Source organism: Halomonas sp. NPDC076908 (assembly GCF_050269715.1).
In the GTDB taxonomy this organism is placed as follows: Bacteria; Pseudomonadota; Gammaproteobacteria; order Pseudomonadales; family Halomonadaceae; genus Vreelandella.
In genome coordinates this window covers 1-112,737 of sequence record NZ_JBNNIW010000003.1, presented here as the reverse complement: position 1 = coordinate 112,737, position 112,737 = coordinate 1, and the positions used below count along the sequence as shown (strand labels likewise).

General features: G+C 51.6%; 111 protein-coding genes, 4 tRNA genes and 1 pseudogene (1 of these 116 only partly in view). 70 read left to right on the top strand and 46 right to left on the bottom strand.

What is annotated here, in order from left to right; all coding sequences use genetic code 11:
- Together ACQKE4_RS02755 and ACQKE4_RS02750 are read right to left on the bottom strand one after the other, a co-directional pair.
- Window positions 1–215 carry the 5' portion of a toxic anion resistance protein gene (locus ACQKE4_RS02755; RefSeq protein ID WP_427386786.1) on the bottom strand. Its footprint begins 1,021 nt before the window's first position, so only the first 215 of its 1,236 coding nucleotides appear in the window; the start codon lies at window positions 213–215; its stop codon lies beyond the left edge, outside the window.
- Window positions 216–311: 96 nt separating this feature from the next.
- Entirely contained in the window at window positions 312–1,253 is a 942-nt protein-coding gene (locus tag ACQKE4_RS02750) for a cobyrinic acid a,c-diamide synthase (protein WP_427386785.1), read from the bottom strand.
- Between the two features lie 166 nt (window positions 1,254–1,419).
- On the opposite strand from ACQKE4_RS02750, the gene ACQKE4_RS02745 reads away from it, so the two are divergent.
- Complete coding sequence (locus ACQKE4_RS02745; RefSeq protein WP_427386784.1) at window positions 1,420–2,253, top strand: DUF6694 family lipoprotein; 834 nt, start codon at window positions 1,420–1,422, stop codon at window positions 2,251–2,253.
- A 114-nt stretch (window positions 2,254–2,367) separates the two neighbouring features.
- Here the strand turns inward: ACQKE4_RS02745 and ACQKE4_RS02740 are convergent, their stop codons facing one another.
- The 3 genes from ACQKE4_RS02740 to ppnN form a co-directional block, all read right to left on the bottom strand.
- The gene (locus ACQKE4_RS02740; protein WP_427386783.1) at window positions 2,368–2,577 is read right to left on the bottom strand and encodes a hypothetical protein; all 210 of its coding nucleotides are present in this window, start codon (window positions 2,575–2,577) and stop codon (window positions 2,368–2,370) included.
- 127 nt (window positions 2,578–2,704) lie between these two features.
- A complete protein-coding gene (locus ACQKE4_RS02735) occupies window positions 2,705–3,433 on the bottom strand; it encodes a sulfite exporter TauE/SafE family protein (protein WP_427386782.1) in 729 nt (242 codons plus the stop codon).
- Between the two features lie 120 nt (window positions 3,434–3,553).
- Window positions 3,554–4,936: a nucleotide 5'-monophosphate nucleosidase PpnN gene (gene ppnN / locus ACQKE4_RS02730; RefSeq protein ID WP_427386781.1), complete on the bottom strand. Its 1,383-nt coding sequence runs from the start codon at window positions 4,934–4,936 to the stop codon at window positions 3,554–3,556.
- 145 nt (window positions 4,937–5,081) lie between these two features.
- On the opposite strand from ppnN, the gene ACQKE4_RS02725 reads away from it, so the two are divergent.
- Entirely contained in the window at window positions 5,082–5,981 is a 900-nt protein-coding gene (locus ACQKE4_RS02725; protein ID WP_427386865.1) for a LysR family transcriptional regulator, read from the top strand.
- Window positions 5,982–6,013: 32 nt separating this feature from the next.
- Here ACQKE4_RS02725 and gcvP read toward each other — a convergent pair whose 3' ends face one another.
- Both gcvP and gcvH read right to left on the bottom strand, forming a co-directional pair.
- Window positions 6,014–8,908 (bottom strand): aminomethyl-transferring glycine dehydrogenase, encoded by a 2,895-nt coding sequence (gene gcvP, locus ACQKE4_RS02720; RefSeq protein ID WP_427386780.1) that lies wholly within the window; start codon window positions 8,906–8,908, stop codon window positions 6,014–6,016.
- Between the two features lie 86 nt (window positions 8,909–8,994).
- On the bottom strand, window positions 8,995–9,384 hold the full coding sequence (gcvH, locus tag ACQKE4_RS02715; RefSeq protein ID WP_427386779.1) for a glycine cleavage system protein GcvH: 390 nt from the start codon (window positions 9,382–9,384) through the stop codon (window positions 8,995–8,997).
- A gap of 402 nt (window positions 9,385–9,786) precedes the next feature.
- Between gcvH and ACQKE4_RS02710 the strand changes: the two genes are divergently transcribed.
- Both ACQKE4_RS02710 and gcvT read left to right on the top strand, forming a co-directional pair.
- Entirely contained in the window at window positions 9,787–11,193 is a 1,407-nt protein-coding gene (locus ACQKE4_RS02710) for an alanine/glycine:cation symporter family protein (protein ID WP_427386778.1), read from the top strand.
- A 151-nt stretch (window positions 11,194–11,344) separates the two neighbouring features.
- Entirely contained in the window at window positions 11,345–12,457 is a 1,113-nt protein-coding gene (gene gcvT, locus ACQKE4_RS02705; protein WP_427386777.1) for a glycine cleavage system aminomethyltransferase GcvT, read from the top strand.
- Window positions 12,458–12,601: 144 nt separating this feature from the next.
- Here the strand turns inward: gcvT and ACQKE4_RS02700 are convergent, their stop codons facing one another.
- The 3 genes from ACQKE4_RS02700 to ACQKE4_RS02690 form a co-directional block, all read right to left on the bottom strand.
- A complete protein-coding gene (locus ACQKE4_RS02700) occupies window positions 12,602–13,558 on the bottom strand; it encodes a LysM peptidoglycan-binding domain-containing protein (RefSeq protein ID WP_427386776.1) in 957 nt (318 codons plus the stop codon).
- Window positions 13,495–14,376, bottom strand: a complete 882-nt coding sequence (locus ACQKE4_RS02695; protein ID WP_427386775.1) for an acyltransferase — start codon at window positions 14,374–14,376, stop codon at window positions 13,495–13,497. The genes ACQKE4_RS02700 and ACQKE4_RS02695 overlap by 64 nt, the downstream gene beginning before the upstream one ends.
- Before the next feature lie 106 nt (window positions 14,377–14,482).
- Window positions 14,483–15,379 (bottom strand): LysR family transcriptional regulator, encoded by an 897-nt coding sequence (locus tag ACQKE4_RS02690; protein WP_427386774.1) that lies wholly within the window; start codon window positions 15,377–15,379, stop codon window positions 14,483–14,485.
- 164 nt (window positions 15,380–15,543) lie between these two features.
- Here ACQKE4_RS02690 and ACQKE4_RS02685 point away from each other — a divergent pair, with 164 nt between their 5' ends.
- Both ACQKE4_RS02685 and ACQKE4_RS02680 read left to right on the top strand, forming a co-directional pair.
- Complete coding sequence (locus ACQKE4_RS02685; protein ID WP_290833563.1) at window positions 15,544–16,242, top strand: CoA transferase subunit A; 699 nt, start codon at window positions 15,544–15,546, stop codon at window positions 16,240–16,242.
- Window positions 16,243–16,337: 95 nt separating this feature from the next.
- Window positions 16,338–17,000, top strand: a complete 663-nt coding sequence (locus ACQKE4_RS02680) for a CoA transferase subunit B (protein ID WP_290833565.1) — start codon at window positions 16,338–16,340, stop codon at window positions 16,998–17,000.
- Window positions 17,001–17,073: 73 nt separating this feature from the next.
- On the opposite strand, the gene ACQKE4_RS02675 is transcribed toward ACQKE4_RS02680, so the two are convergent.
- Window positions 17,074–17,841 carry a DUF1338 domain-containing protein gene (locus ACQKE4_RS02675; protein ID WP_290833567.1) on the bottom strand — a complete coding sequence of 256 codons (768 nt, stop codon included), beginning with the start codon at window positions 17,839–17,841 and terminating at the stop codon, window positions 17,074–17,076.
- Between the two features lie 107 nt (window positions 17,842–17,948).
- Window positions 17,949–18,206 carry a GrxA family glutaredoxin gene (locus ACQKE4_RS02670; RefSeq protein WP_427386773.1) on the bottom strand — a complete coding sequence of 86 codons (258 nt, stop codon included), beginning with the start codon at window positions 18,204–18,206 and terminating at the stop codon, window positions 17,949–17,951.
- Window positions 18,207–18,449: 243 nt separating this feature from the next.
- On the opposite strand from ACQKE4_RS02670, the gene hybE reads away from it, so the two are divergent.
- Both hybE and ACQKE4_RS02660 read left to right on the top strand, forming a co-directional pair.
- Window positions 18,450–18,875 (top strand): [NiFe]-hydrogenase assembly chaperone HybE, encoded by a 426-nt coding sequence (gene hybE, locus ACQKE4_RS02665; RefSeq protein ID WP_427386772.1) that lies wholly within the window; start codon window positions 18,450–18,452, stop codon window positions 18,873–18,875.
- 78 nt (window positions 18,876–18,953) lie between these two features.
- Window positions 18,954–19,727 carry a 3-hydroxybutyrate dehydrogenase gene (locus ACQKE4_RS02660; protein ID WP_427386771.1) on the top strand — a complete coding sequence of 258 codons (774 nt, stop codon included), beginning with the start codon at window positions 18,954–18,956 and terminating at the stop codon, window positions 19,725–19,727.
- Between the two features lie 73 nt (window positions 19,728–19,800).
- Here ACQKE4_RS02660 and ACQKE4_RS02655 read toward each other — a convergent pair whose 3' ends face one another.
- The 3 genes from ACQKE4_RS02655 to ACQKE4_RS02645 are packed head-to-tail and all read right to left on the bottom strand — an operon-like array spanning window position 19,801 to window position 22,120.
- Window positions 19,801–20,340 carry a response regulator transcription factor gene (locus tag ACQKE4_RS02655; protein ID WP_427386770.1) on the bottom strand — a complete coding sequence of 180 codons (540 nt, stop codon included), beginning with the start codon at window positions 20,338–20,340 and terminating at the stop codon, window positions 19,801–19,803.
- Window positions 20,341–20,384: 44 nt separating this feature from the next.
- Window positions 20,385–21,656, bottom strand: coding sequence for an ATP-binding protein (locus ACQKE4_RS02650; protein WP_427386769.1), 1,272 nt, complete (start codon window positions 21,654–21,656; stop codon window positions 20,385–20,387).
- Window positions 21,657–21,694: 38 nt separating this feature from the next.
- Window positions 21,695–22,120, bottom strand: coding sequence for a hypothetical protein (locus tag ACQKE4_RS02645; protein ID WP_290833579.1), 426 nt, complete (start codon window positions 22,118–22,120; stop codon window positions 21,695–21,697).
- A gap of 204 nt (window positions 22,121–22,324) precedes the next feature.
- On the opposite strand from ACQKE4_RS02645, the gene pyrC reads away from it, so the two are divergent.
- Complete coding sequence (gene pyrC, locus ACQKE4_RS02640) at window positions 22,325–23,362, top strand: dihydroorotase (protein WP_427386768.1); 1,038 nt, start codon at window positions 22,325–22,327, stop codon at window positions 23,360–23,362.
- A gap of 62 nt (window positions 23,363–23,424) precedes the next feature.
- On the opposite strand, the gene mtnN is transcribed toward pyrC, so the two are convergent.
- Both mtnN and folD read right to left on the bottom strand, forming a co-directional pair.
- On the bottom strand, window positions 23,425–24,132 hold the full coding sequence (gene mtnN / locus ACQKE4_RS02635; protein WP_427386767.1) for a 5'-methylthioadenosine/S-adenosylhomocysteine nucleosidase: 708 nt from the start codon (window positions 24,130–24,132) through the stop codon (window positions 23,425–23,427).
- Between the two features lie 40 nt (window positions 24,133–24,172).
- Window positions 24,173–25,045, bottom strand: a complete 873-nt coding sequence (gene folD, locus ACQKE4_RS02630) for a bifunctional methylenetetrahydrofolate dehydrogenase/methenyltetrahydrofolate cyclohydrolase FolD (RefSeq protein WP_427386766.1) — start codon at window positions 25,043–25,045, stop codon at window positions 24,173–24,175.
- Between the two features lie 206 nt (window positions 25,046–25,251).
- Between folD and ACQKE4_RS02625 the strand changes: the two genes are divergently transcribed.
- The 4 genes from ACQKE4_RS02625 (at window position 25,252) to ACQKE4_RS02610 (ending at window position 25,754) form a co-directional block, all read left to right on the top strand.
- Window positions 25,252–25,328: transfer RNA gene (locus ACQKE4_RS02625), tRNA-Pro, on the top strand.
- Window positions 25,329–25,418: 90 nt separating this feature from the next.
- Window positions 25,419–25,495: transfer RNA gene (locus tag ACQKE4_RS02620), tRNA-Arg, on the top strand.
- 76 nt (window positions 25,496–25,571) lie between these two features.
- Window positions 25,572–25,646, top strand: a tRNA-His gene (locus tag ACQKE4_RS02615).
- Window positions 25,647–25,679: 33 nt separating this feature from the next.
- Window positions 25,680–25,754: transfer RNA gene (locus ACQKE4_RS02610), tRNA-His, on the top strand.
- A gap of 101 nt (window positions 25,755–25,855) precedes the next feature.
- On the opposite strand, the gene amt is transcribed toward ACQKE4_RS02610, so the two are convergent.
- Window positions 25,856–29,236, bottom strand: coding sequence for an ammonium transporter (gene amt / locus ACQKE4_RS02605; RefSeq protein WP_427386765.1), 3,381 nt, complete (start codon window positions 29,234–29,236; stop codon window positions 25,856–25,858).
- 312 nt (window positions 29,237–29,548) lie between these two features.
- On the opposite strand from amt, the gene ACQKE4_RS02600 reads away from it, so the two are divergent.
- From ACQKE4_RS02600 to ACQKE4_RS02585, 4 genes are all read left to right on the top strand, one after another.
- A complete protein-coding gene (locus ACQKE4_RS02600) occupies window positions 29,549–30,790 on the top strand; it encodes an NAD(P)/FAD-dependent oxidoreductase (protein ID WP_427386764.1) in 1,242 nt (413 codons plus the stop codon).
- 110 nt (window positions 30,791–30,900) lie between these two features.
- Window positions 30,901–31,110, top strand: a complete 210-nt coding sequence (locus ACQKE4_RS02595; protein WP_290833591.1) for a putative motility protein — start codon at window positions 30,901–30,903, stop codon at window positions 31,108–31,110.
- Between the two features lie 223 nt (window positions 31,111–31,333).
- On the top strand, window positions 31,334–32,923 hold the full coding sequence (locus tag ACQKE4_RS02590; RefSeq protein ID WP_290833593.1) for a peptide chain release factor 3: 1,590 nt from the start codon (window positions 31,334–31,336) through the stop codon (window positions 32,921–32,923).
- Between the two features lie 17 nt (window positions 32,924–32,940).
- Entirely contained in the window at window positions 32,941–33,714 is a 774-nt protein-coding gene (locus ACQKE4_RS02585) for a TatD family hydrolase (RefSeq protein WP_427386763.1), read from the top strand.
- A gap of 7 nt (window positions 33,715–33,721) precedes the next feature.
- Here the strand turns inward: ACQKE4_RS02585 and ACQKE4_RS02580 are convergent, their stop codons facing one another.
- Window positions 33,722–34,699, bottom strand: a complete 978-nt coding sequence (locus tag ACQKE4_RS02580) for a YgfZ/GcvT domain-containing protein (protein WP_427386762.1) — start codon at window positions 34,697–34,699, stop codon at window positions 33,722–33,724.
- A 150-nt stretch (window positions 34,700–34,849) separates the two neighbouring features.
- Here ACQKE4_RS02580 and ACQKE4_RS02575 point away from each other — a divergent pair, with 150 nt between their 5' ends.
- The 7 genes and pseudogenes from ACQKE4_RS02575 (at window position 34,850) to ACQKE4_RS02545 (ending at window position 41,981) form a co-directional block, all read left to right on the top strand.
- Window positions 34,850–35,047, top strand: a complete 198-nt coding sequence (locus ACQKE4_RS02575; RefSeq protein ID WP_290833598.1) for a hypothetical protein — start codon at window positions 34,850–34,852, stop codon at window positions 35,045–35,047.
- On the top strand, window positions 35,047–35,454 hold the full coding sequence (locus ACQKE4_RS02570; protein ID WP_290833600.1) for an OsmC family protein: 408 nt from the start codon (window positions 35,047–35,049) through the stop codon (window positions 35,452–35,454). Before ACQKE4_RS02575 ends, ACQKE4_RS02570 begins: the two co-directional genes overlap by 1 nt.
- A 53-nt stretch (window positions 35,455–35,507) precedes the next feature.
- The gene (gene uvrB / locus ACQKE4_RS02565; protein WP_427386761.1) at window positions 35,508–37,532 is read left to right on the top strand and encodes an excinuclease ABC subunit UvrB; all 2,025 of its coding nucleotides are present in this window, start codon (window positions 35,508–35,510) and stop codon (window positions 37,530–37,532) included.
- 4 nt (window positions 37,533–37,536) lie between these two features.
- A pseudogene (locus ACQKE4_RS02560) lies at window positions 37,537–37,788 on the top strand (DNA-formamidopyrimidine glycosylase family protein); the annotation flags it as partial.
- Between the two features lie 187 nt (window positions 37,789–37,975).
- The gene (locus ACQKE4_RS02555; RefSeq protein WP_427386760.1) at window positions 37,976–39,481 is read left to right on the top strand and encodes a fumarate hydratase; all 1,506 of its coding nucleotides are present in this window, start codon (window positions 37,976–37,978) and stop codon (window positions 39,479–39,481) included.
- A gap of 132 nt (window positions 39,482–39,613) precedes the next feature.
- Window positions 39,614–41,032 carry a cardiolipin synthase gene (gene cls / locus ACQKE4_RS02550; RefSeq protein WP_427386864.1) on the top strand — a complete coding sequence of 473 codons (1,419 nt, stop codon included), beginning with the start codon at window positions 39,614–39,616 and terminating at the stop codon, window positions 41,030–41,032.
- 31 nt (window positions 41,033–41,063) lie between these two features.
- Window positions 41,064–41,981: a LysR substrate-binding domain-containing protein gene (locus ACQKE4_RS02545; protein ID WP_290833610.1), complete on the top strand. Its 918-nt coding sequence runs from the start codon at window positions 41,064–41,066 to the stop codon at window positions 41,979–41,981.
- 36 nt (window positions 41,982–42,017) lie between these two features.
- Here the strand turns inward: ACQKE4_RS02545 and ACQKE4_RS02540 are convergent, their stop codons facing one another.
- Entirely contained in the window at window positions 42,018–43,112 is a 1,095-nt protein-coding gene (locus ACQKE4_RS02540; RefSeq protein WP_427386759.1) for a bifunctional nicotinamide-nucleotide adenylyltransferase/Nudix hydroxylase, read from the bottom strand.
- Between the two features lie 183 nt (window positions 43,113–43,295).
- Here ACQKE4_RS02540 and ACQKE4_RS02535 point away from each other — a divergent pair, with 183 nt between their 5' ends.
- Window positions 43,296–44,195 carry a YihY/virulence factor BrkB family protein gene (locus ACQKE4_RS02535; RefSeq protein ID WP_427386758.1) on the top strand — a complete coding sequence of 300 codons (900 nt, stop codon included), beginning with the start codon at window positions 43,296–43,298 and terminating at the stop codon, window positions 44,193–44,195.
- Window positions 44,196–44,256: 61 nt separating this feature from the next.
- Window positions 44,257–44,532 carry an acylphosphatase gene (locus ACQKE4_RS02530; RefSeq protein ID WP_290833616.1) on the top strand — a complete coding sequence of 92 codons (276 nt, stop codon included), beginning with the start codon at window positions 44,257–44,259 and terminating at the stop codon, window positions 44,530–44,532.
- A gap of 32 nt (window positions 44,533–44,564) precedes the next feature.
- Here ACQKE4_RS02530 and ACQKE4_RS02525 read toward each other — a convergent pair whose 3' ends face one another.
- Window positions 44,565–45,503, bottom strand: a complete 939-nt coding sequence (locus ACQKE4_RS02525) for a D-2-hydroxyacid dehydrogenase (protein ID WP_427386757.1) — start codon at window positions 45,501–45,503, stop codon at window positions 44,565–44,567.
- Window positions 45,504–45,793: 290 nt separating this feature from the next.
- Here ACQKE4_RS02525 and ACQKE4_RS02520 point away from each other — a divergent pair, with 290 nt between their 5' ends.
- The 13 genes from ACQKE4_RS02520 to ACQKE4_RS02460 all read left to right on the top strand — a co-directional run bounded on the left by ACQKE4_RS02520 (window position 45,794) and on the right by ACQKE4_RS02460 (window position 56,766).
- The gene (locus ACQKE4_RS02520; RefSeq protein WP_427386756.1) at window positions 45,794–46,093 is read left to right on the top strand and encodes an FmdB family zinc ribbon protein; all 300 of its coding nucleotides are present in this window, start codon (window positions 45,794–45,796) and stop codon (window positions 46,091–46,093) included.
- Window positions 46,094–46,160: 67 nt separating this feature from the next.
- The gene (gene aspS / locus ACQKE4_RS02515) at window positions 46,161–47,942 is read left to right on the top strand and encodes an aspartate--tRNA ligase (protein WP_427386755.1); all 1,782 of its coding nucleotides are present in this window, start codon (window positions 46,161–46,163) and stop codon (window positions 47,940–47,942) included.
- 96 nt (window positions 47,943–48,038) lie between these two features.
- A complete protein-coding gene (gene ruvC, locus ACQKE4_RS02510; RefSeq protein WP_427386754.1) occupies window positions 48,039–48,602 on the top strand; it encodes a crossover junction endodeoxyribonuclease RuvC in 564 nt (187 codons plus the stop codon).
- Between the two features lie 107 nt (window positions 48,603–48,709).
- Window positions 48,710–49,330, top strand: coding sequence for a Holliday junction branch migration protein RuvA (gene ruvA, locus ACQKE4_RS02505; RefSeq protein WP_427386753.1), 621 nt, complete (start codon window positions 48,710–48,712; stop codon window positions 49,328–49,330).
- 95 nt (window positions 49,331–49,425) lie between these two features.
- Window positions 49,426–50,463 carry a Holliday junction branch migration DNA helicase RuvB gene (gene ruvB / locus ACQKE4_RS02500; protein ID WP_427386752.1) on the top strand — a complete coding sequence of 346 codons (1,038 nt, stop codon included), beginning with the start codon at window positions 49,426–49,428 and terminating at the stop codon, window positions 50,461–50,463.
- Window positions 50,460–50,873 (top strand): tol-pal system-associated acyl-CoA thioesterase, encoded by a 414-nt coding sequence (ybgC, locus tag ACQKE4_RS02495; RefSeq protein ID WP_427386751.1) that lies wholly within the window; start codon window positions 50,460–50,462, stop codon window positions 50,871–50,873. The genes ruvB and ybgC overlap by 4 nt, the downstream gene beginning before the upstream one ends.
- Window positions 50,874–50,931: 58 nt before the next feature.
- A complete protein-coding gene (tolQ, locus tag ACQKE4_RS02490; RefSeq protein WP_290833632.1) occupies window positions 50,932–51,627 on the top strand; it encodes a protein TolQ in 696 nt (231 codons plus the stop codon).
- A gap of 11 nt (window positions 51,628–51,638) precedes the next feature.
- A complete protein-coding gene (tolR, locus tag ACQKE4_RS02485; RefSeq protein ID WP_427386750.1) occupies window positions 51,639–52,076 on the top strand; it encodes a protein TolR in 438 nt (145 codons plus the stop codon).
- Between the two features lie 13 nt (window positions 52,077–52,089).
- Window positions 52,090–53,238, top strand: a complete 1,149-nt coding sequence (tolA, locus tag ACQKE4_RS02480; RefSeq protein ID WP_427386749.1) for a cell envelope integrity protein TolA — start codon at window positions 52,090–52,092, stop codon at window positions 53,236–53,238.
- Window positions 53,238–54,524, top strand: a complete 1,287-nt coding sequence (gene tolB / locus ACQKE4_RS02475) for a Tol-Pal system beta propeller repeat protein TolB (RefSeq protein ID WP_427386748.1) — start codon at window positions 53,238–53,240, stop codon at window positions 54,522–54,524. The genes tolA and tolB overlap by 1 nt, the downstream gene beginning before the upstream one ends.
- A 53-nt stretch (window positions 54,525–54,577) precedes the next feature.
- Entirely contained in the window at window positions 54,578–55,123 is a 546-nt protein-coding gene (pal, locus tag ACQKE4_RS02470; protein ID WP_427386747.1) for a peptidoglycan-associated lipoprotein Pal, read from the top strand.
- A 62-nt stretch (window positions 55,124–55,185) separates the two neighbouring features.
- Window positions 55,186–55,980 (top strand): tol-pal system protein YbgF, encoded by a 795-nt coding sequence (ybgF, locus tag ACQKE4_RS02465; protein WP_427386746.1) that lies wholly within the window; start codon window positions 55,186–55,188, stop codon window positions 55,978–55,980.
- A 24-nt stretch (window positions 55,981–56,004) separates the two neighbouring features.
- On the top strand, window positions 56,005–56,766 hold the full coding sequence (locus tag ACQKE4_RS02460) for a YciK family oxidoreductase (RefSeq protein WP_427386745.1): 762 nt from the start codon (window positions 56,005–56,007) through the stop codon (window positions 56,764–56,766).
- A 31-nt stretch (window positions 56,767–56,797) separates the two neighbouring features.
- Here the strand turns inward: ACQKE4_RS02460 and ACQKE4_RS02455 are convergent, their stop codons facing one another.
- Window positions 56,798–57,493: an HAD-IA family hydrolase gene (locus tag ACQKE4_RS02455; protein ID WP_427386744.1), complete on the bottom strand. Its 696-nt coding sequence runs from the start codon at window positions 57,491–57,493 to the stop codon at window positions 56,798–56,800.
- On the bottom strand, window positions 57,494–58,237 hold the full coding sequence (ubiG, locus tag ACQKE4_RS02450) for a bifunctional 2-polyprenyl-6-hydroxyphenol methylase/3-demethylubiquinol 3-O-methyltransferase UbiG (RefSeq protein WP_427386743.1): 744 nt from the start codon (window positions 58,235–58,237) through the stop codon (window positions 57,494–57,496).
- Between the two features lie 172 nt (window positions 58,238–58,409).
- Here ubiG and galU point away from each other — a divergent pair, with 172 nt between their 5' ends.
- The 7 genes from galU to ACQKE4_RS02415 all read left to right on the top strand — a co-directional run bounded on the left by galU (window position 58,410) and on the right by ACQKE4_RS02415 (window position 68,625).
- The gene (gene galU / locus ACQKE4_RS02445) at window positions 58,410–59,300 is read left to right on the top strand and encodes a UTP--glucose-1-phosphate uridylyltransferase GalU (RefSeq protein WP_427386742.1); all 891 of its coding nucleotides are present in this window, start codon (window positions 58,410–58,412) and stop codon (window positions 59,298–59,300) included.
- A 3-nt stretch (window positions 59,301–59,303) separates the two neighbouring features.
- Window positions 59,304–60,596 carry a nucleotide sugar dehydrogenase gene (locus ACQKE4_RS02440; protein ID WP_427386741.1) on the top strand — a complete coding sequence of 431 codons (1,293 nt, stop codon included), beginning with the start codon at window positions 59,304–59,306 and terminating at the stop codon, window positions 60,594–60,596.
- A gap of 9 nt (window positions 60,597–60,605) precedes the next feature.
- On the top strand, window positions 60,606–61,427 hold the full coding sequence (locus ACQKE4_RS02435; protein ID WP_427386740.1) for a hypothetical protein: 822 nt from the start codon (window positions 60,606–60,608) through the stop codon (window positions 61,425–61,427).
- A gap of 126 nt (window positions 61,428–61,553) precedes the next feature.
- Window positions 61,554–63,407, top strand: coding sequence for an autotransporter assembly complex protein TamA (gene tamA / locus ACQKE4_RS02430; protein ID WP_427386739.1), 1,854 nt, complete (start codon window positions 61,554–61,556; stop codon window positions 63,405–63,407).
- A 9-nt stretch (window positions 63,408–63,416) separates the two neighbouring features.
- Complete coding sequence (gene tamB, locus ACQKE4_RS02425) at window positions 63,417–67,445, top strand: autotransporter assembly complex protein TamB (protein ID WP_427386738.1); 4,029 nt, start codon at window positions 63,417–63,419, stop codon at window positions 67,443–67,445.
- Window positions 67,446–67,457: 12 nt separating this feature from the next.
- Window positions 67,458–68,093: a peptide-methionine (S)-S-oxide reductase MsrA gene (gene msrA / locus ACQKE4_RS02420; RefSeq protein ID WP_427386737.1), complete on the top strand. Its 636-nt coding sequence runs from the start codon at window positions 67,458–67,460 to the stop codon at window positions 68,091–68,093.
- Complete coding sequence (locus ACQKE4_RS02415) at window positions 68,083–68,625, top strand: c-type cytochrome (protein WP_427386736.1); 543 nt, start codon at window positions 68,083–68,085, stop codon at window positions 68,623–68,625. Before msrA ends, ACQKE4_RS02415 begins: the two co-directional genes overlap by 11 nt.
- 26 nt (window positions 68,626–68,651) lie before the next feature.
- On the opposite strand, the gene can is transcribed toward ACQKE4_RS02415, so the two are convergent.
- On the bottom strand, window positions 68,652–69,299 hold the full coding sequence (can, locus tag ACQKE4_RS02410) for a carbonate dehydratase (RefSeq protein ID WP_427386735.1): 648 nt from the start codon (window positions 69,297–69,299) through the stop codon (window positions 68,652–68,654).
- A gap of 183 nt (window positions 69,300–69,482) precedes the next feature.
- Here can and gorA point away from each other — a divergent pair, with 183 nt between their 5' ends.
- The 10 genes from gorA to yidD all read left to right on the top strand — a co-directional run bounded on the left by gorA (window position 69,483) and on the right by yidD (window position 78,684).
- Window positions 69,483–70,865: a glutathione-disulfide reductase gene (gorA, locus tag ACQKE4_RS02405; RefSeq protein ID WP_427386734.1), complete on the top strand. Its 1,383-nt coding sequence runs from the start codon at window positions 69,483–69,485 to the stop codon at window positions 70,863–70,865.
- 164 nt (window positions 70,866–71,029) lie between these two features.
- Window positions 71,030–71,608, top strand: coding sequence for a diaminobutyrate acetyltransferase (gene ectA, locus ACQKE4_RS02400; RefSeq protein WP_427386733.1), 579 nt, complete (start codon window positions 71,030–71,032; stop codon window positions 71,606–71,608).
- A gap of 188 nt (window positions 71,609–71,796) precedes the next feature.
- Window positions 71,797–73,065, top strand: coding sequence for a diaminobutyrate--2-oxoglutarate transaminase (ectB, locus tag ACQKE4_RS02395; protein WP_427386732.1), 1,269 nt, complete (start codon window positions 71,797–71,799; stop codon window positions 73,063–73,065).
- A gap of 116 nt (window positions 73,066–73,181) precedes the next feature.
- Window positions 73,182–73,574 (top strand): ectoine synthase, encoded by a 393-nt coding sequence (locus tag ACQKE4_RS02390; RefSeq protein WP_427386731.1) that lies wholly within the window; start codon window positions 73,182–73,184, stop codon window positions 73,572–73,574.
- A gap of 345 nt (window positions 73,575–73,919) precedes the next feature.
- Window positions 73,920–74,756, top strand: coding sequence for an ATP-dependent zinc protease family protein (locus ACQKE4_RS02385; protein ID WP_427386730.1), 837 nt, complete (start codon window positions 73,920–73,922; stop codon window positions 74,754–74,756).
- Window positions 74,757–74,794: 38 nt separating this feature from the next.
- The gene (locus ACQKE4_RS02380) at window positions 74,795–76,318 is read left to right on the top strand and encodes an inactive transglutaminase family protein (RefSeq protein ID WP_427386729.1); all 1,524 of its coding nucleotides are present in this window, start codon (window positions 74,795–74,797) and stop codon (window positions 76,316–76,318) included.
- Window positions 76,315–77,298 carry an alpha-L-glutamate ligase-like protein gene (locus ACQKE4_RS02375; protein WP_427386728.1) on the top strand — a complete coding sequence of 328 codons (984 nt, stop codon included), beginning with the start codon at window positions 76,315–76,317 and terminating at the stop codon, window positions 77,296–77,298. The genes ACQKE4_RS02380 and ACQKE4_RS02375 overlap by 4 nt, the downstream gene beginning before the upstream one ends.
- A gap of 73 nt (window positions 77,299–77,371) precedes the next feature.
- The gene (locus ACQKE4_RS02370) at window positions 77,372–77,827 is read left to right on the top strand and encodes a transcriptional repressor (RefSeq protein WP_427386727.1); all 456 of its coding nucleotides are present in this window, start codon (window positions 77,372–77,374) and stop codon (window positions 77,825–77,827) included.
- A gap of 12 nt (window positions 77,828–77,839) precedes the next feature.
- Window positions 77,840–78,352, top strand: coding sequence for a phosphoribosyl-AMP cyclohydrolase (gene hisI / locus ACQKE4_RS02365; RefSeq protein WP_427386726.1), 513 nt, complete (start codon window positions 77,840–77,842; stop codon window positions 78,350–78,352).
- A 2-nt stretch (window positions 78,353–78,354) separates the two neighbouring features.
- Window positions 78,355–78,684 carry a membrane protein insertion efficiency factor YidD gene (gene yidD / locus ACQKE4_RS02360; protein WP_427386725.1) on the top strand — a complete coding sequence of 110 codons (330 nt, stop codon included), beginning with the start codon at window positions 78,355–78,357 and terminating at the stop codon, window positions 78,682–78,684.
- A gap of 44 nt (window positions 78,685–78,728) precedes the next feature.
- On the opposite strand, the gene ACQKE4_RS02355 is transcribed toward yidD, so the two are convergent.
- A complete protein-coding gene (locus tag ACQKE4_RS02355) occupies window positions 78,729–79,148 on the bottom strand; it encodes a SufE family protein (RefSeq protein ID WP_427386724.1) in 420 nt (139 codons plus the stop codon).
- A gap of 39 nt (window positions 79,149–79,187) precedes the next feature.
- Window positions 79,188–80,375, bottom strand: coding sequence for a tyrosine-type recombinase/integrase (locus ACQKE4_RS02350; protein WP_427386723.1), 1,188 nt, complete (start codon window positions 80,373–80,375; stop codon window positions 79,188–79,190).
- 237 nt (window positions 80,376–80,612) lie between these two features.
- Here ACQKE4_RS02350 and ACQKE4_RS02345 point away from each other — a divergent pair, with 237 nt between their 5' ends.
- Complete coding sequence (locus tag ACQKE4_RS02345) at window positions 80,613–81,665, top strand: DNA-binding protein (RefSeq protein WP_427386722.1); 1,053 nt, start codon at window positions 80,613–80,615, stop codon at window positions 81,663–81,665.
- 76 nt (window positions 81,666–81,741) lie between these two features.
- Here ACQKE4_RS02345 and nfuA read toward each other — a convergent pair whose 3' ends face one another.
- Window positions 81,742–82,365, bottom strand: a complete 624-nt coding sequence (nfuA, locus tag ACQKE4_RS02340; RefSeq protein ID WP_427386721.1) for a Fe-S biogenesis protein NfuA — start codon at window positions 82,363–82,365, stop codon at window positions 81,742–81,744.
- Between the two features lie 314 nt (window positions 82,366–82,679).
- Here nfuA and metH point away from each other — a divergent pair, with 314 nt between their 5' ends.
- The 4 genes from metH to ACQKE4_RS02320 all read left to right on the top strand — a co-directional run bounded on the left by metH (window position 82,680) and on the right by ACQKE4_RS02320 (window position 90,082).
- Window positions 82,680–86,375: a methionine synthase gene (gene metH, locus ACQKE4_RS02335; RefSeq protein ID WP_427386720.1), complete on the top strand. Its 3,696-nt coding sequence runs from the start codon at window positions 82,680–82,682 to the stop codon at window positions 86,373–86,375.
- Window positions 86,376–86,378: 3 nt separating this feature from the next.
- Window positions 86,379–87,704, top strand: coding sequence for an MATE family efflux transporter (locus ACQKE4_RS02330; protein WP_427386719.1), 1,326 nt, complete (start codon window positions 86,379–86,381; stop codon window positions 87,702–87,704).
- Window positions 87,705–87,882: 178 nt separating this feature from the next.
- Window positions 87,883–89,535: a nitrite/sulfite reductase gene (locus ACQKE4_RS02325; protein WP_427386718.1), complete on the top strand. Its 1,653-nt coding sequence runs from the start codon at window positions 87,883–87,885 to the stop codon at window positions 89,533–89,535.
- Window positions 89,528–90,082 carry a DUF934 domain-containing protein gene (locus tag ACQKE4_RS02320; protein WP_427386717.1) on the top strand — a complete coding sequence of 185 codons (555 nt, stop codon included), beginning with the start codon at window positions 89,528–89,530 and terminating at the stop codon, window positions 90,080–90,082. Before ACQKE4_RS02325 ends, ACQKE4_RS02320 begins: the two co-directional genes overlap by 8 nt.
- A gap of 98 nt (window positions 90,083–90,180) precedes the next feature.
- Here ACQKE4_RS02320 and ACQKE4_RS02315 read toward each other — a convergent pair whose 3' ends face one another.
- The 3 genes from ACQKE4_RS02315 to smrA all read right to left on the bottom strand — a co-directional run bounded on the left by ACQKE4_RS02315 (window position 90,181) and on the right by smrA (window position 92,594).
- On the bottom strand, window positions 90,181–91,491 hold the full coding sequence (locus tag ACQKE4_RS02315) for a type II toxin-antitoxin system HipA family toxin (RefSeq protein WP_427386716.1): 1,311 nt from the start codon (window positions 91,489–91,491) through the stop codon (window positions 90,181–90,183).
- The gene (locus ACQKE4_RS02310; protein WP_427386715.1) at window positions 91,491–91,820 is read right to left on the bottom strand and encodes a helix-turn-helix transcriptional regulator; all 330 of its coding nucleotides are present in this window, start codon (window positions 91,818–91,820) and stop codon (window positions 91,491–91,493) included. The genes ACQKE4_RS02315 and ACQKE4_RS02310 overlap by 1 nt, the downstream gene beginning before the upstream one ends.
- A 183-nt stretch (window positions 91,821–92,003) precedes the next feature.
- Entirely contained in the window at window positions 92,004–92,594 is a 591-nt protein-coding gene (smrA, locus tag ACQKE4_RS02305) for a DNA endonuclease SmrA (RefSeq protein WP_427386714.1), read from the bottom strand.
- Between the two features lie 183 nt (window positions 92,595–92,777).
- Here smrA and ACQKE4_RS02300 point away from each other — a divergent pair, with 183 nt between their 5' ends.
- From ACQKE4_RS02300 to ACQKE4_RS02290, 3 genes are all read left to right on the top strand, one after another.
- Window positions 92,778–93,260: a gamma-glutamylcyclotransferase family protein gene (locus ACQKE4_RS02300; protein WP_427386713.1), complete on the top strand. Its 483-nt coding sequence runs from the start codon at window positions 92,778–92,780 to the stop codon at window positions 93,258–93,260.
- 75 nt (window positions 93,261–93,335) lie between these two features.
- Window positions 93,336–93,959, top strand: coding sequence for an NAD(P)H:quinone oxidoreductase (gene wrbA, locus ACQKE4_RS02295; protein WP_427386712.1), 624 nt, complete (start codon window positions 93,336–93,338; stop codon window positions 93,957–93,959).
- A complete protein-coding gene (locus ACQKE4_RS02290) occupies window positions 93,956–94,345 on the top strand; it encodes a DUF2069 domain-containing protein (protein ID WP_427386711.1) in 390 nt (129 codons plus the stop codon). Before wrbA ends, ACQKE4_RS02290 begins: the two co-directional genes overlap by 4 nt.
- A gap of 19 nt (window positions 94,346–94,364) precedes the next feature.
- On the opposite strand, the gene ACQKE4_RS02285 is transcribed toward ACQKE4_RS02290, so the two are convergent.
- Window positions 94,365–95,054 (bottom strand): cytochrome b/b6 domain-containing protein, encoded by a 690-nt coding sequence (locus ACQKE4_RS02285; protein ID WP_427386710.1) that lies wholly within the window; start codon window positions 95,052–95,054, stop codon window positions 94,365–94,367.
- Between the two features lie 243 nt (window positions 95,055–95,297).
- Here ACQKE4_RS02285 and pdxH point away from each other — a divergent pair, with 243 nt between their 5' ends.
- Window positions 95,298–95,942 carry a pyridoxamine 5'-phosphate oxidase gene (gene pdxH, locus ACQKE4_RS02280; RefSeq protein WP_427386709.1) on the top strand — a complete coding sequence of 215 codons (645 nt, stop codon included), beginning with the start codon at window positions 95,298–95,300 and terminating at the stop codon, window positions 95,940–95,942.
- Between the two features lie 82 nt (window positions 95,943–96,024).
- Here the strand turns inward: pdxH and ACQKE4_RS02275 are convergent, their stop codons facing one another.
- Window positions 96,025–98,772: a GNAT family N-acetyltransferase gene (locus ACQKE4_RS02275; protein ID WP_427386708.1), complete on the bottom strand. Its 2,748-nt coding sequence runs from the start codon at window positions 98,770–98,772 to the stop codon at window positions 96,025–96,027.
- A gap of 104 nt (window positions 98,773–98,876) precedes the next feature.
- Between ACQKE4_RS02275 and ACQKE4_RS02270 the strand changes: the two genes are divergently transcribed.
- Both ACQKE4_RS02270 and ACQKE4_RS02265 read left to right on the top strand, forming a co-directional pair.
- Window positions 98,877–99,818, top strand: a complete 942-nt coding sequence (locus tag ACQKE4_RS02270) for a histone deacetylase family protein (RefSeq protein WP_427386707.1) — start codon at window positions 98,877–98,879, stop codon at window positions 99,816–99,818.
- A 104-nt stretch (window positions 99,819–99,922) separates the two neighbouring features.
- A complete protein-coding gene (locus ACQKE4_RS02265; RefSeq protein ID WP_427386706.1) occupies window positions 99,923–100,555 on the top strand; it encodes a helix-turn-helix domain-containing protein in 633 nt (210 codons plus the stop codon).
- A 21-nt stretch (window positions 100,556–100,576) separates the two neighbouring features.
- On the opposite strand, the gene ACQKE4_RS02260 is transcribed toward ACQKE4_RS02265, so the two are convergent.
- The 5 genes from ACQKE4_RS02260 to ACQKE4_RS02240 form a co-directional block, all read right to left on the bottom strand.
- On the bottom strand, window positions 100,577–100,927 hold the full coding sequence (locus tag ACQKE4_RS02260) for a TusE/DsrC/DsvC family sulfur relay protein (protein WP_427386863.1): 351 nt from the start codon (window positions 100,925–100,927) through the stop codon (window positions 100,577–100,579).
- A 2-nt stretch (window positions 100,928–100,929) separates the two neighbouring features.
- On the bottom strand, window positions 100,930–101,220 hold the full coding sequence (tusB, locus tag ACQKE4_RS02255; protein ID WP_427386705.1) for a sulfurtransferase complex subunit TusB: 291 nt from the start codon (window positions 101,218–101,220) through the stop codon (window positions 100,930–100,932).
- Between the two features lie 10 nt (window positions 101,221–101,230).
- Window positions 101,231–101,596, bottom strand: coding sequence for a DsrE family protein (locus tag ACQKE4_RS02250; RefSeq protein WP_427386704.1), 366 nt, complete (start codon window positions 101,594–101,596; stop codon window positions 101,231–101,233).
- A gap of 11 nt (window positions 101,597–101,607) precedes the next feature.
- Window positions 101,608–101,997, bottom strand: coding sequence for a sulfurtransferase complex subunit TusD (gene tusD / locus ACQKE4_RS02245; RefSeq protein ID WP_427386703.1), 390 nt, complete (start codon window positions 101,995–101,997; stop codon window positions 101,608–101,610).
- 123 nt (window positions 101,998–102,120) lie between these two features.
- Window positions 102,121–102,801 (bottom strand): Bax inhibitor-1/YccA family protein, encoded by a 681-nt coding sequence (locus tag ACQKE4_RS02240; RefSeq protein WP_290832632.1) that lies wholly within the window; start codon window positions 102,799–102,801, stop codon window positions 102,121–102,123.
- Window positions 102,802–102,963: 162 nt separating this feature from the next.
- On the opposite strand from ACQKE4_RS02240, the gene ACQKE4_RS02235 reads away from it, so the two are divergent.
- The gene (locus tag ACQKE4_RS02235; protein WP_427386702.1) at window positions 102,964–103,722 is read left to right on the top strand and encodes a dienelactone hydrolase family protein; all 759 of its coding nucleotides are present in this window, start codon (window positions 102,964–102,966) and stop codon (window positions 103,720–103,722) included.
- A gap of 70 nt (window positions 103,723–103,792) precedes the next feature.
- Here the strand turns inward: ACQKE4_RS02235 and ACQKE4_RS02230 are convergent, their stop codons facing one another.
- The 8 genes from ACQKE4_RS02230 to ACQKE4_RS02195 all read right to left on the bottom strand — a co-directional run bounded on the left by ACQKE4_RS02230 (window position 103,793) and on the right by ACQKE4_RS02195 (window position 110,925).
- Window positions 103,793–103,954, bottom strand: a complete 162-nt coding sequence (locus ACQKE4_RS02230; RefSeq protein WP_427386701.1) for a hypothetical protein — start codon at window positions 103,952–103,954, stop codon at window positions 103,793–103,795.
- Window positions 103,955–104,115: 161 nt separating this feature from the next.
- Window positions 104,116–105,150: a LacI family DNA-binding transcriptional regulator gene (locus ACQKE4_RS02225; RefSeq protein ID WP_427386700.1), complete on the bottom strand. Its 1,035-nt coding sequence runs from the start codon at window positions 105,148–105,150 to the stop codon at window positions 104,116–104,118.
- A 121-nt stretch (window positions 105,151–105,271) separates the two neighbouring features.
- Window positions 105,272–106,204: a 3-keto-5-aminohexanoate cleavage protein gene (locus ACQKE4_RS02220; RefSeq protein WP_427386699.1), complete on the bottom strand. Its 933-nt coding sequence runs from the start codon at window positions 106,202–106,204 to the stop codon at window positions 105,272–105,274.
- Between the two features lie 34 nt (window positions 106,205–106,238).
- Window positions 106,239–107,207 carry a 3-hydroxyacyl-CoA dehydrogenase gene (locus ACQKE4_RS02215; RefSeq protein ID WP_427386698.1) on the bottom strand — a complete coding sequence of 323 codons (969 nt, stop codon included), beginning with the start codon at window positions 107,205–107,207 and terminating at the stop codon, window positions 106,239–106,241.
- Window positions 107,208–107,244: 37 nt separating this feature from the next.
- The gene (locus ACQKE4_RS02210) at window positions 107,245–108,018 is read right to left on the bottom strand and encodes an SDR family oxidoreductase (protein ID WP_427386697.1); all 774 of its coding nucleotides are present in this window, start codon (window positions 108,016–108,018) and stop codon (window positions 107,245–107,247) included.
- Between the two features lie 50 nt (window positions 108,019–108,068).
- Window positions 108,069–109,337, bottom strand: a complete 1,269-nt coding sequence (locus ACQKE4_RS02205; protein WP_290832645.1) for a TRAP transporter large permease — start codon at window positions 109,335–109,337, stop codon at window positions 108,069–108,071.
- 2 nt (window positions 109,338–109,339) lie between these two features.
- Window positions 109,340–109,867, bottom strand: coding sequence for a TRAP transporter small permease (locus ACQKE4_RS02200; RefSeq protein WP_427386696.1), 528 nt, complete (start codon window positions 109,865–109,867; stop codon window positions 109,340–109,342).
- A gap of 59 nt (window positions 109,868–109,926) precedes the next feature.
- A complete protein-coding gene (locus ACQKE4_RS02195; RefSeq protein WP_427386695.1) occupies window positions 109,927–110,925 on the bottom strand; it encodes a DctP family TRAP transporter solute-binding subunit in 999 nt (332 codons plus the stop codon).
- Window positions 110,926–111,267: 342 nt separating this feature from the next.
- Here ACQKE4_RS02195 and ACQKE4_RS02190 point away from each other — a divergent pair, with 342 nt between their 5' ends.
- The gene (locus tag ACQKE4_RS02190) at window positions 111,268–111,453 is read left to right on the top strand and encodes a hypothetical protein (protein ID WP_427386694.1); all 186 of its coding nucleotides are present in this window, start codon (window positions 111,268–111,270) and stop codon (window positions 111,451–111,453) included.
- A gap of 85 nt (window positions 111,454–111,538) precedes the next feature.
- Here the strand turns inward: ACQKE4_RS02190 and ACQKE4_RS02185 are convergent, their stop codons facing one another.
- Window positions 111,539–111,721: a hypothetical protein gene (locus tag ACQKE4_RS02185; protein WP_427386693.1), complete on the bottom strand. Its 183-nt coding sequence runs from the start codon at window positions 111,719–111,721 to the stop codon at window positions 111,539–111,541.
- 227 nt (window positions 111,722–111,948) lie between these two features.
- Here ACQKE4_RS02185 and ACQKE4_RS02180 point away from each other — a divergent pair.
- Window positions 111,949–112,737, top strand: a 789-nt coding sequence (locus ACQKE4_RS02180; protein ID WP_427386692.1) for an IS30 family transposase, incomplete at its 3' end; no start/stop codon positions are given.

Below are 112,737 nucleotides of genomic sequence, written 5' to 3'. Positions count from 1 at the left end.
TCGTCACCCTCAGCGAGGATCTCGTCAACAAAACGCTCGGCCATCGCCTCAAGCTCAGTGTCGCTGTCTGGCGCGATGTCTTGTGTGAAGTCATGGTCAGTGGCATTGGCCGGATCAGCCTGATTTGTCCTTGATTGGCTAGTGCCTAACTGGCTCGCGATCTCTTCCACCGGGGGTAGGGAGAGGCGACGTTCACCATCCGATTGCTGAGTCATGGACATCTCCTGAGCTAACAATAAAACCGTTTTAACTGTTTTAAAAACTTTACGTGACCATCTACACAGTGCGTCCCGCACACTGCTTGGCTGGGGTTAATCCTTGCGTGCATAACGATCCGCGCCTTCGACGAAGCGGCGCAGATCCTCCAACGCCTTCTCGGTGGTAACCGCCGCCTGCGGCCGAGCTGTCTCAATACGTGCCATGGAAACAGCGGTGTCGTCGAGCACGGTTAATGCCGATTCAATACGGGCCGAGAGTTTATTTAGCCGGTGCTCGGTCTCCACGAGCAGATCAAGCCTGCGTACCAGGGCGGCGCGCTCTTCCTCGCTTAACCGTTTGTTCTCCCGCTCCAATCGACCTCGCACGTAGTTGCCGTCCACGCTAACCACTCCTCGCGCCTGGGACGCCATAGTGGTGAGCGTATCTACCGCGCCAAGACATACCTGAGTTACCAGTCCGCGCGAACGCTCAAAGGCGAGCTCGCCAGTGTGAAATCGTTCGCCCAGCACATCCATTACATGGCAATAGCGGCTATAGAGTCGGTCGGAGAGTATCGCCAGATCGGGGCGCTGCACATCAAGCAGGCTCTGCTTGGCCCGACACATGGCCAGAACCAAATCATCTGCTCCCGCGGGCGGCTTTGTCGGATCAAGTACTGATACACCAGACTCATAGGCATTTCGCTCCTCTACAGCGCGACGTTTACGTGCTTCGGATACAGTTTGCTTCATCTGAAGACGAGCCCGATGTCGAGCCAGCCAACCGCGCAGCGTCCGCTCGATGGGAAGCACTACGGGAATAGCGACAATGCCCGCCAGCCAGCCCAGTAAACTAGGGCTGAAACCACCCCATAAAGACGTCAGCCATAGCAGCATGCTGATGAAAGGAATCACCAGGCAATAACGGATGATCACCTGCATGCGCCCAGGAGTTAGCCCTGGAAGTGCCAGGGCAGGATTGAACAGGCCTATTAGCAGCCAGGGCAGGCAGGTCATAAACAAGCCATAGGAAAATCCCTGCAGAAATCCTAACATTGATATGGCTATCCTTCTGTCATGGAGCGCAAGTAACGACGCTAGCGTAACTGAGATGGCGGTTTTTTGCGTGCATTACGCATTGGGCAAGTAGCAAAGGGTAGAGCTAAATAGCGCTTTCCGTTAAGCTCCTCAGCAATTTTATCTGCCTGCTTTGAGGTTACGTATGTGGAGCCGCCTTAGGCTTGCTGCAATATCACTATCACTCATAATGATAGCGGGTTGCTCAGATCCCAAAATTGATACTAGCTCCATGCCTGCCTCCGTTGTCTCAGTTGAGAAGGTGCGCGATTCGCTGCCGAGCTACAAGCGTGACGAATTTGATCGCGGTTTAATTATCATTGCCACCGCTACCTTTGATGGTATCGATATTCTTAACCCGCAGCGGATGAATGCCGCTGAAATCGCCGAATCTGCCAATGCACAAATGCACGGCTTAACGGGAGATCAGGTGATTCATCGCGCTGATCAGATTCTACGTGAGCGGCGTTCACGGGAGCGCGAGCAAGCTATTCGAACGCTGACGCGATTAGAAGAGAAACAGGCGGACGCCGCGCGTGACAAGCAGCAACTAGATCGCTTTACTATTGATCAAGCGCGATTTTATATCGGCGCCAGCCCTTACGGCGCTCCTGAACCGGTGATTGACCTTGAAGTGACCAATGGCACTGATCAGGCCATCTCTGAGCTATTACTGCGTGGCGTCGTCACCAGTGCTGGCCGCTCGGTACCTTGGGTCGATGAGTCTTTTTATTACGTTGTTCCTGGTGGTATTGAACCGGATGAAACAATGAAATGGAGCCTTGCCCCCAACCGCTTTGGCCCTTGGGGGGATGCGCAAATACCTAGCAGTGCCGAGTTGATGGTGACATTGGAAGGTCTGCGTGGTGTTGATGATAAAGCGCTATGGAATGCTCCTGAATTGTCCGAGAGCGAGGCGGTAAGGCTAGAGCGCCTGCGTGAAGAGTATGCTGGCGTTACACTATCAAATCGTGAGTAAGTGACAAGTTAGAAGCCGCGGGGCAAATAACCTAAAAAGTCCTGTCGGATAAATTCCAGCAGGGCTTTTATATAGAGGCTTTGGTTGCTGTTAGTGCCAACAGGCGAGTGCTATTTAATCATTTGACTCTTTGGCTTCATGATCCGCGAGCGCAGTGGCTATAGCCTCTTCCCACTGTCCTTCGCTCAGATCCCAGTGCTCCATTTCTGCTTGGTCGGCTTTGCCTTCAGCCGCGGCGCGCAGTTTCTCAACAGAGCTGGTTTCATAGCAGTGCTTGGCGAAATCTTTGGTTTTTACATTATTTAACTGGTCAATCATTGACATCGTGAGTTCCTTTCGTCGGTGTAAAGTGAGGAAAATGCCCCATAAGTGTAACTATTCTGGTCACATTTTTCTGCTTTGGTTCTCCAAGCGCCGAACTATTCAAGAGAGCCTCTAGCGTAAATGCTGATCAGGCAATAAGCGTATCAAAGAAGATTTTGCAGGCGATAGCCGCGAGAAGCAGCATAATCAAGTTGTCGAACCAAAGGTGAGGCAACCGCTTGCCCAGGTTAGCGCCCAGGGGCATGGTGGCTAGAATGACGAGCAGTGCCAAAACGCTAAACAGGGCGCGTTCCCACGTTAAAATGCCCGTGCTGAGCAAGGCTGGAATTTGCACGCTGGTAATGGCAACAAAAAATACTGAGATTGAGCCGATGTAAACGCGACGCTCTAGCTGCATGGCGTTTAGGAACGTAACCGAGGCCGGTGCCGACATGCCCGCAGCGCCTTGCAGCACACCCGCCAGAATGCCCACCGGAATCACAATCCGGGTGGCCGTATGCAAAGGCAGAGCGAAGTGCCGCTTCGCCAATTTAATGGCTAGGTACAGCACAATGGCGCAAGCGACACCGAGTGAAAGTATGTCGGGGGATAATACCACCAGTCCCCAAGTACCCAGCATGATTCCAAGCCCACCTGCGATAGAGAAAGCAGCCAAGAAGCGCAAAGGCAGTAAGTGGCGACGATATTGCCATACCTGCAATGCGTTGCTAAAAAGATTAGGCGCGAGCAACACTGCAATAGCCAATTGAACGTCGTAGAGCATAGTAAGGATTGGAATGACAATAACCGGCACGCCTGAGCCGATGGCGCCTTTGACGATTCCAGCAATCAACAACGTAATAAACGCAATCAGCATGGGCGAGTCCAGTTTTCCCTAAATGACCAGCCGCCTATCTTGGCGGCTGGGTTTTAGGTGGCATTGTGATTCTCTAAGGTGCTATTTCAGTACTCGGCTATTTATTTCAAACCCAGCTATTTATTTTAAGACGTAGCAGGGCGTATAAGGCTGGCCATCCAGCTTCATCCGACCTTGGGCCACAAAGGATGTCAGCAACTCATCCAGGCGCTGCATCAGCTCGGGTTCCGCCGTCAATACAAAGGGGCCGTGAGCTTTAATAGCGCGAATTCCAGGCTCTTTTACGTTGCCGGCCACGATGCCCGAGAAAGCGCGGCGCAAGTTGGCGGCTAGCTCGTGGGTAGGCTGTTGGCGGTGAAGTGCTAGTGAGCGCATTGCTTCATGGGTGGGCTCAAAGGTTGCTTGGAATTCACGCGCGATGGTTAAGCGCCAGTTGTAATAGAACGCATCCTGGTGGGTGCGCCGGAACTGCGCGATTTCGTCAACGCCCTGGCGCATAGTGCGCGCGACGGCAACCGGGTCGCCGGTAATAATGGTGTAGTAGCGGCGAATCTCTTCACCCAGGGTATAGACCAGGAATTCGTCGATTTTCTGGAAGTAGGCCGCTGAGTCGGCGGGGCCAGTGAAAATTAACGGAAAGGGGATATCCTTGTTGCTGGGATGCAGCAAAATACCCAGCAAGTAGAGGATTTCTTCCGCCGTGCCAACACCGCCAGGGAAGACAATAATGCCATGTCCCAAACGCACAAAAGCCTCCAGACGCTTTTCAATGTCCGGCATTACCACCAGTTCATTAACGATGGGGTTGGGCGCTTCGGCGGCGATAATGCCGGGTTCAGAGATACCTAAGTAACGGCCTTCCTTACGCCGTTGCTTAGCATGGGCAACATTTGCCCCTTTCATTGGCCCTTTCATGGCACCAGGCCCGCAACCAGTACAAATATCCAGATCACGCAGGCCTAAGTGGTAGCCCACATCTTTGGTGTACTCATACTCTTCACGGGAAATAGAGTGGCCACCCCAGCACACTACTAAACTCGGGTCGCGGCCAGGTTTTAAGGTGCCCGCTTTACGCAGAATATGGAAAACCGCATTGGTGGTACCTTCTGCGGTACTAAGATCAAAGCGTTTATGGTGTTGAATCTCGTTGTAGACATAAACAATATCGCGAATGATCGACGATAGGTGTTCACGGATACCGCGAATCATATGCCCGTCAACGAACGCTTCCGCTGGGGCATTGGTTAGTTTTAGGCGTATGCCGCGGTCTTGTTGCAATACTTCAATATCAAAATCTTTATAGGCTTCCAATATCGCCAGGCTATCGTCGCTTGGGTTACCGCAATTGAGCACCGCCAGCGCACACCGCCGAACTAGATCATGAAGGCCGCTCTGAGAGGTGCTATGCAGGCGATTCACTTCATGCTGAGAAAGGACTTCAAGGCTTCCTTCAGGAGAAATAGTGCTGGAGAGAGTAGCGCGGGGTTTAACTGTTTCGGTCATTAGCGGAGCTGTCCCTAGTCGTTTGTTAGCTAATGGCAGTCTACCATGCCCTGGCAGTAGGTACAGCGGCGCAACGGGCAACCAAGCCGCTGTGCTACTATAAGGCGTGTTTAACCTGATGCTGCTAAAACTATGGTTCTTTACTATGTTTAATGCCCAATATTTTCGTACGTTTATTACGTTAGTGGAAACAGGCAGTTTTACTCGCACTGCTCACCGCTTGGAAATGACGCAGCCGGGTGTAAGTCAGCATGTACGTAAGTTGGAAAGTTATTTAAATAAAGAGTTGTTAGAGCGAAAGGGGCGTAGCTTTACGCTAACGGAAACGGGGCGGCGAGCTTACGATTATGCGTTAAAGCTATTTGCCGAGCATGAGCAGTTTCGCCATGGCTTAGATGATGACTCTTTGGATAGTGGTGATTGCCGGATTGCTTCACCTGGAAGCGTGGGGTTGATGTTCTACCCTTATATTTTGGGTCAGCAGCAAATGCACCCCAATTTAACGGTTAACTACAGCTTCGCTTTTAACCACGAAATTGTGAATGATCTGCTAGAAGGTCGTTATGATATTGGTATCGTAACAGAGGCGATGAATCACCCTGAACTTGACTGCTCTATTTGGCATCAAGAGCCACTCTGCCTAGTCGTGCCGGCTGATTTTGCGGGCAGTACTCTCTCTGATTTAATGGGTATTGGATTTCTTAACTATTACGATGGCATCAACCACGCTAATGCATTATTGCGCGCCAATTACCCGGATGAGTTTCGCTCAATGACGCATTTCCGGCATCAGGGCTTCACTAACGAAGTTAGCATGGTGTTGGATGCCGTCGCTCGCGGGTTAGGTTTTACCGTAGTCTCCAGATTGGTATTGGAAACCTCCCCCTGGCAGCGCCAAGTAAAAGCGCTGAACCTACCTAATGCGGTCAACGAAGTGCTCTACCTGCTTCGACGCCGTGACTCCGTGCTCCCTAAGCGCTACGAGAAGCTGTTAAGCGGTTTTCACGCCCAGCGTGTGCAAGAAAAAACGCCCCTGATACCATAATGTTATAAGGCAACAGGGGCGTTGGAGTGGCGCTAGTCGCGATACTCGTCAATGCTGGGGCAAGAGCAAATCAACTGGCGGTCACCAAACACGTTATCAACGCGATTAACCGCAGGCCAGTATTTCGAGGCTTTTACTGCAGCGGTCGGGAAGGCGGCTAGCTGACGGTCGTAAGGTCGCTGCCAGTCGTTATCCATCAGATCTGCTTGGGTGTGCGGCGCATTGACCAGCGGATTATTATCCAGCGGCCACTCACCACTCTCCACTCGAGCAATTTCCTCTCGAATCGCTACCATGGCATCGCAAAAACGATCAATTTCATACAGTGACTCAGACTCCGTCGGCTCAATCATCAGTGTGCCGGGTACCGGGAACGACATGGTGGGCGCGTGGAAGCCATAGTCCATTAAGCGCTTAGCGATATCCTCTTCACTAATGCCAGAGGCCGCTTTGAGCGGACGAATATCGATAATGCATTCGTGTGCGACGGTGCCATTCTCGCCGCGGTAAAGAATCGGAAATGACGCTTCCAAACGCTTGGCAATGTAGTTGGCGTTCAGGATGGCAAGCTCGGTCGCTTCGCGCAGCCCCCGCGCACCCATCATCTTAATATAGGCCCACGAGATCGGCAGAATAGAGGCGCTGCCAAACGCTGCTGCAGATACTGCGCCGCTGTCACTATTCACGCCGTTAATCGGTGTTACCACGTGGTTAGATACATAAGGCGCTAAGTGTGCTTTAACACCGATAGGGCCCATGCCAGGGCCGCCGCCACCGTGAGGAATACAGAACGTTTTATGCAGATTAAGGTGAGAAACATCGCCACCAAAATCGCCAGGGCGCGTTAAGCCCACCTGGGCGTTCATATTGGCGCCATCAATATAGACTTGGCCGCCGTTGTCGTGAACGATCTTACACGCTTCGCGCACGCTGGTTTCAAACACACCGTGGGTAGAAGGGTAGGTCAACATAATGGCCGAGAGCTGATCACGATGTTGCTCAGCTTTCGTGCGCAAGTCATTCATATCAATGTTGCCGTTTTGATCGCACTCCACCACGACCACTTTCATCTGAACCATTGCTGCTGAAGCGGGGTTGGTGCCGTGAGCAGAGCTTGGAATCAAGCAGACATCACGGTGGGCTTCTCCCTGAGCCGCCTGGTAGCGGCGAATCGCCACTAAGCCCGCGTACTCACCTTGAGCACCGGAGTTAGGCTGCATGGAAATGTGGTCGTAACCGGTCACTTCCACTAGAAAGGCCGAGAGTTCGTCAATCATCTGGTGATAGCCAGCTACCTGATCTCGAGGTGCAAACGGGTGCAGGTGGGCAAACGAAGGCCAGGAGACCGGGATCATTTCGCTGGTGGCATTGAGCTTCATCGTACAAGAGCCCAGCGGAATCATCGCATGGGCAAGCGACAGGTCTTTGTTCTCTAAGCGCTTTAAGTAGCGCAGCATTTCGGTTTCGCTGCGGTAACGGTTAAACGTCGGGTGGCTCAAAAAGTCGCTTTCGCGCTGGCAGGCAGCAGGAATACCAGAAGCACCGTTAGTGATCACTTGCTCGTCTAACGCGGCGACAGAAAGGCCGTGCTCATCGCCAAGCAATACATCAAACAGCGCCGCCACATCATGGGCAGTGGTGGTTTCGTCCAGGCTGATACCTACATCGCCATTGGCGAAGTAGTGCAGGTTAATATCATGGGTCATGGCGCGGCCATGGATCTTGCCTGCATCAACGCCGGTTAGGCGCAGCGTATCAAACCAGCTGTCGTGGGCGAGTGATACACCAGCCTGCTTTAAACCTTCCGCGAGCAGGGTTGCTAAGCGATGAACGCGGCCAGCGATTTTACGTAGTCCTTCGGCACCATGATAGGTGGCGTAAAAACCAGCGATATTGGCCAGTAATGCCTGAGCGGTACAGATGTTGGAGGTTGCCTTCTCGCGGCGGATATGTTGCTCGCGGGTTTGCATGGCCATGCGCAGTGCTGTATTGCCGCGGCTATCTTTAGATACGCCGATGATGCGACCAGGAATTGAGCGTTTGAGCTTGTCAGAGGTCGCAAAGAAAGCGGCGTGCGGCCCCCCAAAACCCATCGGTACGCCAAAGCGCTGGGAATTGCCCACCACAATGTCAGCGCCAAGTTTGCCGGGCTCTTTAAGCAGCACAAGGCTTAAAAGGTCGGTGGCCACACAGGTCATGATATTGCGATCAGCCGCCTCGCTGATGAGCGGAGCGAGGTCGCGAACCTGGCCACTTGCCGATGGGTACTGCACTAAAGCACCAAACACATCGTGGTTGCTAAGATCTTCAGCCGGGCCGGAGATTAGCTCAAAACCAAAGAACTCGGCGCGGGTTTTGACCACGTCCAATGTTTGCGGGAAAACGTCGTCGGCGACGAAGAAAGCGTTGGATTTACTTTTCTTGTTGCCGCGTTTACACAGCGCCATGGCTTCGGCAGCGGCGGTTGCTTCGTCCAGCAGTGAAGCATTCGCCAACTCCATGCCGGTTAAATCCATCACCACCTGCTGGAAGTTCAGCAAGCCTTCTAAGCGACCCTGGGAGATTTCTGGCTGGTAGGGCGTATAAGCCGTATACCAGCCTGGGTTTTCCAGCACATTACGCTGAATAACCGCGGGCATATGGGTGCCATAGTAGCCCTGGCCAATGTAGCTTTTAGCTACGCGGTTCTGGCGGGCTAACTGCGCCAAGTATGCCAGCGCTTCTGCTTCGCTGCGCGGCTCGTCAAGCGCCAGCTCGCGCCCTAAGCGAATGTCGCTGGGCACGGTTTGCTCAATCAGATCTTCCATGTGCTGCATATTGAGCGCTTTTAACATGGTGGTGACGTCATCTTGACTTGGACCATTATGACGTTTGATAAAAGCATCGTGGTCGGCCAGCTCGGCCAGTCGGCGTGTTTCAATAGGCATAGGAATGATTCCGAACGTTAAGAGAGAACCGTGCAGGGGCAAAGAAGCGAAGAGCCTGCCGCAAAGGGCAGACTCTGGTACATAATTTAGTCGTCAGCGCTTAGCGTGGCTTGATAGGCGTCTGCGTCTAGCAGGCCTTCAAGAGCATCGCTATCTAAGCGGATTTTCATAATCCAGCCACCTTCATAAGGGGCTTCATTGACCGTTTCTGGGGCGTCCTCAAGGGCTTCGTTTACTTCAATAACTTCGCCACTCACAGGGGAGTAAAGATCAGACGCAGCTTTAACCGACTCGATAACACCAAACTCCTGGCCTTTAGTCAGTGCGGCACCCACTTCAGGCAGTTCAACAAACACCACATCACCTAGCGCTTGCTGGGCGTGATCGGTAATGCCGACAGTAACGGTGCCATCTTGGTGGTCAAGTACCCACTCGTGGCTTTCAGCGTAACGAAGATTGGCAGGAAGATTGCTCATGATTTTTTCCTATATGAAACAGTTTTCTGGACTCGAGCATACTAGCGTTTGTCGCTCGCTTTGGCGACTACCGGTAGTGCATAGTCAGAGGAGTAGCTGAGCGAATAATGCTGCATGTTAACGTGTTTCCAATCGGAAACAAATTTCTTCTTCGCTCCTATTAGGGGCATTAGGTCGTGTCGTTGTAATACGTTATTCGTTTGTATTTAGTTATGAAATAAGCGGCATCCTCTATGCATAAGCGACATCACCATAGATGCTTGCTGAGTATTTGGTGTAAAACATGCATGATGACTCCGTGACAGTCGGGAGTTTGATAGCCAAAATAGACCTAAGCAGAGTCAGGCTACTTATCATGAATAATTTATAAATGTCGCAAACCAACAGGGCGAGGAGAAGCGCGTGGAAGCATTAACTAATCTGTTAGGGGTCATCAACGGCGTGGTCTGGGGGCCAGTCATGTTGATGCTGTTGCTGGGTGTGGGGGTCTACCTACAGCTTGGCTTGAAACTGATGCCGATTAGAAAGCTCGGCATGGGTTTCAAGCTAATGTGGGCCGGCCGTGAACCAAAACCTAAAACTGGCAAGCTAGCGGAAAAAGAGGGCGATGAAGGGGAAATTTCTCCCTTTGATGCATTGATGACCGCACTCTCCGCGACCATCGGTACCGGTAATATTGCCGGCGTTGCCACTGCCATTGCGTTAGGTGGGCCAGGTGCCGTTTTCTGGATGTGGATTACCGCGTTAGTCGGTATGGCGACCAAATTCGCTGAAGCGGTACTGGCCGTGCGTTATCGTGAAACCGATAGCACCGGGTTCCATGTGGGCGGGCCAATGTTTTATATCAAAAATGGCCTGGGTAAAAAATGGCTGTGGCTAGGCGGTGTCTTTGCTTTCTTCGGTGCCGTGGCCGCTTTCGGGATTGGTAATACCGTACAGTCAAACTCGGTGGCGGATGCGATGGATGCCACCTTTGGAGTACCGCACTGGATCACGGGTGTGATCATTATGGTGCTGGCCGGTGCAGTCATTCTGGGTGGTATCAAGCGTATCGCGAAAGTGGCGGGCAAGCTGGTTCCCATTATGGGGATTGCTTATGTGGCCGCTGGCCTGCTGGTATTGATCATTAATGCCGGACAGATCGGTGAAGCGTTTGGTTTGATCTTCTACTACGCCTTTAACCCAATGGCCGCCGCGGGTGGTTTTGCGGGTGCGGCAGTAATGGCGGCGATTCGTTTTGGTGTCGCTCGGGGTATTTTCTCTAACGAAGCGGGTCTTGGCAGTGCGCCCATTGCACACGCGGCGGCAAAAACGAAAAATCCGGTGCGTCAGGGGTTGATCGCTATGCTGGGTACGTTTATCGATACCATTATTGTTTGCACCATTACCGCGCTGGTTATTTTGACCTCTACGGTCTGGATAGATGGCGAAGCGGGGGCGTCGTTAACCGCGCTATCGTTTGATGCCGCATTGCCGGGGTTTGGTAACCAAATTGTGGCGGTAGCGCTGGCCATTTTTGCGTTTACTACTATTCTTGGCTGGTCATTTTATGGCGAGAAGTGCTGCCAGTTTCTGTTTGGAACGCGCTCGATCATGATCTATCGTGTGCTGTTTGTGTTAGCGATTCCCTTGGGGGCGATTGCGCAGCTAGGCTTTATCTGGCTAATGGCGGATACTTTTAACGCCATGATGGCCATTCCGAACTTGATTGCCTTGGCACTGCTTTCGCCGGTAGTCTTTAAGCTGACCAAGGACTATTTTGACGGCAAAGATGTCCTGCCGGGTGAAGAGCTGGATCACGACCGGTAAGTTTATCTAGCTCTTTAAGCTTATCTAGCTCGCCAGGCGTTGTTTAGCTGCGCTGTAGGTAAGTATCGAATAACAACAGAGTCGGGAAGGCACTTGCTAAGTGGCTTCCCGTTCTTTTTATGAACACGCATTTTTAAGTGAGGAAAGCTTCATGACTGAATTAAAACAAACGCCGCTGCACGCGTTACACCTCAAGCTGGGTGCCAAAATGGTACCGTTTGCGGGCTACGATATGCCGGTGCAGTATCCGTTGGGGGTGAAAAAAGAGCATGAGCATACGCGTCAAAAGTGCGGTTTGTTTGATGTTTCGCACATGGGGCAAATCACTGTTGCCGGTGATAACGTCGCTGAAGCTCTAGAGACACTGATTCCCGCTGATTTGGTGGGGCTTGAGAAAGGCGCCCAACGCTACGGAATTTTCACCAGCCTTGAAGGGGGCATTATTGATGACCTGATGGTAGTGAACGCAGGCGATCACTTTTATCTGGTGGTGAACGCTGCTTGTAAAGATCAGGACTTGGCGCATTTGCGGTTAAATTTAGCTTCCACACATACGATCGAGCCGCTCGACCGTGGGCTGCTGGCGCTACAGGGCCCGCAGGCACGTGATGTGATGCAACGGCTTTGCCCGGAAGCCTGCGAGTTAGTGTTTATGCAGCATGGCCGTTTCACTATCGCTGGCCAGGAAGTATGGGTTAGTCGCAGCGGTTATACCGGCGAAGATGGTTTTGAAATTTCAGTTGCGGCAGACGCTTGTGAAGCCTTTGCCGAGCGGCTGTTGGCAGAGCCTGAGGTAGAAGTGATTGGTTTGGGCGCGCGGGATTCACTACGTCTAGAAGCAGGTCTATGTCTCTATGGTCATGATATGGATATGGAGACTACCCCGGTGGAAGCCGGATTAATCTGGGCGATTGGTAAGCCGCGCCGTCATGGTGGCGAACGCCCGGGTGGTTTTCCTGGGGCCGATATTATTCTGCATCAGGTCGATGCCAAAGATCACATCCGCAAGCGTGTTGGGCTGCTAGCCGATGGCCGTGCACCGGTGCGTGAGGGTGTGACTCTGGTAGATGAAGCGGGTAATGAGGTTGGCGTCGTCACCTCGGGCGGCTTTGGTCCAAGTATCGGTAAGCCGGTGGCGATGGGCTACGTGACCCGTGAGCTGGAAGCACCACAAAGTAGTGTGTTTGCGGTGGTGCGCGGTAAGCAGTTGCCTATGGTGGTCACGCCAACGCCATTTGTAAAACCGGGCTACTTCCGCGGATAAACGCCTGGCGACGCTATTCTATCGATGATCCGCTCTAGGTAATTTAGTCCGCATTAACCCATCGCTCCCTGCATAAGCAGGGGGTGATGGGTTTTGACTAAGTGCTTTACTAAGTACTTTACACTAAGTGCTTAACGGCGTGCTTTAGCGCAGTACCTGCCTGGGGTCGATGGGTTTTCCGCCCTGGCGTAGATCAAACAGCAGATCATAGCGCTGGGTTGAATCACTTTGACCCACCTCACATAGTGCATCGCCAGTGCTGACCTGCTGGCCGACAGTGACCAATATGCGCTCACAAAGGGCATACACGGATTGTAGATTATCGGCATGATGGATAATCACCACTTCGCCTAGCTGACGCATGCCATCGGCAAAGCGCACTTCACCTGGGGCGACCGACTGCGCTCGGGCACCCGCCTGGGTGGCGAGTAGCATGGGCTGCAGAGTGCCACGACTGTCCGCGCCGAAACGGCGCACTACACGGTAATCTTCCAGCGGCCAGGGCCAGCGGCGTGCAGAGGCTGGCAGGGGTTGGCTTGGTGCAGCGGCGGATGGGCTGGCGCTAGCACTAGGGGCACTACTACTGCTTGCAGAGCTTGCCGCGGCGCTGCCGCTTAAAGGCACGCTAATCACTTGGCCCACCCGCAGGCTTGTGGGTGTCGTGCCTGGGTTAGCACTCTGGATGCGGCCACTGGTAGTTCCAAAATGCCGAGCGATACCTGAGAAAGTATCACCGGGGCGTATTTGATAACGATATGGCCCACCAGAGGGCGCCCGCTCTTGCTGAGTGGGAAGCAATAGGCGTTGTCCTACCTCTAGGCGTCGTGCATCCACGCTAGGATTAAAGCGCTGTAAGCGCTCTAACGGCACGTTAGCTCGCGCTGCCATCTGGCCGAGAGTATCCCCCCGCTGCACTTGAACCCAGTCGCCGCTGATCTGGCCGCCGCTGGGCGCTGCCGCACGCTGAGATGATGACTGTGGGTCACTGGCACAGCCAGCCAATACCCCAGCTAATAAACAGCTACTCAGCAGCGCTATTAATCGTGATCGGTTTGGCCGTCCAACAAACCATCTTTTTCCAGCCAGAGTGAATTGATCCATGTGTGGAAACGTTCCTTATGCTGCTTTTCATCGTGGTTGTCCGGTGCGTACATCCACTGAGGAATATCCAGTTGCCGTGCGTGCAGCGTAATGGGGGCTTCATTGCCGCACAAAAATCCCCAAAAGGTGGGGGAGGGATTGGTATAGCTTATCGTGACATCCAGTATGCCATTTAACTGGCTTCCTAGCAGGCTAAGCACTTGCGCCACACCGCCCGCCTTAGGGCGTAATAAGTGGCGGTATGGGCTTTGCTGGGCGTCACGTTTTGTGACGCTAAAGCGAGTGCCTTCTACAAAGTTAAAAATCGCAATGGGATTGTTGCGAGCTTGTCGGCACATGCGTTCGGTGGATTCACGGTCAATGGTGGCTAATTTAGGGTTTTTCGCTATCTGCTCCCGACTGAAGCGGCGCATGAAAGGGAACTCAAGTGCCCAAAACGCCAGGCCAACGATGGGAATCCAAATTAATTGACGTTTAAGGAAGAAGCGTGGCATTGGAATGCGCCGATGCAACGCCATGAAAAGCATAAAAATATCGGTCCAGCTTCGGTGATTGGATATGACCAACCAGCCCTGCTGAGGGCTCAAATTCTTGGGTACGCTGATAGTGACGTCAGGCTTAAGCCAGTGCCGCATCCACCACAGATTAAAACCAATCCAATTAAGGGCGACGGCATTTAAGCCCTGTAATACCTTCTGTTTCAGGCGCTGTCCAGGAACAACCACTTTAAGCAGGGTTAAAAAAATAAGAGGTACGCCCCAGAATAGCGTATTGAGCACCAGCAGCAGTGCGCTGACCAGCCCCTTTAAAATAGGCATACCGCGTATCCTTACCGTCAGACGAATAACTTAATACCGAATGCTAAATGATCGTAGCCACGCTGCCCAGCATAAACCTAGGGCAATTGGGTAGCTTGATGATGTTTTAGCTTAGAGGTAGCGAGGGCGCTTGAACCGTTTTTAGCAATACGGTGCGTAATGCATGGGCGGCAACGGACAGTTCCTGCTGGGTCAAAATGCCTACTCGGCAAGATACGGCGGGTGCCGTCAGCGGTATGCAGCGTGCGCCCAGTTCATGCATTTGGCGAATACACATAGAAGGCACTGCACTAACCCCCAGGCCGTCAGCCACCATTCTGCCAACGGTGGAGAGCTGATGGCTTTCAAACGCCACAGGCAGTTCCATATGCTGTTTACGCAGCTCTTGCTCAAGCAGTCGACGTACCATAGAAGGGCGCTGAAGCGTAATAAAATCATGCTCAAGTAGTGCTGACCAAGAGAGCTGTGAGGATTGCAGTAATGTTGAGGTAGGCGGCACCACCGCCACAAAATGGTCTTCGAATAGCGGGGTGAATAGCAAGCTGCCAGTGGCATCAGGTGAAAAGGCGATGCCCAGTTCTACTTGACGAGAGCGCACCATCTCGGTGACTTCTTCATTGATAACATCGTGCACCGTAATATTAATCTTAGGGTACTGCTGACGAAATTTGACCAATGCCGAGGGCAGCAAGTTACAGGCAAACGCAGGCATTGCCGCGACGCTCAAGCGGCCCAGTTGAAGGGTGAAACGCTGGCGCAGCCGCTCTTCGGTATTATCCCACTGGGCGAGCAGATGTTTGGCCAATGGTAGCAGTGACTCGCCTTCCGGGGTTAGTCTGACACTACGGGTGCTGCGCAGTAACAGTTTGCCTCCCAATGACTCTTCAAGCCCTTTGATCGCTAAACTGAGCGCTGGTTGAGATAAATGGAGACGCTCGCAGGCCTGAGTGAAGCTCAACGTTTGGGCAACCGCCAGAAAGGCGCGTAGCTGTTTGACGGTCATGGAAAGCCTTTTATAAGTTTTAAAAATAAATTGATAAGAAAAACAAACTTAACAAATATATCATCTGGCACAACACTGACACTAACGTAGCGCGCAAATTACATGTCAATGTCTACGTATTTCAAAGACAACGCATATCTAAGACAACAATGTGAGGCATAACAATGGCAGGATTCGATAAGCGTGTAGCTTCCTACGAAGAAGCAATGGAAGGTATCGAGAGCGGTATGACCGTCATCGCTGGCGGTTTTGGATTATGTGGTATCCCGGAAAATCTGATTGCAGAAATCAAGCGGCGCGGTGTCAATGATCTTACCGTGGTTTCCAACAACTGCGGTGTTGATGGTTTTGGTCTTGGGATACTGCTTGAGGATCGCCAAATCAGTAAGATTCTCGCCTCCTATGTTGGCGAAAATGCCTTATTTGAAAAGCAAATGCTCAACGACGAGATTGAGGTGGTGTTAACCCCTCAAGGCACGTTAGCTGAGAAAATGCGCGCTGGCGGTGCGGGTATTCCCGCCTTTTACACCGCGACCGGCTACGGCACGCCAATTGGTGATGGTAAAGAAGTGCGCGAATTTAATGGCCGTCACTACATCTTAGAAGAAGCGATTACAGGTGACTTCGCTATCGTTAAAGGGTGGAAGGCAGACCGCTATGGCAACGTTATGTATCGCCATACTGCGCAAAACTTTAACCCCATGGCTGCTACCGCGGGAAAAATCACCGTAGTGGAAGTTGAAGAAATTGTGGAGCCGGGTGAGCTTGAGCCTAGCCAGATCCATACGCCAGGTATTTATGTGGATCGGATTATTCAAGGCACATTTGAGAAACGTATTGAAAAACGCACGGTGCGTAGTTAGGCCGTAGCTGTTTCAAACGACTTAGGTCTCAAATGACGTAGATTTTAAACGTTTCCCTAGCTTCTCATTTAACGATTCAACAAAAGGAAGTCACCATGGCTTTAACACGAGAACAGATGGCTCAGCGTGTCGCACGCGAACTCCAAGATGGCTTTTACGTCAATTTGGGCATTGGTATTCCCACCCTAGTGGCCAACTACATCCCGGATGGCATCGACGTGATGCTGCAATCCGAAAATGGCCTGCTGGGTATGGGCCGTTACCCTACTGAAGACGAACTTGATTCGGATATGATTAATGCAGGTAAAGAAACGGTTACCGCGCGTCCCGGTGCCGCGATTTTCTCCTCTGCCGAGTCATTCGCCATGATTCGCGGTGGTCATGTGGATTTAACCGTACTGGGTGCTTTTGAGGTTGACCAGCAGGGCAATATTGCCTCGTGGATGATCCCCGGTAAGCTGATCAAAGGTATGGGTGGCGCGATGGACTTGGTGGCTGGTGCGGATAACATCATTTGCACCATGACCCATGCCTCCAAGCATGGTGAGTCCAAGCTGCTTGAAAAGTGTGAACTGCCGCTGACCGGGGCTGGCTGCATTAACCGCGTTTTGACTGATTTGGCCTATCTTGAAATTAAAGACGGCACCTTTATTCTCAAAGAGCGCGCTCCTGGTGTTAGCGTCGAGGAAATTATCGAAAAAACGGCGGGCAAATTAATCGTCCCTGATCACGTCCCCGAAATGACCTTTGACGCCTAAGTAACCGTTGTGAGCCTAGGCGGTTAATAAAATGGCGTTGGTACGACTTAGGTGTAAAGCCCCTTAAATCGTATCACGCCATTTCACAACGGGTATGGAAGGGGAGTAGCACTTCGGCGATGCGCTCATGGTCATCTTCCACGTGTTTTTGCACCAGTGCCAAACCGCCTAAACATAACCGGTGCTCGTCGCCCTCACTAAACACCACTTTTTTTGGAGTGGTTGGGTAGAAACGATGATCCAGTAGTGATGACACCGCAAAAACTCCGTTTTGCTGCCCGTTTAGACTTGGCATTCCTACTTCGTTGAGTCGTTGATCAAGCTTGATTAATGGTTCTCCCAACTGACTACAATCAAAACCGGCGTGATGTAGGCGAGGTCCCATGACCGCCAGCCAGCCAGCCAGTGGATGGGCGTGTTGTAACTGTTGGTAGAGTGCCCACGAGGGCATAGGCCATGGACGACCGCGGCAAAGCAGGTTGTGTCCTTTGCAGTCCTGAGGATGCGACTGCTTTACTAAGCCTTCAATGGCCTCTCTGGGTGCTTTTGAAAGCGTCCCCATTTGCAATTCGGCCAGCACTAGCCAGCTGCTGCCGTCGTTGGGTGCTAGCAGGTGAATGAGTAAGCCTTTATCTGCCATCGCGTATTGGCCGATTGGACGGTAGCCCATATGCGCTAAATTGCCGGCAAGAGCCATGGCTGAAAAGGGCCCGTAATTCAGTGTCACCAGCGCAAGATACTCGGCGGCGCTGGAAAGCGGCCACAGCCTTAAGGCGCCAATATCAGGATGGGTATGTATATAGTCAAGCCAGAGCTGTTGGACAAACTCCTGACGCTGCATGCTGAACTCCTTGCCCACATGCGGCACACACTAGCGTGAGCCGTTAAGTAAGTACTCAGTATAGGCAAGCACAAGCCGCAAGGGTTCAACGGGTATTAACGAGCGGTTTAACGCAGCTGTTTGTCGCGAACAAATTGATCAAACTCAGTGAAGCCGCCAACATGGGCTTGATCGACAAATACCTGCGGTACGGTATGAATCGGTTTGCCTGCCGTTTTGGCGATATCTTCTTTAGTCACGCCTTCTGAAGGCATATCTACATAGCGGTAACCTTCAATCTTACCGGCTTTTTCCAGATGCTCGGCAAGGTGTTTTGCGCGCACGCAAAATGGGCATGACATTCGACCAAAAATAACCACAAACATGAGTGTCGCTCCTTTACGTTAGTAGGGGTAAGTAGCAAAGTAGTCTGTAACGACTTAGCCAGTACAAATTAGCCAGCACAAATTGATCAGTAACCTAGCAGTAACTGATTGAGTGGCAAATAGCATACTGCGAGAAGATAAATGAGCGCCTATTGTGGCTGAGCAGAGTGCATTACGCCAATAGCGGCTGACTAACGCTGACTATTAATACCGATTATCACCCGGAGATCATTAAGGACAACTATGCAAACGCTTACTGCTGAGGAGTATGGTTTTCTTGCCGAATTGGCGCGGGCATACCGCGATACGCACTTAGCATCGATTAAGCAGCAAGAGGGTTGGAACCCCCGTTTGGGCATTGATGCACTTTGCTTTCAGCGTGAAAGTGCTGAGCGTATGGTGGGGGCACTTATAACGCCCTCTGGGCTTTGGTTGGTAGTGGTGCCCGATCAGGCCAAACTCACTGCTCCTCTGGAGGAGACGTTGACAATGGCGCTACCCTCAGGGAGCTATCGCTTAGTGTTAGAACGTTTACCTGGCGGATATGAAATTTACAAGCGCGCTATTTTGCGTGATTTAGGTGAGCTCGACAGCATGCAGGAAGCAGCAAGGCTGGCGCAGCAAATGATGTCGCGTTTAATGCAGCCTACTCCACAAGCTGACGCTTAGGCGGGGGCGGCCACTATACTGATTCATGCACACTCGCAGTCACACTCTCTTTCATTCATTTAGTAAAAGGAAATGCCCATGACCAATCAAGCCGTTACTACGCCGCGCGTGGCACTCGTCACCGGTACCAGCAGTGGTATTGGTGCTGCAGTCGTTAAGCATTTTTGCGGATTAGGCCATCAAGTGCTTGCGGTGGATTTTAACCCGGCGGGCAAAGCGATTGCAGAGGAAGCGGGGGCTGTTTTTTTCGAGGCCGATCTAACCGATCCTGATGCCTGCCGTGCGGCGGTAGCTGATGCGGTTAAGCGCTTTGGTGGTGTCGATATCTTGGTTAACAATGCCGGTATTCAACACGTTGCATCCATTGAGTCGTTTCCTGAGGAGAAGTGGCGTCAGATTATGGACTTAATGCTTACGGCGCCTTTTTTACTTACCCAAGCAGTATGGCCGCACATGCGTGACAAGGGGTGGGGGCGAATCATTAACGTGGCCTCCATTCATGCTCAGGTGGCATCGCCTGGCAAAGCCGCTTACATCAGTGCTAAGCACGGCATGATTGGTTTGACCAAAACAGCAGCATTGGAAGGTGGTGAGCAAGGTATTACTGCCAATGCGGTTTGCCCTGCCTATGTAAGAACGCCGCTGGTAGATAACCAGATTGCCGATCAGGCAAAATTGAACAAGATGGACGAGCAGGAAGTGGTCGAAAAAATCATGCTCAAGCAGGCCGCAATTAAGCGCCTTATAGAGCCGGATGAAGTGGCGCAGCTGGTTGCTTACCTCGCCTCTGATGCGGCAGGCGCAGTGACCGGTTCTAGTTTTAATATTGACCTAGGCTGGACAGCGCACTAAGCACCGGGCTCTCCTCCCGCCAGTCGCCTAATACGATGGCGGGGGTTTTGCCAATACCCCGCTCTAAAGGGGGTTAGCGTCGCACCGGGCGTTTTTGTAATTTGCGCTGTAGGGTGCGGCGATGCATGCCTAAAGCACGGGCAGTGGCGGAAATATTGCCATCGTGCTCCTGTAGCACTTTTTGAATATGCTCCCAGGTGATCCGGTTAATTGAGGGCGGATTATCCGCAAGCTCAATGTCCGGGTCGCCATCCTGGCGCTCAAATGAGGCGAGTACGTCATCAGCATCTACTGGTTTACACAAATAATTGACGGCGCCGAGTTTAATTGCTTCGACTGCGGTGGCAATACTTGAGTAGCCAGTCAGCACCACAATACGACAGTGGGGCAAAATGCCAAGTAGTTCGGGCAGCAGTTTCAACCCTGAGCTATTTTCCAGCTTTAGATCTAAGGTCGCCATGGTGGGTGAAAATTGCGCCGCCATGGCCAGCGCTTGCTCTGCATCGTGGGCAACGATGACTTCATAGCCACGCCGCGTTAATGCCCGGTTCAGCACATGGCAAAACATTTCATCGTCATCAACGATCAGCAGGCGTTGCTCTCGCGTTTGCATGTTGTCCTCAATCCATTAAAGGAGATGCTTGGGGCGCTCGTGTATTAACTGGGAGCCGCGCAACGAGGCAGCGTAACTTCTGTTAGCGTACCCCCTTCCGGGTGATTATACAGGCTTACGCCGCCGCCAAAGCGATTGATGGTGGCATGGGTTAAAAACAAACCAATCCCCATGCCTTTACTTTTAGTGGAAATAAACGTCTCACCTAACTGATCTGCAATCGACATCGCAACGCCAGGGCCGTGATCACGAATATCGATGATGACGCTCTCTTCCTGCCAGTCTAAGCGAATGGCGATGTGTTCAGGGTTAGCGTCAGCGGCGTTATTGAGCAAGTTTGTCAGCGCTTGGTCAAGCGTGGCATCTACCGCTAGCCAAGGCCTGCCGCGTTTTTCAGCAACATCAAACTGGTGGCTTACATCGGGGCGTAGCACCAGCCAACGCTGAACCACACCGGCTAGCCAAATCTCCGCGTCAAGTACTTCGGGCTCTGCCATGCGGCGTCGATCAGCATTGGAGACTAAATTTTGCAGCCGAGACTTGCACACATCTACCTGCTGGCGCAGCAAGGTAATATCCTGATGAAGCCCTGAGTTTGGGGCTGCCTCATCCTCCATCTCTTTTAGCAGCACTGCCATGGTGGAGAGTGGCGTGCCTAGTTCGTGGGCGGTTCCGGCCGCTTGCGTCGCGACGGCCAGCACCTGCTCGTTGCGCAGCGCGGCTTCTCGGGTTCTTGAGAGCGCTTGATCTCGGCTGCGCAGGGCATGGGCCATTTTGAAGATAAAAAACGTCACAAGGCCCGCAGAAAGACCAAAATTAAGCCACATGCCAAGTACATGCAGGCTTAATGGGCCGTCGCTATTAATATGCCCCAACTGTGGGATGGGGTGGTAAGAGAACATCAAAAAGGTGTACCCAGCCATGGAACAAGCGGCAATGATCCAGGCATGGCGCCAGGGTAGCGTTGCCGCGGCAATAGTGACCGGCACAAGGTAATAAGTAATAAAGGGATTGGTTGAACCGCCTGAGAAATAAAACAGCAGCGTTAGCCCTGCAATGTCAGCGAGTAAATGCAGTAAATACTCAAGGTGCGTGACCGCGCGGGGACGACCCAGTCGCCACCAAGTGGCGATATTAAGAATGCCCATCGCAATCACGACGCTCACGACGGCTGTCACCGGTAAATCAAAAGCCAGTAGCTCCACGCCGACGATAATGGCCAGTAAAAACCCCGTCCAGGTGATCCCGCGGACGATGGTGAGCCGCACCAGGTTGCGATTAGGCGTGGATAGCGGAAGAGGCGGAGCGGTAGGCATAAAGGCGCTGCTTTGGTTGATGATCTTGGTTGAGATACTTAATTAACGTTCTTAGCGGACGTTTTGACACCGTGAATGACAAATTTAATAAATAGGGTCATCACGAAGGTCGCCCAACCGGCTGAGGCCAGTATGTTGAATAACAACATTTTTGGTGGCAGCCAGGCACTGCCTAGTAAGGCTTCCAGCATGATGTGAAAAAACATCGCTAGCAGTAGGGGTAGCGCCAAAATGTGGATCCACATATCGGTACGGCGTTTACGAATACGATAACGACACAGCAGGTAACGTAGGGGCCGATGCGCCCAACTGAACACTACCAGCGCGCCGATCACCAATAGGCAGGCTAGCGTGGGTTCCGTGCTGCCAAGATAGGCGGATAGCGAAATGGACCAGGCAAGGCCTAGCCATAGCAATCCCTCCAAGCTGGCAATGACATCCGCATAGCGTCGCACGTTCTGCATAAACAACCGGATCCTTACCGTTAAAAGCCAATTGTGAAAACTAGCTGTTAAAAATAGCGGTTAAAACTAACTATGAAAAAACTGTCGCCATGATACGACACTTAGCGAGTGCTGTGGGTGTCAGCGTTGGATTTATCCAGCCGCCTAATTGCGTATACTGTGTATGCCTCTTTTAGCCGACTCAACTCCAGTACAGGACTTGCCGTGGACACTGTAACACTGACCCGCCCCGATGATTGGCACCTCCATTTACGTGACGACGATGCATTAAAAGCAGTTGTCGGTCATACCGCTGCCCAGATGGGGCGGGCGATTATTATGCCCAACCTTACGCCACCGGTTACTACCACCGCCCAGGCGCTTGAATATCGCCAGCGTATATTAGACGCGCTACCAGCAGGCAGTGCCTTTGAGCCGTTAATGGTACTTTATCTTACGGATACCACGCCGCCCGAGGAGATTGAGCGCGCAGCACAAAGTGGCTTTGTTAAGGCGGTTAAGCTTTACCCCGCGGGCGCGACGACTAACTCTGACTCTGGCGTCACGGATTTGGCGCACTGCGACGCGGCGATTGCGATGATGGTCAAAGTGGGTATGCCATTGTTAGTGCATGGTGAAGTGACCGATGCAGAGATCGATATTTTTGATCGCGAAGCCGTGTTTATTGAAAAAATCATGAAGCCGCTCCTGGCACGCCACCCCGCCTTAAAAGTCGTCTTTGAACACATTACTACGCAACAGGCGGCTGAATTTGTTGCCCAGGCCCCGGACACTATAGCGGCCACGATTACCGCTCATCACCTGTTGTTTAATCGCAATAAAATGCTGGTGGGTGGCATTCGTCCTCACTACTACTGCCTGCCTATTCTGAAGCGGGAGCAGCATCGCCAGGCGCTTTTGAAAGCCGCCACTAGCGGCAGCCATAAATTCTTCTTGGGGACCGATAGTGCTCCTCACTCCCAAGGGGCTAAAGAGTCAAGCTGCGGTTGTGCCGGTGCCTATACAGCGTCTGCGGCCATTGAGCTTTACGCGACGGCCTTTGATGAAATGAATGCATTAGATAAATTAGAAGGGTTTGCGAGCTTAAACGGGCCACGTTTTTATGGGCTGGCGCCTAATGCAGATACCATTACATTAGAGCGAAAAGTGTGGCGATTGCCGGAAAGCTACCCCTATGCCCAAGGCGCGCAGATTATTCCGCTGCTGGCAGGTGAAACGCTTAGTTGGACGATGATCTCGTAGCGGGTGTGCAACGTCTTCAAAGAAAAAAGGGTCGAGAATATCGACCCTTTTGCTATCTACGGCTAGGCAGTACCAAGTTGCTTAAGCATCAGATCGACCATGCGTGACGAGTGGTCGGCCGCTACTTCCAGGAACTGATCAAACGTTAGGTGATTGTCGCCACTGCCAGGAATGTCTGAAAGGGCGCGAATAACCACGAATGGGCAGCGGTAGAGGTAGCAGGTCTGGGCAATGGCAGCTCCCTCCATTTCAACAGCAAGCATGAGCGGGAACTGCGCGCGGGTCGCCGCAACCCGCGCTGGATCTGCCATAAAGGCATCACCTGTGGCGATCAATCCTTCTCGTACCTGAACCTCGCCTAATGACGCAATGGCGTTACGGGCGATTTCTCGCAGCGTTGTATCGGCCTGGTAAGCGGCGGGCATCCCCGGCACTTGCCCTATTTCGTAACCAAATACCACCGCGTCAACGTCGTGGTGGCGAACTTCATCAGAAATGATCACATCCCCAATTTTTAAATCTGCAGCAAACCCGCCCGCTGATCCGGTATTGATAATCGCATCGGGCTGGTGTCGCTCCAGTAAAATAGCGGTACCCACAGCAGCGTTCACTTTGCCAATGCCCGATTGCAGCACAATGACTTCAAGGCCGTAACGGGTGCCGGAATGAAATACAAAGCCTGCATGTTCATAGCGTTGTGGGTTGTCTAATTGACTAACCAGGGTGCTTACTTCTTGCGCCATCGCGCCAATAATACCTATACGCTTCACTGCGCAATGCTCCTTGAGGAAAGATTTGAAGTCACTTGAATTAACCTTGCGCCTGCCGGGCCAAGTCGTGCTGCTCAGCGGCTTCCAGGGTATTTTCAAGCAGCGTTGCTACCGTCATCGGGCCAACGCCACCCGGCACCGGGGTGATAAAGCTTGCGCGTTCTGCAGCGGTTGCAAAATCAAGGTCGCCGACTAAGGTGCCGTCTTCTTGGCGGTTAATGCCCACATCAATCACGATAGCGCCGGGCTTAATCCACTCACCTTTAACGAGCCCTGGTTTGCCAACGGCAACAACGACGATGTCGGCGCGGCTCACGTGATCTTGAAGGTTTTGGGTAAAGCGGTGGCATACCGTTGTCGTGCAGCCTGCAAGCATCAGCTCCAATGCCATGGGGCGGCCGACAATGTTAGACGCGCCTACCACGGTGGCATCAAGGCCGCGTAACGGAATATCGCTTTGTGCCAGTAAGGTCATAATGCCTTTGGGGGTGCAGGGGCGAAGTGCTGGCAGTCGTTGCGCTAAGCGACCCAGGTTGTAGGGGTGAAACCCATCAACATCTTTGTCAGGCAGAATGCGCTCTAAAATGGGTCCGGCATTGAGGTGTTTAGGCAGTGGCAACTGAACCAGAATGCCATCGACAGTAGGGTCACTGTTGAGTTGGTCGATAAGCGCTTCCAGGTCGAGCTGAGAAGTGTTGGTCGGTAACGCATGCTGAAAAGAGAGAATACCCGCTTGCTCGCAGGCGCGGTGCTTGTTATTGACATAGACTTGAGAGGCGGGATCTTCCCCAACTACCACCACGGCTAGCCCTGGTGCCCGCGCGCCTGCAGCTCTACGTGCGGTAACCTTCTCAGCAACCTGTTGACGGACAGCAGCAGCGATGGCTTTGCCATCGATTAGTTGGGCGGTCATGTAGTGGAATCCCTGTGAAGCGTTAAAAAAGCGAATACCAAGCGCATAACCAACAGCGCTTATAGAGGTCGCAATTTTCGCACGCTAGGCCACCCAGGCAAAGCATCTAAACTAATAATCACTTTAGTGGTTGACTTTAAAAATAGAAATAGTAATATATGCCTCGCTTGAGACGGACCAAGCGGTAGCGTCAAAGGTAATTAAATCGGGATGTAGCGCAGTCTGGTAGCGCGCCTGCTTTGGGAGCAGGATGTCGGGGGTTCGAATCCCTCCATCCCGACCACACTTTACGTGAAAGGTAGAAGTTTGCTTTTCCAAGCTTTGGTTGTGGTCTAGTGCTCATCAGTATTCGTTATTTCTGAATGCTTTTTGTGCGCCCATAGCTCAACCGGATAGAGCAACGGCCTTCTAAGCCGTAGGTTGCGGGTTCGATTCCTGCTGGGCGTGCCATCTAATTCAGTGGTAACACCCTGTCAGAATCATTCCTTCAAGCATACGATATTGTTTCTACGTTAGATTGTCTTTGGTGGGTGTAGCTCAGGGGTAGAGCCCCGGATTGTGATTCCGGTGGTCGTGGGTTCAAATCCCATCATCCACCCCATTGACAATATAAGCGTACCAGTTTTAGGTTGTGGTGGGTGTAGCTCAGGGGTAGAGCCCCGGATTGTGATTCCGGTGGTCGTGGGTTCAAATCCCATCATCCACCCCATTTCCTATATTTTTCTGTAAATTGTTAATCACCACGCGAAGCCCTTAATTGGGTTTTTTTCGTTTCTGGCTTCTTGTTTTTATTTTTGCTGAGTGGGGGCGCTAGCGCGGCATCACTTTTATACGGCTGCCTGCCATGTGTGTCAGTGGTTCAGGCATACCGAGTAAATATCCCTGAGCGTAATCAATGCCTATCTGCTTTAACGCATTGAGCGTTTCATTGGTTTCGACAAACTCGGCGATTGTTTCGATATTTAGCGCTTTTCCCACCGCATGAATGGCTTCGACCATTGCCCGGTCAATTGGATCTTGATGTACATTACGGATAAAGCTGCCGTCAATTTTAAGAAAATCGACGGGTAATTCTTTCAAGTAGCTGAATGAAGAAAGGCCAGTACCGAAGTCGTCCAGCGCGAAATAACAGCCGTAGCCCTTTAATGTATGAATTAATTCACTCACCCGAGAGAGCTGAGCAATGGCCGTGCTTTCAGTAATCTCAAAACATAGCGTGTGAGGGGGGAGTCCCGCGGTGCTTACTTGGGTAATCAAGTCCTGACAGAAATCAGGATCGGATAGTGATGCCCCTGAGAGGTTGATTCCCCAAGTGCCCGCCGATGGTTTTTCAGAATGACGGCTTTGATCGCCTAGCCATGCCAGTGTGTTGCGTATTACCCAGCGGTCAATGCGAACCATAAAGTGGTAGCGTTCAGCAGCGGGGAGAAAACTACCGGGTGCGATAAGCTCCCCGTGCTCTTCTAAGCGAATTAAAATTTCTTGGTAACCTGATCCAGTCGTGCAAACTGCTTTAATCGGCTGAGCAAAAAGCCTGAAAGCATCGTTATCCAACGCGTTTTGCAAGCGCTGCACCCATTGCAGTTCGCCGTGTTTCTCCAGCAAAGAGTGATCGTCGGGCTGGTGGCAGTGGATGCGATTACGGCCTGCCTCTTTAGCTGCGTAGCAGGCAGCATCAGAAGCGTGTAGGGCCTGGGCAAGTTGCATGGGTTCAGCAGATTTAAGCGCTACTAAGCCAATGCTTACGCCAATACCAAAGGTGTGTCCTTGCCAGGCAAAGCGATAGTTTTCAATATCGCTGCGTAGCGCTTCTGCAATCATTTGCGCTTTTTCTATACTGCAGTCCGGCAGCAGCAGTGCGAACTCATCACCACCCAGGCGCGCAATGGTGTCGCTGCTGCGTACGTGGGCCTTTAGCTTCAGCGCCACTTGGCGAAGCAGTTCATCGCCAGCCAAATGACCGCATGTATCGTTTACGATTTTGAACTGATCAAGGTCTAGATAGCACAGTACATGTAGGCCGTCGTCTCTATTGAGAAGGGTGGTCAGCTCTGATTCAAAAGCGCGTCGGTTTAACAGGTTGGTCAAATTGTCGTGGCTGGCTTGATAGCTCAGTTGCTCGGCAAGGTTGCGAGTGAAGCTGACATCTTGGAACACCACCACGGCACCTAAGGTGATCCCGCTGCGTGAGCGAATCGGTGACGCCGTGTGTTGAATAGGCGTGTGAGTGCCGTTGCGCTGAATGAGTAGGCAGTGCTCGGTGGAGTGCTTAGGCGTGAGTTGGGTTAACACTTGGCGTGCGGGATTGCTAAGGGATTCGCCGCTGCTTTCATCAATTAGTTGATAAACCCGTTGGATAGGGGAGTCGGTAGCCTCCTCAAGTGACCATCCAGTTAGCCTTTCGGCTTCGGTATTAATAAAGGTCACGGTGCCACTGGCATCGCAGGTGATAACGCCATCGCCAATAGAGGCAAGCGTGGTGCGTGCAAGGTCTCGTTCACGGTTTAGCTGCTCTTGAAGCTGTTTGCGTTCGGTAATATCGCGCACCATGCCTGAGCGCTCGGATACAGAGCCGCTGGCGCCCTCGCTAATCAGTATTTCCAAATAGCGTATGTCTTTGTCTGGGGTGCGCCGCTTGATTTCATGGCGTGCGCCAGGGGTAAGGCGATGTCCTGGGAGTAGCTGTGAAACGGGTTGACCAATAAGGTGTGAAGCGCTAACACCAAAGAGCTGCTCTGCGCCTGGGTTGAGACTTGTCAAGGTACCGTCTGCCTGCCAGGTGATCACGCCATCACGCAGGTTGCGAAGCATAACGCGGGTATGGCCAACGGCCGTTTCCAATGCGGCAGTGACACGGTTATAGCTAGCGGCAATTTCACCAACTTCAGTGAAAGGGTCGGCTTCAATTCGTTGATGCATATCGCCTTGCTCTTCATGCTGGCGCATATGTTCCAGTAGTTGGTTGAGTTCATTGTTGGCGCCATGCTCTGCAAGATTAAGGCCCATTTTTTCAGCGTCTGAAGAGACGCGGATGGGTAAAAACAGCCGAGTAATACGAAACAGCAGCCATGCAGTGCCGAAGCTCCAGGCGCCACAGACAACAACGCCCGTGAGTTGCACTCCAAACTGACTGGCGCGAGAAAGGCCGGTGTCTAAAAGGGTTAAATCGGCAACCCATGGCAGCGCTAATGTGCCCCATATGCCTGAAACAAGATGAGCCGGAATGGCGGATACGGCGTCATCAATGTGCTTTTTAAGCAGCCACTCACTGCTTAGTACCATTAATACACCGCTAATAGCGCCTAAGCTAAAAGCAGTTTGCATAGAAATGGCGTGTGCGCCTGCAGTCACTGCCACTAATCCTGCAATAGCGCCATTAATGGCATACATTACGTCGGCGTAGCGGCGCGTGCGAAGTCCCATCAGCATGCCGGAAAGTATGCCGCCAGCAGCACCTAAAATGGTATTGGCTAATATCCCTGGGATCTGCGTATTGACCGCGAGCGTGCTGCCTCCATTGAACCCGAACCAACCTAAAATCATAAATAGTGCGCCAAGCATCGCCAGGGGCAGGTTGCCTGAAGGGAAAGCAGTCGGCGGTTTGCCGTGAGCAAAACGCCCCCTGCGTGGCCCAATACAAAGCACCGCTGCAAGCGCTACCCAGCCTCCCACGCTATGCACGACGGTTGCACCTGCAAAGTCGACAAAGCCTAGTGCGTTAAGCCATCCTTGGGCGCCCCCCAAAAGCCCGCCCCATGCCCAGTGACCAAATACCGGATAGATGAGTATGGCAATCCAAAACGCTGTCCACATATAGGCGAAGAAAGGCATCCGCTCGGCCACTGCGCCAGCCACAATGGTGGCCGCCGTTGCGCAGAACATCGCTTGAAAAATAAATACCGTAATTACCCAGCTACTGGATGCTTGTAATTGCCAGCCGAACAGCGTGCTGCCAATGAGGCCATGTTGAGAGAAACCAAACATAATGCCAAACCCAACCAACCAAAAAACACTGACGGCGATGGCAAAGTCCGCTACGTTTTTCATAGCGACATTAATAGCGTTTTTAGTGCGCGTGGTGCCGGCCTCTAGGCATAGAAAGCCCGCTTGCATCACAAACACCAGGGCGGCTGCCCATAGCACCCACAAGGTATCAAGCAGAGATTGATCCAGTTCTAGTGTTGCAGGCATGACATGGTCCTTGGCATTTTTTGGTGCGAAGCGTGCATCTTTTTAGTGCTTGATGCCGTTGCTTTGGGTAGGGGATTAATGACTCCTTGGCTATAAACAATCCATTGTTAGTATGTCCTTATAGAATCTAAGCAATTGTTATGCCGTCTATAGTGAAGTCGTCGTTTCTAGCCATTTCTATAGAATTAAACACTTTTTATCTTGTTAAAAAGAGCGTTTTCGACTCTATAAAAGCTGTATGTTTGGTGTTATTTTTCAATTAGTTATTATTTATCGTATGTGGATCTGGTTGGTATTGAGGAGTGCATCACAATGGCGCGTCAAACGGTGGTTTTAGGAGCAGGCATGGTCGGTGTCAGCATTGCCTGGCATCTGCAGCAGCGTGGTTATGACGTCACGTTGGTGGATCGTCTCCAGCCTGGTAGAGAAACGTCGTTTGGTAATGCGGGGATTATCCAGCGCGAAGCCGTTCGGCCTTATCCTTTTCCGCGCGATGTCAAAACGCTACTCAGTGTCTTGCCAAATCGCAGAGTCGATATTCGCTATCGTCCGTCGGGTATGGTTAGCGCCGCTTCGCCGTTGCTGCGCTATTGGATGAATTCCGCGCCCAAGGCGTATCAAAAAATCGTCCCTGAGTATGCTTCTCTCATTCAGCTGTCGCTTAAAACCCACGGACCCATGATAGAGGCGGCAGGCGCCGACCATCTGGTACGACGGCAAGGGTGGCTTGAGCTTTACCGTACGCACGAAAAGTTGGCCGCCCGGCTGAAAGACGCTGAAGAGGCGCGCCGTCTCTATGGGGTACAGTTCGAGCAACTCGATCGCGCTGCCTTAGCGGCTAAAGAGCCTTCGCTTAGCAACGATATTATTGCTGCGATTCATTGGCTCGACCCTTGGACCGTTGCTGACCCTGGGGCGCTGGTAGCCGCTTATGCGCAGGCATTCAGCAATGATGGCGGGCGCATTCTTCAAGCCGATATTCAATCCATTCAGCAGCTAGGCGAGCATTGGCAGGTCAAGACTGCTAGTGAGGTGTTAGAAGCCGACGAGGTAGTGGTCGCCTTGGGGCCGTGGGCAGGTAACTGGTTAAAAGAGTTGGGCTATCACTTCCCCACCTTTGTTAAGCGTGGCTATCACATGCATTACGCCCCAGAAGGCACGGCTAAACTCAATTACTGGGTGATGGATGCCGAAGTTGGCTACCTGCTGGCGCCAATGAATGCTGGCATTCGGTTGACCACCGGCGCGCAGCTTGATCACTTGGATGCGCCGGCAGATGTAAAGCAATTAGCTGCTGCAGAAAGTGTAGCGCGCAGTGTCTTTCCGCTAGGCGAGCGACGCGATGAAGCCCCATGGAAGGGAGCACGTCCCTGCTTGCCCGATATGAAGCCAATCATTGGCCCGGCGCCAAGGCACCCTGGCTTGTGGCTAGCCTTTGGGCATGGGCACCAAGGATTTACGTTAGGCCCTGCTACGGGTCAACTGCTGGCAGATATGATGGAAGGCCAGCCAACGGAAATCGACATGGCGCCGTTTCGTGCCGACCGCTTTTAGAGTTTCTCGTTATTTTTTGTGATGAGGCTAATTAAAGCGGGTGATATTTTTGCTTAAGCGATGCCTCTTTGCTAGCTTGTAAGTACATTTGCATACCATGAGGTGGAAATATGGATGTAGGCATTAGCAGTTCTGTGAGCGCATCGTTGTATATGAATCAGGCGCAAACGGCAGAGCAGGCGCAAATGCAGGTGTTTAAAGAGGCATTAGAGACCCAGGCCGAGCAAGTAACTGAAGTATTGGCCTCGGCAAATACCAGCGATCAGCCGGATCTGGCTAAAGAAGGTGTGGTTGGTACGCAGGTGAATACCTTCGCATAGCGCTTATTAATTGTAATAATTTTGCATAGCACGATAAAACGCTGACCTGTTCAGCGTTTTTTTTGGTCTGTCTTTAGGGGGCGAACCTTGACGCCAGCCGCGACAAAAGTAGCCTCCAGGCGTTACAATTGCGGCATTGGAAATTGCTCATAGCGCGATGGCTAGGTTAGTTGAAAGCGACTAACTGATAGCCGCGCTAAGACCACATAGTCGAAGAGGCATAATGAAAGACACTCAACTAGCCCGTGAAGCAGAGCTTCGCAGGACGTTTGCTATTATTTCGCACCCTGATGCTGGTAAGACCACGATCACCGAAAAAATGCTGCTGTTCGGAAACGCGATCCAGCTTGCAGGCTCGGTTAAGAGTAAGCGTAATGACCGCCATGCCACCTCTGACTGGATGAAAATGGAGCAGGAGCGGGGTATTTCGGTAACCACCTCGGTAATGCAGTTCCCCTATGGTGGCCGTATCGTCAATCTGCTGGATACCCCTGGCCACGAAGACTTCTCTGAAGATACCTACCGTACGCTCACGGCCGTTGACTCCGCATTGATGGTGATTGATGGCGCCAAGGGCGTTGAGGACCGCACCATCAAACTGATGGAAGTTTGTCGTCTGCGCACCACGCCGATTTTAACTTTTATCAATAAAATGGATCGTGATATCCGAGACCCGATTGAAGTCATGGATGAAGTCGAAACGGTATTGAACATCCAGTGTGCGCCCATGACCTGGCCAATTGGTATGGGGCGCCATTTTAAAGGCGTTTATCACCTCTATAACGATGTGATTCATCTTTATACTCAGGGGCAGGGCAGCCGCATTCCTGATGACAAGCGTATTGAAGGGTTACATAGCCCAGAGGTGGATGCTGCGTTAGGCGAAGACCAGGCCGAAGAGCTGCGCATGGAAGTGGAACTGGTGCGTGGTGCTTCCCATGAGTTTGATCTTGAAGCGTATCGCCGTGGCGAATTGTCGCCGGTCTATTTCGGTACTGCCATGGGTAACTTTGGTGTGCGTGAAATGTTGGATGGTTTTGTTGAGTACGCCCCGCCTCCTCAGTCACATGAAACCGACACGCGAGTTGTCACTGCCAGCGATGAGCGGTTTACGGGCTTTGTATTTAAAATTCAGGCCAACATGGATCCCAATCACCGGGACCGTATTGCCTTTCTACGGGTGTGTTCGGGTAAGTACGAAAAAAATATGAAGATGCGCCATGTGCGTATTGGCAAAGATGTAAAAATAGCCGATGCACTGACGTTTATGGCCTCCGATCGTTCTCAAGTGGAAGAGGCCTGGCCTGGCGATATCATTGGCCTGCACAATCACGGCACTATTCAGATTGGTGATACCTTTACCGTGGGTGAAGATATGCGCTTTACCGGCATACCTCACTTCGCACCCGAGCTCTTCAAGCGCGTACGACTCAAAGACCCGCTAAAAATGAAGGCGTTGCAAAAAGGCTTACAGCAGCTTTCCGAAGAGGGCGCGACCCAGGTCTTTATGCCAATGGATAACAATGATCTGATTCTTGGCGCCGTAGGTACCCTGCAGTTTGATGTCGTCGCTCACCGCCTGAAAGAAGAGTACAAAGTAGACTGCTTATATGAAGGCGTGAATGTGCAAACCGCCCGCTGGGTCTACTGTGAAGATGCTAAGAAGCTCGAAGAGTTTAAGCGTAAAGCTAGCGCTAACCTGGCCATTGATGGCGGTGGCTATCTCACCTATATCGCGCCGACCCGGGTTAACCTGCAGATGACCCAGGAGCGCTGGCCAGATATTCGGTTCCAGCCCACCCGCGAGCACTGAGGCTTAAGTACGTTGTGATGCTGGTTGACGCTCACTGCCATTTAGATTTTGCTCATTTCGATGGTGATCGAACGGAGGTATTCAAGGCCGCTAAAGCAGTGGGCGTGGCGCACTTTGTTGTGCCGGGCACTACTCGATCACGCTGGCAGCAGGTGCTGGCGCTGGCTGAACGTGCGGATACTTCAGTATGCCTTGGTCTTCACCCTTACTTTGTGGAGCAGCATCAAGAGGTGGATATTGCCGCGCTTGACCACATGCTTAGTCATTATTCAGAAGTTGTTGCGGTGGGTGAGTGCGGTATTGATGGGCGTTTTAGCGATACCCTTGAAGCCCAGTGGTACTACTTTGATGCACAGCTGGCGCTAGCCAAACAGCATGGATTGCCGGTCGTGGTGCATTGCGTTCACGCTAATGACCAAGTGGCTAAGCGCCTTCGTCAGCTTAAGCTTCCCAAGGCTGGTCTTATTCACGCCTTTTCCGGCTCAATCGAGCAGGCAACTAAGTTTCTCGATTTAGGATTCAAGCTGGGGTTGGGTGGCGCGGTGACTTACGAGCGCGCCAGGCGCTTGCATCGAACGGTAGCAGCACTGCCTGACAATGCATTTGTGCTTGAAACCGATAGCCCCGATATGCCGCTAAGCGGTTATCAGGGCATGCGCAATGAACCGTGCCGGATCAGTCAAATATGTGCAGTCGTCAGCAAGCTGCGCGGACAATCGGAAAACCATGTGGCGGCGCAGAGCAGTGCCACCGCCACGCAGTTATTCGACTTGAACTTTACTAAGTGCTAGTCGTTATTTAATGCTGGCCGTTGATAGTGATTGCCATCTGTTCGGGGTCTAGGCGCTCAATCGCATAGGGCAGGGGCAAAAAGGTAACAGGTTCTCCCGCTAGAAAGACTGGCGTTGCTTCCTCGGCAATTTTAGTGCTCATAACCGCCAGCAATTCAATACTACCCTGTTCACTTGATGCAAACGCCACTACTTCGCCTACCGATTTATCCTCGCCATTCACAAGGCTAGCGCCTATCTCCGCTAGCGCCGTGCTCTTCACGCTAGCGCGCATCAAGCGTTTCTTCACCTGGCCCCGAAAATGCGCGCGGGCGACGACTTCTTGGCCGGTGTAGCAGCCCTTTTTAAAGCTAATGCCGCCGAGTGCTTCCCAGTTGAGCATTTGCGGTAAGAAGTGATCCTGCTGCGCATCGGTTACCCAGGCTAAACCGCTGCGAATATCTTCAAGTTGCCATGCGCTGCGGCTCGCCTCGTCATCCTTAGCCGCTGCAACTGAGCCATTGGATTCGGCTTCGAAACAGAACAGCCAGCGAGGTGTCTCACCGGGGTAACGTAAAACACATGCGTTGGCATTGGTGGTATGAGTTGCTGGCTGCTGGGGGAGGGCTAGGCCGAGCTGGTCAGCCAACGTTTGGGCATCATCATTAGCGCCGACGAAAATAACGCCAGACTGGGGGGTTAACTCTGCCTGGTAGAAAGCGGCGAATTTTTTAAGATGGTTGGCTAAGCTGTCTATTAAGGTTGTGCTCAGCAGTAGGCGAAAGTGGTCATCGCCTAGGCGCAGTAACTGAGCATTGGCCAGCATTCGCCCTTTTGGCGTACAGAAACAGGTGAGTGGTGCAAATAGACCATTCGCTAAACTGACCTGGGTGCTGGTTTGACCCTGCAGGAACTTTTCGGCATCCGCACCTTTCACATCCAAAGCGGCTAAGTGAGTAAGGCGGACGCTGCCAAAAGGGGCGCTAGGGGAAGTGGCGGTCGCCATAAAAACTCCTGATGAAATGAATAATACGCGGTTAGTTAAATACGCTGGTTACTAGGTGCGGGCAGGGGGTGCTGATTGCAAGGCACCATTAGCGTGCTAGACTCTTTGCCTTGTATCAGTTTTGCATAGGTCAATAGGCAGGGACACAGAATGGCGCAGCAATCATTAACATTTCAGGGTGTAAAAACGGTCGATCAAGTTAACAAAATTACCACAGCATTGATGATGCTTGAAGGCGTTGATAGTGCCGAAGTGGGTCGTCATGGGGCGGATGTTGACGGCAGGGCGAAGCGAGAAACCCTCATAAACGCGATAGAAAAACTTAAATTAGGCATAAAGGTATTCTAATGCACCCACCGATTACTGTGATTAGTGAGCGCAACCACGCTTTTAGGCAGCGGGTGGTGGTTGAAGGCTTAGAAGATCTTTACGCAGATGTACCCAAAGTGGTGGGTGGCGAGGATAGTGCGCCAGACCCTCACGATTACTTCGATATTGCATTGGGTACCTGCAAGGCGATTACAGTACAAATGTACGCTAAACGCAAAGAGTGGCCGCTTGAAGGTATTACTGTGACGGTGCGGCGAGATGATAGCCAGGAAAAAAAGGGCCTCTACAAGTTAGAGGTGGCATTAGAACTTCACGGTATTGATGATCCTGAACAGCGTGCCAGGCTTGAAGATATTAGTCATCGCTGCCCCATCCAGCGATTGATGACTGACTCCACGGTCGAGATTGCTACGCGTCTTGTTTAGGTCAGTTTGGTTTAGCTTTATGTGGTTAAGTTTCCCCCTTTTTAGGAGTAACAATGAGCAAAGCCTTTCGGTTGCAGTCAAAATTTCAGCCTGCTGGCGATCAGCCTGCCGCCATTAAAGGGCTGATCAGTGGCCTGGAATCAGGGCTTGCCCATCAAACACTGCTTGGGGTAACAGGGTCGGGTAAAACGTTTACCATGGCCAATGTGGTCGAACAGCAGCAGCGTCCCACCATTGTGATGGCGCCCAATAAAACCCTGGCGGCACAGCTTTACGGGGAGTTTAAGTCATTTTTTCCCGATAATGCGGTGGAGTATTTTGTTTCCTACTACGACTACTACCAGCCAGAAGCCTATGTGCCCTCTTCGGACACCTTTATCGAGAAAGATGCTTCGATAAATGACCATATCGAGCAGATGCGCCTTTCAGCCACCAAAGCACTGCTCGAACGACGTGACGCGCTGATTGTGGTGTCAGTCTCGGCAATTTATGGCCTAGGTGACCCGGATCAATACCTGAAGATGCGTCTACATTTCACCCGGGGTGAATTGATTGATCAGCGTGCCTTCCTGCGCCGTTTGGCCGAGCTGCAATATACCCGCAATGATATGGATTTCCGTCGCGGTACTTACCGGGTACGCGGGGATGTGATCGATATTTTTCCCGCCGATTCGGATGAGGAAGCGGTCCGCGTGGAGCTATTTGATAGCGAGATCGACACGATTCGTCTATTCGATCCACTGACCGGTGCCGTTCGCGGTGAGGTCCCGAGGATGACCATCTATCCGAAGTCGCATTATGTGACACCGCGTGAAACCATCTTAGGCGCCATTGACGCAATTAAGGCCGAGCTTAAAGAGCGCTTAGAGTGGATGCGTAAGCATGATCGACTAGTTGAAGCGCAGCGCCTGGAACAGCGAACGCTATACGATATTGAGATGATGCTGGAGCTGGGTTACTGCAACGGCATTGAAAACTACTCCCGCTATCTTTCAGGCCGTGCGCCAGGGGAGCCGCCGCCGACGTTCTTCGACTACTTGCCCGATGACGCACTACTGTTTATTGATGAGTCCCACGTTAGCGTTCCGCAAGTCGGCGGTATGTATAAAGGGGATCGCTCTCGCAAAGAGACATTGGTGGAGTATGGCTTCCGGCTGCCCTCCGCACTGGATAACCGGCCAATGAAGTTTGAGGAGTGGGAGTCGATTTCCCCGCAAACTATTTTTGTCTCCGCTACCCCAGGCCCCTATGAAGCTGATCACGCCAGCCAAACCGTTGAGCAGGTGGTGAGGCCAACCGGATTGCTGGATCCTGAGATTGAAGTGCGGCCTGCCAGTACCCAAGTGGATGATCTGCTGTCAGAGATCGGTTTGCGTACCGCTGTCGGTGAGCGAGTCCTGGTGACTACGCTGACCAAGCGAATGTCCGAAGACCTAACCGAGTATTTTGATGAGCATGGTATACGCGTACGCTATTTACACTCGGATATCGATACCGTTGAGCGCGTCGAGATAATCCGCGATTTACGTTTGGGTAAGTTCGATGTGTTAGTGGGCATCAACTTGCTACGTGAAGGCCTGGATATTCCCGAAGTCTCGCTGGTGGCGATTTTAGACGCAGACAAAGAGGGCTTTTTGCGCTCTGAACGCTCCTTGATCCAAACCATCGGCCGAGCGGCCCGTAATGCCCATGGTAAAGCTATTCTATACGGTGACCGCATTACCGATTCCATGCGTAAAGCGATGGATGAAACCGAACGGCGGCGCACGAAACAGACCGAGCACAACTTAGAGCATGGTATTACCCCGACAACCGTGACGCGTTCAGTGGCTGATATCCTTGAAGCGGCTCAGGCGCCGGGTAAAAAGAGCAGCCGTCGGCGTGGCAATGAGCGCAAGGTGGCAGAAAGTGCGGCCGAGTATGATTTATCTACTATGAGCAAGCATGATCTGCTGGGCGCTATTAGCAAGCTTGAAGATGCGATGTTTGAAGCAGCGCAAAACCTGGAGTTTGAAGAGGCTGCACGGCTGCGTGATCAGCTTCACCAGATGAAAGAAAAACAGCTGATGTTGGGCTAACGGCATGCCTGAAGGTCCAGAAATTCGGCGTGCGGCGGATCGTATTGAGCAGCAGATAGGCGGGCAGGTAATAGAAGATGCCTGGTTCGCCTTTCCAGAGCTTGCCGAACAGGCATCCTCCCTTGTGGGTGTCCAGGTTGCACGGGTAGATACCAGGGGCAAAGCGATGTTAATTCGGTTTGCTGATCAGCGTGTGCTTTATTCCCACAATCAGCTTTATGGCGTTTGGAAATTACATAGGGAAGATAAGCCACCCATTTTTATACCGTTATCTTGATCTATGACAAGCATTGACTAAAGCGCTACCGATAGCGACCAGTTGAGCACAGAGGAGTGCTGCCGCAGGAGGGGCAATACGGTATACTTACCCAACGCTAAGACGGCAACTTCTGCATACGTAGAAAAAGCCGCTGACTAGACGACAACCTAGGAGCAGTTAGTTCATGACCGTGATTCGCCAGGACGACGTTATTCAAAGCGTTGCCGATGCTCTTCAGTATATCTCTTACTACCATCCTAAAGATTTTATTGATGCGATGGCCGCTGCCTACGAGCGCGAAGAGAACCCGGCCGCTAAAGACGCCATTGCGCAAATTCTGATCAATTCGCGTATGTGTGCAACCGGGCATCGTCCGATCTGCCAGGATACCGGTATTGTCACCGTGTTTGTTCATGTGGGTATGAACGTTACCTGGGACGCGGATATGAGTCTTGACGACATGATCAACGAGGGTGTGCGTCGTGCCTATCTGCTTCCTGACAATATTCTGCGTGCCTCGGTACTGGCGGATCCAGACGGCAAGCGTGCTAACACCAAAGACAACACGCCGGCCATTATTCACCACTCCATTGTGCCCGGCGACACCGTTGATATTCACGTAGCAGCAAAGGGCGGTGGCAGCGAGGCCAAGTCCAAATTTGCCATGCTTAACCCATCCGACAGCGTAGTGGATTGGGTGATGGAGCAGCTTCCGAAGATGGGCGCTGGCTGGTGTCCGCCGGGCATGCTGGGGATTGGCATCGGTGGTACCGCTGAAAAAGCGATGATGATTGCCAAAGAGGCACTGCTGGATCCTATCGATATCCAGGATTTGCAGGCCCGCGGGCCTAGCAACCGCGCCGAAGAGATACGTTTGGAGTTGTTTGATAAGATTAATAAAAGTGGTATTGGTGCCCAAGGGTTAGGCGGCTTAACTACGGTGCTAGATATTAAAGTTAAGGACTATCCAACCCATGCCGCTAACAAGCCTGTCGCCATTATTCCCAACTGCGCAGCTACCCGACACGCCCATTTTACCCTGGATGGCTCTGGACCAGCTGTGCTAGAGGCACCAAAGCTGGAGGACTGGCCTAAAATCACCCGCGAGGCGGGCGAGAACGTCAAACGCGTCAATCTCGATACGGTGACGCCCGCAGAAGTCAAAACCTGGCTGCCAGGTGACACGCTGTTGCTGAATGGTAAGCTGTTAACGGGTCGCGATGCTGCTCATAAGCGCATGATCGATATGCTAGCCAAAGGCGAGCCACTGCCCGTTGATATGAAAGGACGGTTTATCTATTATGTGGGGCCAGTTGACCCCATTGGTGATGAGGTAGTTGGCCCTGCTGGTCCGACAACCGCAACCCGTATGGATAAGTTCACTCGCACAATGCTTGAAGAGACCGGTTTGCTAGGCATGGTAGGCAAGGCGGAGCGTGGCCAGTTGGCCATTGATGCCATTCGTGATAACGAAGCAGTGTATCTTATGGCTGTGGGTGGCTCTGCATATCTGGTGGCTCAGGCGATTAAAAAATCACGTGTGGTCGGATTTGAAGACCTGGGCATGGAAGCGATCTACGAATTTGAAGTTGAAGATATGCCGGTAACCGTGGCAGTCGATAGTCTAGGCACCTCTGTGCATCAAACAGGCCCAGCCAAGTGGAAAGAGATTATTGCTCAATCTGCGTAACAGCGTGCTTTCTTTTGGTTGGCCTTTAACGTCTATCAAGTAAGTTGCAGCTGGCCGGGGCCTCGCTATAGGCGAGGCCCCGGCATTATTGTTATTTGTTTTGGCGTGAATTACGCGCATGAGGATGTGGTTATGGCCTCCTGGTTGCTTGGGACTGGCATTCTATTGATACACCTCTTAGGCATTGTTTCAGCCATTATGGCGTTGATGTCTAGCAGAACATCCCAGGGTGCGGTCGCTTGGATTATCTCGCTACTGACCTTCCCTTATGTCGCTCTTCCAGCCTATTGGTTTTTTGGGCGACCGCGTTTTTATGGTTATGTTTCTGCTCGTGGTCAGCGTGACACTGTGCTACGTCGAGTATTAGTGCGCTATCGGGCCAATGTGTTGCCCTATGTGGCACCCTCGAGCAGTCCGGATATTCAAGCCGTAGAGCAGCTCGCTATGATGCCGTTAACGCATGGTAACCGAGCGACATTACTAATCGATGGTACAGATACTTTCGCTAGCCTGTTTGATGGTATTGATCGTGCTGAGCAGTATGTGCTGGTGCAGTTTTTCATTGTTCGAAATGATGCATTAGGTAAGCAATTGCAAGGTCACTTACAGCGTGCTGCTCAACGTGGTGTAAGGGTTTATTTTCTCTATGATGAAGTGGGCAGTCGCAAGTTGAATGAGGGCTACTTAGTAGATTTAATCAGCGCGGGTGTCGCTGTTAGCGCATTTCGTTCTTCACGAGGTTTTAAGCACCGTTTTCAACTTAACTTTCGTAACCATCGTAAAGTCATGGTCGCTGACGGCAAAGAGGGTTGGGTAGGTGGCTTTAATGTTGGGGTCGAATATTTAGGTAAAGATCCTAAGCATGGCCCTTGGCGCGATACACACTTAAAGCTTGAAGGACCCAGTGTGCTGGGCTTGCAGGAGGCGTTTTGGGAGGACTGGCACTGGGCTACTGATGAAGTGATCAGTTTACATTGGCTGGCGGAGACCCTCCCGTCAACCGACCACCATGTAGTGATTGTCCCTTCAGGGCCCGCAGATCGTCAGGATACGGCGAGTTTATTGGTTCAGCAGGTAATTCATAGCGCTAAGGAGAGGCTATGGGTGACCAGTCCCTACTTTGTTCCCGATCAGGGGGTTCAGGATGCGCTACGTCTTGCTGCGATGCGAGGAGTTGATGTCCGTGTAATGATCCCTGAGCGTCCAGATCACTTGCTCGTTTTTTTATCAGCCTTTTCATTTTTACCTGATATGTTGAGGGCTGGTGTAAAAATATACCGTTATCTCCCAGGTTTTTTACACCAAAAAGTAATGCTAGTTGATAGTGACGCAGCAACCGTTGGTACAGTAAACTTAGATAATCGTTCGTTTCGCCTAAACTTTGAAATTACGGCCTTTATTCCAAGTCCCGATTTTGCCGCCAGCGTTGAGACAATGCTAGAGGCTGACTTTGAAAATTGCCGCCGAGTTACAATAGATGAAATTAACCAGCGTTCTATGTGGATGAAGGTCATTTCTCGAGCTGCCTACTTAACGGCGCCAGTTCAATAATAAGTGGGCTAGGTAGGACAAGGAGTCATGGGTGAACCTTGAAACAAAATGGTTAGAAGACTTTGTAGCACTTGCTAGTACGCGCAGTTTTTCAGCTTCGGCACGCCAAAGACATGTAACTCAGCCTGCTTTTAGCCGTCGCATAAGGGCGTTAGAACAAGCCGTTGATGTCACGCTTGTAGACCGCTCTACCACGCCAGTAGGGTTAACTCCAGAAGGGCAGCTGTTTTTAGTAACAGCACGCAATTTAGTGGAGCAATTAAATGAATCGCTGAGCCATTTGCGGGGCCTCTCAATTGCTAATGAAGCATTGGACATTGTTGCCGCACACTCATTAGCGTTGAGTTTTTACCCACCATGGATCTCCCGCTTACAGAAAGGCTTAGGCGAGTTGCCTACTCGCTTAGTCGCAATGAACGTAGGCGAGGCTATCCATGTGCTACGCGAGGGCAACTGCGACTTAATGCTCGCTTATTACGACCCTTTTGCCACCATGCAGCTGGATGCAGAGGTATTTCCCTCGTTTTCAATTGGCAAGGTCAATATGCTGCCCGTATCGCTGCCAGACGACCAGGGGAAGCCGCTGTTCTCACTTCAGCATGACGCTTCTATACCCTACCTTTCCTATACGCAAGGCGCTTTTTTAGGGCGCAGCGTGCGTATGCTGCTGAAAAATGATCCGCTACGCATGAAGCTTCGCACCGTGTATGAAACAGCCATGGCGGAAGGTCTAAAAGGCATGGTGCTGCAAGGTGTCGGCGTTGCATGGATACCTGATTTTTGTATCAAGGAAGAGCTTAAAAGTGGCCGCTTGGTGAGAGCTGGCGATCAGAGTTGGGATATTCCTCTTGAGATTCGCTTATACCGTTGCTCTATGGTGCATAAACCGGGCGTCGAGCGTCTATGGCGGCAAATGATGAAGTTGCCGCGTGATTTCTTGCACGCCTGAAGTACTTATTCACCAGCAACGTTTGGTTATTTTGAATTAGCCACTCCCGAAATCGGCAGGCAACCCCAAAAAATTCTGAATAATAAAGAAGTGATCTTCGAACAAGCTGTCGGGTTCAAGATCCGCAAGGGCTACCCAGCGGGCATGATCTCCGCCTTTGACAGGTTTTAAACGAGGCAGTTGCTGCTCTGGACGAAGTGCGAAATAGAAAGCTTCCGCTAATGTCCGTCCACGCCAGCTGCGATGGGGTTCATCAAATAAGCGTTGGCCACGCAGCGAGCCCTTGAGGACTGGTTCAGGAACTTTTAAGCGCAAGCGTTCGCGCAGTTCTCGAAGACAGGCGTCTAGCAGTCGTTCATGAGGATTAATAAAGCCCCCCGGTAATGCATAAAGCCCTTTGCCAGGGGCTGCCGTGCGCCTTGCTAACAGTACGTGGCCTGACTGAACCACTACCGCATTGACCGTCACAAAAATAGGCGGGTAGGGAGCTTGCGCCCACGCTTGGCGGTATTGGTCTAATAGTTTTTGCTCTTCTAGCAGTTGATGATAAGCACTGGTCTTACAGAATTGCTTTACGCCCTTTACTACGCCGGGTGGCAAGTCGTGATAAGCGCCAGTGGTTAAATAGTCATCTGTTGAACCGGGAGAGCGAAACAAGCGCTCGCGAATTTGACTCGCTGAAATACCTTCTACTGGCGGAACGCTAACGGACTCCCATTGGGGAAAGAGCGAAAGGTAGTAACTCGATTGACCACGGCTGGCCCCAATTAAGCCAATACGCGGCAAGCGAGCGTTGGCCGGCGCTGCTAAGTCACGCACTTTGCGCTGCACATCACGTACCCAAACATCGTCGTTATACAGCGCATCCAGCAGGGGGGTAATTTCAAGGCGTTGATTATCAGCGTCATCAAAGGTGGCGCGAATCATGGCCTGACGCTCATCAAATCGCCAGGGGTTGCGTAGAGAACGAGCCTGCCAAGCTGACCCAACCAGTACGATCACTTGTCGGGCGCGTTTGAGCGCTTCACAAATGATGGCTAAATGACCCAAATGAGGCGGCTGAAAGCGGCCAATAAAAACCAAACAGTCGAAGTCACAGGCGGTCGCAGAACGCGAAATATCATTGACCATCGAAGCTTCCTTATCGTTTGGTGATCGCAGGCTACCATTATGAGTCGCTGTGCGGGGCAGGCGCAATGTACTAGAAAACTGCACTACGTGTTATGACTACGCGCTATGGTTAGGTATGCTAGAAAAGTAGGATGTTGATAATTCTTAGAAAACGTCTCAATAGTAGTCATACAGGGAGTGGACATGATTAAACGAGCGGCTTACTTCTGGTGGAAGGTAATGCAAGATGCCATTGCACTTTGGCTTGAGCGAAATGCTTTTAGCTATGCAGGCTCGTTAGCGTTTTATACGCTTTTTTCCTTGGCACCCACGATTATTATTGCCGTCACCGTTATCGGCGTTGTATTAGGTGAAGACGCGGCTCAGGGGCAAATTGTTGCCCAACTGGAAGGCACCTTAGGTATTGATGCCGCCATCGCCATACAAGATGCCGTTGCTCAGTCGCGAATCGAAGAGTCTGGATTGTTACCTACCATTTTAGGTGTGATTGCCCTGATAGTGGGCGCTACCACTGTCTTTGCTCAAATGCAGTTTTCACTTAACACCATTTGGGGGGTAACGGCTAAACCGACCTCGAACAGCGTGTTTATTTTCCTAAAAAGTCGCCTCTTGTCGCTGACGGTGGTACTCGCTATTGGTTTTATTTTGTTAGTTTCATTAGTCATGGGAGTAGTGCTGAGAGGCATGCTTCAAGCGGCTGATAATTTAGTTCCCTATGCCGGTTTTCTGACGACGACCATCGAATCACTGATTTCCCTTGGCGTTGTTATTCTGCTATTCGCGACTATTTTTAAAGTGCTGCCTGATGTCGTATTGCGTTGGCAAGACGTACTAATTGGTGCCGCTGTTACCGCTGTGCTATTTACGTTGGGTCGCAGCTTGATTGCATTTTATCTGGCGTATACCGCTACGGCATCCACCTATGGCGCTGCAGGTTCAGTGGTAATGATTTTGCTCTGGGTTTACTACAGTTCCTTAATTTTGCTGTTTGGCGCAGCGTTTACTCGTTCGCTGTTACTGCGCCGAGGTCGGCCATTAATTCCACGCAATAGCGCTGTGCTTATCAAACACGAATTCGTTTAAGGCGAACCATTCGCGTGCCATTGAAAAGACAGCGTCTGGAAGAGTGACGGAGGGAGATAATATGACAACCTGCTGTGTGCGTGCCGTTGTTACTGGCAAAGTACAAGGCGTCTGGTATCGCCGCGCTACGCAGGAGAAGGCGCTTCAGCATAGCCTCACAGGCTATGCTAAAAACCTGCCCGATGGTCGCGTAGAGGTATTGCTATGCGGTCAGTCCGAGGCCGTCAAGCGGGTGAGCGAATGGTTGTGGGAAGGATCGGAAAGGGCGCACGTAACACACGTAGAGTTAGAGGTGCTGGATCAGTGCCGCGCGCCTAGCCACTTTGCTACACATTAGGGCCTGTTGAGGCCCCAAAGGTAGGCAAAAGTTTATGCCGATTTCCATTCGATAATATTCTTGGCCGTTAGAGCGACAATATTTTGGCGCGCTTCGGGCGTGATCCAGGCATTGTGAGGTGTCACAATTAAATTGAGTGGCTCACTGAGGGCGTCCAGCAGGGGGTGGCCATCTTTAGGCGGCTCAGCGGGTAGCACATCAACCCCTAACCCACCTAGCTTGCCGCTGCGCAGTGCCTCTAATGCGGCAAGCTCATCAATAACGCCGCCTCGGGCACAGTTGACTAGTAAGAGCGATGGTTTGGCGTTGGCCAAGCGCTCTGAATTGATCAAATGTTTTGTGGCGTCGCTGAGAGGGCAGTGCAGGCTAATAACATCGGCGTCAGGCAATAAATCGTCTAGCGAGGCTCGCTGGTCATTAGCTTCATTGCCGGGGCGGGCGGCGAAGGTAACGCGCATGCCAAAGGCCTCTGCCAGGCGAGCGACCTCAGAACCTAATTCGCCTTGTCCAACCATCACCAAGTGCTTGCCCGCTAGTTGCAATGTGGGGTGATCCTGCAAACAGAAAAAAGTGCTGCGCTGCCACTCACCGGCAGCGGCATCGCGCTGATAAAGGGGCAGTCGATTGGCCAGCGCCAGCATTAGCATCAAGGTGTGCTGTGATACGCTGGCCGTACCATACGCAGCAACATTTTTTACCTCAATGTTTTGGGCTTTAGCTGTCTCAAGATCAATATTATTGAGCCCGGTCGCTAAGACGCAAATCAAACGTAGTTTGGGTAATTGCTGCAAGGTGTTTGCATCCAGCACAACCTTGTTTACGATTGCAATGTCAGCATTGGCGAGGCGTTCCAACGCCTGATCTGTGCTGCTCTGTTGAAATACCTCAAGGTGAGAAACGGTTTCCTTAATCGCCGTTAAATCGATCTTGGGGCCGAGACTTTCTGCATCCAGTATCACCGCGTGTGGCATTTAATTGTCTCCATTCATCGCCGGGGGGTTGCTTAACCTTGCTCGGCAGGGGTCACAAAAGGGTATAATGGCGGCGCTTTATCAACCGCAGCCTTGGAATTTATCCCGTCTGGCCACATATTGGCAGCCTGGCAGCGTTGTGTTCGCCATTATTCTATTAAGAACTGCGTTTTTAAGAGCCCTGATTTGAGGCTGAGCTTCAAGAATTAAGCTTTAAGGACTGAGTTTTTAAGAACCTAATTTTTAAGAACCTAAGCTGATCAGGGTTGAGCTTATTAGGAGCCATTAAGATGCCCATCTATGAATATGAGTGCAAGGCCTGCGGCCATCGCCTGGAAAAATTGCAGAAAATCAGCGCCGATCCTCTAAAAGATTGTCCTGCATGCCAAAGCGATGGCTTGGAGCGGCTAGTCTCGGCAGCGGGGTTCCGTTTAGCTGGCGGCGGTTGGTACGAGACCGATTTTAAAACAGGAAGTAAAAAGAACCTGGTCGCTGACGGCAAAGCAGTATCTACAGATGCCGGTAAAACAAGCGATACCAGTGCTACTTCCAAGAGTGTCACTCCCAAAGACAACGGTGCTGCGGCATAGCCGGAGCAGTCAGGGTCGGGACAATCCGCGACACACTACTTTGCCACGTAACAGAACAGGATTTGACATGCGCAGCCATTATTGCGGCCAGCTGAACGAAACTTTGGTGGATCAAACGGTTACGGTATGCGGATGGGTTCATCGCCGCCGTGACCATGGTGGGGTAATCTTCCTCGATATGCGCGACCGCGATGGTATCGCTCAGTTTGTGGTTGACCCAGATACCGCCGAGGCGTTTGCTACTGCCGACCGTGCACGCAGCGAGTATGTTCTGCGTATTACCGGCCGCGTTCGGCTGCGCCCTGACGGAACGCAGAATGCCAACATGCCCACTGGCATGATCGAAGTGTTGGCCAAAGAGGTTGAGGTACTGAACTCAGCTATCACGCCGCCGTTCCAGCTAGATGAGCATGGCAAAGTAGGCGAAGAGGTGCGCTTAAAGCACCGTTACATCGACCTGCGTCGCCCCGACATGATTGAAAAGCTGCGCCTGCGCTCACGTATTTCGCATAGCGTTCGCGCTTACCTGGAGAATCAGGGCTTCTTAGATATCGAAACACCGGTGCTTACTCGCGCCACGCCAGAGGGCGCGCGGGATTATTTGGTGCCTAGCCGTACTCACGCGGGCAGTTTCTTTGCACTGCCCCAGTCTCCTCAGCTATTCAAACAGCTATTGATGGTGGCGGGTTTTGATCGCTACTATCAAATTGCTAAGTGTTTCCGCGATGAAGATCTGCGCGCTGACCGCCAGCCTGAGTTTACCCAGATTGATATTGAAGCATCGTTTGTGGAAGAGAATGACATCATGGGCATCACCGAAGCCATGATTCGTCAGCTTTTCCAAGAGGTGCTAAGTGCTGAGCTGCCTGAATTCCCGCGCATGACCTGGCAGGAAGCGATGGATCGTTTCGGCTCCGACAAACCTGACTTGCGTATTCCGCTCGAGCTGACCGATGTCGATGACCTTATGCAGCAGGTCGATTTTAAAGTCTTCTCAGGCCCGGCAAGCGCTGAAGATGGTCGCGTGGCGGCCCTGAAAGTGCCTGGCGGTGCTAAGCTTTCACGTAAAGAGATCGACGAATACACCAAGTTTGTTGGCATTTACGGTGCCAAAGGCTTGGCATGGATTAAAGTCAACGAGCGTGCCAAAGGGCTTGAAGGTCTGCAGTCGCCGATCGTTAAGTTTATGGAAAATATCGTTGAAGAGCTGCTCGACCGGGTGGGCGCTGAAGATGGCGATATCATCTTCTTTGGTGCCGATAAGACGCGCATCGTCAATGAAGCCATTGGTGCACTGCGCGTCAAACTAGGGGCCGATCTTGAACTTTACACGCAGCAGTGGGCACCGCTGTGGGTAGTCGACTTCCCAATGTTCGAGGCGGATGACAACGGTCGTCTTAGCCCGCTGCATCACCCCTTCACGGCGCCTTCCTGTTCTCCTGAAGAGCTAAAGGCTGATCCTGCGAAAGCGCTATCTCGCGCTTACGATATGGTGCTCAACGGCACTGAGCTAGGTGGCGGTTCTATCCGTATTCACGACCAAACCATGCAGAGCACGGTGTTTGAGATTTTGGGCATTGGTGAAGAAGAAGCCCAAGAGAAATTCGGCTTCCTGCTAGATGCGCTTCAGTACGGCGCGCCGCCCCATGGTGGCTTAGCGTTTGGTTTGGATCGACTGGTAATGCTGATGGTAGGTGCCAAGACTATTCGTGAAGTGATTGCCTTCCCGAAAACGCAAAGTGCTGCTTGTTTGATGACCAATGCACCCGGCGAAGTAAGCCCCGAGCAGTTAAAAGAGCTCAATATCCGTCTGCGCCAAAAAGCACAGCCGGAAACAGCCGCCGAATAAATCGGTTGAGTGACTGACCAGCACCGACGCCTTGGCGTCGGTGTTTTTGTATGTTGCTAACGTTCAGCGTTAAGCCCACTCATGAGTACCCGTTTCATGGTTGAAAAGAAGCCCGTTGTAGCTGTCCGTATTTTGGGGATCGACCCTGGCTCACGTGTTACTGGTTACGGCGTGATTGATGTGATCGGGGTTAAGCCTTGTTATGTAGCGAGTGGCTGTATTCGTACCGCTAACGGTGCGCTAGAGCAGCGATTGGCACAAATCTATGCAGGTCTTAGTGAAGTGGTGGAGCTCCATCGACCTACTTCGGTTGCCATTGAGCGCGTGTTTATGGCCAAAAATCCTGATTCTGCATTAAAGCTTGGCCAAGCGCGTGGTGCGGCGTTGGTCTGCATGGCCAACCATGGCTTAAGTCTTGCCGAATATGCCGCGCGGCAAATTAAGCAAGCCGTCACCGGCCAGGGCGGTGCGGATAAAGCTCAGGTGCAGCATATGGTCACCGCTATTCTGCAGCTTTCCGCCACGCCTCAAGCCGATGCCGCCGATGCATTAGCCATTGCATTAACTCATGCTTATAACGGTCACGCCTACACCAGTAATGGACTGCCCGCCACCGCCTCGCGAGGGCGTAGTCGCACCACGGGGCGTTGGCGGCTTTAATTTAACCGCTCGCCGAAAGGTTGTACTACTGGTCACCTGTACAGAGTCGCTTTATAGTAAACGCTTGTTTTTCACCCAACTGTTTATACACCCGTGCGAGCGACTTTATGATTGGACGTCTGAGTGGCCAGCTAGTGGCAAAGCACCCCCCCTGGATTGTCATTGATGTCCAAGGCGTGGGTTATGAGCTGGAAACCTCAATGAATACGCTGGTGGCACTTCCCGCGCTTAACGAGAGCGTTTCGTTATTTACTCATTTAACCATTCGAGATGACGCCCACCTGCTGTATGGGTTTGGCCGAGAGCATGAGCGTGCTCTGTTCCGTGCACTAATCAAAGTCAACGGTGTTGGACCCAAACTCGCACTGGCTATTTTGTCCGGCATGGATGAAGACGCTTTTATGCGCTGCGTGCGTGATAATGACAGCAAAGCGTTAACCACCTTGCCAGGTGTTGGTAAGAAAACCGCCGAACGGCTGATTATCGAAATGCGCGATCGCTTCCCGGATTGGCAAGATAAGTGGGAAGATGGCAGCAATGCATTGCTGGCTCTTGAAGCCGCCAGTGGTCGGGCCTCTGCCCGTGATAGCCTAGCTGATGCAGAAGCCGCGCTGGTCAGTCTAGGGTACAAGCTTACTGAAGCATCGAAGATGCTCGCTGATATCGATCCTAATCAGTCGACCGAAGCGCTTATTAAAGCCGCGCTAACCCAACGTATGAATGGCTGAACCGTCAGTTTAAGCTGACGTAGTTCTCAATGGACGTGGATGGAAAACACATTTGCCACCCGTATTAAGGAAAAAGTCATTAAGAATGAGTGCCTATGTTAGAACATGACCGGCTGATCGCCGCTGAACCTGAGCAGGGCGAGGTGCGCATTGATTATGCAATTCGCCCGAAGCGGCTTGATGATTACATTGGCCAGCCGCGTGTTCGTGAGCAGCTGGAAATTTTTATTGGTGCCGCACGGTTACGTGAAGAGAGTCTTGATCATACCCTGGTGTTTGGCCCCCCCGGGTTAGGCAAAACTACCTTGGCGCATATTATTGCCGCCGAGATGGGCGTGGGAATGAAGTCGACCTCTGGCCCGGTGCTCGAGCGTGCTGGCGACCTTGCGGCCATGCTCACCAATTTGGAACCTGGTGACGTTCTTTTTATTGACGAAATTCACCGTTTGTCACCCGTGGTTGAAGAAGTGCTTTACCCGGCCATGGAAGATTTTCAGCTGGATATCATGATTGGAGAAGGCCCAGCTGCCCGCTCAATCAAGCTCGACCTTCCGCGCTTTACACTCGTCGGTGCGACTACCCGGGCAGGGTTATTAACGTCTCCACTGCGTGATCGATTTGGGATTGTGCAGCGGCTTGAGTTTTATAACCTGGAAGAGCTAACCGAAATTGTCGCGCGTTCGGCGCGTTTATTAGGCGTCGAGACAAGTCATGACGGCGCGATTGAGGTAGCTCGACGTTCACGTGGGACGCCGCGAATCGCTAACCGGTTACTGCGTCGCGTGCGTGATTACGCTGAGATGAAAGGCAATGGTGTCGTCGATGTGGTCATGGCTGATGCCGCGCTCAATATGCTTAATGTGGATCACCACGGTTTAGATCACATGGATCGAAGGCTTCTTCTGGCCATGATTGATAAATTTGACGGTGGTCCGGTGGGCATTGATTCGCTGGCAGCTGCGATTAGCGAAGAGCGTGACACCATTGAAGATGTGATTGAGCCTTACCTAATTCAACAAGGGTTAATTATGCGCACACCACGCGGCCGTGTGGTCACGCGCCAAGCCTGGCTGCATTTTGACCGCGTGCCTCACGAGCAGTCGACTGATATGGAAGGGGAGCGTCGCCCGTGAGTGTGCCCGCAATAGATGGTTATCGATTGCCGCTACGTGTTTATATGGAAGATACTGACGCGGGCGGCATTGTCTACTACGTTAACTACTTGAAGTTTATGGAGCGGGCGCGGAGCGAATGGTTACGCCAATTGGGCCTTAATCAGCAAACGCTGCTAGACGAAGGTACACAGCTAGTGGTATACCGCTTGGCCTGTCACTACGCTAAACCGGCCTGCTTGGACGATGCGCTGGAAATTAGTGCGCACGTTGTAGACGTTGGGCGATGCCGTATGACATTTGAACAGCAAGTTTGGCGCGATGAGGAACTCCTCTGCACCGCAACAGTCGAGATAGCCTGCTTAAGTACCGAGCGCTTGCGGCCTAAAGCATGGCCCGCATCGCTTAATATTTTGACATGGGCCTCTTAACCAAGAGGTCACTCACTGCGTCGGCAATACCGACCCTAATAGATTGATGAGGGCACCTGTGAACGATAACACCATGTCCATTCCCCACCTGATAATGAGTGCCAGCACCGTCGTACAGCTGGTCATGCTGCTATTGGTGGTGGGCTCGATCCTCTCTTGGGTGGTGATTTTTCAGCGCAGTATCGCGCTACGCCGTGCCAAGCAAGAATACAACCAGTTTGAAGAGTCTTTTTGGTCTGGTGTCGACTTGAATGAGCTGTATCGGGAAATACCTGCCGATGACCCGCGCCACGGCGCCGAGCATATTTTTCAATCAGGCTTTCGTGAATTTAATCGCCTGATGCCCAAAACGCGAGACGCCGACACCGTGTTAGAGGGCGTACAGCGCAGTATGCGCGTGGCCTGGTCGCGAGAAGAGGACCGTCTAACTATACACCTAGTCTTCTTGGCCACTGTTGCCTCCGCAAGCCCTTACATTGGGCTGTTTGGTACCGTATGGGGGATTATGGGTTCATTTCAGGCGCTCTCACTCACTCAGCAGGCCACCCTGGCAACGGTTGCGCCTTGGATTGCGGAAGCGTTAATCGCGACGGCAATGGGTCTTTTTGCAGCTATTCCTGCGGTTATTTTCTACAACCGTCTGTCTAACGATGCTGCCCGGCTACTCGGTAAATATGAAGATTTTGCCGAAGAGTTTCACGCTATCTTGCACCGTAATTTGCAAGGCCGTGACGGCAAGCCAAGCGCAAGCTAAGGGAGACAGTCATGCAAGGACCGTTCAATCGTGGCGGTAAAGGCAAGCCAATGGGGGAAATTAATGTTGTTCCCTTTATTGACGTCATGCTGGTACTGCTAGTGATCTTTATGATTACCGCTCCTATGTTGACCCAGGGCGTACAGGTGGAGTTGCCACAGGTATCCTCTGAGCCTATTGAGTCTCAGGAAGATAATGATCCGATAGTGATCTCGGTTGATCGTGACGGCGGGTACTTCATTACCTTAGGTGAAGACTCAACGTTAGTGTCACTAGATGAAATGTCACAACGGGTGGTGGCGATTTTACAGCAGCGTCCTGGTACGCCCGTCATGGTGCGCGGTGACCGTAATGTGCCTTATGGGCAGATTGTGGTGCTGATGAGCACGTTGCAAGGCGCGGGCGTCGCTAATGTGGGGCTGCTTTCTGAGCCGCCGCAAGATGGGTAAGGGCAAAGCGAACATGCCAGTTAATACGTCTCGTGACCCTCAGGATGTAGGTTATAAATGGCCGACCATTCTGGCGTTAGCAGTGCATGCCTTGATCGTAGTGTTTAGTTTAGTTAGCTTGCCAAGCCGCACGGCTGAGACTGATAGCTCGTCTATTGTTCAGGCAACGCTGGTGAGCACAGAGACGTTTACAGATCAGGCTCAGCAGGTCACTGAACAGCAGGCGGCAATGAATGCGCCCGCTGAAGCGCCGGCAGAACCTCAAGCGCCCGATGAGCCCTCAGCTAGTGAGGAGCCTTCAGCTAGTGAACAGCAAGCTGCAGAAGAAGCCGCTCAGCAAGCCGCTGATGAAGCAGCACGTGAAGCGGCAGAGGCTGCTGCGGCAGAAGCTCAAGCACTAGAAGCGGCACGTACTGCCGCTGAAGCAGATGCGCAGCGTCGCGCCGAAGAGGCCGCTCAATTAGCTGAGCAGCAGGCGGCAGCGGCGGCACAGCGGGAGGCCGAAGCTGAAGCCGCCGCGCAGCGCCAGCGTGAAGTAGAAGAAGCTCAACGCCAGCAGGAAGCAGCAGAAGCTCAACGAGAAGCGGAGGCAGCAGCTGCGGCGGAAGCAGAAGCTCAACGCCAGCGAGAGGCTGAAGCCGCGGCAGAAGCAGCAGCTGAGGCTGAAAGGGAAGCCGCGGCTGAAGCAGAGGCCCAACGTCAGCGAGAGGCCGAAGCAGAGGCCCAACGTCAGCGGGAAGCCGAAGCAGAGGCTCAACGCCAGCGAGAAGCCGAAGCTCAGCGTCAAGCTGCGGAAGCGGCAGAAGCAGCTATGCAACGGCAGTTAGCAGGAGAAGCTGAAGCTGCAGCAAATGCTCAGCAAGCCGCACAGGCAGCTAACAGCTTTATCAATATTGTGCGTCGTGCCGTCGAGCAGGCATGGGTTATTCCGCCAGGTGCAAGTGACGCGATGAGTGCTACGCTACAAGTACGATTAGGCCCATCAGGAGAATTATTGGCAACGTCGATTGTCTCATCAAGCGGCGATAGTGCTTTTGATCGGTCTGTCATGCAGGCCGTTGAACATGCTGCACCGTTTGGTGAATTGAGAGATTTACCAGCCGACCAGCAGCGTAATTTACGTCAGTTTAATCTGCGATTTACCCCGGGGGATGTTCGCTGATGCAAAGCTTTAGCAAGATATGGCTATTCTGTGTGCTGCTGTTTGTCAGCAGTGTCGCGAGTGCAAATTTAACCATTGAGATCACCCGGGGCAGCGATCAAGCGTTGCCTATTGGGGTTGTCCCATTTGCTGGTTCTGAAGGAATGCCGGAAGACGTTGCTCAAATTATCCAAGATAATCTTGAGCGCAGCGGCTACTTTAATCCTTTGGCGCGCAGCGCTATGTTTGAACAGCCGAGCCAATCTGACGATGTTCAGTTCGGTACATGGCGTTCACTAGATGTGCGCTACCTCGTGGTGGGTCGGGCCGAGCAAACGGGCGGAGGCTATCAACTGCAGTTTGAGCTGATGGATATTAGCGGCCAGCGTAGAATCATTGGCGAGACTGTTACGGTAAGCCAGAATGACTTGCGTGGTGCAGCGCATTACATTAGTGATCAAATTTTTGAAGCAATCACAGATATTCGTGGCGCATTTTCAACAAAAATTGCTTATGTCACCGCACAAGGTGTAGGCGACAGCATGCAGTTTGGTTTATACGTTGCCGATGCTGATGGCCGTCGTAGCGAGCAAGTTTTAACCTCTGACCAGCCCATTATGTCTCCCTCATGGTCACCTGATGGTACAAAGCTTGCTTATGTTTCATTTGAAACCGAACGACCTGCCATCTATATCCAGGATGTCGCCACTGGTCAGCGCGTTCAAGCGACCTCTTTCGATGGAATCAATGGTGCGCCTTCTTGGTCACCGGATGGCCGACGCATTGCCATGTCACTGTCGAAAGATGGGCAGCCAGAAATTTACATTATGGATGTTGGCAGTCGTTCGGTTGAGCGAGTGACACAAAGCAACAGCATCGATACTGAGCCAGCATGGTCGCCAGATGGCCGCAGCCTCCTCTTTACGTCAGATCGTAGCGGTGGGCCTCAGCTTTATCAGTACACATTAGGCGGCGGAGAGGCGCAACGTCTAACATTTACCGGTAATTACAATGCTCGTGGGCGCTATTCACCCGATGGCGAACAGATATTTTTGGTGCACCGTTCCGATCGTGGTTACCAAGTGGCAAGGCAAGATCTCAGCGGTAATCGCTTAGTGGTTCTGAGTGAATCAACAAGAGATGAATCTCCTAGTGTTGCACCGAACGGGACCATGGTAATCTTCGCTACCCAACAAGGGGGCAGCGGGGTACTTAGCGCTGTTTCTGCCGATGGTCGCTCATCATTTAGACTGCCATCAGCGCAAGGTGATGTACGTGATCCAGCTTGGTCACCGTTCTTAAATTAAGAACTAAACTGATTAACATCGAAATTTTTAGTTTTCAGGCAAGGAGTCTGATTATGCAAATTAAACCGTTGGCTCGCTCATTAGCAGCAGCGTTATCAATCGTAGTAATCGCGGGCTGTTCCAGCACCGGCGGAACCCAGGACGGTGACTCTTACGGTAGCCAGGATGGCAGCACTACGGGTACTGGTACCTCAGGCGTAGGTACTGGTAGCCAGTATGGTTCTACTACAGGTACTGGGTCAGGCGCTGGTCAGCAGGCCGACTCACGCATTCCTGAAGTTCGCACCATTTATTTTGATTTTGACCGCGACACCATCAGCAGCCAGTATGAGTCTGTTGTGATGGCTCATGCGCGTTATTTGCGTGCCAATCCGAATGCTCAAGTCGTTCTTCATGGGCATACGGATGAGCGTGGCACACGTGAATACAACATGGCACTGGGTGAACGTCGTGCTGGAGCGGTTCGTCGTTTCTTAAATACTCAAGGCGTATCATCATCACAAATGAGTGTTGTTAGCTACGGCGAAGAGCGTCCGGCAGTCAGCGGCCAGGATGAGAGTGCATACTCTCAGAACCGTCGTGTTGTGTTTAACTACTGAGCATTTAACTACTGATGAGTTCGGCGTGCCTTGGTGCGCCGAACTTTATCAATGGAGTCATCATGAATCACAGTCTCAAACGTTACTTTGAGAGGCTGTGCGGTGCGGGAGCCTTAGTGCTCCCGCTGTCCGTATTGCCTCTAACAACCGCTGCTCAGCAACCACTTGTTCAAGATTTATCTAACTCTTCCAGCAGTAGTTTCTATGAGCAGACGCAACGCCAAGAGGCGTCTAGCGGCAATCTGGTGCTGTTTAATCAGGTAGAAGAGCATAGTCAGGAAATCCAGCAGTTGCGTGGCCAGATCGAAGAACTACGCCATCAGCTTGAGCAGCTTCGGCGCCAGTCTCAACAGCAGTACCTCGATATTGAGGATCGGCTAATGAGTAGTGGGCCATCTCAGATTGAGCAGTCGACCCCCGCCGTCGAACCGGCAGCGGCGGAGCAAGTGGTAAATGCGCCCTCGACTAGAAATGTCAGTGAAGATGCTCAGGCAGATTACCAAGCTGCTTTCGCGCATGTTCAAGCGCGCCGTTTTGACGAGGCCATTGCAGCGTTTGAAGGGTTTGTCTCTGCGCACCCGGATACTAGCTTAACGGCCAATGGGCACTATTGGTTGGGCGAGTTATACGCTGCAGAAGGCGACTTAGACGAGGCTGACCAAGCCTTTAGCCGCGTTATCGAAGAGTATAGCGGTAGCAGTAAAGTACCCGATGCTCTCTACAAATTGGGGCTAGTGAAGGCGCGTCAAGGCGAGGCTGAGCGGAGCCGTGAACTGTTAGAGCAAGTGCGCGATGATTACCCGCAGAGTAGCGCTGCTGGCTTAGCTAATGACTTCTTACGCCAATCAGCGAGTTAATAATTTTTGCTTCAAGGAATCAGCATGAGCTGCAAGATCGACTATCAACCAGCGCCCAACCTATTGGAAAATCGCATCGTGTTGGTAACCGGCGCAGGGGAAGGGATTGGCCGTGCGGCAGCATTGAGCTATGCCCAGCATGGGGCAACCGTGATTCTATTGGGGCGCACTATTGCCAAATTAGAACGCGTGTATGATGAGATTGAAGCGGCAGGAGGGCCTCAGCCCGCCATTTTTCCGCTTAACTTTGAAGGTGCCACGCTTAAAGATTTTCATGATATGGCCGAAACGCTGGATAAAGAGTTTGGGCGTTTAGACGGGCTCTTACATAACGCGGGTCTGTTAGGCCGTATTACGCCGTTTGAGCAATATAATCCTGAACTATGGCAGCAGGTCATGCAGGTTAATATTAATGGCCCCATTTGGATGACCCAGGCGCTGTTACCGCTACTTCAAGAGTCTGAAGATGCGTCGGTGATTTTTACCTCATCAAGTGTTGGGCGCAAAGGGCGTGCTTATTGGGGCGCTTACTCTGTTTCTAAGTTTGCCACCGAAGGGTTTGTTGAAGTATTGGCCGATGAATTGGCGAATCAACCCAATATTCGTGTCAATACATTAAACCCCGGTGCTACGCGTACTCAAATGCGACGCACAGCTTACCCTGGCGAAGACCCTTTCACACTGCGGACACCCGAAGACATTATGCCCACATACCTGTGGTTAATGGGGCCTGATAGTGCTGGCACAAGCGGTCAGAAGTTAGATGCCCAGCCGCCAAAGGTGTAGATAGATACGTTAGCGGCAGGGGTGCGGCCAATTAAACCAGATGTCCTGTTTTACTTGGCGTTTGGCCAAAGACAGCCAGGGCATCCACTAATTGCTGACACTCCTCAAACCACAGGTCTGCTGGCCACTGCTGATAGTTATCCTCTTCGCTGATATAGCCATAGCCTACCGCCACAGCCGTCATTCCAGCTGCCCTGGCTGCCTGCATATCGCGCACATGATCGCCGATATACCAGCATTTTTCGGGTACGACGCCTAAACGTCGAGCCGCTTCCCAAAGTGGCTCAGGTGCTGGTTTCTTGACGGTTAAATCATCTGCACAGAGGAGAGCCCCCGGCTGTAGTGCCAATGCCTCTAACAGCGGAAGGGTATAGCGGCGCGGTTTATTGGTCACAATCCCCCAGGGGCGCTGATCGCCATGCCATCCTTTTAGCCACACATCTAATGGCGAAAAAACTCGGCTGTGAACAGCCACGGCCTGCTCATAGGCATCAAGCAAAAACTCGCGCGCTTGATTATGCTCTCTGGAGGAAGCTTCTAGCCCCAGCGCCAGCGTCACTAAGGCGCTGCCGCCATTGGAGACTTGGCCGCGAATCACTTCAAAAGGTAGTGGCGCTAAACCGTGTTGATGTCGTAAAGCATTGGTGGCTTCAGCCAAGTCAGGGGCGGTATCTACCAGTGTGCCGTCCAGGTCAAAGAGTATTGCTTGGGGTGATTGTGTCGTCATTTAATCGCTCACCTTACGGCAGTACATCATGTAGTTAACCGAAACATCGTGGGCCACTAAGCGGTAGTGGCGCGTAAGCGGGTTGTAAGTAAGCCCCGTTTGTTCGCGCACTTCTAAACCGCTTTGCCGTGACCAAGCTGCCATTTCCGATGGGCGAATAAACTTAGCATAAGTATGTGTGCCCCGTGGCAACAACTTAAGGACGTACTCCGCCCCTAAAATTGCAAACGCATAGGACTTAGGTGTTCGGTTTAACGTTGAGAAAAATACGTACCCGCCGGGGCGAACCAGCGCACTGCAAGCACGAATCACGGAAGCTGGATCAGGTACGTGCTCCAGCATCTCCATGCAGGTAACAACGTCATAACTACCGGGCTGTTTGGCCGCCATAGCTTCAACACTAATATGCTGATAATCAACGCTTACACCGTGTTCTTGCGCATGTAAGCGAGCAACCGCTAAGGGGGCCTCGCCAAGATCAATACCCGTTACCTTCGCGCCGCGATGGGCCATTGATTCGCTTAAAATGCCCCCGCCACAGCCTACATCAAGTACTTTTTTACCCGCTAGCCCGGCACGTGCATCAATAAAATCAAGCCGCAGAGGATTAATCTCATGTAGCGGTTTAAATTCACCCTGTGTGTCCCACCAGCGGCTAGCGAGAGCATCAAATTTGGCGACTTCCGCAGCATCGACGTTGCCTTGATAGCGATTAGCAGTGCTATCCTGTGGTGTCGGTTGCATATTGTGACTCCCTTTGTCCATTAAGCATTGAGCGAATGGTGTCAGCCAAACGACTGGTAATTGGCCATTTACACTCGTAATTGTCCATTAGTGAGGTGGCATCCACTCACGCCTTCAGTATTATGGACATTCTAACCACTCCTGTGTCGGAACGCATGAAAAGGACCTTTATATGATTCGCAAAGCCGTACTCCCCGTTGCTGGATTTGGCACTCGCTGCTTACCAGCTTCTAAGGCTATTCCTAAGGAGATGATTACGATTGTCGATCGGCCGGTGATTCAATATGTGGTCGAAGAGGCGATCGCCGCCGGGATCCGTGAAATTGTTTTGGTCACCAGTAGCCATAAAAGTGCTATCGAAAACCACTTTGATACCAATGCGGAGTTGGAAGATAGCTTAGAAGCAAAAGGTAAACACGAGCTTCTTGCCATGCTGCGCAATCTGGTGCCGGATGATGTCAGTATTATTAGTGTTCGCCAGGGGAAACCGTTAGGGCTTGGACATGCAGTGCTCTGCGCACGCCCTGTTATTGGTGATGACGAACCTTTCGCTGTGCTGTTGCCCGATGTGCTGGTAGATAATAGCGCCAACCAAACATCTGACTTGATCGGTATGTTAGAAGCTTTTGATCAACACAAGACTGCACAGCTAATGGTGGAAGCCGTTGCCTGGGAAAACGTAGTGAAGTACGGCATCGTTGCGCCTTCTGGACAGGCTCCGGCACCAGGAGAGTCAGCGGAGCTGGTTGGTATGGTAGAAAAGCCAACGCGTGAAGCGGCACCATCAAATTTAGCGGTCATTGGCCGGTATGCGTTGCCAGGCAATATTTTTTCAATTCTAGAATCAACAGCACCCGGTGCCGGTGGTGAAATTCAGTTGACAGACGCACTGGAAACCCTGCGAGAGCAGTCGGGCGTCCAGGCTTATTGTATGCAAGGGGCCACCTATGACTGCGGGCATCCAATGGGCTACTTGGAAGCCACGCTAGCCTACGCACGCCGCCATTCTGAGTTTGGAGAGGCTTTCCAGGCTCTGCTGTCACGTTACCATCAAGGGGTATAACCCATGCGGGTGTTACTTTACGGTAGCGAATTAAGCGCCGCAACGGCAGCCGCCGCATTGGCTTGGGTAGGTCATCAGGTTCAGTGGTTGCCGCATGGCGATGCGCCCTGGTCGGCGCTTTCTCAGGTTGATTGGTTACGCAGTGAGCCCCACTTGTTGGAGCATTTAGAACAGGGAATAGCAGAAGGGGTGCTGCAGGTCATTGAGCGAATTGAAGATGCCGACGTACCGAATGTAATCTGGTTGGCGTTATCCCCGGCACAGCGCACAGCAGCTAGCGCATTGGTTGAAAAGCCTCTATTTGCCGATCAGCGTGGCATTGTGCTGATTAATAATTCTACCTTCCCGGTGGGTGAGACGGAGCGTTTACATACGCTGATGGGTTCTCAGCACACCAGTGTTGCCCTTCCTGATACCCTGGAAGAGGGGCGCGCATGGGAGTCGTTTACTCGGCCAACAAGAAGGTTATTAGGTTGCGACGATGCCACTGGCGAGCAAGTGGTAAGAGAGCTTTTACGCGCATTTAATCGGCGGAGCGAAGTTTTTCAATGCATGCCGCGCCGCGCGGCGGAATTAACCAAGTTAGCGATTAACGGCATGCTGGCGACACGCATCAGCTATATGAATGAAATTGCTGGTTTGGCTGATACGCTGGGGGTGGATGTTGAGCATGTCCGGCAAGGGATGGGAGCGGACTCACGCATTGGTTTTGAGTATTTATACCCAGGGTGTGGCTTCGGCGGACCTAATTTTTCGCGTGACTTGATGCGCTTGGCCGACGTGCAGTTAAAGAGTGGACGCTACTCAGCGCTGCTTGAGCAGGTCATGGATATCAACGAACAGAAAAAAGAGACGCTGTTTCGCAAGCTGTGGTCCCATTTTGGAGGCGAACTCAATGGTAAAACCGTGGCTATCTGGGGCGCTGCCTTCAAGCCAGGTACTGCGCGTATTGATCATGCCCCGGTATTAATACTCCTAGAGGCGCTTTGGGCGCAGGGTGTTAAGGTTCAGTTACATGACCCGGCTGCGATTCCAGCGCTTCATGCCGTTGTGGGTGAGCGAAAAGATTTAAACACTTACTCTCATGATCCTTACCAAGCATGTGAGGGCGCGGATGTGTTAATGCTGGTCACAGAATGGAAAACGTACTGGAACCCAGACTGGCATCGACTCGCTTCGTTACTAAAGGGTAAGTTAGTATTGGATGGGCGCAATATCTACGACCCTGAGTTTGTTGCCAGCTGTGGATTAATGTATCGAGGTATAGGCCGTCGTGCCGACCCGAAGACTCTTTGAGGAAATGTCATGCCAGATTCCACCGCTCCCTCTCGCATTGTGCCCGATGTGGATCAAAGCTTGACTGCTCAGCACCTGCGATACCGAAAAGGCCCATCATTGTGGCCGCTTTGGTTATTCATGTTGCTCATAGTAGGGGTGCTAATTGCGGCGGCGGCTGGACTTTGGTACGAGCGTGAACGATTGTTAAATGAGTTGCAGCGCGTAAGCGGAGAGGTCTCCAACGTGCACGCTCGACTCGACTCGGGTGACACTGACGTACAAGATACGATAACCTTTGTACAAGCCCAGATGTCGACGCTCTTTCAAGAGCAAGAACAATTGGCTATTTCGTTGCTAGATGCCCGTGAAGAGTTATATGGCGCGCTTACGACCAACGAAGAAGCCGCTACTAGTGATTCAATGAATGCTTTGCTTGATCAGTTAGCACAGTTCAGAGAGCAAGCGGAGTCTCGGGACAGTCAATTAGCCGCTTTACGCGACTCGTTAGATTCACTTGAACAAGCGGGTACCTCTGGGCGGCTTAATTTAATGGAGGAAGTTGATCATTTAGAGCAGCTTACCGATCAGCGTTTAGCCTCACTTGACTCTCAAGTCGCTAATCTTAGTAATGCTTGGGAGCAGCAGCTAGCTGCGCAGCAAGAAGCGATGGCTGAGCGTTTAGACACGTTAGAAGCATCGCTGGCAGAGGTAGAAGCACCGCTGGATCAGGCAGCATTGGACGCCTTTGAGCAAACATGGACTCAGCGCCTGAATACGCTAGAGAGCGATGTTCGCCAAGTCCGCCAAGCCCAACTGGCTTTCAGTGCTCAGCTTGAAATGCTGCGTTGAGCTTACCCTTTCAATCTCCAGGATGAAAAAGTAACGCGAAAATTAAACAGCTAAACCGATAATTAACAGAGAATCCGCCTTTTAATAGTGCGATGAAGCCGCTGATTTAGTTTAGGAAAAAATTGTATGGGAAGACAACGGCGATGGACTTCAGCCACTGAGCGCGCATTTTGTATCGCGCTACCGCTATTTTGTGTGTCGTATGGTGCATTTGCGGTTGATGCCACCATTACCGGCGTCCCAGGCGCGGTAGAACGCAATATTCAGGCCTATCTACAGAATGTTGATGCTGAACAATATACCGAAGTGCGTTTAGAGGGCGAGGTACGCCGTCGCACACAAGAAGCCATGCGAGTTTTTGGCTATTACGAGCCAGATATCACGCTTGAGCGTGCTACAGCGGAAAGAGTATGGCTTGAAATTGATCCCGGCCCTCAAGTAAAAATTGAAACGCTTTCAATCAATGTGGAAGGTGACGCAAGTAATGATGCGCCTTTTCAGGATGCTCTAGATGCCTTCCCCCTGAAAGTGGGAGATGTATTACGACACGCCCCTTGGGATCGGTTGCGCAGCCAATTTACTGGGTTGGCTATCGAGCGAGGTTACTTTGACTGGGGCTTTACTGACCGACGTATGGAAGTTCGCCCCTATCTGCAAAGTGCCCGCCTTTATATGGATTTCAATAGTGGGCCTCGCTACCAGTTTGGTAGAAGCTTTATTACCGGCAGCCATATTGAATTAGACCGTTTACGTCGTATTCAACCCTTTGAAGCGGGTGACCCCTACCTAGCGGAAGACTTGGTGCGTTATAACCAGCGCCTGAGTGAAACTGGCTGGTTTAGTTCGGTTTCAGTTCGCCCACGTCTTGAGACTGCTCAAGAGCTGGTCATAGCCCCTCCCGGTGGTGGTGATGCATGGTGGAGTGAGGCAACGGCTTCACAACCAGAGCGGCCGCGAGTCAGTATGGCCGCATTAGCTAGTGCATTAAGTATTAATAACCCCGATAACACACGGCTGCCCATTGATGTCAGTTTAGAGCCTGCTGATCGCCATCAATTTGAAGTGGGTATCGGCTACGCAACTGACGTAGGTCCACGCTTGCGGTTTGGCTGGCAGCAGCCTTGGATCAATCAATATGGTCACAGCCTTAATCATGACCTTTATTTATCTGCTCCAGAGCAGCGTTTTACCGGGGTATATAACATTCCCTTAGAAGATCCCCTTCGTGATAGCTATCGCCTGCAATATGGTGTTCGCAACTTGGATGACAATGATACCGAGCTATTGGAAGCATCCGTTGAGGTGGCACGCCGATGGCAGTTTGACAACGATTGGGTTCAGTCACTCTATCTGCGTACAAGCTATGTTGACTTCGAGCAGGGTGGTGAAGCAGAACAAGTTTGGCTGCTCTATCCTGGGGTGCAATGGTCGCGTACGCGAACGCGGCCTCAGCGTTTTCCTTTATGGGGTGACAGGCAGCAGCTTTCGGTGGAGTACTCGGACACCGCCTGGGGTTCTGATGCCCAGTTTGCGCGGCTGACAGGTGATACCGAATGGATACGCACTATTGGCGATGATAATCGTTTCTTGGCACGGCTAAGCCTGGGTGCCATCGAAACCGATGACTTTGACAAGCTACCACCTTCATTACGCTTCTTTGCTGGCGGCGACCGCAGCGTGCGTGGCTACTCCTTTGAAAGCCTTTCACCGCGAAACGAGCAAGGGCGTCTTCGCGGTGGCCAGCAGATGCTTACATCGACCTTAGAATATCAAAGGCGCGTTAGCGGAGACTGGTGGGGGGCCACCTTTGTTGATACTGGTGATGCGTTTGATAATTGGGGGCCTAATGACTTGAAGACAGGCGCCGGCGCCGGGGTACGCTGGATCTCGCCGGTCGGGCCCATTCGCTTCGATGTTGCCCACCCCTTTGATCATGAAGACGATTGGCGCTTGCACTTTTCCATCGGACCGGAATTCTAGGAGATAGACTTGTCACAGGTTGAAACATCTACGTCTGAAAAACGCCAAGTGCTGTCTTCAAAGTATCGCGTCTGGCTGTTGCTTTGGAGTTTAATACGCATCGCCATCGTGCTGCCTATCTGGTTATTTGGCGTTGTTGCTTTAGTTATTGGGGTAGCGTTATCACCTTGGGGCACGGGCGTATTGCTCTCTCAGGGTGAGCAGCGTGACTTCTTCTCCTACACGCATCACGAAGGGGGGCTGCTGGATCACATTCTGCTTGAAGGGTTTCAGCTGCAGGTGGGGACAACCCTTGTAGCCATTGATGAATTTGAATTGGCGTGGGCAGATGACTGCGTACTCTCTGGGCGTTTGTGTATCGACACCTTACGCGTTGTGGGTGCCGACATTCGGCTAGGATCAGCTAGCAATGAGGAGCCTCCTGCTGAAGAGAGCTCTCCACTTTCCATCCGCTTTCCTTTCCCCATTGAGTTACGCTCACTCCAATTTGCTGATGTCAATCTGCGACTTGCCAACGGCACCGAAATTTACTGGCAATCATTAACTTCAGCGGCCGTTGCTGAAGGGAACCTTGTCCGTTTGGCGCCGACTCACCTAGAGCAACCCCGCGTGTACTTGCCGCCATCGCCAGGCGTCCGGTTAACGCAAGAGATTGAAACACCACTTGATCCTGACGCTATCGATGCCACGATTTTGCTCCAGCAGCCTCAACAAGAAGGAGTGCTTGCAGCCTCATCGCCTAATGAGCGCCTTGTACTGCCTGATATAAATCTGCCGGTTGATATTCAGATCCCTGAATTTACGGTTAATGATTTTCATCTTGAGGGTATATTTGAGTATCACGTTGAACGGCTTCAATTAGGGCTCTTTAATGAGGGTGATCGAGTTGAGGTAACGCAGCTCGCGGTGGTAACGCCAGACGCACAGGCAGAGCTCACGGCATCGGCCGTCTTGAGCGGCAACTATCCCTTAGAAGCTCGCTTAAGCACTGAGCTATTTCTGCATAACCTAGCGCCTGAGCTGTTTGCCGAAAATAGCAGTGAAACCGTTGTGCTGGAGCTTTCCGGCCCACTTGATGCGCTGATGGTGCAGCTTGAAGCCACTGGTACAGTGAGTGCTTCGATAAATGGAGAGGTGGATGCATTATCCCCCACGCTCCCGTTCCAGCTCCAGGTACAGAGCGAACAAGTGCAGTGGCCGCTGCCTGACGCAACGGTAGATAGCAACGGCCGGGATGAAGATCTCACCGCGCAAGCGTATGTCATTGATGATTTAGATCTTCAGGTAACCGGGAGTCTCAGCGACTACCGTGCCCAGCTTGCGTTAGTGGTCGAGGGACCAAACCTGCCGCGTACTGAAGTGGGTGTCAGCGGCGAAGGTGATTTTGAGCATTTCAACTGGCAGCCACTCACGCTCGCTGTGGGCGAAAGCACGCTACGTAGTGAAGGCAGCATTAATTGGCTTGCTCCACTACAGGTTAATGCCACTATTCGTTTAGATCAGTTTGATCCGGCACACTTTGTTGATCAGTTGGAGGGTAATCTCAATGGCGATATTGAACTCTCAGTTCGCCAGTTAGAAGAGCAGTGGGCAATTAGCGTACCTAACTTGGCTATTGATGGTGAATTGCGCGACTACCCGCTCACGCTGCAGGCCGCTTTTGATGCTAACAGCAACCTGGAAATTGATATTGATGAGCTGCTGTTCACTCAAGGGAATAATCGACTTGAAGCGGCGGGTCAAATCAGCGAGCAAGCCATGTCGCTTAATGCAGATGTTGCATTACGACAATTACAAACGCTCTCGCCTGACCTTGCGGGAACCTTAGTCGGCACCCTGCGGGCGAGTGGCAGTTTTAGCCAGCCGCAGCTAATCGCCAACTTAAGGGGGGATGGGCTGCGCTTTGCGGAAAATCGAGTTGAACGGCTCGAACTTGATGCCGATGTACGCGGCCTTGATGACCCTGTTCTTGATGTGCAGCTTGCGTTGCAAAACGTAATGGCGGGTGGCCAATCACTACCCCAAGTTGATGCCAATCTATCTGGCCGTCTTTCCCAACATCAGCTAGAGCTAACGGCTCAGGGGCAGGAAAACGCGGTCTTAAGCCGCGCATTGATCGCCTTGGAAGGTCGACTCAACCAGGAAAGTCAACTGTATCAAGCACGCATCACACCGTTGGAGATTGATTCTGAGGCGGGAAGTATCCGCCTCGAAGCGCCTTTGGATTTACGCTACAACCTGGCTGATGGGCAGGCCAGGCTTTCGCCGTTCTGCCTACGCCGTGAAGAGGGAGGCGTTGTCTGCTCTGAAGAGGCGATTAATGCGTCGGCTCAGCAGGGGAATGCGCTGCTGACGTTACGTGAAGTGCCAATGGAAATGTTAGAGCCCTTTTTGCCAGAGGAGTGGCAGTTAGAAGGTGATACTACCGCCGACCTTGCAGCTAGCTGGCGTCAGGGTGGTGCTCGTTGGCAGGCAGACGTTCAAATTTTAAGCGAGCTGGCGATTACCGCTGTTAATGATTACGGTCAGCCGGTTGAGCTCCCACGGATCAACTTGGATGCACAGGTAGAGGCCAACCAGGCCCAAGCGGATGCAAATATCGTACTCTCCCTTGCTGAGGCGGGTGAGCTAGGTCTAACCCTATCCATTAATGATCCCATTGGTCAGGGTGGTTTGACGGGTGAGTTGCGTGCGGACGATGTTTCTCTGCGGCCTTATCGTCCTATGATGGTGGGAATGGATCGGCTGGAAGGTGATCTCACCGGTAGTGTGCAAATTAGCGGTACTACAGCGCAGCCAGATTTGCAGGGGCAGCTTGGATTAAGAGGTATTCGTGTGAATGGCCCTGATATTCCGGTTGATATTCAAGGTGGCGAATTGATCGTTTCATTCGATGGGGATCAGGGCGATATTGACGGATACTTGGCAGCAGAACGTGGGCGTTTGGAGATCACCGGCGATGGTTACTGGCCTAGCAGTGATGACTGGCGGATAGGTGTTGACTTGAATGCTGTGCAAGAGCCCATACTGATTGTGTTGCCGCAATTTGGGCGGTTAGAAGCGGCCCCTGATATTCGTGTTCGCGTTACCCCAGAGCAGCTTCAAGTGAGGGGCGATATTAATCTGCCCTGGGCAAGGCTTGAAGTCGGTGACATGCCATCTTCAGCCATCACGCCTAGCGGCGATGAAATTATTATTACCGAGCGCGATGATCGCCAGGCAGAGATCGAAGCGCAGCGTGTGGCGGCGAGTGCGGAGGGTCCCAGTACATCCGATGAGCTTGCGGCGACGGGTATTGAGCTTGATGTATTAGTTACCTTAACACTCGGTCGCGATATGCAGTTTTCGGCCTATGGATTAGAGTCTGGCTTGGGCGGCTCATTGGAAATCCGTCAGAGTGGTGGGGCGCTTCAACTGTTTGGCGATGTTAATTTAGTGGATGGACGTTTCCAGGCATTTGGCCAAGATCTACTTATTCGCCGCGGGGAGTTGTTGTTTAGTGGCCCTCCCGACTTGCCTACATTGGATTTTGAGGCGATCCGTAATCCTGACATCACTGAAGATGATGTTATTGCCGGGTTAAGGGTGTCAGGTAATGCTCAGGAGCCAAACGTAGCGGTATTTTCTGAGCCAGCTATGAATGAAACAAGCGCACTTTCCTACCTACTGCGTGGTCGTGCACCGGACGCCTCAGGTGGAGGTATTGACAGTGCATTGACCACTGCATTAATTGGCATGTCACTAGGTCGCACAGGCGGCGCGGTGGGCTCAATTGGCCAAGCGTTTGGTATTGACGACTTAACCCTTGATACAACGGGTGCTGGCGATGATAGTCAGGTGGCTGTTAGTGGCCAACTGACCGACGATATTCGCATCAGCTATGGGGTGGGTATATTCTCACCCATTGCAGAACTGACACTACGCTACACGTTATGGCGTAACCTTTATGTACAAGCCGTGTCGGGAACCAACCAAGCGGTGGATTTAATCTACACGTTTACCCGCTCTGGCAATCCTGTCATTCTTAATCAGCGTTAAAGTGAGGGCGATATGTCGCTATTTTCGAGTAATGAGAAAGTATTGCCTGGACGCGAGGCTCCTATAAAAACGAGTGAAGTACATACTATTAATGGCCATTCACTGCATCCGCCGTTTCCGGAAGGCCATGAAGAAATCGTGTTTGGCATGGGCTGCTTCTGGGGGGTAGAACGCCTTTTTTGGCAGCTCCCCGGGGTCTATGTGACTGCGGCTGGCTATGCTGGTGGGCAAACGCCCAATCCTACCTACGAGGAAACATGTACAGGGCGTACCGGCCACACTGAAGTTGTCCGCGTGATTTATGATCCCCAACGAGTGGCGATTGAAACGCTACTGCAGGTTTTTTGGGAGGAGCATGACCCCACCCAGGGTAATCGCCAAGGAAACGACATTGGCTCCCAGTACCGCTCTGCTATCTTTACCACCAGCCAAGCACAGCTTAGTGCAGTTGAGCAAAGCGCTGCTACTTTTCAGCAGGCGCTTGATAAAGCTGGCAAAGGGCGTATTACCACTGAAATTAAGCCACTGGATACGTTCTATTACGCTGAGGATTATCATCAGCAGTATCTCGATAAAAACCCAAACGGCTACTGTGGGTTAAAAGGCACAGGCGTGACCTGTCCCATAGGCGCTCAGCATGCCGGTTGATTCTCCATCTCTATTTAGAAGACAGCAGCCGGTCAAAATAAGCGCGCTAGCCAGTGTGTTGTCGCTGCTCTTCGTTGCTCCGCTGTCTTGGGGAAGCGACGAAGCAGCACCCGTGCTCACGATGCCACAGAGTGTTAGCGAAACACCTTTCTCAAGTGAGCGGGAAGCGGTGATTTGGCGTAGAGAAGAGCTGAAAGACATAGAGAGTTTGTTGCGTCAATTGCGCTTCGATCTGGTTAATAATCAGGATGCTGACGCTGCTACGCCGCGCTTGGTTGAGCTTCAGGAGCGTGCCAATGCCCAGCACTTATTACCCGCTTTTATAGCAGGCACCCATGGTAGTGGGTCAGAGGCAAGACCGTCTATCTGGGAAGAGTGGGATGCGTTTAGTGCTGGATTTGCTGACCTTGAAAGCAAGGTTGGGAACTTGGTTGAGGCCACTCAAGAGGAAGATTACCGAGGAGCAGCAAGGGCGTTGTCAGAGGTAGCAACAAGCTGTCGAAGCTGTCATCGCGCCTACCGTTTTAATTAGTAAAACGGCAGGCGCTGCAAAAGGGATTAATCGCCTTTTTGCAAACGGTCGATGCGGTAGAGAGTTTCAACTTGCTCTAAACCGCTGATCGTGCAATTGAGATCTTTAACACGGCCATCGCTCAAACCGTATACCCAGCCATGCACTGATATTTTCTGGCCACGCTGCCAGGCGCGCTGCAAGATTTTGGTGCGGCACAGGCTATTCACCTGGGCTTTAACGTTGAGCTCACACATACGATCAATCTGTTCATTCATGGGCAGGTGATCAAGGGTGTCTCGGTGGCGGGTGTATTGTTCGCGCACAGAGTGTAGCCAATAATCAACCACGCCACACTCACCTCCCATCATGGCAGCCTTAATGCCGCCGCAACCATAATGTCCGACAATCATTACATGGCTGACCTTCAGTACATCGACCGCATACTGAACCACTGAGAGGGCATTCATGTCGGTATGATGGAGCAAATTGGCGACATTACGGTGGACAAAAACTTCACCAGGCGGGAGCGCAATGATTTGATTAGCGGGCACGCGGCTATCTGAACAGCCAATCCATAAATAATCGGGGTTTTGCTGATTGGAGAGGCGCTTAAAGTACTCGGGGTCTTCTTCGCACATGCGTTCAGCCCAGGCGCGATTATTATCCAGTAGCGTCGCAATAGGGTCAGACATAGGGTCTCCAATGAGGTTAAGAAAAAGCCGGAAAACGGACCTTAAAACAGCAAAGAGTTTAGGCTGTGGTAAGTATAAAATAGACGAATGGTTTTAACCTTCCCCAGCGGCAAGGTCAACAAGCTCGGCTCGGGAGCGGGGCGGATATGAGCGCCCTGAATGCTAAATGAATAGGAGTAAACGATGACAGACGTTACTAAATACGAATACGACCTTCTGGTCATCGGGGCAGGTTCTGGCGGCGTCCGCGCCGCGCGAATGGCTGCGGCGACAGGTGCTAAGGTGGCTATTGCGGAAGATCGTTATCTGGGTGGAACCTGCGTCAATGTTGGCTGTGTACCCAAGAAGCTTTATTCCTATGCAGCACACTTTCATGACAGTTTTGATGATGCAGCTGGCTTCGGTTGGCAGCTCCCTGGCCCAGCAAATTTCGATTGGGCTACATTGCGTGATAACAAAATTAGTGAAATAAAACGCCTTAATGGAATCTATCAACGCCTATTGGAAGGTGCTGGCGTCACCTTGTTCAATGCTCGAGCCCAGGTAGTGGACGCCCACACGGTAATGCTAAAAAACGAACAAAACGACACGCCCGTAACAGCACACAAAATTTTACTGGCTACGGGTGGCTGGCCATGGATACCCGATTTTCCTGGCAGTGAACATGCATTAAATTCAAATCAAATTTTTGATCTGGATAACTTTCCTAAGCGGTTTCTAGTACTTGGAGGCGGCTATATTGCCGTTGAGTTCTCAAGTATTTTTAATGGGCTGGGAAGCGAAACGCACCTGATTTACCGCGGGGAGCTGTTTTTAAAAGGGTTTGACCAGCAAGTGCGCGAATTCACCTGTGCTGAGATGGAACGAAAGGGCGTAAATCTTCACTTCAACACTAATATTGAGCGTATTGAGGCTACCGAGACTGCCTATAACGTTTACCTCACCACGGGTGAGGTGCTTGAAGTAGATGTGGTGCTTGCCGCCACTGGCCGACACGCTAATGTAAGCGACCTAGGCTTGGATGCCCTCGGAATAACTTTGGACAGGCAGGGTAAAATCCCGGTCAACGAGCGTTTTGAAACGGCCCTGCCTTCGATACTTGCACTAGGTGACTTAACCGCAGGGCCAGAATTAACCCCGGTTGCATTGGCAGAAGCTATGCAGTTAGTGGATCACCACTTTAGCAATACGGTGCCCAAACCGTTGGATTACAGCACCATTCCTACCGCTGTTTTCTGTCATCCTAATATCGGCACAGTGGGGCTTTCCGAAGAGGCCGCACGCGAAAAATTTACCAACATTCGCGTTTACAGCACTGATTTCCGCGCCATGAAGCACACATTATCGGGTAGTCACGAACGCACTTTAATGAAGCTGATAGTGGATGATGCAACAGATGTCGTGGTGGGCGCTCATATGGTGGGGGAAGAGGCTGGTGAAGTGATACAGGGTATTGCGATCGCTGTACGTGCTGGCTTAACAAAAGCGGATTTTGACCGTACCGTTGGCATTCATCCTACGGGTGCAGAAGAGTTTGTTACGTTGCGGACACTGACGCGCAGATAGTCAGTATCAAAGCTGTTATTCAATATTTATGTTTCAGTGAGCGGGCGAGGCGGTTTCACATAACAATAAATTATGCAAAATAGGGTGATGAATAATATGATTTTTGAATTGCTCATAATCAGCTGTTATAATAGTGCTCAAATTCGCCACAGCGAAGCATAACCATGAGTACACCCACGCAACCGTTTACACCTTCTGCCGACCTTGCCCGGCCCACCGTTGCTGACGCTGTGGTCGGTCATGCAGAGACGCCTCTCTACATCCGCAAGCCGAATGCAGACGATGGCTGGGGTATCTATGAACTTGTAAAAGCGTGCCCTCCGCTGGATGTAAACTCTGCATACGCCTACCTGTTGTTAGCGACACAATTCCGAGACACTTGTGCAATTGCGACCAACGAAGAGGGTGAGATCGTGGGTTTCGTTTCCGGTTATGTAAAAGACAATGCGCCAGATACCTACTTTTTATGGCAAGTCGCGGTAGGGGAGAAAGCGCGTGGAACCGGCCTTGCTCGTCGTTTGGTTGAAGCAATCATGTCGCGGGACGAACTTGATGATGTACACCATTTAGAAACGACTATAACGCCTGACAACCTTGCCTCATGGGGGCTGTTTCGTCGCTTGGCTTCGCGCTGGCAAGCGCCACTAAATAGTCGCGAATATTTCTCTACCGAACAGCTCGGAGGAGAGCATGACCCGGAAAACTTGGTCCGTATTGGTCCCTTCCAAACAGACCGTTTCTAATTCGCTATCTAGTGCTTAAAACTGAGTGCTTAAAACTGAGTGCTTAAAACTAAGCGCTTAAACCTACCTAGCACTTAACAAGCAGTGCTGGAAGAGCAGTAGTGAATTAGTTAGCCCATTTTTCCCGTTCATGTTGCTCCGGGCTACCCACGCCTGATAGGCAAAATGATCAATTTAGGAGGTCGCCAATGCAGACCCAGACGCTTGAACGCATGGAATCCAATGTACGTACTTATTCTCGTTCGTTTCCGGTGGTATTTACCAAAGCGCAGAATGCGCGTCTAACCGATGAGAACGGTCGTGAATACATTGATTTTCTGGCCGGCGCGGGCACTCTGAACTACGGCCATAATAACCCGCATATGAAGCAGGCAATGATCGATTACCTATCGACAGATGGTGTTGTTCATGGCCTCGATATGTGGACAAATGCCAAGCGTGACTATTTGGAAACGCTTGAGGAAGTTATTTTCAAGCCCCGCGGTTTGGAATATAAAGTTCACCTTCCTGGGCCCACGGGCACCAATGCGGTTGAGGCGGCTATCCGTCTGGCTCGTGTAGCGAAAGGACGTCACAATATTGTGACCTTTACCAATGGTTTCCACGGCGTCACCATGGGGGCATTGGCGACTACCGGGAATCGTAAGTTCCGTGAAGCGACAGGCGGAATACCCACTCAGGGTGCTAGCTTCCTGCCTTACGATGGCTATATGGGTGAGCATACTGATACCCTGGATTATTTCGAAAAGCTGCTCAATGATAAGTCGGGTGGCTTGGATATCCCGGCAGGTGTCATCATTGAAACGGTGCAAGGCGAGGGCGGCATTAACGTTGCAGGCCTGGAGTGGCTAAAGCGTTTAGAAAGTATTTGTAAAGCACACGATATTTTATTAATTGTCGATGATATTCAGGCGGGCTGTGGCCGTACCGGTAAGTTCTTCAGTTTTGAACACGCGGGTATTACCCCCGACATTATCACTAACTCGAAATCGCTATCTGGCTTTGGTTTGCCATTTGCCCATGTGCTAATGCGCCCTGAACTAGATAAGTGGAAGCCTGGCCAATACAACGGTACTTTCCGTGGCTTTAGCTTAGCGATGGTGACAGCGACAGCGGCACTGAAGAAGTATTGGACCAATGATACTTTTGAGCGTGACGTTCAGCGCAAAGGGCGTATCGTTGAAGAGCGTTTCCAAAAGCTGGCGGCGCTGTTAACTGAAAATGGCATGCCAGCCACAGAGCGCGGCCGGGGCTTAATGCGCGGTATTGATGTGGTGTCAGGTGATATTGCTGACAAGATCACCAGTAAAGCGTTTGAGCATGGCCTGGTGATTGAGACCAGTGGTCAAGATGGCGAAGTAGTTAAATGCCTTTGTCCACTGACGATTACCGATGAGGACCTATTAGAAGGTCTGGATATTCTTGAAATGTGTGTCAAAGCAGTTGTTAGCGAGTAATCTAGCATTAACAACTAGTAGCAGTACTTACGAAGCATTTAGCTAGTATTGTTTAGCTTTTTGGTTAGGGATACAGCGGTTGGTAATCGCCAGCCGCTCTGCAACGGAGTAATCCTATGATCGTTCGTAATCTTGAAGAAGCACGTAAAACAGATCGTTTAGTGACCGCCGAAAACGGCAACTGGGATAGTACACGGCTTGTTCTGGCCAACGATAACGCAGGTTTCTCGTTCCATATTACCCGCATATTTCCGGGTACCGAGACGCATATTCATTATAAAAACCACTATGAAGCCGTATTTTGTTATGAGGGCGAGGGCGAAGTTGAAACCCTAGCCGACGGAAAAATCTGGCCGATCAAAGCAGGTGATATCTACCTGCTCGATCAGCATGACGAACATCTTTTACGCGGTAAAGAGAAAGGTATGACGGTTGCGTGCGTGTTCACACCGCCGATTACTGGTAATGAAGTACACCTGGAAGATGGCTCTTACGCGGCAACAGAATAGTGTTGCATGTTGAAAAAGCGCCCAGCTGAATAGAAAAAGCAGCCTTGCTGAAAGCGGGCTGCTTTTTTGGTTAGACGTCAAAAGACAGGTTCTCTTAAGTTCGACCTAAGTCCCGCTTTGTTCAAATATTCCTGTATGAATGCTCAAGACTGTATAATCTATGTAAACCATTTTGTTAGCATTAGGCGCTAGATTGCCCCTGGTGTTTCGTTCCCAGATGGTTCGCTTAATATATATTATGTTAAATCAAGTAAAGTGAGTGACCAAAAACCTGTGATGCCGTTGGACACTAGTCTCCCTTCTCCTTATCATTCTTCCACTTATTGTCCAAGGATATCTCTCGTTATGCGCCCAGGTGTTTTGTGGCTAATGGCTGGCTTGTCGCTTTTGATCGCAGGCTGTGCAGTCACCCAGCCGGAATCCAATGACCCGCCGCTGTTAAGCGAAGCGTCATTTAATGCTCGCATCCTGGAGTTGGAAAGTCAGTTAACGCAGCAATGTAATACTCAGGCTGAATTCCAGTCGCGTCAATTGGATCAGCAGCAGGTATTGACTGCTGATATGCGTGAAGTAGGCAGCCTGTTGCGCTATCTACGCCAAGATGTACAGCAGCTTGAGGCGCGTGACGAAGATCCCATCATCATTCGTGAAGAGTGTGAAGTTGATGACGTTTTAACCACCAAAACGCTGGTGGGTCGTAGCGAGTGGGTTGGTTTCCCTGAGGTTGGCACGTATCTTCAAGCGCGAGTCGATTCTGGTGCCAACACCTCGTCGCTTTCAGCCACAGATATCACCCGTTTTGAGCGTGATGGTGAAGATTGGGTGCGCTTTAAGCTCGCGCTTAACGAGGATGATGTGGTCGTTGAGTCTCAGCGAGATGAATGGATTGAGGCACCTATAGAGCGACGAGTGCGCATTCTTCAAGCCTCGGGTGAAGAGTCTCGTCCCGTTATTTCGCTGTTAATGACCCTAGGCCCTATTAGCGAAAATGTAGAATTTACCCTTAATGATCGTACTCACTTGGTCTATCCGGTGCTGCTCGGCCGCCGTTTCTTAATGGATATCGCCTTGATTGATGTGGCTGATACCTATTTGCATGATCGTCCCGAATTCCCTGGTGGTGAGCCAACCGATCAAGCTGCTGAAGATGAAGCAGCTGATGAAGATGATAACGAAGAGTAACTGCTCTCCCCTGGCGCTTCACGCTGAAAGGAATCTCCATGTCACGGTTAATGTTTTATATTATTGTCGGCTTGCTATTAATTGCGGGTATTGCCACCAGCGTGCACCGTCATGTGCAGTTTGAAATCCCTTGGTTACCTGGTGAACAGCGGCAGGTGTGGGAAATTGAGGCTGTCATTACCTTTAATGCCCAGGATGGTCCCGTACAGGTTGATATGGCGCTACCTTCTCATCAGGCAGGTTATCGTGTTTTAACTGAGAACACGGCGTCGTCAGGCTATGGACTTGCTTACAGGGCTGATGAATTAGGCCGCACTGCACAGTGGACTATTCGTAACGCGACGGGTGGTCAACAGTTGTACTACTCCGTTCAGATGTTGGTCTCACAAGACGCCCGTTCACCGGTTCAAACGCCACCTGAGCTGACGGCGTTAACACCATGGCAAAGTCCCTACGATTCAGCGGCTAGCCAGTTGATTGATGAAGCCTGGGCGCGTAGTGCTAATAACGCGACCTTTGCCCGTGAGCTAATCCGCGATATTAATGGTGATCGTCAGAGCGAGAACGCGCGATTACTGCTGACTCAGGAGAACCCAGCCGCCCTAGTCGTACGTCTGCTTAATCAGGCGGACGTGTCGGCCCGTGAAGTGAGTGGCTTGCTATTGGAAGATGGGCGTCGCCGACAAGCCCTAAGCAGCTGGATTCAAGTGTTTGACGAAGAGGGTGATCAATGGACGATTTTTCATCCTCTCACCGGCGAGCAAGGTCGGCCAGATAATCTACTGCTTTGGGAAACGGGTGGTCGTGCTGTATTGGAAGTTCAAGGTGGTTCGGGCTCACGGGTCTCTTTCTCAATGATGACCCATGATCAGCCTGCCTCAGCGGCCGTGCGCAATCATTACTCTGACAATACGCTGCTGAACTTCTCAATCCACAGCCTTCCGCTGGAGGAGCAGGCGCTATTCCAGACTATTTTGCTGATCCCTATCGGCGCCTTGATGGTGGTGTTCTTACGCGTATTGGTCGGGATCAAAACATCCGGTACCTTTATGCCTGTGTTGATCGCCCTCGCCTTTATTCAAACCACGCTGATGACGGGGTTAATTGGTTTTTTGTTGATTGTAGCGATTGGTCTGGTTATTCGTAACTATCTCTCTTATTTGAATTTATTGCTGGTAGCTAGGGTGTCGGCGGTCATCATTACGGTGATTGCCATTATCTCGATCTTTACCGTGCTGGCCTATCGAATGGGGCTTAGTGCGGGACTTACGATCACCTTCTTCCCGATGATTATCCTTGCCTGGACCATTGAACGGATGTCGATTCTATGGGAGGAAGAGGGTCCCAAGCAGGTACTGATTCAAGGTGGAGGGAGCTTGATAACCGCTGTTCTTGCTTACCTAGCAATGAACAACCCTTGGGTGCGCCACATCACGTTCAACTTCCTGGGTGTGCAATTAATCTTAATGGCGCTCATCCTCATTCTGGGCAATTACACTGGCTATCGCCTACTTGAGCTCCGTCGCTTCAAGCCAATTACTGACGACGAGAAGCCCTCATGAGTTGGTTAAAAAATTGGACTTGGCCAACGCGGCTGCGCAGCAAAGGCATCATTGGCATGAACCGGCGCAATATTCGTTATATTGGTCGCTACAATCGCCGCCGCCTATATCCGTTAGTGGATGACAAGCTTAAAACCAAACTGTTGGCACAGCAGCATGGGATTACGACGCCGGAGCTAATTGGCACGGTAACGACCCAGTTTGGCGTTAAGCACATAGGCCAAATGCTGACTGGGCACGCAGGCTTTGTTATCAAGCCAGCCAAAGGCAGCGGCGGTAAAGGTATTCTGGTGATTGAAAAAGTCCAGGATAATGTCTTTATCAAACCCAGTGGCATGCATCAAACGCTGACTGATATTGAGCGCCACGTCTCAAATATCCTTTCGGGTCTTTACTCACTGGGCGGCTCCCCTGATGTGGCGGTCATTGAAACGCTGATTAATTTCGACGAAAGCCTGATGGATTACACCTATGAAGGCGTGCCTGACATTCGGGTTATTGTTTTCAAAGGATACCCTGTAATGGCGATGATGCGCCTTTCGACCGCTGCGTCTGACGGCAAAGCTAACTTGCACCAAGGTGCGGTGGGTGTTGGCTTGAACATTGCCACCGGTGCTGCATTGCGGGCCGTTCAGTTTGATCGGCCCTGCTTCAGCCATCCGGACACCGGGCATGACTTAGCTAGTTTAGTTGTCCCTCAGTGGGAAACGCTGCTTAATTTGGCGGCAGGCTGTTATGAAATGACCGGCTTAGGCTACCTGGGTACTGACATGGTGCTAGACCGTAAATACGGCCCCATGCTTCTTGAGCTAAACGCGCGACCAGGCTTGGCCATACAAATGACCAATGGTGAAGGCTTACGCCGTCGCCTTGATCTGATTGAACGCCAGCCCGATGGAGTGCCTGTAAAGGAGCGGGTGGCGTTTGCCCAGCACCATTTTGCCCGGCAGAGTGAGCTGGTCGTTAACGAGCCTGTATAAAGCCCTGACACCTCTTTTGCTAGCGCGTAGACTAAAGCTAATACAGAGCTTAAGAACACTCAATGAGTTGCCCATGACCCACGCGAATACATTATTGCAGCAGGCGGAATCACAGTGCCATATTAATGGGGTGAGGTTTACCCCGATTCGGCGCCGCGTGTTAGAGCTGATAGCCGAAAATGGCGGCGGGCTGAAAGCGTATGACCTGTTGGATAAGCTATCTACAGAGCACGCGGCCGCCCGCCCGCCAACGGTTTATCGTGCGCTTGAATTTTTAATTGATCAGGGCTTGGTGCATCGTATCGAGTCGCAAAACGCCTACGTGGCATGCGCCTGCCCTGAGCATGCTCACGGCTTTCAACTACTTATTTGTCGTATGTGTGGTTATGTTGAAGAACTGCATTTAGATGAAATTAGTGCGCAGTTAGCCGCGCTGGCACAGCGCCAGGGCTTTAATGTTGAGCGCCAAACGATAGAGCTCCTAGGACTCTGCCAAGCGTGCCGAACAGCTAATTCATCGAACAGCTAGCGAGTAAGTGGTATGTCCCGATTTGATCAAGTTCCTGCCGAAGATTTGTTTAAACAGCTTGAACGCGCAACGACAGATGATCGCCTGCCCGCGATTGTCACACTACTAGATGCCGTACGCTTCAATGCCGACGGCCTTATCCCCGCCATTGCTCAGCAGCACGATTCAAAAGAAGTGTTGATGGTGGCTTGGATGAATCGCCAGGCCCTGGAAGAAACCTTGCAGACTCGCCGAGTCTGCTACTACTCTCGTTCACGGCAAACTTTGTGGCGTAAAGGTGAGTCCTCGGGGCAACAGCAACAGCTAAAATCAGCGGCCCTCGATTGCGATGGCGACACGCTTTTACTGCAGGTAGAGCAAACCGGGCCTGCCTGTCACACTGGGCGACGCAGCTGTTTCTATATTGCCGTGGCTAATGAGTTAGGTGACAAGATGGGGGATGAATTCGCTGATCAGCATGCAACTATCACAAGCGAACCGCTGATTGACCCCGATGTGCTTTATGGCAAAAAGACCGAGTCATAATCATGCTTCGCTGGAGAGCTGCGTTGTACGCCTGGCCGCGATGGCTATTGACAAAAGTAATGATTGGCGCTGTCCGCGTTTACCAGTATACGCTTAGCCCCCTTTTAGGCCCGCGCTGTCGCTTCTGGCCAAGTTGTTCTTCCTACACCATTGAAGCGATTCAGGTGCACGGGCCCTTCAAGGGTGGCTGGATGGCAGTCAGGCGTATTATCAAATGCCACCCCGGCAGCCCCGGCGGCATGGATCCAGTGCCTGGCGGGCGCAGCGAGCAGCTTTGCCGTGAAGATGAAGAGCTAGCAGCGCCCTCTTGCTGTGATCACCGCCCCCGCTAGACTTGATTTGGCACTCGAATTTCTCTCCCGTTTGGCTTTTTAGCCTACTGCTGTTGCTGGGCAACCGAATAAATTTTTTCCAGCATGGCATGTAGCCCATTACTACGCGTTGGCGAAAGGTGTTTATCCAGCCCCAGGTCGGCCAAAAAGTGCGGCTCAGTGGCGCGAATTTCAGCGGCCGTGCGATCGCTGTAGATTCTTAATAGTACGGCAATTAAACCAGAGACAATCGCGGCATCTGATGTTGCTTTGAAAAGCAGCTTATCGCCCTTCTCTTCATGGCGCATCCATACATTCGACTGACAACCTTGGATTTTAAAATCGTCGGTTTTCCAATCTTCAGGGAATTCAGGCAACTGTTTGCCCATATCGATAATGTATTGGTAGCGATCCATCCAGTTATCAAATATCTCGAAATCTTCGATCAGCTCTTGCTGGGCCTGCTCGGCGCCGGAAGTGCTCATGGTGCTTCCTTTTCGTTGGTCTCTTTTAGTACCGCTTATTTACGCATCTGCCCCATTATAACGGCTCGAGGGCGAATTGCTTAGCCGATGTCGCTGCTGCTCACTGTGCCACTCAATATCTTCGTTATGCAGATAGCGTGAGGTGGTGTCTAGGCGCGCATGGCGGGCGCTCTCTGCTAAATGGCGTAGGCTGATGCCCGATTGGGCCTGATGAGTAATCGAGGTGTGCCGTAACCAGTGTGGCGTTGCCTGGCGCAGCGCGGCAATATGCTGTGGCGGCCCGCTCTCTGCTTCAATTGTTTGTGCCGCCTGCTGAAAAGTGGCTTTAATAAGCCGATAAAGCTGATTGTGGCCAAGGCCGCGCTGACCATCCAGTGCACGCAGTAGCGGCGCATCCGCTTCTAACGCGCTTGGGTAGTGAGGCAACCCTAACGCTTGGCGCCACTGGCCAAGGCAACCCAGCATATCGTCGGGCAGCGGAATGCGTGCCACTTTGCTGCCCTTGCCCACCACATGCCACCACCATCGCCCTTCGCTACGTTGAAAATCTGACATGCGTGCGTCAGCCATTTCGCTAATCCGTGGTGCAAGCAAGTAAGCAAAGCCAAAGATAAATCGCAGTCTACTCTGTTCAAAATGGACACGATTGGCCTTCTCTATCGCCCTCTTTACGACCACTTCCTGCTCTACTGCTGCAGGTTTGTTCAACCACTGCCATAACCAAGCCCATAGATCGCTTTCCAGATAACGCTCAATACGGGGCGCTTGATTATTCAGGCGCCGCGATTTATCGCGCATCAAACGAAAGGGGTTGTGGTTGACCCACCCTGCTTCCACCAGCCAGGCAAACATGCCCTGCAGTATCACCAGGCTTTGGCGACGGCTGGCGGGCGATAAAGCCCCACGAAATGGTCGCCATGCTGGATGGGTACGTGACTTTGAAGGCCCAACCCACTGCTCGCTAGGCTGCGGGTCGGCTAAGAACGTCTCAAAGCGGCGCAATACCTCGCGGTCAATATCCGCCAGCGTGAGTTGTTGGCTAGCCAGCCAAAGCAGCAGCCGTTCGGACTCACGGCGGTATGCTTTCCATGTCTGTGGGCTGTCGGTGTACTCATCAAGCCATGCCATCACCGCCTGAGCATCATTTATCGCGCTAATACGTACGCCACTCGGCAACGCTTTTAGCACCAATTGCTGGCCAGTGGGTGTCACTAGATCGTTCGGCATACCCATCTCTACCCTGCTTTACGGCTTTATTTGATCCTCTGGTCTGAATTGTGCCGCTACAGTCCTATAAATTCAAGATAAGACGGGTAATCTTGAATTTATTGCCGTAATCATAAATAAAATTACGTATTACATAATACGTAATTATTGCTTTTTAGACGATAAGTCTCGACAATGCTTGTCTTGAAAGATGGCTTAAATCGCCCACAGCAGCATCTTAAGGAAAAGGACGCCACCATGGCTCGCAACGGCATTCAGTACAGTGATGTTCAGCACGCTATCGATACGCTGCTGACTCGCGGCGACACACCGAGTGTTCAGCGTATTCGCGATGTTTTAGGTACCGGAAGCTTTACGACGATTAGCGAACACTTCCGCCTTTGGCGCAGTGAGCGTGAACAAAATCGTGATGTGCCGCCCCCTAAAGGTGTGCCTGAAGTAGTGGTTACACTGGCCAGTGAGCTGTGGCGTGAAGCCCAGGAGGTGGCTAACCAGACGCTTCTCCACTACCGCGAAGAAGCTAATCGACAGGTGGAAGCTGCCCAGTTAGCAGTAGAATCGTCTGCTCAACAGGCAGCCAATGCGGAGCAGCGGGAAAGCGCCCTTGCAGAACACTTGCGCCATATTGAGCAGCGTATGGAGGCGTTAAGTCGGGAGCTGGCCGCAAGTCAAACGAGTGAAAACCATTGGCGCCAGTTAGCCGAAGAGGCTCGTGATCAAGTAAAGCAATTTGAACGGGATAAGCAGCAGTTAACTTCTCAGGCTGAAGAGCAAGCGCGAATGCAGTCAGCTGAATTTAAGCAGCAGCAGGCCACGTTTGAACAGCGGCTATCACAGGAAGAGCAGCGCCACGAAGCGGCTGAGGGCCGGTTAATGGCCATGCTGGATGCAGCCCAGCAAGCACGCGCCCAAGAGGAGAAGTCGCAACAGAAGCGCTTACAGCAGGCTGAGCAGCGCGCTGTTTCGTTAAACCAAGAGTTATCAACTGCTCAAAAAGCGCTGCACCAACAGCAGCTAGACGTTAGCAATCGTGAGAAACGGCTCAGCGAATCCCAGCAGCAAAGCGCCCACTTGCAGCAGCAGAATCTAGACCTATCGTCGCAGTTAGCTGAATTGCAGGCAGCGTTTGAGCGGCAGAAAGAGCAGCATGCCAAGCGAGATGAGCAGCAGGAAAAGGAGCAGCAGCAAGCGTGGCAAGAGAAGCTCTGGAATCGGATGGAAGCCTTGCAGCAACAGCTCACCGACCTGCCCGACTCTTTGACAGAAAAGCAGTCATTGCCAAAACGTTAACGTAGATTGCATAGACAAAAAAACGGCCACCTCGTCTGAGGTGGCCGTTTTATAGATCTACTGCCCTGAAGGCTTATTAACGATAATAAGCGTTAGTAGTATCCGTATGATCCGTGACATCGCGAATACCCGCAAGCTCGGGGATACGCTCCATTAGGGTTTTCTCAACGCCATCCTTCAGCGTTAAGTCAACCGCGGCGCAGCCTTGGCAACCGCCCCCAAAGGCCAGGATGGCGTACTGCTCTTCAGTGAGCTCTACCAGCTTGATCTCGCCGCCGTGTGCCGCTAAGCCTGGATTGATTTCGCTGTAAAGCACATAATTAACGCGATCTTCCAGCGGGCTATTGGCGTTGACCTTAGGCATCTTGGCGTTGGGCGCTTTAATGGTCAGCTGGCCGCCCATGCGGTCAGCGTTAAAGTCCACCACCGCCTCTTCCAAAAACGCCAAGCTGTTTTTATCGAGAAAGACATTGATTTTCTCGAGTTCCAGAGTGACATCGGTGGGTTCTTCTTCCCCGGGTCGGCAATAGGCTAGACAGGTTTCTGCGTAGGGCGTGCCTGGCTGGGTAATAAAGATGCGTACCGCAATACCTTCAACGTTCTGCTTTGCCAGCAGCTCTGCCAGGTACTCTTGGGCGCTAACTGTAATATCAATACTTTGAGTATCGATATTGGTCTCTTTTTCGCTAGTCGTGGTCATGAGGGCTGTCTTCCTCCCGTGGTAGTGGCGGCGCCACTTCACATGTCATTTGTCTCTATGGTAAGCAAAACGGCGCGCCGACACAATCCCGACTGTTTTAGTAGGCTATTTGCGTGCTACTTTTCAACGTTAGCGTTTGCATTGTGTTTACTTATGCAGCTTAAAGCTTCACTTATACATCGTAGAGCTATGCTCGAGGGGGCGTTTTGCACTCGCTTTTGTTATCATTGCGCGCCTTATAGTGACTGATGCTGCTTTTCCGACGATAACAACATCCCCTTTGACGACTGTGACGCTGGAGAACTTCCCCTGCCATGGCTGATAGTGCTTTGACCGCAACCCTCACCCAACGCCTTGCTGAACGTATCCTGATTCTGGACGGCGGTATGGGCACCATGCTGCAGAATGCCCAGTTGAGCGAGGAGGATTTTCGTGGCGAACGGTTCAGCGACTGGCCTTCGGATCTTAAAGGCAATAATGATCTGCTCGCACTCACCTGCCCTGATGTTGTCGCGCGCATTCACCGCGACTACTTAGAAGCTGGCGCGGACATTATCGAGACCAACACCTTTAACAGTACCCAGCTGTCCCAGTCTGATTACGGCATGGAAGCGCTGGTAGTTGAGCTCAACCGTGAATCAGCGCGCCTTGCCCGTGAAGTGTGCGATGCCGTTGCCGCTGAAACCGGCGTGCCCCGCTATGTGGCAGGCGTACTAGGCCCCACCTCACGTACCGCATCGCTATCGCCGGATGTGAATGACCCTGCCAAACGTAACGTCACCTTTGATGAGCTGCGTGAGAACTATTATGAAGCCGCCGAAGCGCTGATTGCTGGCGGTGCCGATCTGATCATGATCGAAACGATCTTCGACACGCTCAACGCCAAGGCCGCTATCTATGCCCTGGAAGAGCTGTTTGATGATCGCGGCGAGCGATTGCCGGTGATGATTTCCGGCACGATCACGGATGCCTCCGGTCGTACTCTCTCCGGGCAAACCACTGAAGCGTTCTGGAACTCTATCCGCCACGCTCAACCGCTCTCGGTGGGTTTGAACTGCGCACTAGGCGCCGAAGAGCTACGCCCTTACCTGGAAGAGCTGTCTACTAAAGCCGACACTTTTGTCTCTGCTCACCCCAATGCAGGGCTACCCAACGAGTTTGGTGAGTACGACCAAACGCCGGAAGAGATGTCGGAAATCGTCAGCGAGTTTGCGGCAAGCGGCCTGGTCAATATTATTGGCGGCTGCTGCGGCTCAACGCCTGAGCATATCCGAGCGATCGCCGATTCCGTGCGCGATATGGCGCCCCGAGTTATTCCAGAGCGCAGCCGCGCCTGCCGTCTATCGGGGCTTGAACCGTTTAATATTGAAGCCGACTCGCTATTCGTCAACGTCGGTGAGCGCACTAACGTCACCGGCTCGGCGCGCTTTAAGCGGTTGATCGTGGAAGAGGACTTCACCACGGCGTTAGAAGTCGCCCTTGAGCAGGTCGAAAGCGGCGCTCAGGTGATCGATATCAACATGGACGAGGGCATGCTTGAGTCCAAGGAAGCAATGGTGCGCTTTCTTAACTTGATCGCTGGTGAGCCCGATATCGCCCGTGTGCCGATTATGATCGATTCCTCCAAGTGGGACATTATCGAAGCGGGCCTGAAGTGCGTTCAGGGTAAAGCGGTGGTGAACTCCATTTCCCTGAAAGAGGGCGAAGCTGCCTTCCGTGAACAAGCTACCAAGTGCCGCCGTTATGGTGCTGCTATCGTGGTCATGGCCTTTGACGAAGATGGCCAAGCAGACACCTTCGCCCGCAAAACTGAAATTTGTCAGCGGGCCTATCGCCTGCTGGTCGATGAGATCGGCTTCCCCGCCGAAGATATCATTTTTGACCCGAATATCTTTGCCATTGCCACGGGTATAGACGAGCACAATAACTACGCGGTCGACTTCATTGAAGCCACCCAGTGGATTCGTGACAATTTGCCCCACGCGATGATCTCGGGTGGCGTCTCTAACGTTTCGTTCTCGTTCCGCGGCAACAACCCCGTGCGCGAAGCGATTCACTCGGCGTTTCTGTATCATGCGATTCGCGCAGGTCTCTCCATGGGTATCGTCAATGCCGGCCAGCTGGCTGTTTATGACGACCTACCCGCCGAGCTGCGCGATGCCGTAGAAGATGTAGTACTTAACAGGCGTAGTGACGGTACCGAGCGACTGTTGGATATTGCCGATAAGTTTAAAGGCGATGGCAGCGGCGCTCCTAAAAAAGAGGACCTGGAGTGGCGTAGCTGGCCGGTTAACAAGCGCATTGAGCATGCCCTTGTTAAAGGCATTACGGTCTATATCGAAGATGACACTGAGGAGGCACGTGCCCAGGCCGAACGCCCCATTGAGGTTATCGAAGGCCCGCTAATGGACGGCATGAATGTCGTCGGCGACTTGTTTGGTGATGGCAAAATGTTTTTGCCTCAAGTCGTTAAGTCGGCGCGGGTCATGAAACAGGCGGTGGCCTACTTGATCCCCTATATCGAGGCGGAGAAAAGCGAAGAGACCAAAGCCAAAGGCAAAATCGTCATGGCCACGGTGAAAGGTGATGTTCACGATATCGGCAAAAATATCGTTGGCGTGGTCTTGCAGTGTAATAACTACGAGGTGATCGACCTGGGTGTGATGGTGGCCGCCGATAAGATTTTGCAGGCCGCCAAAGATCACAATGCCGATATCATCGGCCTTTCGGGGCTGATCACACCATCGCTGGACGAAATGGTTCATGTTGCTAAAGAGATGCAGCGTCGTGGCATGGATCTACCGCTGCTAATAGGGGGGGCGACCACCTCGAAAGCGCACACTGCGGTTAAAATTGAGCCGCAGTACGATCACCCGGTGATTTACGTGACCGACGCCTCACGCGCGGTTGGCGTCGCGGGTAAATTGCTCACGCCTGCTTTAAAAACACCTTACGTTGCTGAGATTCGCGAAGAGTATGAAAAGGTACGCGAGCGCAACGCCAAGCGCCGCCCTAAAGCGGCGGATCTGGACTATACCCAGGCACGCAAGCGGCGTTTCCGCACCGACTGGAATAACCTCACGCCTGTTCAGCCAAACGTGATTGGTTTGAAAAGCTTCGACAACTACGACCTCGAAGAGCTAATCGAACGCATCGACTGGACGCCCTTCTTTATGAGCTGGCAGCTAGCGGGCAAGTACCCCAAAATTCTTGACGATAAGGTGGTTGGTGAAGCGGCGCGTAACCTGTTTGAAGATGCCAAGGTGATGCTGCGTAAGCTGGTTGATGAGAAGCGCGTTCAGGCCCGCGGTGTTATCGGCCTATGGCCCGCCAATAGCGTTGATGATGACGTCATTGAAGTGTACGCCGATGAGTCGCGTAGCGAAGTCGTTGAGCGACTGCATCATATTCGTCAGCAGACCACCAAAGGCCGTGACGGTATCTGCTATAGTCTGGCCGACTTCATTGCCCCCAAAGAGAGCGGCAAAGCCGATTGGATTGGCGGTTTTGCGGTGACTACCGGCCACGGGGTGGATGAACTCTCCAAAGCCTATGAGGCCGCGGGCGACGATTACAACGCTATTATGGTCCAGGCGCTGACGGATCGTCTTGCGGAAGCCTTTGCCGAACGGATGCACGAGCGGGTACGCAAAGAGTTCTGGGGCTATGTACCTGATGAAACGCTGGATAACGACGCCCTAATCGCCGAGAAATATCAGGGCATTCGCCCTGCCCCTGGCTATCCTGCTTGCCCGGATCACACCGAAAAAGCCACCCTATTCCGGCTGCTCGATGCCACCGAGAATACTGGCCTGGCGCTGACAGAGAACTTTGCCATGTGGCCAGCCGCGGCAGTTTCCGGCTGGTATTTTGCCCACCCTCAGTCGAAATACTTCTCTACCGGCAAGATTACTCGGGATCAGGTTGAAGCGATTGCAGCGCGTAAGCAGATGCCCCTTGAGGAAATGGAGCGCTGGCTCTCTCCAGTGCTCTCTTACGACCCGAGCTAATTAATGCTGTTTGTCTCTGGTCGCCATGGCAAGGTCATACGCTTAGCCTTTCCGATCATGTTGGGCATGCTGTCACAGAGCATGCTCAACTTGATCGATGCCGCCTTGGTGGGGCGTTTAGGTGAAGTCGCATTGGCGGGCGTGGGGGTCGGCGGTTATGCCATGTTTATGCTGACCGCTATTGTGTTTGGCCTCTCCTCCAGCGTGCAGTCACAAACCGCCCAGCACGAAGGCGCTACCCACACGAACATTGCTCAGCCGCTGCATTCGGGGCTGGTGATCGGGTTAGTCGTCGCCCTACCGCTTTCTCTCTTGGCGTGGTGGCAGGCACCTCTGCTTATTGGCTTGATTACCCAAACGGCTGATGTGCAAAGCGTTGCCGTGGAGTACTTTCGCTGGCGCGTGGTGTCATTAACGGCCATTGCTTTAACACTCTGTTTTCGCGGTTACTGGAACGGCCGACAACAGACGCATCTCTATTTGCGGATTATAGTGGCGGTTCATTTACTCAATGTTGTGGCCAGCGCTGGATTAATTTACGGTTTGTCTGGGCTGCCCGCAATGGGTGCCAGTGGTGCAGGTGCAGGCACTACGCTGTCACTGTTTGTTGGCTTGATTGTTTGGTATTGGGTCAGCATAAAAGACTCTCCTTGCTCAGCCCTTTTGACCTATTTGCCGAATCGAGCCACCCTGAAAGCCACGCTGGCGCTTGCTGTGCCTCACTCTATTCAGCAGCTATGGTTTGCTGCTGGCTATGCGGTTCTATTTTGGCTACTAAGCCAATTAGGCACGGCGAGTGTGGCGGTTGGGCATGTGTTGATTAATTTGTCGCTACTGCTGATTTTGCCTGGGGTGGGATTAGGCGTCGCCGCTATGAGCTTGGTGGGAGAGGCCATAGGACGCGATGCGCAAAAGGAGGCTCATCGCTGGGGGCTTGATGCCTTGAGTGTTGCTTGGCTACTGCTTACTATTCTGGCACTGCCGATGCTGTTAATACCCGAAAGCATCTTAGGGATATTTTTTGACAGTCAGGAATTGATTGCTTTAGGTAAGCTGCCACTCCAGTTAACCGGCATCATGATTATTTTTGACGCGGCCGCATTAGTACTCGCCCAAGCGCTAATGGGAGCGGGCGCTCAGCGTACGGTAATGACGCTTACGCTAGGCATGCAGTGGTTACTCTTTCTGCCCCTGGCGTGGTGGGTTGGTATTGAGCTAGACCAAGGCTTACTCGGCATATGGTTAATGCAATTGCTCTATCGTTTGCTTAACTCGGCTGGCTTTTTGTGGGTATGGCAGCGGCGCCAATGGCTCTCTCCTGCCCTTTAAGTGGTTGGCCAAGCTTGAGTTGAGCTTGAGCCATACTTGAAAGCAGTGCTCTAAATAGCTTTTAGAGATAAAAAGATAATTATATATTCTTTTGTAGAATATGACGCGCGCGTTAAGGTGACGCTACATTAACGTCCGTCTCAACGTGACCATTTCGCTTTTAGCAGGATCGTGCCACATGTACCGTTATGATATTCACGACCAAACCCTGGTCGATGAGCGCGTCGCGCAGTTTCGCGACCAAATGGAACGCTACCGCGCCGGGCGTTTGGGAGAAGAAGAGTTTCGCCCACTCCGGTTGCAGAACGGCCTCTATATTCAACGTCATGCGCCTATGCTGCGTATTGCGATTCCCTACGGCATGCTGGCAGGTAATCAACTGCGCGCGCTGGCGGAGATAACACGCCGTTATGACCGTGGCTATGGTCACTTCACTACCCGGCAAAATTTACAGTTAAACTGGCCTGCCCTTGAAGATGTGCCGGATATTTTGGCCGATCTCGCCAAGGTGCAGATGCACGCGATTCAGACCAGCGGTAACTGTATTCGTAATACCACCAGCGACCAGTTTGCTGGTATAGCCAACGATGAGGTGGAAGATCCGCGCCCTTGGTGCGAGCTAATTCGTCAGTGGTCTACCCTGCACCCGGAATTTGCCTACCTGCCGCGTAAGTTTAAAATTGCAGTTAGTGGCGCTAACCAAGACCGTGCCGCGATCCAGGTACATGATATTGGCTTGCGGTTATGGCACAACGCCGACGGCGAACTGCGTATCAAAGTTCTTGCTGGTGGCGGCCTGGGTCGTACGCCGATGATTGCCGACGTGGTACGTGAAGACCTGCCCTGGCAGCATCTACTGACCTACCTGGAAGCCTGCGTACGGGTTTACAACCAGTTTGGCCGCCGGGATAACAAGTTTAAAGCGCGGATTAAGATTCTCGTTAAGGCCTTGGGCATTGAAGAGTTCCGCCGCCGGGTTGACGAAGAGTGGGCACATTTAAAAGATGGCCCGCAAACGCTCAATCAAGCGGCCGTTGATGCAGCCAAAGTCCACTTCCCCGAGCCAGAGCGTCGCCCAGTGGCAGCCTCTGCAACGGAAGAGTTTGACCGTCTGCGCACTGAAAACCGTAGCTTTTCGCGCTTTGTGACGAACAACGTTACCGATCACAAAGTACCCGGCTATAAAGCGGTAACGCTGTCGCTAAAACGCCGCGAGCATGCCCCGGGGGATGTCACCGCTGATCAGATGGAAGCGGTGGCTGATTTGGCTGATCGCTACAGCTTTGGTGAAGTGCGCGTCACTCATGAGCAGAACCTGGTGCTTTCTGACGTGCCGGTAGATGAGTTGGAAGCGCTGTGGAAAGAGCTTGATGCCCTAGGCATGGCGAACCCGACGGTGGGCACCCTCAACGACATTATCTGCTGCCCTGGCGGCGACTACTGCAGTTTAGCCAATGCAGTATCGATTCCCATTGCTCAGGCACTGCAGGAGCGTTTTGAAGATTTAGACTTCCTGTATGATCTTGGCCCGCTGGATCTAAATATTTCCGGCTGCATGAACGCTTGTGGCCACCACCACGTGGGCCATATCGGCATCTTGGGCGTGGATAAAAAAGGTGAAGAGTATTACCAAATCTCAATTGGGGGTAACTCAACCGACGATGCATCGCTGGGCAAGATTCTTGGGCCATCGTTTTTCCGCTCAGATGTGCCTGATGTCGTTGAAAAAGTGCTCGAAGTCTATGTGGCCCAACGCCATGAAGATGAGCGCTTCTTAGACACTTACCGCCGTATTGGCCTAAAACCCTTTAAGGAGCGTGTCTATGCCTAAGCCTAATACACCTGATGAGACGCAAGCTGAAGCGGTTGAGCAGACGCCAGTGCATGTGGATCACCTGATTGCCAATGGCGAGCTGGCGACGGAGAACGCTTGGTGTGTCTCCTACGATGCAGAGGCCCTGCCCGAGCAGCGCCCAGCGTTTGTCCCGCTGGCGCTATGGCAAGCCAATCCAGACGACGCTGAGCTGGCGCCATTGTTGACGAGTGATACGGAGCTTAATACCGAATTAGCTCACCAACTAGCGAGTGCCAGCGCGATTGCTGTTGATTTTCCGGCGTTTACCGATGGCCGTGGCTACACCATCGCTCGCTTGCTGCGCGAGCGCTACGGCTATAGCGGTGAAGTTCGTGCTATAGGCGACGTATTAGTTGATCAATTGGACTACATGCGCCGCTGTGGTTTTAATGCCATGGCGCTACGCGATGATCAGCATCCCGAAGATGCCCTGCGTGCGCTAAGTTTTATCAGCGTTCGCTATCAGCCAGATGTGGAAGAGCGCCAAGCGCTATTTGAACGTCGGTTAGCCGACACTAAATAAGCGCTTATCTTCAACCGGCAAAGGTTGCACCTTTGCCGGTTGATTACTTTAAGGCGTTATTTCCTAATGCGATCTGCTGAAGCTTTTTAGGCGGCCTGCTAAATAGAGAGGCGAAGATTGGTTTCAACCTCATCTATCAATGACACAGGCACATGGTGTGCTTTAGCTAACCTACGCCATTGCGCTACGTGCTGGATGGTTTCGTCGATCATGTCGTTGATTTTTCTGCGGGTAAACAGCGGGCTGAGTTTTTCTAACGAATAAAAGTCGTCACGAGAAAAATGGTTGCGCTTGCCATTTAAACTCATCCAATGGCGATTGACCCAAGGGCTACCTGGTTTGTAGCTATAAGCAAGATCATAAGCTGGAGCGAGTGACCATTTGCCTGCGTTAAGAATAAATGCAAAATTTTTCGCGTGATCGTCGTGATTTCTAGCAACTATGTTGAAAACCATGCGTTTAAATAGCTGTTCAGCTTCTATCGCTGATAGCCGCAATTGCCTGGCTACACCCAATAACTCTGCGTACGAAAATGAGCCTGGTTTTTTATAATCAACATGGGCTATCCCATTAAGTGTCTGCACATGTAGTTTACGGTTGCCTACTCGATCAAAACGCTGGGTTAAAAAGTGACGTCGTTTGCCTTCATTAAGCAACTTGCAAGGCATCATTTCTATACCACAGGCTTGAGCAAGCAGGTGATAGACGTATTCCATGGCACCGTAGCCCAGTGGATCACCAAATGTCTCACGGTCTTTATTGTGCTCACTGACACCATCGAACTTCATTAAATAATGCGTGAATTCTTCTGGGATGGTGGCTTGCCCTGAACGTACCTCCTGAAAATCCTGATTGAAGGCTAGTACTGCTTTTGGTCGCGCTCCACCTGCACTCATACCTACAGATAGTAAGGCCATCATAGCCTCTCTATCTTCTTGCCCCTCCCTGCTAAGATCAACGGTGAAATCTGCCCGGCTATCAAGTATTTCCTGTGCAATGCTAACCAACGATGCTATTTCGACCTGGGTGGAGGAATTTAGCCTACGTAGTTTGGTGGCAGGTGAGTACTCAAGTGCTCCCATGCCCCGCTTTCCGGTATATTGCAATCTTTGTAGCGGCGTAATATCGTCGGTTTGCCCCCCTCTGCTAGCAACCCAGGCATTCAGTACCGCATTACCAAAATCATCGGGCAAGGAGTCGGCAATCAATCCTGGTAACCCTTTGAATGTCTCGTAACTAAGCTCAGGAAAGGTATATATTTTATTTTCTAAAGGCATTTTAATAGGCGAAAGTTCAACACCATTTTTAACAAACGAAGCATCGTATTCGAAAGCACCAATGCCCGTATCGGTATCGAAACTGACCGCACCTACGTAGCGTTCAAGATAGTTAACATCGACAACTTCCATTACCATTCCAGCGCTTCCTCATCTTGGTTTTTTCTCTGACCAGATGCGCGTTGACGCTGTTTACCCTGTAGCTTCGAGAGTTGCACAGGCGAAATAATTTGTTTTGGTATAAAGTGATTTAGCTGTGCCGTTAAATTGAGAGCCATCATGATGGCGATCAACGTCTCCAATTGAACCCTACCCTTCTCAGCGTTGAGCACTACTTTTCTCGAGACACCTGCTAACTCAGCGACTTCTGACTGTGTCATGTCGTGATTGAGGCGCGCCTGCTTTAGGCGTTCCCCTAATTCTTCGGCAATGGCTGCAGGTGTCTTAGCATGAATGCTCATAATGTCCTCATAGAAGCACATAAAGCTAAAAAAAGCTTTTTATGTTCCCAATATAGCACATGAATAAGATTTAAACAGATGGTTTAAGGATCCAAAAAAGGCACTTTAGCTGTAAAAAAAATCCCAAAGTGCCTAAAAGTGGACTTTATGGAAACCTGTGCAAAGACTTGTTCTTCGCATCTATTACCCCCGCCGCTTCTGCTGACGCTCGCGGTTATTGGCTTTGGCGCGGTCGCTTTTGCGAAGCATCACCCAGGTAGCGCCTAGCCCCCCTTCTGAAGGCTGTGCGGATACGTACGCCTGCACTTGCTCAAACTGGCTGAGCCACTTGGCAAGATACGAGCGCAGCACATTGGCGGGGCTATCTATCTCTCGTCCACGACCGTGCACGATCAACACAGAGCGTAAGTCGTTGGCGTAAGCGTCTTGAATAAAGGGGAACAGCATACGGCGGCACTCAGACAGCGGTCGCCTTAGCATATGTAACTGGGCCTGAACGCTATAGCCACCGTGCCTCAGTTTATCGACAACGCCCTGTTGGATTCCCTCACGGCGAAACTCCATGGGGTCAAAAGGGGGCAGTAGATCGACAAAGTCATCGGATAGGAAGTTTTGCGACCCAAGCTCTTCAGCGGCCCATTCACGCCGGGCTAGTTGGGCCTCAGAAGGTTTTTTGCGGTTAGAGGCAGGCTCTGCGCGATTACTCGGTGGTAGCGGCTTAACATCGCCTACTAGCGCACGGAAATCTATCTCATCACGAAGTGGCTGATTCATGGCAGGCTCCTCCGGTAGGGTCTAATAATCACCTAGTTTGCATACTTAGCTTACATACACAGCCTAGCAAACCCAGGCAGTTTGCTTAAGCAGATTAAATAAGTCGATAACCTAGGTCTTGTCATCGGCTATTTAGCGCGCCAAGCTACGTAGCCAACCTTTAACCACGCTAAGAGAGGCATCATGGCTTGGCTTAAGCGCCTATTGGTAGTTAGTGGTTTGGGGCTAATCAGCGTTGCTGGATGGCTATGGCTCACGATGCTCAGCCCCTGGTTTTATGATCGCCCCGATGAAATACCCGATATTGAACAGCGCACACACCATGTGTTTGTGTACGGCACGTTGCGCTACGCCCCTATACGGTTTGTGGTAATGGGCAGTTTTGGCGCGCCGGAAGAAGCCGTGCTTGAAGGATATCAGCGTAATGGGCTTGACCTTTCCCCGCAGCCAAATAGTCAGGTTGAGGGCTTGCGGCTACGGGTTGATGCCACTGAACTGGCCCGTCTGGACCGCTATGAACGGCTAGGAATTCGCTACGAACGTGTTAAAAAGACGCTTAATGATGGCAGCAGCGCTTGGGTCTACTTGCGCTTGCCCGAAGCACAAAATGCTTTTTCCCCACACGACAATTCATCCTTAGCTCAGCTATCCCACTCGCTCTGGTAACATAGACCTTAATGTCGACTCTTTTACCAAGGCAGCTTTTGAAAGCTCTATTTAATCGCCCCTTCAGGAATCCTTATGAGTGATATGACGCCCTACGTTTTAATCCTTTACTACTCACGCTCAGGTGCGACGGCCACAATGGCCCAACAAATCGCCGCTGGCGTAGAAAGCGTGGCCGGTATTCAAGCACGTTTACGCACGGTGGCGCCGGTTTCTACCACCTGTGAAGCCGTTGACTCTGAGATTCCAGCAGAAGGTGCGGTTTATGCTGATCTTGATGATCTACGCAATTGCAGCGCGTTGGCACTGGGTAGCCCTACGCGTTTTGGCAATATGGCGGCACCGCTAAAATATTTCATTGACTCCACCAGCAGTCTTTGGATGAACGGTGCTCTGATTGATAAACCGGCCTGTGCGTTCACTTCAACCTCAAGCCTACACGGTGGTCAGGAGAGCACCCTACTGACTATGCTGGTTCCGCTGTTACACCATGGCATGGTCTACGCTGGTGTACCCTATAGCGAAACGACCCTTCTTGAGACACAAACCGGTGGCACACCCTATGGTGCAAGCCATCTGGCAGGTGCGCGCAGTGATCGCTCGGTAGACGATCACGAGCGCGCACTATGCGTTGCCCAGGGCAAACGTCTGGCTCGTCTCGCGCTCGCGCTTCACACCATGCGTCAGGAGGCAGTATGAGACAGTGGTTAGAAGATATGGAAGCACGTCACGGGATTGATAACCTCACCCAAAAAACTCGCCAGCTAGTGCTGGTCAGCTTTGTTCTACTGCTGTTACTGGTTATTTATCGGGGTTTTCTGCTACAAGGTGACGAGTTTAACTGGCGCCCAGTGGTCGCTTTTGTTCTACCCTTGGTGCTTTTTTTGCCTTCGATTATTGGTAAACGGGCGCGGGGCCATGCCTGGTTAGCTTTTGTCAGCCTGCTCTATTTCACTCAGGGCGTGATGCTAGTCACCCTACCGGGGCAAGGTATCCGTGGCGTTCTTGAGGCGATTATCGCACTGGCGCTATTTACGGGCTGTATGGGCTACGCGCGTTTTCGCAGCCGTCAGCTCCGTCAATAACGACATCCATTGTTGCGTTTTAAAACCACAGCCAGAGCACAACGCCTGCAGCGATAAATAAGATGCCGATTGCGCGTAAACGTAGTGTCGCAGGATTCAGCGACTCGTTACGCGCATCCAATGGCTGTTGAGGTAAGTGTTTGGTGCCAGAAAGCATCGCTGCAAGGAGTGGTTCACCCAGCAGCCGATGGGCGATTAACGCTACAAAATGCAGCCCGATCAATATCAGCAGTAGGTCACTGTTGAAATAGTGTAAGGTTCTAAGCTGACTGCTGGCATCTTGTCCGAACAGACCATAGAGCGGTCCCTGAAAAAAAATATCATCACTTAAAAAAAGGCCACTCACGGCCTGAAAGCTAAGCGAAAGCAACATAACTATCACCATCCAGCCGCCCAATGGGTTATGGCTGGCATAGGCGCTAGTTTGACGCTTTATTACTGCTTTTGAATAGGCAACGGTTTTAGAGGGTGGGTATAAAAACGTACTGAACCTAGCGTACACGCTGCCTAACGCACCCCAAAGCCAGCGAAACGTGAGCAACCCAAGCAATAAGTAGCCCGCTTGAGCGTGTACTTCGATGGGAAATAGAAAAGGTGCTCCGCCGGTCTTAGTAGTATAAAAAGAGACCAGCACAGCGAAGACCAACCCCCAATGAAACAGACGGATCCATAGATCCCACACCTCAATAGTTACCTTGGTATTGCGCATACCCAAGCCTCTTTCTGCAATCGTGAGCTAGTACTGGAGAGCTAACAGTCGGTGAGCCCGTAATAAATAGTGAGAGATTTTCGCATTTATTACGACGTTCTCAAAGAATTCGAGACAGTTAGTCATAACACTGGCTAAAATAACAGCAGTGTTGGCGCACGTTTAACGTCCATTGATGACGCTGACTTGAGCTTTACACAGAGACCAGCGAACATGGATGAAAATTCAAGGGAGAAGCATTCAATGACACGTAACATAGCCGATATAAGGCGTGATTATGAAGGCGGCAGGTTAGATGAGTCTCAGGCACCCGACGATCCATTCGTGTTATTCGATGAGTGGTTTACGCTGGCCCTAGAAAAAGAGGGCAAAGATGGCAATGCCATGACGCTATCAAGCGTTGATAGTCAAGGCAGGCCTCACGCCCGAGTTGTTCTGCTAAAGGGGTTTGACGAGCGCGGTATGGTCTTCTTCACCAATTATCATAGCCATAAAGGCAGTGAGTTAAGCAATGTGCCTTACGCGGCGATGACCTTTTGGTGGCCTTCCCTTTCTCGCCAAGTGCGTATTGAAGGGCCCGTTGAGCAAGTATCCGCGGAAGAGTCCGATGAATACTTTGCAAACCGCCCCCGTGGCAGCCAGCTCGGTGCTTGGATTGCCACCCAAAGCGTTGTGATCCCAGGCCGTAAGTGGATTGAAGAGCGTCAGAGTCGTTTTGAGCAAGCCTATGATGGCCAAGAGATTCCACGACCTATTCATTGGGGCGGCTACCGTGTTACACCTGAAATGATCGAGTTTTGGCAAGGCCAGCCAAGCCGTTTGCATGACCGGCTGCGCTTTGAGCGCCGTGATGGCGGTGAATGGAGTCGTTTCCGCTTAGCCCCTTAATACGTGACAACTACTAAGACGTTAAAAGGCCTGCCAATGATTAGGCAGGCCCTTTTACCCGGATATGACTCGTTCAAGAGCGTTAGTCGGGCAAACTCTCCAGCCGGTGACGCTGCCACTCACTTTCAGGTTCATTCAAACGCATGACCGCATCAATCACCTGCTCTTCCATGTTGTAGCGGCATTTAAAACCTAAGTGCTTCATTAGCGCTCGCATCGGATGATTATCCACCATAATTTTGCCTATCATCTCCAGAGTGCCGATGTTAGTGCAGTAATCGATCATTTTCTTCATCAGCAGGCTGCCAATCCCTAGTCCCTGCAAATCATCACGAATAATGACCGAGAATTCAGTACGAATATTGTCTGGATCGTTCCATACCCGCACTACCCCAAGCATCTCTTTGCTGCCATCGTCGCCTAAATATTCAGCAATGAACGCCATCTGCCGGTCGTAATTGATATGTGACAGAATCGACAGGTCACGCTGGGTCAGATTGGATTTATTATGGAAATAGCGGAAACGAATGCTCTCTTCCGAGAGTTGGCGATGGAAGGTGGTGATCAAATGAGCGTCTTCGGCACGTATAGGCCTAACCTCGACCTGCCAGCCGTTTTTCAGTGTTACCCATTCACGCAACTCTTCAGGATATGGCATGATAGCAAAACGCGATGGTGAGCCAAGATCCATGGCAAAATCCACCGCGACCATACCATCACGATTCAGCAGCAGTGGATTGATTTCCAGCCCGCGCAGATCACTCAGGTCAGACGCCATTTGCGATAGCTTGACCAGCATTTGGCACAAATGCTGAATATCACGCTCTGGATCAGCAGAGTGCTCACGGATCAACGAAGCAGCGTGGGTTCTCCCCACCACATCGGCGGCCAGGCTCATATTGAGAGGTGGCAGCGCAATCTGGCGGTCAGCCAGCACGTTAACCTTATAACCACCGATACCAAAGACGATCAGTGGGCCAAAGACCGGATCACGGGTAATACCCGCGCAAATCTGCATCGAGTGCTTGCCCCGCTGCATAGGCTGCAAGCAGTACTCGCGGATCGCATATTCAGGAAATTTTTCAGCGACTTTTTCGCCTAGCTGGCGAACACCTTCAGCTACCTGCTCGGGTGTGTCCAAATCCTGTAGCAAGCCTGCTGAAATTTTATGCGGGTGCTTACGGTAACGATAAGGCCGGCAATTGCCTTCATGCACCACTTTCAGGGCTTTGGTGCCACCAATCTCTCCTGCACGGGCAAGCGCTTCATCTGGGTTAGCCAAATAGACGCTTGGAGCCGTGGGTATACCATACGCCTCAAGCACTTGAGCCGTTTCAGAGTGGGTTAAGGTTTGCCTGCCCTGCTCTTTTGCCTGCTTAATTAACGTGCGACACTGGGCACGTATTTCAGGGCTGGTCGAGAATGGAAGACTGGGTGGTATTTCCTGCAGTAGCGCTTGAACGCGCTGATAAATCACCATATGCATGAACGCCTTAACGGCTTTTTCGGGTGAAATATAGGTTGGAATTCCGGCTAAATTACAGATATGGCGTGCATTAAGCGCCTCTTTTAAGCCCATCCAGCTAGTGAGCAGATTGCGACGAAATTTCTTGCGGTTATCGATCAGCGCCTGAGCGGTCACAAGGGAGGGCGCCATCCGGGTAGGTGCGTGGACGACCAAAACTGCATCCACATTGGTATCCGCGGCGACAATCTCGAGTGCCTGCACGAACCGTTCGGGAGTAGCGTTGCCGCCTAGATCCACTGGATTCTCGCCTGGCTTGCTCATATCGACTTCGCTACGGTGTAGCGCTGCCTGGGTTTCGGCACTAAATTCGGCCAATTTTCCGCCCGCGCTGATCAGCTTATCGATAGCCAACATTGCGGGGCCTAAGCCGTTAGAAACGATGGCTAAGCGGTCACCCTTGAGGGGTTTCATGCGCGACAGGGTTTCCAGCGCATCAAGCAGCTCATCAGAATCGTCAACCCGCACTACCCCTGCCCTGGCAAAGGCGGCATCAAACACCACATCACGATTGGCAATGCCAGGCGTAGGTGCCATACCGGAAATATCCGACTCGGGTGTGCGGCCGCTTTTTATCGCCAGTACCAGACGGTTACGCGAGGCATCACGCACTGCGGTCATAAAGTGCTGGGCATCGCTAATACGCTCAAGGTGTAACATGATAGCTTGGGCAGGCGAAAACTGATTTACATAATCAATCAGATCAGGCAGCAACACATCAACGCTATCGCCCACCGTAATCAGGTGTGAAAAGCCCACATCCCGCCCGGCAGCCCAGTCAATCATGGCATTGGCGAGCATTCCTGACTGACCTAGATAAGCCACGCGTCCGGCTTTTACTGGCTGGCTGGCATAAGAAGCGTTAAGCTTTTTGCCCGGCACGATCAGCCCCATGCACTCAGGGCCCAACACCCGAATACCTGACACTCGCGCAGCGCTTAGCATGCGCTCACGAATAGAACCTTTATTGCCTTTGTCGCGGTCTAAATGAGCGCCACCCGAGAGTACTAACGCCGCTTTAACACCATACTGGCCGAGCTTTTTAATTAGACTAGGAACGCCGTCGATCGGTGAGCAAACCACGGCTAAGTCGGGTATTTCCGGTAGCTCGTTAACGCGGCTAACACAGGGTACGCCAAATACTTGAGAATACCCTTTTAGATTGACCGCCCAAAGGCTGCCTTTAAAGCCCGCCTCTTGAATATTACCCAGCACTAGGCCACCCAGCGAAGCGGGTTTTTCAGAGGCCCCGAACACCGCTATTGAGCGAGGTTCAAAAAAATGATGCAAAAAGCGCGTGCTCACAAAGGAGTCTCCTCTGAAATAGATAGCGGCCATACGACTTATGGACACTGTCGCGTAGGGCCTGGAGGCGATTAAGGTGACATCTATAATAATGGAGCGTTGGAATGATTACCGCCTACCTTACTCACCCGGACTGTTCATTGCACCATATGGGGCCAGAGCATCCTGAAAGCCCGCAGCGTCTGGAGGCTATTCGCGCTCGCCTATCGCTTGCTGGACTATTACAGCAAACCATGCAGGCTGATGCCAAAGAAGCCTGTGAAGATGCATTAGCCAGGGTACACCCCTTACGTCATCTGCGCGCGTTGGAAAAGTGCTTACCTAAAGAAGGTATCGTGACGCTGGATAGCGACACCATGATGAATCCTGATAGCTTGCAGGCCGCAAGAGTAGCAGCGGGCGCAGTGATTCGCGGGGTCGATCAGGTATTTAAACGTCAGGCGGATAATGTTTTTTGTGCTGTCCGGCCGCCGGGGCACCATGCGGAAGCCAGCGATGCCATGGGCTTCTGTTTTTATAATAATATTGCCGTTGGTGCTGCACACGCTCGCGCCAAATATGGTGCCAAGCGGATCGCGATTCTAGATTTCGATGTGCACCAGTGTAATGGCACCATCGATATTTTTAAAAATGACCCTGAAATTCTGATTTGCACCAGTTTTCAGTATCCGTTTTACCCATGGCGATATTTACGCAGTGAGTGGCAAAACGTGGTGAACACACCGCTTGAAGTGGGCACTGATGGGCCCGAATTTCGGCGCATTATTGAAAACCATTGGCTCCCCGCCCTACACGCCTTCAAGCCAGATTTGGTCATGCTATCCGCTGGTTTTGATGCCCATCGTGATGACCCCATGGGAGATATCTGCTTAGAAGATGAAGACTTCTACTGGATTACCCACCTGGCCATGGAGATTGCCACGCTATACGCCGATAACCGCATCGTCTCGGTGCTTGAGGGGGGCTACAACCATAAGTCACTCGCCAGTGGCGTAGAAGCCCATTTGAAAGCCCTGTTAGGACTGCCCTTTGCTGAAGTTCCTTAGACATTAGTTGCCTGGACATTACCCTTGCTCGACGGTGAGAGTTTGAGCTGTGCTATCATGCACGTTTTCAAATGCCCAAGCTAACGCAGCCAATGTGACGATTTATGACCGCTACTTCTGAAGAGCATGCCGCGCTGCGTATCGCATCGGGAAGCAAACCGTTTGTTGAGCCGCTACGCTTAGGCGAGCGGCTCAAGCAAATCCGTCTCGCCAATCAGTGGACCTTAGAAGACGTTAGCCAACGCACGGGACTGGCACGTTCAACGCTATCCAAAATTGAGAACGACCAAGTCTCACCTACGTTCAGCGTAGTGCAAAAGCTGATTACAGGTCTTAACATCGATCTCCCTCAGTTGCTTACGCCTCCTAAACGGGAGCGCTATACCATGGGGCGGCGAGATTTGACCCGAAAAGGCAAAGGACAACTGCACCCTACCCCAACTTACGAACATGAATTACTGGGGCATCAGTTAGCTCAAAAACGCATGATCCCTTTCAAAACCATCGTGAGAGCACGCAGCTTTGACGAGTATCACCAGTGGGTACGCCACGATGGTGAGGAGTTTTTGATGGTCTTGCACGGCGACATCATGTTATACACCGAGTTTTACGCCCCACTAGTGCTGGCTGAAGGTGACAGCATTTACTTCGATAGTGATATGGGACATGCACTGGTATCTACCAGCCAAGAGGACGCAATCGTACTTTCAGTTTGTACCCGTGGTGATGCTATTTAACTGCAGTGCAAAAGACCCGCCTCAAAGACAATTGGTAGGCTTGGGTAAACCGGCAAGCCGAGCAATGCGTTTAGCCGGGCTACCGGGGAAAAGCTGCATCAGATAAATTGAGCGCCCTTTCTCATCTCCCAATGCATTTTTCGTTGCCTTAACAAGCGGCCGCATGGCGGGCGCCATTTCGTAGCGCTGATAAAAATCACGTACTACGTCAATAATCTCCCAATGTTCAGGTGTTAAGAGCAGTCCCTCTTCCTCTGCCATCAACTCAGCAACAGCTCCGCTCCAGTCCGATTGATTGACGAGGTATCCTTCTGGATCTAGCGGCCATTGTTTATTTGAATCAAGATAACGGTATATTTTTGAATCTGACATCATTAGTACCAGGTCACTGACTTAGTATGCTGTTCGGTAAGCGTTACAAGCTCATCTATGTCGATTAGAGGAAGCGCATTTTCTTTAGCGATACTGGCTAACCCTCGAGACACAACGTCTTCCGCTAAGATAAAAATACGCGACTGATAACGTTCCCAAGCAAGCCATTCTGGATTGAGAGCTGCTGTAACAGCGTCTTCAATCAGCACCACTGCATCGCCCTCCCCAACCGCTTGCTGTATCTGTATTGCTGCGGTGCTATGGGGCGCTTTTGTGAGAATATGTAGGATCATTTCCGCCCCTTTAGAAATTCAGTATTTGGCTATGCTGCTGAAATAACGTGACTACCTCATCAGCGGCCAAGAGCGTAACATCTTCTACCAGTTGATCAGGCGGAATACTCATCGTGCGTAGCGTCTCTTCTGGCACCAAGAGTTTATCAATATCATACATTTCTAACATGTCGATGATGGGTAACGTTGCTTTTTGCCCAGGCGCGCCGCTGCCCTGCTCTTTTAGCAGCGCCATTATGCCTTGTCCCATAAACAGTAAATGTACGGGCTTGCCAAAGGCGGCGGCCACTAATGCCGCATCTAACCCCTCGCGTAATAAGTTAGAGCTATGTGGCGCGTGACGAATAACAACCAGCAAAGCGTCTGTTGTGGCCATGGACACTCCTATTAAGCAAAGGTAATGAAACGATCGGAGCGCTGCTGTAACTCAAGCAACTGGCCTAATCCGGTTAATTCAAACGGTGGCGCTACATTAAAGGCCTGCATACCATGGCGTTGCGCTTCAGACTCACTCATTAAGCCTCTGCGTAGCGCCGCAGCAATGCATACATCTAAGGGCACCGCATGCTGCTGGTGTAGCTCAGTCCATGCCTGGCAGAGATTGAGTTCATCCTGAGGAGGAGCCATTAGTGTCGAGGCATTATGTACCCCGTCATGATAGAAAAACACGCCAGTTAAACAGTGACCACGGGCGATGATGGCATGCGCAAAGCGCAGCGCCGAGTGTGGCGAAGCGCTACTGTACGGTGCCCCCATCACTAATAAGCCGTACTTCATTAGCGAATACCCGGTTATGGTTAATCTAAAAAGTTTACCTAAAAAAAAGACAGACCCTTTTAGGGCCTGTCATCTTATCTAGCACAATGCACGTTTGGACCATGCATCTAATGCTATCTACGATCAGTCGTTGCTCATAATGCCGAGAATAGACAGCAGGCTCACGAACAGGTTGTAGATCGATACGTAAAGCGTAACGGTGGCGAGAATGTAATTAGTCTCACCGGCGCGATGAATAATCTCACTGGTTTGATACAGGATAGCGGCTGAAGCAAACAGCACGAAGCCTGCAGAAACCATCAGTGACAGCGCAGGAATGTTAAAGATGAAACCTGCAATCATGGCAAGGATCAGTACGATGGCGCCCGCCATCAGGAAATTGCCTAAGAAGCTAAAGTCTTTCTTGGTCGTTAGCGCAACCGCTGACAAACCAACGAAGGTTAGCCCGGTCATTGCCAATGCGTTCATGATCAACGCACCGCCGTTAGGCAGCGTTAGGTATGCTGACAGAATCGGCCCTAACGTGAAGCCCATAAAACCAGTAAACGCAAACGTTGCCAACAAACCAGCTGCAGAGTTAGCCGTTTTGTGAACAAGAAACATCAAACCATAAGCACCAATAAAGAACACAAAGATGTTCATTTGTTGAATGCCTAGCGCCACTGCTGCGCCAGCTGTCACTGCTGAGAACAGCAAGGTCATCGCGAGTAATGCATAGGTGTTACGCAACACCTTATTAGTACTGACACTATTAGCAACGTCGCCCGACTGGGGACGTGCAATACGTGAATCGTTGTAAGCCATGTGTTAATGCTCCCTAATGGTATTTCCAACAACGGACAAGCATGCCGTTACCGAGTTCCAGACGCAAGCCTTTGTCTTCCACGCAAATAGTGGTTCAACGCTGTTTCAGCTTAGCAAGAATTGTCTATGCTAGCTAAACACTTCCTATAGGACACCGCAAAGATGAAAAAAATTCTACTCCCTGCCGGTTCGTTAACACTATTTACATTGGCCTTACCTGCCTTTGCCTTCTCACCCGCTGGCAATGACATCGCCTATACGGTGAACGACGAAGCGTTTCAGGGCTATTTTGTCTCAGCTGGCGAAGAGGCACAAGGCAGCGTGCTGATCATTCATGACTGGGACGGGCTGGATGATTATGAGCGCCAGCGAGCCGATATGCTGGCCAGTGAAGGTTACGATGTTTTTGCTGTGGATCTATTTGGCGAAGGCAACCGCCCCCAGGAAGTAGATGATAAGCGGGCCGCCACCAACCGCCTTTACGAAGACAGAGAGCGGATGCGCACCCTGACGCTTGCAGGCTTAGCGCAAGCACGAGAGCAAGGAGCCGCCGAGCAAACCGTAATTATGGGGTACTGTTTCGGTGGCGCGGTGGCCTTGGAAATCGCTCGCTCTGGCGAAGCTGAAGGTATTGCCGCTTATACCAGTTTTCATGGTGGCTTAACCACGCCTGAAGGGCAGGCTTACTCAAGCGATACGGCACCTATTTTCATTGCTCATGGCGGTGCCGACAGCGCAGTAAGCTTAGACGATGTTGCCATCTTGGCTGAAGAATTAGAAACCGCGGGTGTCACTTATGAAGTAGGCATTTATTCAGGTGCACCCCATGCCTTCAGCGTATTTGGTAGTGATGCCTACCACGAACGCGCTGATCAGCGCTCGTGGGAAGCCTTTAATGATTGGCTAGAAGAGATGCTGTAATTTCCTGTTACTAACCGAACACCTAGTGGCACGAGCCGTGCCGCTAGGTCATCGACTAACAAGACATTATTTAGCTTTGTGCTTCTTCTTCGTCATCTTTATGCGCTGTAACAGGCGTTACCGCTGTTTGACGGGCATCTTGTGGTGAGCTGTACAGACGTGCATCAATGACGTGTAAAACCGCCAGTTGCGCAAAAAGCACAGCAAAGCAGAGGATCAAACCTTTCAACATGGCGGGATTTCCTTAGAGGACTAATAAAATCAAACTAAACATATGATAGCGCTAAATGTGCTAAACACAATGGCGCCACACGTGAATTAAATAGCGCCTTCCAGCGACATATGCTTTAAAAAAATACCTTATTAAAACGCTGCTTTTTAGCATGCATGCTTTTAGGAAGTGCTTTTAGAATGCATTGTTGGCGCCGTGCTTTGACGAATCCGAGGGGTTACGGGTAAGACTAACTGCTCCGGTAGCACGTCAGGATTATTAATATGTTTAAGCAAAAGCTCCGTGGCCTTAGCGATCATTTGCTCTACCGGTTGCTGAAGGGTGGTGAGCGAGTGGCTGGGCCAAGCCGACATCGCCATATCGTCAAACCCCACTACTGAAACATTATCAGGCACCGTTAAATGCAGCTCATCACGCAATGTTTCCATGACGGCAATGGCCATTAGGTCATTGGCTGCAAAGAGTGCATCAGGCATAGCCTCACGTTGTCGACCGGCAAACAAACGACGTGTAGCATCGCAGGCGTCGTCATAGCGATAATGCCCTACATCGTATAAAAAGCATGCTTGCCCTTCTGCTGCTAAACCAGCTTTAAACCCTTCCTCGCGCTGGCGGTTTGTGGTCGATTCCGGAATGCCGGCTAAATAGGCAATCCGTTGGCGACCTAGCGATGCCAGATAGCGCCCTGCCCAGTAGCCACCTTGGAAATTGTCGCTGCCAACCTGGCTAATACCTGAATACTCCACAGTGCGATTGATGATCACGACCGGAATGCCAAAATCAGCTACCTCTGCAGCCTGGTGCTGATTCAGGGTAATCGCCAGCATCAGCACCCCCTCAACCTGGCTACGAATCAAATCATCTACCACCATGTCAAAATCGCCATTCTGGGGAGCAAAAAACAGCAGTAGATGGTAGCCCTGATCCTGTAAAAAGCGTGAAGCTTTCTCTAGCAAATAGGCGTAAAAAGGATTCTGTAAACTGTAGGTAACTACCGCAATGGTGCGGCTTGAGCGGGTGATTAATGAACGGGCGATAGTGTTTGGTCGGTAGCCCAATTGGCGTGCCGCCTCCATCACTTTTTTGCGCGTTTTTTCAGACACACTGGACGCTGGAGAAAAGCTGCGACTTACCGCTGATTGGGATACCCCGGCAAGCTGGGCAACATCCCGTGAAGTGATGGATTTTCGTTTCATTGATTCAACTTATTAGGCGATTAGTTAACTAGCTTAATAGCGCTTTGTCATTCGTAATACAGAGAAGGAGGCTTTTGCCTGAGCCTCCTCGTCTCGGCCAAGGGCAAGCCATAGATTTTATTTAAAAGCCCACGTTATCGGCGCCTTTAAGCTCCAGCATCACCCGTGCTTCATCAGGAGTGGCAATCTCAAAAGAGAGTGACTCTAACAATTCGCGTACCCGCGTTACTTGGCTAGCGTTGCTTTCTGCCAGCTTGCCAGGTTCAAGCCAGAGTGAGTCCTCTAGCCCTACCCGCACATGCCCACCCATGGCAGCTGATTGGGCCGCAATGCGCATTTGACTACTACCAGCGCCTAATACCGACCATTCATAGCCTTCACCAAATAAGCGGTCGGCGGTACGGCGCATATGCAGCACATCTTCATGGTGTGGGCCAATGCCGCCCAATATACCAAAGACGCTCTGTACAAATATCTTACCGTCGACCACTCCACGATCGACAAGATTGCGCAGATTATACAGGTGGCCGATATCGTAACATTCGCACTCGAAGCGAGTACCATTCTTCGTGCCCAGGGTGATCGCCTTCTCAATATCCGCGAAGGTGTTTTTAAATACCAAGTCGCGGCTATTTTCCATGTGGTCACGCTCCCATTGGTGCTCAAAAGAGTGGTAGCGATTTAGCATCGGAAACAGGCCGAAGTTCATAGACCCCATATTCATCGATGCTAGTTCAGGCTGAAACTCCATCGCCGGGCGCATGCGCTCTTCGACGGTCATATGGGGGCTTCCTCCCGTCGTTAAATTAATCACTGCACGGGTAGCTGTTTTGATCTTAGGTAAAAACTGCTCAAACACAGCGGGGTCTTGGGTGGGTTTACCATTAACGGGGTCGCGGGCGTGCAGATGCAAAATGGCCGCGCCCGCTTCGGCTGCAGCAATGCTGGCCTCGGCAATTTCTTCAGGCGTTACTGGAAGGTGGGGTGACATGGAGGGCGTATGAATCGCACCGGTCACCGCACAGGAAATAATAACTTTACGTTTCTGAGCCATGCTGAGCTCTCCTTATTGTAATAAACCAAGCTAGTTATTCAGGCATTGAGCGTTGATGGGCCATCAGCGCCATCAGTCGGCGGTCACGCCACTCATGGCGAGCCGACAGCTCAGCATTGGGCAGAATGGCACGTCGCTCTTTATCCAGGGCTTGTAGCGTTGCTTCATCCCAAGGGTTCTCTTTGCCGCGCTGCTGGTCTACTTGGTGGTACAGAGGGCCATAACGGCTGGCGTAATCCACCACACCTGCAGGCGCATTGAGATCAATGGTTTCAAACGGCCCCATGAATGACCAACGCAGCCCTAGCCCGAATTTCACGGTTTTATCGAGGTCTTCAGCAGAAACATAGCCATCGCGGAATAAGCGCAGCGCTTCATTAAGCAGCGCGCCCTGTAAGCGGTTGAGTACAAACCCCTCTATTTCTTTACGCACCAAAATCGGTGCCTGCTGAGCGGCTTCCATCAGCGACAAGGTGGTGTTGGTCACCGCGTCAGAGGTATGAGGTGTGGGCACCACTTCAACGAGAGGAATTAAATATGGCGGGTTGACCGGATGCGCGACTAAGCAGCGCTCGGGATGGCTTAAGTGGTCGCTAAAAAGCGACGCGGCGATGCCAGAGGTGGAACTGGCCAAAATAGTGTCGTCTGCCACGACCCCTTCGAGCTCACGATAAATAGCTCTTTTACCCTCAATATTTTCGGGACCGCACTCTTGCACGTAACCCACACCCTGCATAGCGCTAGCGAGATCCCCCTCAAAACGAATATTTGCCATCACTTGATCCACCTCAGCGACCAACCCTGCCTGCTGAAGATCAATCAGCGACTGGCGAACCGCCGCACCGGCATGTTCAAGCGCAGTAGTATTAACGTCGTATACACTCACTTTAAAGCCAGCCCTGGCAAACACAATTGCCCAAGCGCGACCAATCAAACCCGCGCCGACCACGCCAATCGTCATTGCAATTGGTTGTACCTGCGCGCTTTCAGTTACTGATTGCATGAATATCGCCTTTTATTTTTCGTTATAGGAATTCAGGTCATAAGGTTTCAACGTTGCCACATACGCTTAACGCCTGCCCAGAGATATTCGCGCCACCTGGGGCAGACAAAAATAGTGCCATTGCCGCAACGTCAGTCGGCTCAATCATTTTACGCATGGAAATTTTGGCGAGATTCTCTTGTTCCATGGCGTCGTAGCTAATACCCCGTTTGGCGGCGCGCTCTTTGATTACGTTTTCAATGCGCGGGCCACGCACAATTCCGGGTAAAATCGCATTAACGCGAACACCTTCCGGGCCTAGCTCGCAGGCCAGACTCTTGGTTAGCCCAACGACTGCCCATTTACTGGCTGCATAAGGCGTGCGGTAGGCAAACCCTAAACGCCCGGCAACAGAGGCAAGGTTAATCATTAACCCCTGGCTTTCGCGCAGTAACGCCGCTGAACGGTGAGCTACGCGATACTGTCCGTTCAAATTAATATCAATGGTACGTGTCCACTCCTCCTCGCCGATCTCCTCGATACCGGCCGTCGGCCCGGCAATACCCGCGTTGTTAACCACCACATCAAGCCCACCGAGCTGCTTCAGATCCTCAAATAGCCGGGTAATATCGGCCTCTTTACTGACATCCGCTAACGTATAGGTAATACCTTCCGGTAGTGACGCCATCGCCGCTTCATCGACATCACACACATGCACGGTTGCCCCTGCTTCCTTAAAGGCCTTAGCAATAACTAACCCAATGCCATTGGCGCCTGCGGTCACCAGTACCTTTAAGCCTTTCCTCGGTATTAAGCTTTCGATAACTGACATAGTCTTTCTCCTTGTTATTGGATCTGTTATTGGGAACTTTCAGTGACGAATTAGAGTGACGGTAGCCACGTGGACAGCGCGGGTATCACACTAATAATCAGCACATTAACCAGCACGATTGCAACAAACGGCAGGATGGCACTGGTTAACCGAGCCACACCGATCTTGGAAATTTGTGAAGCTACGAAGAGATTTAAACCAACGGGAGGAGTAAACATCCCCATGGCCAGGTTGACCACCATGATGATGCCGAAATGCACCGGATCGAAGCCAAAGCTAATCGCTATGGGCAGTAGTATCGGTACGAAAATAAGAATCGCCGCGGCGGCTTCAATGAACATGCCGACAAACAGCAGCAGTGCGTTGGCCATGATGATAAATGCGATAGGGCTGCCGATAGTTGAAAGGACAAAGTCCGACACCATGGCAGGCACCCGCAGGCTTTGCAGAATTCTTCCATAGAGCCCGGCAGCGGCGATAATGCTCAACACCACGGCTGTGGTAACTGCAGAATCTTGCAGTATGCGAACTAAATCACGCAGTTTGATCTCACGATATACCACGAAGCCGACGATAAACGAGTAGGCAACGGCAATAACAGCCGCTTCGGTGGGTGTGGTAATGCCGCCATAAATGCCGCCCAGAATGATCACCGGCATCAGAATCGCCAATAGCGCTTTACGTGCCGCTAGCAGCATCTCTTTAGGGGTGCTCTTTTGATTACCGCCGATGCCATTTTTGCGGGCAAAAATGTAGGCAAAGATTAGCAGCGATATGGTGACCAAGATGCCAGGCAAGATACCCGCAATAAACATATCGCCCACCGATACATTCGCGGCAATGGCATACAGAATTAACGGAATACTGGGTGGAATAATCACCCCAAGTGCCCCTGCAGCTGCCTGGTTTGAAGCCGCATAGCTCCCAGGGTAACCACGGGCAATCATCGCAGGAATTAAGATGGAGCCAATTGCCGCGGTAGTGGCTGCACCGGAACCGGAGATAGCGGCAAAAAACAGCGACGTGACAATCGCCACCATGGCCAACCCACCGGTCATACCGCCCACCAGTGTGTTTGAAAAATTAACCAAGCGCTCGGAAATTCCGCCGTGCTGCATCAGGAAACCCGCCAGAATAAAAAACGGAATTGCCATCAACGGAAACGAATTCACAGAGCCAATAAGCTGCTGAGTTACAATCAGCATGGGCATTAAGTCGCCATGCCATACGGTAATAGCGGACGCCAACCCCAATGAAAAGGCAATCGGCACCCCCACTAGAAACAGCCCTAACAGCAGGAGGAATAGCATGATGGCCATAATTAGCTAACCTCCGGCGGTTGAATTTCCGCCTGTTTGGGATGCTCTTTACCAACGACCTCATCAATAAGCAGCGCTACACTATTAACAAGAATCACAATGCCGCCTAACGGTACTGCCATATATGGCCACATCATTGATACACGAGTGCTGGGTGCCGTCTGGCTAGCTACACGCCCCACCAGATCAAACCCATATTTGATGATAATCAGAGCAAACAGCGCCGAACAAAGCACCACTAGCACGCGTAACACGCAAGCGAATCGTGGGCCTGAATACTCCAAAAGGATATCGACTGAAATCAGCGTACCCTTTCGATAGGCGTAGCCCGCGCCAATAAAGGTCAGCCAAATCATCGCAAAACGGGCTATTTCATCCGAAAAAAATAACGGCTTGCCTACAACGAATCGGGCAAACACTTGCCAGAAGATCAGCACCGTCATGGTCAGTAGCAGGAACGCCAAGCCCCAGCCGACGACACGATTAAACTGGTCAATGACTCTGTTGATCAGCATTAGAGAAGACTTCATAGCTGCCTCACCATTTACGAAAGAGCGCGGGAGGAGTTCCCCCCGCGTATTTCCTGGGCTCAGTAATCAAAGTTGAGAGCAGCCTCAACCAACTCTTCACCCACTGTAGGCGACCACTGCTCAATCACAGGGCGCACTGCTTCACGGAAAGGCTCAAGATCAGGCTGGGTGACGGTCATGCCGAGTTCTTCAAGCTGAACAAGATAGCGCTGTTCTAGTTCTTGGCTGGCTTCGCGCTGGAAGGGTAAGGCTAATTGTGCTGCTTCAAGAATAATGCTCTGGTCTTCTTCGCTGAACGAATTAAAGAGATCCAATCCCATCATCAGCGGCGCCGGTGAGTAGACATGCTGAGTCATGTTTAGGTAATCCTGCACTTCATAAAAATTCACATCGTAAATAGTGGGCAGTGGGTTCTCCTGGCTATCCATTACCCCCTGCTGAAGTGCGGTATAGACCTCAGTCCAAGCCATTGGGGTTGCATTAGCACCCAACGCTTCCCAGGTGTCTACCTGTACCCTGCTCTCTTGAGTCCGGTGATTAATCCCCTGAAGGTCTTCAGGACTGTTAAGTGCACGCACCGAATTCGTGTTATGACGGAAGCCGTTTTCCATCCATGCCAAGAACTTAACGTTCATCTGCTCTTCAGCCAGACGAGCGAGTTCTTCGCCATGCTCACTGTCTAGAAAAGCATACGCATGGTCATGATTTTCAAAAATATAGGGTAAATCAAACAGCATAAATTGATCGACAAAGCCGCCCATTGGCCCTGTTGAAGTAATGCCGGCATCAATAATGCCGAACCCCATTCCCTCTACCACTTCACGTTCGGCCCCTAATGCATTGTTATAGTGGGGCTCAATGCTCAGGCGCCCTTCTGAAAGCCGCTCCAACTCTTCGCCAAACTTCAATACGCCAACCCCCTGCTGGGAGTCAGGGCCCAGTGGCAAACTTACGTCAATAACCCGCTCTGCTTGCGCAGCCGCAGTGGTTGCCATTGCCAGAGCGATAGCGCCCGCTAATGCCGAGATTTTGCGTGGAGTAAGTTGGAAGTGATTCATGAGTTAATCTCCGGTTGTCATTATTTTTGTTGCGAGTTCATTGCCCGGCCTTTGAACCAAGCCTGGCAAAATTCAACATGGCTAGTTCTAGAAGAAAAAGACTACGTATTCAATATTTTCATCTAAATGTTTTTACTTTCGTCAATAAACACTTGAAAAATATGGAATATACTTTAGTATAATCTATTGAATACGTAGTCTTTATTTTTGATGGCCTAACGGTGACGGGCATCGAACAACGAACAAACAAACATACTTATTGACGCTCATCGGCGTGATGAGGCGTCAAAAAGCTATAGTTGGTCTACAGTTAAAGCTGGCTCACATACCAAGGAGAGGAGAATGTCGACTTTTGTCGTCTATCGAGCAGTAAAAGAAGGAGCAGAAATCGATTCACAGCCAGAGTGGTGGATAGTGGATACCCGGGAAGAGAGTGCGAGGGATGGAGAGCTAGTCAGGCACCGCTGTGTAACAAAACCTGAGGCTGATGAAGAAGTGAAAACCCTGAATCAGCAGTACGGTAGTTGATCTAAAAAAAGTGGAGGCTATCAGTAGAGCCTCCACTCGCATTGCTTATACACACACGACAAATGAGTGGGGCGTGCTAACTAAGCTAGTCTTTTACATCAACTTTACGTAGATCATCCACCGTGATGCCTTCTGGTAAATCTGATTCATCTGCAGGCAGCCATACCGGTGACAAATCGCTATCATCTCGACCGTCTGCATAATGATGCCCAGGGATGCGGTACACCACTTGGCTGTGTTGATGATCCCATGCAAATACGCGATCCATATGCCTATCCTGGTGAAAGAACACAGCAATACGACATCTATGCATTGCACGATGTTCCGCTCTCGACCACCATGGCATGCAATCGACAAGCCCATCTTTGATGATGTTAAATATTAGTCAATGATTTTGAAACGTATTACCTCGCGGTTTCGGATAATAAGTGCAATTGGTAAGAGGGCGGCCAGCTGGTAGAGTCGGCGCTCCTCCCGACCAAGAGAAAAGCACTGATGAGCTACAACCAGCTGACCGAAAACGAACGATACCAGATTTACATTCTAAAAAAAGCAGGCCACAGCCAATTGGCGATAGCGGAGAAAATGGAGCGGAGTCCGTCCACGATCAGCCGGGAGCTTCGCCGTAACAGAGGGCTTCGAGGTTATCGGCCTGGGCAGGCACAGAAGCTGTCGAGCGCTAGGAGGCATGATGCCTACAAGGCACGGAAGGTGACGGACGAGGTGCGAGGTGAGATAGAAACCTTGCTTCGTCAGGAGCTGAGTCCGCAGCAGGTTGCCGATTACCTGAGAAGGCACACAGGCGTATGTCTGCACCACGAGACGATTTACCAGTTGATTTACGCAGACAAGGCCAACGGTGGCGATTTGTATAGGCATCTTCGGGTAGCGTCAAAGCCCTATCGCAAGCGCTATGGCAGCTATGATCGGCGAGGGAAGATCAAGAACAGAGTGAGTATTGATGAGCGCCCTGCGGTCGTTGACCGGCGTAGCCGAATTGGTGACTGGGAAGGCGATACGATCATCGGCAAGGGTCGCAAGGGCGTTCTGCTGACGATGGTTGAGCGTAAGACGCTGTATACGGTCATTGTTCGCCTGACGGGCAAAAGAGCCGACCTGCTGGCGGCTGCAGCGATTGAGCATTTGGCGTCGCTCAAAGCCAGAATCAAAACCATCACCTTGGATAATGGTCTTGAATTTTCTGGGCACGAGGATATAGCGAAAGGTCTGGAGGCGGATATTTATTTTGCCCACCCTTATGCATCATGGGAACGAGGGATCAAT

Bases quoted from the DNA above. Each gene is read 5' to 3' on its own strand.
- ACQKE4_RS02530 (WP_290833616.1), top strand. From the start codon at position 44,257: ATGACAACCTGCTGTGTGCGTGCCGTTGTTACTGGCAAAGTACAAGGC.
- tamA (WP_427386739.1), top strand. From the start codon at position 61,554: ATGGGAAGACAACGGCGATGGACTTCAGCCACTGAGCGCGCATTTTGT.
- ACQKE4_RS02535 (WP_427386758.1), top strand. From the start codon at position 43,296: ATGATTAAACGAGCGGCTTACTTCTGGTGGAAGGTAATGCAAGATGCC.
- wrbA (WP_427386712.1), top strand. From the start codon at position 93,336: ATGAGTGATATGACGCCCTACGTTTTAATCCTTTACTACTCACGCTCA.
- ACQKE4_RS02440 (WP_427386741.1), top strand. From the start codon at position 59,304: ATGCGGGTGTTACTTTACGGTAGCGAATTAAGCGCCGCAACGGCAGCC.
- gorA (WP_427386734.1), top strand. From the start codon at position 69,483: ATGACAGACGTTACTAAATACGAATACGACCTTCTGGTCATCGGGGCA.
- ACQKE4_RS02435 (WP_427386740.1), top strand. From the start codon at position 60,606: ATGCCAGATTCCACCGCTCCCTCTCGCATTGTGCCCGATGTGGATCAA.
- hisI (WP_427386726.1), top strand. From the start codon at position 77,840: ATGTCCCGATTTGATCAAGTTCCTGCCGAAGATTTGTTTAAACAGCTT.
- ACQKE4_RS02745 (WP_427386784.1), top strand. From the start codon at position 1,420: ATGTGGAGCCGCCTTAGGCTTGCTGCAATATCACTATCACTCATAATG.
- ACQKE4_RS02520 (WP_427386756.1), top strand. From the start codon at position 45,794: ATGCCCATCTATGAATATGAGTGCAAGGCCTGCGGCCATCGCCTGGAA.
- ACQKE4_RS02585 (WP_427386763.1), top strand. From the start codon at position 32,941: ATGCTGGTTGACGCTCACTGCCATTTAGATTTTGCTCATTTCGATGGT.
- gcvT (WP_427386777.1), top strand. From the start codon at position 11,345: ATGACTGAATTAAAACAAACGCCGCTGCACGCGTTACACCTCAAGCTG.
- ACQKE4_RS02540 (WP_427386759.1), bottom strand. From the start codon at position 43,112: ATGGTCAATGATATTTCGCGTTCTGCGACCGCCTGTGACTTCGACTGT.
- yidD (WP_427386725.1), top strand. From the start codon at position 78,355: ATGCTTCGCTGGAGAGCTGCGTTGTACGCCTGGCCGCGATGGCTATTG.
- ACQKE4_RS02685 (WP_290833563.1), top strand. From the start codon at position 15,544: ATGGCAGGATTCGATAAGCGTGTAGCTTCCTACGAAGAAGCAATGGAA.
- ACQKE4_RS02250 (WP_427386704.1), bottom strand. From the start codon at position 101,596: ATGGCCACAACAGACGCTTTGCTGGTTGTTATTCGTCACGCGCCACAT.
- ACQKE4_RS02350 (WP_427386723.1), bottom strand. From the start codon at position 80,375: ATGCCGAACGATCTAGTGACACCCACTGGCCAGCAATTGGTGCTAAAA.
- ACQKE4_RS02735 (WP_427386782.1), bottom strand. From the start codon at position 3,433: ATGCTGATTGCGTTTATTACGTTGTTGATTGCTGGAATCGTCAAAGGC.
- tolR (WP_427386750.1), top strand. From the start codon at position 51,639: ATGCAAGGACCGTTCAATCGTGGCGGTAAAGGCAAGCCAATGGGGGAA.
- ACQKE4_RS02270 (WP_427386707.1), top strand. From the start codon at position 98,877: ATGATTACCGCCTACCTTACTCACCCGGACTGTTCATTGCACCATATG.
- ACQKE4_RS02700 (WP_427386776.1), bottom strand. From the start codon at position 13,558: ATGGATCAATTCACTCTGGCTGGAAAAAGATGGTTTGTTGGACGGCCA.
- can (WP_427386735.1), bottom strand. From the start codon at position 69,299: ATGTCTGACCCTATTGCGACGCTACTGGATAATAATCGCGCCTGGGCT.
- ACQKE4_RS02570 (WP_290833600.1), top strand. From the start codon at position 35,047: ATGCACCCACCGATTACTGTGATTAGTGAGCGCAACCACGCTTTTAGG.
- aspS (WP_427386755.1), top strand. From the start codon at position 46,161: ATGCGCAGCCATTATTGCGGCCAGCTGAACGAAACTTTGGTGGATCAA.
- ACQKE4_RS02580 (WP_427386762.1), bottom strand. From the start codon at position 34,699: ATGGCGACCGCCACTTCCCCTAGCGCCCCTTTTGGCAGCGTCCGCCTT.
- ACQKE4_RS02680 (WP_290833565.1), top strand. From the start codon at position 16,338: ATGGCTTTAACACGAGAACAGATGGCTCAGCGTGTCGCACGCGAACTC.
- ACQKE4_RS02185 (WP_427386693.1), bottom strand. From the start codon at position 111,721: ATGGATCGCGTATTTGCATGGGATCATCAACACAGCCAAGTGGTGTAC.
- ectB (WP_427386732.1), top strand. From the start codon at position 71,797: ATGCAGACCCAGACGCTTGAACGCATGGAATCCAATGTACGTACTTAT.
- ruvC (WP_427386754.1), top strand. From the start codon at position 48,039: ATGGTTGAAAAGAAGCCCGTTGTAGCTGTCCGTATTTTGGGGATCGAC.
- ACQKE4_RS02345 (WP_427386722.1), top strand. From the start codon at position 80,613: ATGGCTCGCAACGGCATTCAGTACAGTGATGTTCAGCACGCTATCGAT.
- ACQKE4_RS02325 (WP_427386718.1), top strand. From the start codon at position 87,883: ATGTACCGTTATGATATTCACGACCAAACCCTGGTCGATGAGCGCGTC.
- tolB (WP_427386748.1), top strand. From the start codon at position 53,238: ATGCAAAGCTTTAGCAAGATATGGCTATTCTGTGTGCTGCTGTTTGTC.
- ACQKE4_RS02285 (WP_427386710.1), bottom strand. From the start codon at position 95,054: ATGCGCAATACCAAGGTAACTATTGAGGTGTGGGATCTATGGATCCGT.
- ACQKE4_RS02320 (WP_427386717.1), top strand. From the start codon at position 89,528: ATGCCTAAGCCTAATACACCTGATGAGACGCAAGCTGAAGCGGTTGAG.
- ACQKE4_RS02205 (WP_290832645.1), bottom strand. From the start codon at position 109,337: ATGGCCATCATGCTATTCCTCCTGCTGTTAGGGCTGTTTCTAGTGGGG.
- ACQKE4_RS02235 (WP_427386702.1), top strand. From the start codon at position 102,964: ATGAAAAAAATTCTACTCCCTGCCGGTTCGTTAACACTATTTACATTG.
- ACQKE4_RS02750 (WP_427386785.1), bottom strand. From the start codon at position 1,253: ATGTTAGGATTTCTGCAGGGATTTTCCTATGGCTTGTTTATGACCTGC.
- ACQKE4_RS02240 (WP_290832632.1), bottom strand. From the start codon at position 102,801: ATGGCTTACAACGATTCACGTATTGCACGTCCCCAGTCGGGCGACGTT.
- metH (WP_427386720.1), top strand. From the start codon at position 82,680: ATGGCTGATAGTGCTTTGACCGCAACCCTCACCCAACGCCTTGCTGAA.
- ACQKE4_RS02525 (WP_427386757.1), bottom strand. From the start codon at position 45,503: ATGCCACACGCGGTGATACTGGATGCAGAAAGTCTCGGCCCCAAGATC.
- pal (WP_427386747.1), top strand. From the start codon at position 54,578: ATGCAAATTAAACCGTTGGCTCGCTCATTAGCAGCAGCGTTATCAATC.
- tolA (WP_427386749.1), top strand. From the start codon at position 52,090: ATGCCAGTTAATACGTCTCGTGACCCTCAGGATGTAGGTTATAAATGG.
- ACQKE4_RS02555 (WP_427386760.1), top strand. From the start codon at position 37,976: ATGACCGTGATTCGCCAGGACGACGTTATTCAAAGCGTTGCCGATGCT.
- ACQKE4_RS02200 (WP_427386696.1), bottom strand. From the start codon at position 109,867: ATGAAGTCTTCTCTAATGCTGATCAACAGAGTCATTGACCAGTTTAAT.
- ACQKE4_RS02210 (WP_427386697.1), bottom strand. From the start codon at position 108,018: ATGTCAGTTATCGAAAGCTTAATACCGAGGAAAGGCTTAAAGGTACTG.
- amt (WP_427386765.1), bottom strand. From the start codon at position 29,236: ATGCCTGCAACACTAGAACTGGATCAATCTCTGCTTGATACCTTGTGG.
- ACQKE4_RS02370 (WP_427386727.1), top strand. From the start codon at position 77,372: ATGACCCACGCGAATACATTATTGCAGCAGGCGGAATCACAGTGCCAT.
- smrA (WP_427386714.1), bottom strand. From the start codon at position 92,594: ATGAATCAGCCACTTCGTGATGAGATAGATTTCCGTGCGCTAGTAGGC.
- tusD (WP_427386703.1), bottom strand. From the start codon at position 101,997: ATGAAGTACGGCTTATTAGTGATGGGGGCACCGTACAGTAGCGCTTCG.
- ACQKE4_RS02330 (WP_427386719.1), top strand. From the start codon at position 86,379: ATGCTGTTTGTCTCTGGTCGCCATGGCAAGGTCATACGCTTAGCCTTT.
- ACQKE4_RS02380 (WP_427386729.1), top strand. From the start codon at position 74,795: ATGTCACGGTTAATGTTTTATATTATTGTCGGCTTGCTATTAATTGCG.
- ACQKE4_RS02220 (WP_427386699.1), bottom strand. From the start codon at position 106,204: ATGGCTCAGAAACGTAAAGTTATTATTTCCTGTGCGGTGACCGGTGCG.
- ACQKE4_RS02655 (WP_427386770.1), bottom strand. From the start codon at position 20,340: ATGCAAACGCGAGAGCAACGCCTGCTGATCGTTGATGACGATGAAATG.
- ACQKE4_RS02670 (WP_427386773.1), bottom strand. From the start codon at position 18,206: ATGTTTGTGGTTATTTTTGGTCGAATGTCATGCCCATTTTGCGTGCGC.
- ACQKE4_RS02315 (WP_427386716.1), bottom strand. From the start codon at position 91,491: ATGGAAGTTGTCGATGTTAACTATCTTGAACGCTACGTAGGTGCGGTC.
- ectA (WP_427386733.1), top strand. From the start codon at position 71,030: ATGAGTACACCCACGCAACCGTTTACACCTTCTGCCGACCTTGCCCGG.
- folD (WP_427386766.1), bottom strand. From the start codon at position 25,045: ATGACCGCCCAACTAATCGATGGCAAAGCCATCGCTGCTGCTGTCCGT.
- uvrB (WP_427386761.1), top strand. From the start codon at position 35,508: ATGAGCAAAGCCTTTCGGTTGCAGTCAAAATTTCAGCCTGCTGGCGAT.
- ACQKE4_RS02230 (WP_427386701.1), bottom strand. From the start codon at position 103,954: ATGTTGAAAGGTTTGATCCTCTGCTTTGCTGTGCTTTTTGCGCAACTG.
- ACQKE4_RS02460 (WP_427386745.1), top strand. From the start codon at position 56,005: ATGAGCTGCAAGATCGACTATCAACCAGCGCCCAACCTATTGGAAAAT.
- tusB (WP_427386705.1), bottom strand. From the start codon at position 101,220: ATGATCCTACATATTCTCACAAAAGCGCCCCATAGCACCGCAGCAATA.
- ACQKE4_RS02600 (WP_427386764.1), top strand. From the start codon at position 29,549: ATGGCGCGTCAAACGGTGGTTTTAGGAGCAGGCATGGTCGGTGTCAGC.
- ACQKE4_RS02260 (WP_427386863.1), bottom strand. From the start codon at position 100,927: ATGTCAGATTCAAAAATATACCGTTATCTTGATTCAAATAAACAATGG.
- ruvA (WP_427386753.1), top strand. From the start codon at position 48,710: ATGATTGGACGTCTGAGTGGCCAGCTAGTGGCAAAGCACCCCCCCTGG.
- gcvP (WP_427386780.1), bottom strand. From the start codon at position 8,908: ATGCCTATTGAAACACGCCGACTGGCCGAGCTGGCCGACCACGATGCT.
- ACQKE4_RS02595 (WP_290833591.1), top strand. From the start codon at position 30,901: ATGGATGTAGGCATTAGCAGTTCTGTGAGCGCATCGTTGTATATGAAT.
- ruvB (WP_427386752.1), top strand. From the start codon at position 49,426: ATGTTAGAACATGACCGGCTGATCGCCGCTGAACCTGAGCAGGGCGAG.
- galU (WP_427386742.1), top strand. From the start codon at position 58,410: ATGATTCGCAAAGCCGTACTCCCCGTTGCTGGATTTGGCACTCGCTGC.
- ACQKE4_RS02390 (WP_427386731.1), top strand. From the start codon at position 73,182: ATGATCGTTCGTAATCTTGAAGAAGCACGTAAAACAGATCGTTTAGTG.
- msrA (WP_427386737.1), top strand. From the start codon at position 67,458: ATGTCGCTATTTTCGAGTAATGAGAAAGTATTGCCTGGACGCGAGGCT.
- ACQKE4_RS02300 (WP_427386713.1), top strand. From the start codon at position 92,778: ATGGCTTGGCTTAAGCGCCTATTGGTAGTTAGTGGTTTGGGGCTAATC.
- ACQKE4_RS02290 (WP_427386711.1), top strand. From the start codon at position 93,956: ATGAGACAGTGGTTAGAAGATATGGAAGCACGTCACGGGATTGATAAC.
- ACQKE4_RS02190 (WP_427386694.1), top strand. From the start codon at position 111,268: ATGTCGACTTTTGTCGTCTATCGAGCAGTAAAAGAAGGAGCAGAAATC.
- ACQKE4_RS02265 (WP_427386706.1), top strand. From the start codon at position 99,923: ATGACCGCTACTTCTGAAGAGCATGCCGCGCTGCGTATCGCATCGGGA.
- ACQKE4_RS02660 (WP_427386771.1), top strand. From the start codon at position 18,954: ATGACCAATCAAGCCGTTACTACGCCGCGCGTGGCACTCGTCACCGGT.
- ACQKE4_RS02195 (WP_427386695.1), bottom strand. From the start codon at position 110,925: ATGAATCACTTCCAACTTACTCCACGCAAAATCTCGGCATTAGCGGGC.
- ACQKE4_RS02690 (WP_427386774.1), bottom strand. From the start codon at position 15,379: ATGACCGTCAAACAGCTACGCGCCTTTCTGGCGGTTGCCCAAACGTTG.
- ACQKE4_RS02590 (WP_290833593.1), top strand. From the start codon at position 31,334: ATGAAAGACACTCAACTAGCCCGTGAAGCAGAGCTTCGCAGGACGTTT.
- ACQKE4_RS02725 (WP_427386865.1), top strand. From the start codon at position 5,082: ATGTTTAATGCCCAATATTTTCGTACGTTTATTACGTTAGTGGAAACA.
- ACQKE4_RS02650 (WP_427386769.1), bottom strand. From the start codon at position 21,656: ATGCCTACCGCTCCGCCTCTTCCGCTATCCACGCCTAATCGCAACCTG.
- cls (WP_427386864.1), top strand. From the start codon at position 39,614: ATGGCCTCCTGGTTGCTTGGGACTGGCATTCTATTGATACACCTCTTA.
- ACQKE4_RS02225 (WP_427386700.1), bottom strand. From the start codon at position 105,150: ATGAAACGAAAATCCATCACTTCACGGGATGTTGCCCAGCTTGCCGGG.
- ACQKE4_RS02455 (WP_427386744.1), bottom strand. From the start codon at position 57,493: ATGACGACACAATCACCCCAAGCAATACTCTTTGACCTGGACGGCACA.
- ACQKE4_RS02415 (WP_427386736.1), top strand. From the start codon at position 68,083: ATGCCGGTTGATTCTCCATCTCTATTTAGAAGACAGCAGCCGGTCAAA.
- ACQKE4_RS02645 (WP_290833579.1), bottom strand. From the start codon at position 22,120: ATGCAGAACGTGCGACGCTATGCGGATGTCATTGCCAGCTTGGAGGGA.
- hybE (WP_427386772.1), top strand. From the start codon at position 18,450: ATGCAAACGCTTACTGCTGAGGAGTATGGTTTTCTTGCCGAATTGGCG.
- ACQKE4_RS02740 (WP_427386783.1), bottom strand. From the start codon at position 2,577: ATGTCAATGATTGACCAGTTAAATAATGTAAAAACCAAAGATTTCGCC.
- nfuA (WP_427386721.1), bottom strand. From the start codon at position 82,365: ATGACCACGACTAGCGAAAAAGAGACCAATATCGATACTCAAAGTATT.
- ybgF (WP_427386746.1), top strand. From the start codon at position 55,186: ATGAATCACAGTCTCAAACGTTACTTTGAGAGGCTGTGCGGTGCGGGA.
- ACQKE4_RS02375 (WP_427386728.1), top strand. From the start codon at position 76,315: ATGAGTTGGTTAAAAAATTGGACTTGGCCAACGCGGCTGCGCAGCAAA.
- ACQKE4_RS02675 (WP_290833567.1), bottom strand. From the start codon at position 17,841: ATGCAGCGTCAGGAGTTTGTCCAACAGCTCTGGCTTGACTATATACAT.
- ACQKE4_RS02385 (WP_427386730.1), top strand. From the start codon at position 73,920: ATGCGCCCAGGTGTTTTGTGGCTAATGGCTGGCTTGTCGCTTTTGATC.
- ACQKE4_RS02310 (WP_427386715.1), bottom strand. From the start codon at position 91,820: ATGAGCATTCATGCTAAGACACCTGCAGCCATTGCCGAAGAATTAGGG.
- gcvH (WP_427386779.1), bottom strand. From the start codon at position 9,384: ATGAGCAATCTTCCTGCCAATCTTCGTTACGCTGAAAGCCACGAGTGG.
- pdxH (WP_427386709.1), top strand. From the start codon at position 95,298: ATGACACGTAACATAGCCGATATAAGGCGTGATTATGAAGGCGGCAGG.
- ACQKE4_RS02695 (WP_427386775.1), bottom strand. From the start codon at position 14,376: ATGCCTATTTTAAAGGGGCTGGTCAGCGCACTGCTGCTGGTGCTCAAT.
- ACQKE4_RS02355 (WP_427386724.1), bottom strand. From the start codon at position 79,148: ATGAGCACTTCCGGCGCCGAGCAGGCCCAGCAAGAGCTGATCGAAGAT.
- ACQKE4_RS02215 (WP_427386698.1), bottom strand. From the start codon at position 107,207: ATGCAATCAGTAACTGAAAGCGCGCAGGTACAACCAATTGCAATGACG.
- ubiG (WP_427386743.1), bottom strand. From the start codon at position 58,237: ATGCAACCGACACCACAGGATAGCACTGCTAATCGCTATCAAGGCAAC.
- ACQKE4_RS02575 (WP_290833598.1), top strand. From the start codon at position 34,850: ATGGCGCAGCAATCATTAACATTTCAGGGTGTAAAAACGGTCGATCAA.
- ppnN (WP_427386781.1), bottom strand. From the start codon at position 4,936: ATGACCGAAACAGTTAAACCCCGCGCTACTCTCTCCAGCACTATTTCT.